This window comes from Streptomyces sp. NPDC049813, assembly GCF_044465085.1.
In the GTDB taxonomy this organism is placed as follows: Bacteria; Actinomycetota; Actinomycetes; order Streptomycetales; family Streptomycetaceae; genus Streptomyces.
Map to the genome: position 1 here is coordinate 1 of NZ_JBITLI010000021.1, position 112,450 is coordinate 112,450.

Annotated in this window: 102 protein-coding genes, 11 tRNA genes, 1 other RNA gene, 2 pseudogenes and 1 riboswitch (1 of these 117 cut by a window edge); of the genes and pseudogenes, 51 read left to right on the plus strand and 65 right to left on the minus strand. The window is 72.8% G+C overall.

Annotated elements, in window-relative coordinates; genetic code table 11:
• Nucleotides 1-149 precede the first annotated feature (149 nt).
• Nucleotides 150-515: an STAS domain-containing protein gene (locus ACIBW6_RS31735; protein WP_399065764.1), complete on the minus strand. Its 366-nt coding sequence runs from the start codon at nt 513-515 to the stop codon at nt 150-152.
• Nucleotides 516-771: 256 nt separating this feature from the next.
• Here ACIBW6_RS31735 and ACIBW6_RS31740 point away from each other — a divergent pair, with 256 nt between their 5' ends.
• Both ACIBW6_RS31740 and ACIBW6_RS31745 read left to right on the plus strand, forming a co-directional pair.
• Nucleotides 772-1,464: an ANTAR domain-containing protein gene (locus ACIBW6_RS31740; RefSeq protein WP_399065766.1), complete on the plus strand. Its 693-nt coding sequence runs from the start codon at nt 772-774 to the stop codon at nt 1,462-1,464.
• A gap of 28 nt (nt 1,465-1,492) precedes the next feature.
• Nucleotides 1,493-2,260 carry a GAF and ANTAR domain-containing protein gene (locus tag ACIBW6_RS31745; RefSeq protein WP_399065768.1) on the plus strand — a complete coding sequence of 256 codons (768 nt, stop codon included), beginning with the start codon at nt 1,493-1,495 and terminating at the stop codon, nt 2,258-2,260.
• A gap of 21 nt (nt 2,261-2,281) precedes the next feature.
• On the opposite strand, the gene ACIBW6_RS31750 is transcribed toward ACIBW6_RS31745, so the two are convergent.
• The 3 genes from ACIBW6_RS31750 to ACIBW6_RS31760 all read right to left on the minus strand — a co-directional run bounded on the left by ACIBW6_RS31750 (nt 2,282) and on the right by ACIBW6_RS31760 (nt 6,369).
• Complete coding sequence (locus tag ACIBW6_RS31750; protein ID WP_399065770.1) at nt 2,282-3,100, minus strand: YceI family protein; 819 nt, start codon at nt 3,098-3,100, stop codon at nt 2,282-2,284.
• A gap of 214 nt (nt 3,101-3,314) precedes the next feature.
• Nucleotides 3,315-5,843, minus strand: coding sequence for an MFS transporter (locus ACIBW6_RS31755; RefSeq protein ID WP_399065772.1), 2,529 nt, complete (start codon nt 5,841-5,843; stop codon nt 3,315-3,317).
• 19 nt (nt 5,844-5,862) lie between these two features.
• Nucleotides 5,863-6,369, minus strand: a complete 507-nt coding sequence (locus tag ACIBW6_RS31760; protein ID WP_399065775.1) for a MarR family winged helix-turn-helix transcriptional regulator — start codon at nt 6,367-6,369, stop codon at nt 5,863-5,865.
• 194 nt (nt 6,370-6,563) lie between these two features.
• Between ACIBW6_RS31760 and ACIBW6_RS31765 the strand changes: the two genes are divergently transcribed.
• Nucleotides 6,564-6,776, plus strand: coding sequence for a hypothetical protein (locus tag ACIBW6_RS31765; protein ID WP_399065777.1), 213 nt, complete (start codon nt 6,564-6,566; stop codon nt 6,774-6,776).
• Nucleotides 6,777-6,817: 41 nt separating this feature from the next.
• On the opposite strand, the gene ACIBW6_RS31770 is transcribed toward ACIBW6_RS31765, so the two are convergent.
• From ACIBW6_RS31770 to ACIBW6_RS31815, 10 genes are all read right to left on the minus strand, one after another.
• Nucleotides 6,818-7,741 carry a hypothetical protein gene (locus ACIBW6_RS31770; protein WP_399065780.1) on the minus strand — a complete coding sequence of 308 codons (924 nt, stop codon included), beginning with the start codon at nt 7,739-7,741 and terminating at the stop codon, nt 6,818-6,820.
• Nucleotides 7,742-7,845: 104 nt separating this feature from the next.
• Complete coding sequence (locus tag ACIBW6_RS31775; RefSeq protein WP_399065782.1) at nt 7,846-8,802, minus strand: RNA polymerase sigma factor SigF; 957 nt, start codon at nt 8,800-8,802, stop codon at nt 7,846-7,848.
• A 246-nt stretch (nt 8,803-9,048) separates the two neighbouring features.
• A complete protein-coding gene (locus ACIBW6_RS31780) occupies nt 9,049-9,867 on the minus strand; it encodes an RNA polymerase sigma factor SigF (protein ID WP_399065785.1) in 819 nt (272 codons plus the stop codon).
• A 201-nt stretch (nt 9,868-10,068) separates the two neighbouring features.
• Nucleotides 10,069-10,362: a Dabb family protein gene (locus ACIBW6_RS31785; RefSeq protein WP_399065786.1), complete on the minus strand. Its 294-nt coding sequence runs from the start codon at nt 10,360-10,362 to the stop codon at nt 10,069-10,071.
• Between the two features lie 28 nt (nt 10,363-10,390).
• Entirely contained in the window at nt 10,391-10,561 is a 171-nt protein-coding gene (locus ACIBW6_RS31790) for a hypothetical protein (RefSeq protein ID WP_399065788.1), read from the minus strand.
• Between the two features lie 265 nt (nt 10,562-10,826).
• Nucleotides 10,827-11,435: a histone deacetylase gene (locus ACIBW6_RS31795; protein WP_399065979.1), complete on the minus strand. Its 609-nt coding sequence runs from the start codon at nt 11,433-11,435 to the stop codon at nt 10,827-10,829.
• A gap of 187 nt (nt 11,436-11,622) precedes the next feature.
• Nucleotides 11,623-11,707 (minus strand) — tRNA-Ser (locus tag ACIBW6_RS31800).
• A 10-nt stretch (nt 11,708-11,717) separates the two neighbouring features.
• The gene (gene tadA, locus ACIBW6_RS31805) at nt 11,718-12,176 is read right to left on the minus strand and encodes a tRNA adenosine(34) deaminase TadA (protein ID WP_399065791.1); all 459 of its coding nucleotides are present in this window, start codon (nt 12,174-12,176) and stop codon (nt 11,718-11,720) included.
• A 202-nt stretch (nt 12,177-12,378) separates the two neighbouring features.
• The gene (locus tag ACIBW6_RS31810; RefSeq protein WP_399065794.1) at nt 12,379-12,933 is read right to left on the minus strand and encodes a hypothetical protein; all 555 of its coding nucleotides are present in this window, start codon (nt 12,931-12,933) and stop codon (nt 12,379-12,381) included.
• Nucleotides 12,934-13,136: 203 nt separating this feature from the next.
• Nucleotides 13,137-13,343 (minus strand): hypothetical protein, encoded by a 207-nt coding sequence (locus tag ACIBW6_RS31815; protein ID WP_399065796.1) that lies wholly within the window; start codon nt 13,341-13,343, stop codon nt 13,137-13,139.
• A gap of 122 nt (nt 13,344-13,465) precedes the next feature.
• On the opposite strand from ACIBW6_RS31815, the gene upp reads away from it, so the two are divergent.
• Nucleotides 13,466-14,101, plus strand: coding sequence for a uracil phosphoribosyltransferase (upp, locus tag ACIBW6_RS31820; RefSeq protein ID WP_356489810.1), 636 nt, complete (start codon nt 13,466-13,468; stop codon nt 14,099-14,101).
• A gap of 183 nt (nt 14,102-14,284) precedes the next feature.
• Here the strand turns inward: upp and ACIBW6_RS31825 are convergent, their stop codons facing one another.
• From ACIBW6_RS31825 to ACIBW6_RS31840, 4 genes are all read right to left on the minus strand, one after another.
• On the minus strand, nt 14,285-14,932 hold the full coding sequence (locus tag ACIBW6_RS31825) for a LytR C-terminal domain-containing protein (RefSeq protein WP_399065799.1): 648 nt from the start codon (nt 14,930-14,932) through the stop codon (nt 14,285-14,287).
• A 112-nt stretch (nt 14,933-15,044) separates the two neighbouring features.
• The gene (locus ACIBW6_RS31830; protein ID WP_003955420.1) at nt 15,045-15,341 is read right to left on the minus strand and encodes a type II toxin-antitoxin system VapB family antitoxin; all 297 of its coding nucleotides are present in this window, start codon (nt 15,339-15,341) and stop codon (nt 15,045-15,047) included.
• Nucleotides 15,342-15,574: 233 nt separating this feature from the next.
• The gene (locus ACIBW6_RS31835; RefSeq protein ID WP_399065801.1) at nt 15,575-15,715 is read right to left on the minus strand and encodes a hypothetical protein; all 141 of its coding nucleotides are present in this window, start codon (nt 15,713-15,715) and stop codon (nt 15,575-15,577) included.
• A 59-nt stretch (nt 15,716-15,774) separates the two neighbouring features.
• Entirely contained in the window at nt 15,775-16,158 is a 384-nt protein-coding gene (locus tag ACIBW6_RS31840) for a hypothetical protein (RefSeq protein WP_399065804.1), read from the minus strand.
• Between the two features lie 234 nt (nt 16,159-16,392).
• On the opposite strand from ACIBW6_RS31840, the gene ACIBW6_RS31845 reads away from it, so the two are divergent.
• On the plus strand, nt 16,393-19,107 hold the full coding sequence (locus tag ACIBW6_RS31845; RefSeq protein WP_399065807.1) for a GNAT family N-acetyltransferase: 2,715 nt from the start codon (nt 16,393-16,395) through the stop codon (nt 19,105-19,107).
• A gap of 103 nt (nt 19,108-19,210) precedes the next feature.
• Here ACIBW6_RS31845 and ACIBW6_RS31850 read toward each other — a convergent pair whose 3' ends face one another.
• A complete protein-coding gene (locus tag ACIBW6_RS31850) occupies nt 19,211-19,918 on the minus strand; it encodes a sulfite exporter TauE/SafE family protein (protein WP_399065980.1) in 708 nt (235 codons plus the stop codon).
• Nucleotides 19,919-20,135: 217 nt separating this feature from the next.
• Here ACIBW6_RS31850 and ACIBW6_RS31855 point away from each other — a divergent pair, with 217 nt between their 5' ends.
• The 3 genes and pseudogenes from ACIBW6_RS31855 (at nt 20,136) to ACIBW6_RS31865 (ending at nt 23,398) form a co-directional block, all read left to right on the plus strand.
• Nucleotides 20,136-21,071: a LysR family transcriptional regulator gene (locus ACIBW6_RS31855; protein ID WP_399065809.1), complete on the plus strand. Its 936-nt coding sequence runs from the start codon at nt 20,136-20,138 to the stop codon at nt 21,069-21,071.
• Between the two features lie 54 nt (nt 21,072-21,125).
• Nucleotides 21,126-21,451: pseudogene (locus ACIBW6_RS31860) on the plus strand (cupin).
• A 51-nt stretch (nt 21,452-21,502) separates the two neighbouring features.
• Nucleotides 21,503-23,398 (plus strand): AMP-binding protein, encoded by a 1,896-nt coding sequence (locus ACIBW6_RS31865; protein WP_399065811.1) that lies wholly within the window; start codon nt 21,503-21,505, stop codon nt 23,396-23,398.
• Here the strand turns inward: ACIBW6_RS31865 and ACIBW6_RS31870 are convergent.
• From ACIBW6_RS31870 to ACIBW6_RS31890, 5 genes are all read right to left on the minus strand, one after another.
• A complete protein-coding gene (locus ACIBW6_RS31870) occupies nt 23,381-24,115 on the minus strand; it encodes a sensor domain-containing protein (protein WP_399065814.1) in 735 nt (244 codons plus the stop codon). The genes ACIBW6_RS31865 and ACIBW6_RS31870 overlap by 18 nt on opposite strands.
• Nucleotides 24,116-24,239: 124 nt before the next feature.
• Nucleotides 24,240-24,563 (minus strand): hypothetical protein, encoded by a 324-nt coding sequence (locus ACIBW6_RS31875; RefSeq protein WP_399065816.1) that lies wholly within the window; start codon nt 24,561-24,563, stop codon nt 24,240-24,242.
• A 13-nt stretch (nt 24,564-24,576) separates the two neighbouring features.
• Nucleotides 24,577-25,233: a hypothetical protein gene (locus ACIBW6_RS31880; RefSeq protein WP_399065819.1), complete on the minus strand. Its 657-nt coding sequence runs from the start codon at nt 25,231-25,233 to the stop codon at nt 24,577-24,579.
• Between the two features lie 427 nt (nt 25,234-25,660).
• Nucleotides 25,661-27,133 carry a hypothetical protein gene (locus ACIBW6_RS31885; protein ID WP_399065822.1) on the minus strand — a complete coding sequence of 491 codons (1,473 nt, stop codon included), beginning with the start codon at nt 27,131-27,133 and terminating at the stop codon, nt 25,661-25,663.
• Nucleotides 27,134-27,508: 375 nt separating this feature from the next.
• A tRNA-Ser gene (locus ACIBW6_RS31890) sits at nt 27,509-27,596 on the minus strand.
• Between the two features lie 96 nt (nt 27,597-27,692).
• On the opposite strand from ACIBW6_RS31890, the gene ffs reads away from it, so the two are divergent.
• The 6 genes from ffs to ACIBW6_RS31920 all read left to right on the plus strand — a co-directional run bounded on the left by ffs (nt 27,693) and on the right by ACIBW6_RS31920 (nt 37,477).
• Nucleotides 27,693-27,789, plus strand: an RNA gene (gene ffs / locus ACIBW6_RS31895) — signal recognition particle sRNA small type.
• A gap of 92 nt (nt 27,790-27,881) precedes the next feature.
• On the plus strand, nt 27,882-30,116 hold the full coding sequence (locus ACIBW6_RS31900) for a DNA polymerase III subunit gamma and tau (protein ID WP_399065824.1): 2,235 nt from the start codon (nt 27,882-27,884) through the stop codon (nt 30,114-30,116).
• A 180-nt stretch (nt 30,117-30,296) separates the two neighbouring features.
• Entirely contained in the window at nt 30,297-31,556 is a 1,260-nt protein-coding gene (purD, locus tag ACIBW6_RS31905; RefSeq protein WP_399065826.1) for a phosphoribosylamine--glycine ligase, read from the plus strand.
• Nucleotides 31,557-32,283: 727 nt separating this feature from the next.
• Nucleotides 32,284-34,281: a hypothetical protein gene (locus ACIBW6_RS31910; protein WP_399065982.1), complete on the plus strand. Its 1,998-nt coding sequence runs from the start codon at nt 32,284-32,286 to the stop codon at nt 34,279-34,281.
• Between the two features lie 385 nt (nt 34,282-34,666).
• On the plus strand, nt 34,667-36,109 hold the full coding sequence (locus ACIBW6_RS31915; RefSeq protein WP_399065985.1) for a N,N-dimethylformamidase beta subunit family domain-containing protein: 1,443 nt from the start codon (nt 34,667-34,669) through the stop codon (nt 36,107-36,109).
• A 465-nt stretch (nt 36,110-36,574) separates the two neighbouring features.
• Complete coding sequence (locus tag ACIBW6_RS31920) at nt 36,575-37,477, plus strand: phosphoribosylaminoimidazolesuccinocarboxamide synthase (RefSeq protein ID WP_399065829.1); 903 nt, start codon at nt 36,575-36,577, stop codon at nt 37,475-37,477.
• A gap of 63 nt (nt 37,478-37,540) precedes the next feature.
• Here the strand turns inward: ACIBW6_RS31920 and ACIBW6_RS31925 are convergent.
• The 8 genes from ACIBW6_RS31925 to ACIBW6_RS31960 form a co-directional block, all read right to left on the minus strand.
• Nucleotides 37,541-37,613: transfer RNA gene (locus ACIBW6_RS31925), tRNA-Gly, on the minus strand.
• Nucleotides 37,614-37,659: 46 nt separating this feature from the next.
• Nucleotides 37,660-38,268, minus strand: coding sequence for a DNA-binding response regulator (locus ACIBW6_RS31930; protein ID WP_399065831.1), 609 nt, complete (start codon nt 38,266-38,268; stop codon nt 37,660-37,662).
• Entirely contained in the window at nt 38,265-39,908 is a 1,644-nt protein-coding gene (locus ACIBW6_RS31935) for a histidine kinase (RefSeq protein ID WP_399065833.1), read from the minus strand. The genes ACIBW6_RS31930 and ACIBW6_RS31935 overlap by 4 nt, the downstream gene beginning before the upstream one ends.
• 16 nt (nt 39,909-39,924) lie before the next feature.
• Nucleotides 39,925-40,707, minus strand: a complete 783-nt coding sequence (locus tag ACIBW6_RS31940; RefSeq protein ID WP_399065836.1) for an ABC transporter permease — start codon at nt 40,705-40,707, stop codon at nt 39,925-39,927.
• Nucleotides 40,704-41,687, minus strand: coding sequence for an ABC transporter ATP-binding protein (locus ACIBW6_RS31945; RefSeq protein ID WP_399065837.1), 984 nt, complete (start codon nt 41,685-41,687; stop codon nt 40,704-40,706). The genes ACIBW6_RS31940 and ACIBW6_RS31945 overlap by 4 nt, the downstream gene beginning before the upstream one ends.
• Nucleotides 41,688-41,822: 135 nt before the next feature.
• A tRNA-Gly gene (locus tag ACIBW6_RS31950) sits at nt 41,823-41,898 on the minus strand.
• A 94-nt stretch (nt 41,899-41,992) separates the two neighbouring features.
• Nucleotides 41,993-42,064, minus strand: a tRNA-Gly gene (locus ACIBW6_RS31955).
• Nucleotides 42,065-42,188: 124 nt separating this feature from the next.
• A complete protein-coding gene (locus ACIBW6_RS31960; RefSeq protein ID WP_399065839.1) occupies nt 42,189-42,509 on the minus strand; it encodes an Lsr2 family protein in 321 nt (106 codons plus the stop codon).
• A 343-nt stretch (nt 42,510-42,852) separates the two neighbouring features.
• Between ACIBW6_RS31960 and purS the strand changes: the two genes are divergently transcribed.
• From purS to ACIBW6_RS31985, 5 genes and pseudogenes are all read left to right on the plus strand, one after another.
• A complete protein-coding gene (gene purS / locus ACIBW6_RS31965; RefSeq protein ID WP_399065841.1) occupies nt 42,853-43,152 on the plus strand; it encodes a phosphoribosylformylglycinamidine synthase subunit PurS in 300 nt (99 codons plus the stop codon).
• Complete coding sequence (purQ, locus tag ACIBW6_RS31970) at nt 43,149-43,832, plus strand: phosphoribosylformylglycinamidine synthase subunit PurQ (protein WP_399065843.1); 684 nt, start codon at nt 43,149-43,151, stop codon at nt 43,830-43,832. The genes purS and purQ overlap by 4 nt, the downstream gene beginning before the upstream one ends.
• Nucleotides 43,829-46,090 (plus strand): phosphoribosylformylglycinamidine synthase subunit PurL, encoded by a 2,262-nt coding sequence (gene purL, locus ACIBW6_RS31975; RefSeq protein ID WP_399065846.1) that lies wholly within the window; start codon nt 43,829-43,831, stop codon nt 46,088-46,090. The genes purQ and purL overlap by 4 nt, the downstream gene beginning before the upstream one ends.
• A gap of 194 nt (nt 46,091-46,284) precedes the next feature.
• Nucleotides 46,285-46,785 (plus strand): annotated as a pseudogene (locus ACIBW6_RS31980) (ArsR family transcriptional regulator); the annotation flags it as partial.
• 98 nt (nt 46,786-46,883) lie between these two features.
• Nucleotides 46,884-47,711 (plus strand): sterol carrier family protein, encoded by an 828-nt coding sequence (locus tag ACIBW6_RS31985; protein WP_399065847.1) that lies wholly within the window; start codon nt 46,884-46,886, stop codon nt 47,709-47,711.
• A gap of 75 nt (nt 47,712-47,786) precedes the next feature.
• Here the strand turns inward: ACIBW6_RS31985 and ACIBW6_RS31990 are convergent, their stop codons facing one another.
• On the minus strand, nt 47,787-49,220 hold the full coding sequence (locus tag ACIBW6_RS31990; RefSeq protein ID WP_399065849.1) for a sulfatase: 1,434 nt from the start codon (nt 49,218-49,220) through the stop codon (nt 47,787-47,789).
• Nucleotides 49,221-49,631: 411 nt separating this feature from the next.
• Entirely contained in the window at nt 49,632-49,724 is a 93-nt protein-coding gene (locus ACIBW6_RS31995; RefSeq protein ID WP_399065851.1) for a putative leader peptide, read from the minus strand.
• Nucleotides 49,725-50,147: 423 nt separating this feature from the next.
• Here ACIBW6_RS31995 and purF point away from each other — a divergent pair, with 423 nt between their 5' ends.
• Both purF and purM read left to right on the plus strand, forming a co-directional pair.
• On the plus strand, nt 50,148-51,674 hold the full coding sequence (purF, locus tag ACIBW6_RS32000) for an amidophosphoribosyltransferase (protein WP_399065854.1): 1,527 nt from the start codon (nt 50,148-50,150) through the stop codon (nt 51,672-51,674).
• Nucleotides 51,675-51,709: 35 nt separating this feature from the next.
• Nucleotides 51,710-52,804: a phosphoribosylformylglycinamidine cyclo-ligase gene (gene purM, locus ACIBW6_RS32005; RefSeq protein WP_399065856.1), complete on the plus strand. Its 1,095-nt coding sequence runs from the start codon at nt 51,710-51,712 to the stop codon at nt 52,802-52,804.
• Between the two features lie 180 nt (nt 52,805-52,984).
• On the opposite strand, the gene ACIBW6_RS32010 is transcribed toward purM, so the two are convergent.
• Nucleotides 52,985-53,251 carry a DUF3073 domain-containing protein gene (locus tag ACIBW6_RS32010; protein WP_324774074.1) on the minus strand — a complete coding sequence of 89 codons (267 nt, stop codon included), beginning with the start codon at nt 53,249-53,251 and terminating at the stop codon, nt 52,985-52,987.
• Between the two features lie 263 nt (nt 53,252-53,514).
• A complete protein-coding gene (locus ACIBW6_RS32015) occupies nt 53,515-54,639 on the minus strand; it encodes a Leu/Phe/Val dehydrogenase (RefSeq protein ID WP_399065858.1) in 1,125 nt (374 codons plus the stop codon).
• A gap of 243 nt (nt 54,640-54,882) precedes the next feature.
• On the opposite strand from ACIBW6_RS32015, the gene ACIBW6_RS32020 reads away from it, so the two are divergent.
• Together ACIBW6_RS32020 and bldC are read left to right on the plus strand one after the other, a co-directional pair.
• Nucleotides 54,883-55,767, plus strand: coding sequence for a hypothetical protein (locus tag ACIBW6_RS32020; protein ID WP_399065860.1), 885 nt, complete (start codon nt 54,883-54,885; stop codon nt 55,765-55,767).
• A 486-nt stretch (nt 55,768-56,253) separates the two neighbouring features.
• On the plus strand, nt 56,254-56,460 hold the full coding sequence (bldC, locus tag ACIBW6_RS32025; RefSeq protein ID WP_003949541.1) for a developmental transcriptional regulator BldC: 207 nt from the start codon (nt 56,254-56,256) through the stop codon (nt 56,458-56,460).
• Nucleotides 56,461-57,197: 737 nt separating this feature from the next.
• On the opposite strand, the gene ACIBW6_RS32030 is transcribed toward bldC, so the two are convergent.
• Together ACIBW6_RS32030 and hrpA are read right to left on the minus strand one after the other, a co-directional pair.
• A tRNA-Asp gene (locus ACIBW6_RS32030) sits at nt 57,198-57,272 on the minus strand.
• Between the two features lie 93 nt (nt 57,273-57,365).
• The gene (gene hrpA / locus ACIBW6_RS32035) at nt 57,366-61,379 is read right to left on the minus strand and encodes an ATP-dependent RNA helicase HrpA (protein ID WP_399065863.1); all 4,014 of its coding nucleotides are present in this window, start codon (nt 61,377-61,379) and stop codon (nt 57,366-57,368) included.
• A 112-nt stretch (nt 61,380-61,491) separates the two neighbouring features.
• Here hrpA and ACIBW6_RS32040 point away from each other — a divergent pair, with 112 nt between their 5' ends.
• Nucleotides 61,492-62,586: an ABC transporter permease gene (locus tag ACIBW6_RS32040; RefSeq protein ID WP_399065865.1), complete on the plus strand. Its 1,095-nt coding sequence runs from the start codon at nt 61,492-61,494 to the stop codon at nt 62,584-62,586.
• A gap of 81 nt (nt 62,587-62,667) precedes the next feature.
• On the opposite strand, the gene ACIBW6_RS32045 is transcribed toward ACIBW6_RS32040, so the two are convergent.
• The 4 genes from ACIBW6_RS32045 to ACIBW6_RS32060 are packed head-to-tail and all read right to left on the minus strand — an operon-like array spanning nt 62,668 to nt 66,621.
• On the minus strand, nt 62,668-63,915 hold the full coding sequence (locus ACIBW6_RS32045; RefSeq protein ID WP_399065868.1) for an ABC transporter permease: 1,248 nt from the start codon (nt 63,913-63,915) through the stop codon (nt 62,668-62,670).
• On the minus strand, nt 63,912-64,595 hold the full coding sequence (locus ACIBW6_RS32050; RefSeq protein ID WP_399065870.1) for an ABC transporter ATP-binding protein: 684 nt from the start codon (nt 64,593-64,595) through the stop codon (nt 63,912-63,914). Before ACIBW6_RS32050 ends, ACIBW6_RS32045 begins: the two co-directional genes overlap by 4 nt.
• The gene (locus ACIBW6_RS32055; protein WP_399065873.1) at nt 64,592-66,064 is read right to left on the minus strand and encodes a peptidoglycan-binding protein; all 1,473 of its coding nucleotides are present in this window, start codon (nt 66,062-66,064) and stop codon (nt 64,592-64,594) included. The genes ACIBW6_RS32050 and ACIBW6_RS32055 overlap by 4 nt, the downstream gene beginning before the upstream one ends.
• Nucleotides 66,065-66,123: 59 nt before the next feature.
• Complete coding sequence (locus ACIBW6_RS32060) at nt 66,124-66,621, minus strand: hypothetical protein (RefSeq protein ID WP_399065875.1); 498 nt, start codon at nt 66,619-66,621, stop codon at nt 66,124-66,126.
• Between the two features lie 244 nt (nt 66,622-66,865).
• On the opposite strand from ACIBW6_RS32060, the gene ACIBW6_RS32065 reads away from it, so the two are divergent.
• The 3 genes from ACIBW6_RS32065 (at nt 66,866) to ACIBW6_RS32075 (ending at nt 68,902) form a co-directional block, all read left to right on the plus strand.
• The gene (locus ACIBW6_RS32065; protein WP_399065877.1) at nt 66,866-67,312 is read left to right on the plus strand and encodes a hypothetical protein; all 447 of its coding nucleotides are present in this window, start codon (nt 66,866-66,868) and stop codon (nt 67,310-67,312) included.
• 116 nt (nt 67,313-67,428) lie between these two features.
• Nucleotides 67,429-68,433 (plus strand): hypothetical protein, encoded by a 1,005-nt coding sequence (locus tag ACIBW6_RS32070; protein WP_399065880.1) that lies wholly within the window; start codon nt 67,429-67,431, stop codon nt 68,431-68,433.
• An 82-nt stretch (nt 68,434-68,515) separates the two neighbouring features.
• A complete protein-coding gene (locus ACIBW6_RS32075) occupies nt 68,516-68,902 on the plus strand; it encodes a helix-turn-helix transcriptional regulator (RefSeq protein WP_399065883.1) in 387 nt (128 codons plus the stop codon).
• Nucleotides 68,903-68,956: 54 nt separating this feature from the next.
• On the opposite strand, the gene ACIBW6_RS32080 is transcribed toward ACIBW6_RS32075, so the two are convergent.
• From ACIBW6_RS32080 to ACIBW6_RS32095, 4 genes are all read right to left on the minus strand, one after another.
• A tRNA-Phe gene (locus ACIBW6_RS32080) sits at nt 68,957-69,030 on the minus strand.
• 27 nt (nt 69,031-69,057) lie between these two features.
• Nucleotides 69,058-69,132, minus strand: a tRNA-Asp gene (locus ACIBW6_RS32085).
• Nucleotides 69,133-69,170: 38 nt separating this feature from the next.
• Nucleotides 69,171-69,243: transfer RNA gene (locus tag ACIBW6_RS32090), tRNA-Glu, on the minus strand.
• 80 nt (nt 69,244-69,323) lie between these two features.
• The gene (locus tag ACIBW6_RS32095; RefSeq protein WP_399065885.1) at nt 69,324-70,919 is read right to left on the minus strand and encodes a metallophosphoesterase; all 1,596 of its coding nucleotides are present in this window, start codon (nt 70,917-70,919) and stop codon (nt 69,324-69,326) included.
• A 59-nt stretch (nt 70,920-70,978) separates the two neighbouring features.
• Here ACIBW6_RS32095 and ACIBW6_RS32100 point away from each other — a divergent pair, with 59 nt between their 5' ends.
• From ACIBW6_RS32100 to ACIBW6_RS32125, 6 genes are all read left to right on the plus strand, one after another.
• Nucleotides 70,979-71,329 carry a metallopeptidase family protein gene (locus ACIBW6_RS32100; protein ID WP_399065887.1) on the plus strand — a complete coding sequence of 117 codons (351 nt, stop codon included), beginning with the start codon at nt 70,979-70,981 and terminating at the stop codon, nt 71,327-71,329.
• A gap of 216 nt (nt 71,330-71,545) precedes the next feature.
• Nucleotides 71,546-71,992, plus strand: coding sequence for a hypothetical protein (locus ACIBW6_RS32105; protein WP_399065987.1), 447 nt, complete (start codon nt 71,546-71,548; stop codon nt 71,990-71,992).
• A 259-nt stretch (nt 71,993-72,251) separates the two neighbouring features.
• Nucleotides 72,252-74,528: a DEAD/DEAH box helicase gene (locus ACIBW6_RS32110; RefSeq protein WP_399065889.1), complete on the plus strand. Its 2,277-nt coding sequence runs from the start codon at nt 72,252-72,254 to the stop codon at nt 74,526-74,528.
• 216 nt (nt 74,529-74,744) lie between these two features.
• The gene (locus tag ACIBW6_RS32115; protein WP_399065891.1) at nt 74,745-76,808 is read left to right on the plus strand and encodes an FG-GAP-like repeat-containing protein; all 2,064 of its coding nucleotides are present in this window, start codon (nt 74,745-74,747) and stop codon (nt 76,806-76,808) included.
• 61 nt (nt 76,809-76,869) lie between these two features.
• On the plus strand, nt 76,870-78,366 hold the full coding sequence (locus ACIBW6_RS32120; protein ID WP_399065893.1) for an amino acid permease: 1,497 nt from the start codon (nt 76,870-76,872) through the stop codon (nt 78,364-78,366).
• Between the two features lie 78 nt (nt 78,367-78,444).
• Nucleotides 78,445-78,517: transfer RNA gene (locus ACIBW6_RS32125), tRNA-Lys, on the plus strand.
• A 67-nt stretch (nt 78,518-78,584) separates the two neighbouring features.
• Here the strand turns inward: ACIBW6_RS32125 and ACIBW6_RS32130 are convergent.
• The 3 genes from ACIBW6_RS32130 to ACIBW6_RS32140 all read right to left on the minus strand — a co-directional run bounded on the left by ACIBW6_RS32130 (nt 78,585) and on the right by ACIBW6_RS32140 (nt 80,319).
• Complete coding sequence (locus ACIBW6_RS32130; protein ID WP_399065895.1) at nt 78,585-78,836, minus strand: chaplin; 252 nt, start codon at nt 78,834-78,836, stop codon at nt 78,585-78,587.
• Between the two features lie 103 nt (nt 78,837-78,939).
• Nucleotides 78,940-79,113, minus strand: a complete 174-nt coding sequence (locus ACIBW6_RS32135) for a hypothetical protein (RefSeq protein WP_399065897.1) — start codon at nt 79,111-79,113, stop codon at nt 78,940-78,942.
• 9 nt (nt 79,114-79,122) lie between these two features.
• The gene (locus ACIBW6_RS32140; RefSeq protein ID WP_399065899.1) at nt 79,123-80,319 is read right to left on the minus strand and encodes an FAD-dependent monooxygenase; all 1,197 of its coding nucleotides are present in this window, start codon (nt 80,317-80,319) and stop codon (nt 79,123-79,125) included.
• 179 nt (nt 80,320-80,498) lie between these two features.
• Between ACIBW6_RS32140 and ACIBW6_RS32145 the strand changes: the two genes are divergently transcribed.
• Nucleotides 80,499-80,846: a chaplin gene (locus ACIBW6_RS32145; protein WP_399065901.1), complete on the plus strand. Its 348-nt coding sequence runs from the start codon at nt 80,499-80,501 to the stop codon at nt 80,844-80,846.
• Nucleotides 80,847-80,911: 65 nt separating this feature from the next.
• Here ACIBW6_RS32145 and ACIBW6_RS32150 read toward each other — a convergent pair whose 3' ends face one another.
• From ACIBW6_RS32150 to ACIBW6_RS32180, 7 genes are all read right to left on the minus strand, one after another.
• Entirely contained in the window at nt 80,912-81,781 is an 870-nt protein-coding gene (locus ACIBW6_RS32150; RefSeq protein WP_399065903.1) for a tyrosinase family protein, read from the minus strand.
• A 6-nt stretch (nt 81,782-81,787) separates the two neighbouring features.
• Nucleotides 81,788-82,204 carry a tyrosinase family oxidase copper chaperone gene (locus ACIBW6_RS32155; RefSeq protein ID WP_399065905.1) on the minus strand — a complete coding sequence of 139 codons (417 nt, stop codon included), beginning with the start codon at nt 82,202-82,204 and terminating at the stop codon, nt 81,788-81,790.
• A gap of 64 nt (nt 82,205-82,268) precedes the next feature.
• Nucleotides 82,269-82,922, minus strand: a complete 654-nt coding sequence (locus ACIBW6_RS32160) for a vitamin K epoxide reductase family protein (RefSeq protein ID WP_399065907.1) — start codon at nt 82,920-82,922, stop codon at nt 82,269-82,271.
• 50 nt (nt 82,923-82,972) lie between these two features.
• Nucleotides 82,973-83,476: a DUF5949 family protein gene (locus tag ACIBW6_RS32165; protein ID WP_399065909.1), complete on the minus strand. Its 504-nt coding sequence runs from the start codon at nt 83,474-83,476 to the stop codon at nt 82,973-82,975.
• A 134-nt stretch (nt 83,477-83,610) separates the two neighbouring features.
• Nucleotides 83,611-83,916, minus strand: coding sequence for a hypothetical protein (locus ACIBW6_RS32170; protein WP_399065911.1), 306 nt, complete (start codon nt 83,914-83,916; stop codon nt 83,611-83,613).
• A 152-nt stretch (nt 83,917-84,068) separates the two neighbouring features.
• Nucleotides 84,069-84,629, minus strand: coding sequence for a hypothetical protein (locus ACIBW6_RS32175; RefSeq protein WP_399065913.1), 561 nt, complete (start codon nt 84,627-84,629; stop codon nt 84,069-84,071).
• 143 nt (nt 84,630-84,772) lie between these two features.
• Complete coding sequence (locus ACIBW6_RS32180) at nt 84,773-85,012, minus strand: chaplin (protein ID WP_399065915.1); 240 nt, start codon at nt 85,010-85,012, stop codon at nt 84,773-84,775.
• Between the two features lie 331 nt (nt 85,013-85,343).
• Here ACIBW6_RS32180 and ACIBW6_RS32185 point away from each other — a divergent pair, with 331 nt between their 5' ends.
• The 9 genes from ACIBW6_RS32185 (at nt 85,344) to ACIBW6_RS32225 (ending at nt 95,791) form a co-directional block, all read left to right on the plus strand.
• Complete coding sequence (locus tag ACIBW6_RS32185; RefSeq protein WP_399065917.1) at nt 85,344-86,435, plus strand: DUF3344 domain-containing protein; 1,092 nt, start codon at nt 85,344-85,346, stop codon at nt 86,433-86,435.
• A gap of 32 nt (nt 86,436-86,467) precedes the next feature.
• The gene (locus ACIBW6_RS32190; RefSeq protein ID WP_399065919.1) at nt 86,468-87,646 is read left to right on the plus strand and encodes a glycosyltransferase; all 1,179 of its coding nucleotides are present in this window, start codon (nt 86,468-86,470) and stop codon (nt 87,644-87,646) included.
• Complete coding sequence (locus tag ACIBW6_RS32195) at nt 87,643-89,073, plus strand: exopolysaccharide biosynthesis polyprenyl glycosylphosphotransferase (RefSeq protein ID WP_399065921.1); 1,431 nt, start codon at nt 87,643-87,645, stop codon at nt 89,071-89,073. Before ACIBW6_RS32190 ends, ACIBW6_RS32195 begins: the two co-directional genes overlap by 4 nt.
• Before the next feature lie 4 nt (nt 89,074-89,077).
• Nucleotides 89,078-90,439 (plus strand): O-antigen ligase family protein, encoded by a 1,362-nt coding sequence (locus ACIBW6_RS32200; protein WP_399065923.1) that lies wholly within the window; start codon nt 89,078-89,080, stop codon nt 90,437-90,439.
• A complete protein-coding gene (murJ, locus tag ACIBW6_RS32205; RefSeq protein ID WP_399065925.1) occupies nt 90,436-92,112 on the plus strand; it encodes a murein biosynthesis integral membrane protein MurJ in 1,677 nt (558 codons plus the stop codon). Before ACIBW6_RS32200 ends, murJ begins: the two co-directional genes overlap by 4 nt.
• 70 nt (nt 92,113-92,182) lie before the next feature.
• Complete coding sequence (locus ACIBW6_RS32210) at nt 92,183-92,884, plus strand: polysaccharide deacetylase family protein (protein ID WP_399065989.1); 702 nt, start codon at nt 92,183-92,185, stop codon at nt 92,882-92,884.
• Entirely contained in the window at nt 92,881-94,020 is a 1,140-nt protein-coding gene (locus ACIBW6_RS32215; RefSeq protein ID WP_399065928.1) for a glycosyltransferase, read from the plus strand. The genes ACIBW6_RS32210 and ACIBW6_RS32215 overlap by 4 nt, the downstream gene beginning before the upstream one ends.
• The gene (locus tag ACIBW6_RS32220) at nt 94,017-94,676 is read left to right on the plus strand and encodes a lipopolysaccharide biosynthesis protein (RefSeq protein WP_399065930.1); all 660 of its coding nucleotides are present in this window, start codon (nt 94,017-94,019) and stop codon (nt 94,674-94,676) included. Before ACIBW6_RS32215 ends, ACIBW6_RS32220 begins: the two co-directional genes overlap by 4 nt.
• A complete protein-coding gene (locus ACIBW6_RS32225; protein ID WP_399065933.1) occupies nt 94,676-95,791 on the plus strand; it encodes a GNAT family N-acetyltransferase in 1,116 nt (371 codons plus the stop codon). The genes ACIBW6_RS32220 and ACIBW6_RS32225 overlap by 1 nt, the downstream gene beginning before the upstream one ends.
• A 37-nt stretch (nt 95,792-95,828) precedes the next feature.
• Here the strand turns inward: ACIBW6_RS32225 and ACIBW6_RS32230 are convergent, their stop codons facing one another.
• Entirely contained in the window at nt 95,829-97,286 is a 1,458-nt protein-coding gene (locus ACIBW6_RS32230) for a glycosyl hydrolase (protein WP_399065935.1), read from the minus strand.
• A 129-nt stretch (nt 97,287-97,415) separates the two neighbouring features.
• Here ACIBW6_RS32230 and ACIBW6_RS32235 point away from each other — a divergent pair, with 129 nt between their 5' ends.
• Together ACIBW6_RS32235 and ACIBW6_RS32240 are read left to right on the plus strand one after the other, a co-directional pair.
• Nucleotides 97,416-98,702 carry an ATP-grasp domain-containing protein gene (locus ACIBW6_RS32235; protein WP_399065937.1) on the plus strand — a complete coding sequence of 429 codons (1,287 nt, stop codon included), beginning with the start codon at nt 97,416-97,418 and terminating at the stop codon, nt 98,700-98,702.
• Nucleotides 98,702-99,976 carry an NAD(P)-binding domain-containing protein gene (locus tag ACIBW6_RS32240; RefSeq protein ID WP_399065939.1) on the plus strand — a complete coding sequence of 425 codons (1,275 nt, stop codon included), beginning with the start codon at nt 98,702-98,704 and terminating at the stop codon, nt 99,974-99,976. Before ACIBW6_RS32235 ends, ACIBW6_RS32240 begins: the two co-directional genes overlap by 1 nt.
• Nucleotides 99,977-100,269: 293 nt before the next feature.
• On the opposite strand, the gene ACIBW6_RS32245 is transcribed toward ACIBW6_RS32240, so the two are convergent.
• The 3 genes from ACIBW6_RS32245 to ACIBW6_RS32255 form a co-directional block, all read right to left on the minus strand.
• Nucleotides 100,270-101,142 carry a chaplin gene (locus ACIBW6_RS32245; protein ID WP_399065941.1) on the minus strand — a complete coding sequence of 291 codons (873 nt, stop codon included), beginning with the start codon at nt 101,140-101,142 and terminating at the stop codon, nt 100,270-100,272.
• 85 nt (nt 101,143-101,227) lie between these two features.
• The gene (locus tag ACIBW6_RS32250; protein ID WP_399065943.1) at nt 101,228-101,461 is read right to left on the minus strand and encodes a chaplin; all 234 of its coding nucleotides are present in this window, start codon (nt 101,459-101,461) and stop codon (nt 101,228-101,230) included.
• 210 nt (nt 101,462-101,671) lie between these two features.
• Nucleotides 101,672-102,082 (minus strand): rodlin, encoded by a 411-nt coding sequence (locus ACIBW6_RS32255; RefSeq protein WP_399065946.1) that lies wholly within the window; start codon nt 102,080-102,082, stop codon nt 101,672-101,674.
• 208 nt (nt 102,083-102,290) lie between these two features.
• On the opposite strand from ACIBW6_RS32255, the gene ACIBW6_RS32260 reads away from it, so the two are divergent.
• Nucleotides 102,291-102,701 (plus strand): rodlin, encoded by a 411-nt coding sequence (locus ACIBW6_RS32260; protein ID WP_399065948.1) that lies wholly within the window; start codon nt 102,291-102,293, stop codon nt 102,699-102,701.
• 174 nt (nt 102,702-102,875) lie between these two features.
• Nucleotides 102,876-103,283 (plus strand): rodlin, encoded by a 408-nt coding sequence (locus tag ACIBW6_RS32265; RefSeq protein WP_399065991.1) that lies wholly within the window; start codon nt 102,876-102,878, stop codon nt 103,281-103,283.
• A gap of 96 nt (nt 103,284-103,379) precedes the next feature.
• On the opposite strand, the gene ACIBW6_RS32270 is transcribed toward ACIBW6_RS32265, so the two are convergent.
• The gene (locus ACIBW6_RS32270) at nt 103,380-103,661 is read right to left on the minus strand and encodes a hypothetical protein (RefSeq protein WP_399065950.1); all 282 of its coding nucleotides are present in this window, start codon (nt 103,659-103,661) and stop codon (nt 103,380-103,382) included.
• A gap of 154 nt (nt 103,662-103,815) precedes the next feature.
• Between ACIBW6_RS32270 and ACIBW6_RS32275 the strand changes: the two genes are divergently transcribed.
• From ACIBW6_RS32275 to ACIBW6_RS32290, 4 genes are all read left to right on the plus strand, one after another.
• Nucleotides 103,816-103,889: transfer RNA gene (locus tag ACIBW6_RS32275), tRNA-Met, on the plus strand.
• Nucleotides 103,890-104,043: 154 nt separating this feature from the next.
• The gene (locus tag ACIBW6_RS32280) at nt 104,044-105,144 is read left to right on the plus strand and encodes a PP2C family protein-serine/threonine phosphatase (RefSeq protein WP_399065952.1); all 1,101 of its coding nucleotides are present in this window, start codon (nt 104,044-104,046) and stop codon (nt 105,142-105,144) included.
• A 242-nt stretch (nt 105,145-105,386) separates the two neighbouring features.
• A riboswitch (cyclic di-AMP (ydaO/yuaA leader) is annotated at nt 105,387-105,545 on the plus strand.
• An 11-nt stretch (nt 105,546-105,556) separates the two neighbouring features.
• Nucleotides 105,557-106,594, plus strand: coding sequence for a M23 family metallopeptidase (locus tag ACIBW6_RS32285; RefSeq protein ID WP_399065954.1), 1,038 nt, complete (start codon nt 105,557-105,559; stop codon nt 106,592-106,594).
• A gap of 55 nt (nt 106,595-106,649) precedes the next feature.
• Nucleotides 106,650-107,603: an aldo/keto reductase gene (locus ACIBW6_RS32290; protein WP_399065956.1), complete on the plus strand. Its 954-nt coding sequence runs from the start codon at nt 106,650-106,652 to the stop codon at nt 107,601-107,603.
• A gap of 6 nt (nt 107,604-107,609) precedes the next feature.
• On the opposite strand, the gene ACIBW6_RS32295 is transcribed toward ACIBW6_RS32290, so the two are convergent.
• The 4 genes from ACIBW6_RS32295 to ACIBW6_RS32310 all read right to left on the minus strand — a co-directional run.
• Nucleotides 107,610-108,914 (minus strand): PrsW family intramembrane metalloprotease, encoded by a 1,305-nt coding sequence (locus ACIBW6_RS32295; protein WP_399065958.1) that lies wholly within the window; start codon nt 108,912-108,914, stop codon nt 107,610-107,612.
• A gap of 75 nt (nt 108,915-108,989) precedes the next feature.
• Nucleotides 108,990-109,763, minus strand: a complete 774-nt coding sequence (gene trmB, locus ACIBW6_RS32300) for a tRNA (guanosine(46)-N7)-methyltransferase TrmB (protein ID WP_399065960.1) — start codon at nt 109,761-109,763, stop codon at nt 108,990-108,992.
• Nucleotides 109,764-109,861: 98 nt separating this feature from the next.
• The gene (gene lhgO, locus ACIBW6_RS32305) at nt 109,862-111,070 is read right to left on the minus strand and encodes an L-2-hydroxyglutarate oxidase (protein ID WP_399065962.1); all 1,209 of its coding nucleotides are present in this window, start codon (nt 111,068-111,070) and stop codon (nt 109,862-109,864) included.
• Between the two features lie 69 nt (nt 111,071-111,139).
• On the minus strand, nt 111,140-112,450 hold the 3' portion of the coding sequence (locus ACIBW6_RS32310; RefSeq protein WP_399065964.1) for an MFS transporter. It continues 111 nt past the right edge of the window; the window shows 1,311 of its 1,422 coding nt (coding positions 112-1,422); its start codon lies beyond the right edge, outside the window; the stop codon is at nt 111,140-111,142.

Sequence of the window (112,450 nt, forward strand, 5' to 3'; positions counted from 1 at the left end):
CGTCGCAATCCACACCGAACCGGAAGGCCCTCACCTGTTTCAAGATCCCTCAGCCGAGACCTGCCTCACCGTCCACAACCTCCCAGGACAGAACACCTAGGCCGCACCCGTCGGGCGGCGGGCGCACCGCACCGCCGCCGCGCGGACGCTCACTCCTCGCAGGCCCGCAGCGCGTCCTCGACGCTGTCGTGCAGCGGCACGTCCCGCCGGGTCTGCGCGAGCGTCAGGACCCGCCGGACGAGGCCGTCGCCGGGGACCACCATCCGCATGAGGGACCCGTACCGGCTCAGGAGGTAGGTGCGCAGCTCGCACAGGAGCCAGACGCCCTGCGAGTCGATGAAGACGGTGCGGGTCAGATCGAGGATGAACGCGCGGCACTCGCCTGCCCGCTCGTCCGCCAGGGCGCACGCCTCGGCGAGGAGGAACCGCGCGTTGCCGAGGTCGATCTCCGCCGGGAAGGTCAGCAGCGTGCGGTCCGCGATGTCGACGGGCGCCAGCTGAACGGATGCGGGCACAGGGGCTCACCTGCCATGCCGGTACTGGTGGTCGGTCGATGGACGACGAGCCGCTTCCTGACCCGGTTCCATTCCACCACCGAAGCGGGGCCCGCGCGGGCCTCCTCCGCAAATCCACGTCGCCTTAAGGAAACGGATAGAGTTTGTACGTCCTGCGCTCGCAGTCGGGAATGTGCTGCGGAGCTCTCCCCGCGCATGTCCGTTTTGGGCACGCTCGCTGAAGAGGTTCGTGGTGGTTGCGCCCAGTTTTCCCGATGTGCCCTTTTCTTCTGCCGGTTTCCAGCTGGCGGAAGCGCTGACCGTCGCCGCACGTCAGCTGCACGAGCAGTCCGGTCCCCACGCCACCCTCCGCACCGCCGTGCGCCTCGCCGTGCACCTGGTGCCGGGGGTCGACCACGCCGGCATCGTCACCGTCGGCCGCGACCTCGTGCCCGACTCCGTGGCCTGGAGCGACGACGTGGCCCGCAGCGCCCAGGCGCTGACCGGGATGCCGGGCCACCGGGCCTTCTGGGAGCAGCTGTGGTCCGCGCCCGTCGCCACCCTCGCGGACACCACCGAGAAGAACGGCCCGGGGCAGAGCCTGTCCGTGCTCGGGGTGCGCGCCGTGCTCGCGCTGCGGCTGCGCACCGACCGCAACCGGCTGACGGCACTGGTGCTGTACGGGCGCAAGCCCGGCGGCCACGACGAGACGAGCCTGCGCGTGGGCCGGATGCTCGCCGCCCACGTCTCCGTGGCGCACGACTCCGCCACCGTGCAGGAACAGCTCACCGAGGCGATGCGCACCCGGGACCTCATCGGCCAGGCCACCGGGCTGCTCATGGCGCGCGAAGGGGTCGACGCGGCCGAGGCGTTCGACCATCTCGTCCGGGCCTCGCAGCAGCAGAACATAAAGCTCAGGGAGCTGGCACAGCGGTACGTGGACTCCGCGGCGCGGCCGCGCGACGCGTGAGCGACCTTTTCCGGGACATCCGTAGGGAATGAACAGTCCAGCCGAGACCCCAGCCGGACACGGACTCTCCCCCTGTGCCCACACCCTGGACACGGGCGCCCTCTACCGCGCCCTGGCCGAGTGCGACGGTCTCGACGGATTCCTCCAGGAGCTCACCGAGCGGGCCGCGCACGTGGCGCGGCCCGGGGCGTGCAGCGTCACCCTGCACCGGGCCAGGCGGCTGCGGACCGTCGCGGCGAGCGCGGGCCTGGTGAGCGGGCTCGACCAGCTCCAGTACGAGGCGGAGACCGGGCCCTGCGTGACGGCGGCCCACGAATGCACCGAGCAGCACGCGCCGGACCTGGCGGCCGAGGAGCGCTGGGCCCCGTTCCCCGCGGCGGCCCGGGAGCGGGGCGTGCGGTCCATGCTGGCCCTGCCGCTCGCCCTGGACCACGGCGTCTACGGCGCCCTGAACTTCTACGCCGGTGAGCGCGACGCGTTCCACGACCGGCGGGAGAGCGCCCGCAGGCTCGCCGCCCAGGCCTCCGGGGCGGTGGCCGTGGCGCTGCGGATCGAGCGCGAGCGCGAGGTCGGCGCCGACCTGCGGGCCGCGATGCTCTCGCGCGGCGTCATCGACCAGGCCATCGGGATCGTGATGACCCAGCGTCGCTGCGACGCGCGGACCGCTCTCGAACTGCTGCGCCGCCGCTCGCAGAACGAGAACGTGAAGCTGCGCGAGGTGTGCGTCCGGCTGGTCACCCGGGTCGGCGGAGTGCCGCCGCGCCGGGGGGAGTTCACCGAACGCCTCCCCGGCTGAGACCGGGACCGCCGGACGGGCTCAGACCTGCGGCAGGGCGTCGCCCTGGACCGCCTGGATGTCGAGCTCCACCTTCAGCGTCGCGCCGATCGCCGCGATACCGGCCTGGACGACCTGGTTGTAGTTCATCGCGAAGTCCTCGCGCTTCAGCTCGGCCGTCGCCTTGAAGGCCGCACGGGTGCCGCCCCAGGGGTCGGCGCCGGTGCCCAGGTAGCTCAGGTCGAGGTCGACCTGGCGGACCACGCCGTGCAGGCTCAGCTCGCCGTGGACGGTCCAGCGGTCGGCGCCCGCGGGGCTGAGCCCGGTGGACCGGTAGGTGATCTCGGGGTGCGTCTCGACGTCCAGGAAGTCCGGCGACTTCAGGTGGCCGTCGCGCATGCCGTTGCCGGTGTCGATCGACGCGGCCCGGATGACGGCCTCGACGCGGGACTTCTCCACGTCCTGCGCGATGTCGACGCGGGCGGTGAAGTCGGTGAACCGGCCGTGCACGCTGGTGATCCCCAGGTGCTGCGCGGTCGCCGCGACGGTGGAGTGCGCCGGGTCGACCGTCCAGGGCCCCGGCGGCGGCAGCTCGGCGCCGCCCTGGCGGGCCAGCACGACCGTGCCCACCTCGGCCCGGCCGGTCGCCGTGACCAGCGCGGTGGAGGCCACGGGGGCGTACCCGACGGCGGTCACGATCACCGTATAGGGGCCGGGCGTCAGGGCGGCCGCGTCGTGCACGGCGCCCTCGTCGTCGGCCTCGGCCCGCAGCACCTGCGCGCCCGTCATGTCGGTCACCGTGACGACGGCGTGCGGCAGGGCCCAGCCGTCCCGCGTACGGATCCGCGCACTCAGTCCCATCAGACACAACTCCTAGCTCAAGTTCTCACACACGTAAGGGAATCGGGGTGACCCCGGACGTGAACGGGCCCCGGCCCGTGACGTCTCGGCCGTCCCCTGCCGTTAACGACGCCACCGGGTCCGGGGCCCCTTTCCCACAACCGGCCCGGGGGGCTCGCGTCTCCGCTCGAAGCGCGAGCCGCCCGGACCGGGGTCCTGCCGGGACGTGCGCGAACTACTCGCCGGGGTGCGAGAGTTCGATGTCGTGGCCGTCGATGCCACTGCCCTGCACGCTGAGGTGCGTGGCCACCGGCGGGTAGCCGGTCGCGATGACCGTGTACTCGCCGCCGTCCAGGTCGGTGAAGGCGTACGCGCCGTCCTCACCGGTGGTGGACGTCGCCACGACGTTGCCCGCGGCGTCGATCAGCGTGACCCGCGCGTCGTTCAGCGAACGGCCCGCGGCGCGCACGGTGCCCTGCACCTGGGAGCCGGAGTTCAGCTCCAGCTCGACGCGGGTGACACCGGTGCCGCCCACCTCGACGGGGAGCGCCAGCGGGCGGTGGCCCGCGGCGTTCACCGCGACGGTCACCGGTCCCGGCACCAGCTCGGCGAAGGTGAACTCGCCGTCCTGACCGGAGAGCCCGGTCGCCAGGACGTCACCGCGGACGTCGGTCACGATGACCATGGCGCCGATGACGGCGGCCTTGGTCTCCGCGGCCCGGACGACACCGCTCAGGCCGCTGGTGCCGCTGAGCAGGATGTCGTAGGTGACCGGCTCCTCGCCGACCAGGACCGTGGAGGCCTGCGGCTGGTAGCCGTCGGCCGAGGCGATCAGCACGTAGGAGCCGGCGCCGGGGGCGTCCACTCCGTAGGAACCGTCGCCCTGGGCGACCGCGCGGCCCAGCTGCCGTCCGCCGAGGGAGATCAGCGTGACCGCGGCCCGCGGGACCGGGGCGGACTCGGCGCCGCGGACGAAGCCGCGCACCGGGGTGCCGCCGCCCGCGGCCTGCACCGGGGCGTCGCCGCCGGCGGAGGCCACCGCGGCCAGCGGCTGGGTCTGTGTGTCGGCGGCGGGGGCACCCGCGCCGACCAGGCTCGGCACCCGCTCGTCCTGGCCCTGCACGGGCCCGGCGGCGGGGGCGGCGGGGGCCGCCTCGTTCTGCTTGGCCTGGTCCAGGCCGCCCGACGTACGCAGCGGAACCTCCTTGATGAACAGCGTGGCGATGAGGGCGAGCAGCGCGATCGGCGCGGCGATCAGGAAGACGTCGGCGATGCCGTGCCCGTAGGAGCTCTCCATGATGGTGCGCAGCGGCGCGGGGAGCTTCGACAGGTCCGGGATGGCGCCGCCGCCGGTGCCGGCGTGGCCCAGGGCGGCGCCCTTGGGGCCGAGGTCGGCGAGGCCGTCCGTCACGTAGTGCGTGATCCGGGTGGACATGATCGAACCGAGCGCGGAGACACCCATCGCACCGCCCAGGGAGCGGAAGAAGGTGACCGTGGAGCTGGCCGAGCCGATGTCCTGCGGGGCCACCTGGTTCTGGGTGCAGAGCACGAGGTTCTGCATCATCATGCCGATGCCCAGACCCATCAGGGCCATGAAGATCGCCACGCGCCAGTACGGGGTGTCGTAGCGGATCGTGCCGAGCAGGCCGAGGCCCGCCGTGATGAGGACGCCGCCGGAGACCAGCCACGCCTTCCACTTGCCGGTCTTGGTGATGATCTGGCCCGCGACGGTCGACGAGATGAACAGGCCGCCGATCATCGGGATCGTCATGACACCGGACATCGTCGGCGACTTGCCGCGCGCCAGCTGGAAGTACTGCGAGAAGAACACGGTGCCGGTGAACATCGCGACACCCACGAAGAGCGAGGCGATCGAGGCGAGCGTGATGGTGCGGTTGCGGAACAGCCGCAGCGGGATGATCGGCTCGGCGGCCTTGGCCTCGACGAGCAGGAAGATCAGGGCGAGCACGACCGCGCCGCCCACCATCGCGCCGGTCTGCCACGACATCCAGTCGTACTTGTCGTCGGCGAAGGTCACCCACAGGAGCAGGGTGCAGACCGCGGCGGTGATGAAGAAGGCACCGGCCCAGTCGACCTTGACGTTGTCCCGCTTGACCGTGGGGAGCTTCAGCGTCTTCTGGAGCACGATGAGCGCGATGATCGCGAAGGGCACGCCGACGTAGAAGCACCAGCGCCAGCCGAGCCACGAGGTGTCGGTGATGACACCGCCGAGCAGCGGGCCGCCGACGGTCGCGACGGCGAAGGTCGCGCCGAGGTAGCCGGAGTAGCGGCCCCGCTCGCGCGGGGAGATCATCGCGGCCATCACGATCTGCGCGAGGGCGGACAGACCGCCGACGCCGATGCCCTGGACCACACGGCAGGCGATCAGCATGCTGGGGCTCTGCGAGAGCCCCGCCACGACCGAGCCGCCGACGTAGACGATCAGGGCTATCTGGACGAGCGCCTTCTTGCTGAAGATGTCGGCGAGCTTGCCCCACAGGGGCGTCGTCGCGGTCATCGCGAGCAGCGAGGCGGTGACGACCCAGGTGTAGGCGGACTGGCCGCCGCCGAGGTCGCCGACGATCTCCGGGAGGGCGTTGGTGACGATCGTCGACGACAGGATCGCGACGAACATGCCGAGCAGCAGCCCGGACAGCGCCTCCATGATCTGCCGGTGCGTCATCGGAGCGCCTGCGTCGGGGGCGGCGCCTCCGTGCTTGGCGGCATGGCTGCCCCGCACACCGGACGGTGTGGATGTTGCCATGGGATTCCTTTTCTTACGTTTACGCGGGTGTACGGGTGGTCTGAACGGGAGCCGGGTCCTGCGCGGCGACCGCGAACTGCCCGCGGGACGTCGTCGTCCGGCAGTCGCCGAAGCTGTCGCGCAGCCGCGTCATGAGGGCGATCAGCTGGTTGACCTCGTCGTCGGACCAGTCGCTCAGCCGTTCGGCGAGCAGCTCGGTCGTACGGACGTTCAGGTCCTCCATCCGCTCGTGGCCCTCGGCGGTGAGGGTGAGGATGCGCGAGCGCTTGTCAGCGGGGTCGGGGCGTCGCTCGATCCAGCCGCGGTCGGCGGTGTGGGCCACGTGGCGGCTGGCCACGGACATGTCGACCGCGAGTAGCTCGGCCAGCCTGCTCATGCGCATGTCCCCGTACCGCTTGAGCAGCGTGAGGACCGCGGCGGAGCCGGCCGGGCAGTCGTGGGGCAGGATGCGCGCCATATCCCTCTTGACGGCGCCGAAGGCACTGAGCTGACGGGCCAGCTCGTCGTAATGACGCTGTGCGGCCACAGCACCTCCTGACCGATATCTTATTCGTTGCTTGCGGCAACCATAGAAGCAGTTGGTTGCCGCAGGCAAACTAAAAGGGGCGTTCAACCCTAAAATCACGGCAAAGCAAGGGTGTGCAAAGGTAAAGCCGCAGCTCAGGTCGGCTTTCGGTGGACTGTGGCGCCCGTCGCGCCGATTCGCTAGGGTCCTGCCCCATGGCAACCAACCCCCAGGGCCCGAACCCCGAAGGCAACTACGACCCCGCGGGCAGCACCCAGATGTTCCGCGCCTTCGTCGACGAGGGCGGCACTCCCACTCCGCGCGCGCAGGCGGCTCCGGTCAAGTCCGGCCCCGGCGCGGGTCTGATCATCGGCATCGTCGTCGCCGTCGTCGTGATCGCCGCGGTGGCGTGGCTGGCGCTCAAGTAGCGCCCGCGCGGCCGCCGTTCGCGGCCGCGCCGTCCGGTCGGCTACGTCCAGTCGACGGAGACGTCGCGGGTCTCGACGTGCATCCCGAGCGGGACACGCCAGGACGCGACACACACGGTCCAGGTCTTCTTCTTCTCCTCCCCGGCCCCCAGGGGCACGGGGAGCTTCTCGGTGGACCGCACGGTCGCCCAGTCGACCCCGAGCGCGCCGATGATGTGCGTCCCGAACGTCACCGTCCCCGAACGCACCGCGCTGCCACCGGAGTTGCGCAGCGCCAGCGTCACGGCCTGGCACCAGCGCCGGTCGGCGTCGGCGAGGACGGGCTTGCCCACCTCGAGCGCGGCCGGGCGCGCGGGCGGGGGCGTCGTGCCGCCGCCCGAGCTTCCTGAGCCCGAACTCCCGTGTCCGGGCGTCGGGTTGCCGCCGGAGCCGGAGCCGGAGCCGGAGCCGCCCGTGCCGCCCTCGCCGGAGCCGGATGTCCCGGACGTTCCGGGTGTCCCAGCGGTGCCGGAGGTACCGGACGTGCCGGACGTGCCGGCCGTCGTCCCGCCGGCCGCCGCCCCACCGGCCGTCGCTCCGCGCGCCGGTACATCGCCAGGACCGGCGGCCGATCCGGCCGACCCGCCCGCGGAGCCCGTCGCGCTTCCCGCGCCCGAGCCCGCCGCCGCACCGCCCGCACCCGTGGGCCCGGGCGACGTCGCGGCCCCGGACGACGACCCCGGGGTGCCGGACGGCGGCCCGGAGAGTGTCGGCGACGCCGGGTCCAGCGGCAGCAGCCGCACCTTCCCGTCGGGCGTGGCGCTCTGGCCGGGGCTCCCCGAGGAACCCCCGGCGGCGCCGACGGCCACATACCCCTCGGGCCCGTCGCCCCCGCCGAGGGCGGCGACCGTGCCCAGACACACCGTGGCGCCCAGGGCCGCCCCGACGGCGGCCCCGCGGCGCCCTCGTATCCACGTCCGCAGCATCGCGCCAGTGTGTCTGACGGGCCGTCATTTGAGAACCCCGTACGCCCCGCGGACCGGCGCCCGGCACGGGTGCGGGGCGGTCCTGGCGGGGCGCGGGCCGGGCGTCAGTCGGCGATCAGGCCTTCCCGGAGCTGGGCCAGCGTCCGGGTCAGCAGCCGCGAGACGTGCATCTGCGAGATGCCGACCTCCTCGCCGATCTGCGACTGCGTCATGTTCGCGAAGAAGCGGAGCATGATGATCCGGCGCTCGCGCGGCGGCAGCTTGGCCAGCAGCGGCTTCAGGGACTCCCGGTACTCGACGCCTTCGAGCGCCGTGTCCTCGTAGCCGAGCCGGTCCGCGAGCGAGCCCTCGCCGCCGTCGTCCTCCGGGGTCGGCGAGTCCAGCGAGGACGCCGTGTACGCGTTCCCCACCGCCAGGCCGTCGACCACGTCCTCCTCCGAGACGCCGAGCACCACGGCGAGCTCGGGGACGGTGGGCGAGCGGTCCAGCTTCTGCGCCAGCTCGTCGGAGGCCTTGGTCAGGGCCAGCCGCAGCTCCTGGAGGCGCCGGGGCACCCGCACCGACCAGGACGTGTCCCGGAAGAAGCGCTTGATCTCGCCCACCACGGTGGGCATCGCGAACGTCGGGAACTCGACGCCGCGCTCGCAGTCGAACCGGTCGATCGCCTTGATCAGCCCGATCGTGCCGACCTGGACGATGTCCTCCATCGGCTCGTTGCGGCTGCGGAAGCGGGCCGCCGCGTACCGCACGAGCGGCAGGTTCAGCTCGATGAGGGTGTCGCGGACGTAGGCCCGCTCGGCACTGGTCGCCGACTGCTCGTCGAGCGTGGCAAGGCGCAGGAACAGGGAACGGGACAGGGTGCGGGTGTCGATGGCCGCCGAGGAGGTGGCCGGCTCGGGGGCCTGCGCCGGTCCGGACGCCTCGGGGGTCCCCGGCTCCTGGGCCGGCAGGGACACCGGGACGGGAGAGTCGATCAGCGCGGCGGTCGTGGACGCATGCGCGTCGTCGGACGCGCCGGGCGTGAGCGTGAGCACCTTCGAGCTGCCCTGGTCTGCGGACATGCCACCCCCTTGAGGTCGCGGACGGTCGCGGCGGACGCTCCCGTCAGGTAAGAGCGCAGCCTCCACCTGAATACCGGATGTGAGGTTGCGCCAAACGCCGTTCCAGCAGAATGTCACATGTCGGCAACACGCTGTAGTGACATGTCGACATGGAAGGGGCGTATCGCCGCAGGACGCAGGGGGTGTGGCGGGTGGGGACGGGGTTTTCGGCGGGAAATCCCCGCGGGGCCGGTCTACCCGTTCCAGCTACGCTTCGATCCTGTTTGCGGATCGTAGCCTGGCGAAACTGCGGGCGAGGAGCCTTGACACATGCATCTGGGAGACCCCCAGTTCGGCGCTGATCTGCGACTGGGTCAGGTTGCTGTAGTAGCGCAGCAGCAGGATGCGCTGCTCGCGCTCGGGCAGCTGGACCAGGAGGTGGCGGACCAGGTCGCGGTGTTCGACGCCGTCGAGCTCGGGGTCCTCGTAGCCGAGCCGGTCGAGCAGTCCCGGCATCCCGTCGCCCTCCTGCGCGGCCTCCAGGGACGTCGCGTGGTACGAGCGGCCGGCCTCGATGCAGGAGAGCACCTCGTCCTCGCCGATGCGCAGCCGCTCGGCGATCTCGGCGGTGGTGGGGGAGCGTCCGAAGGCGGTGGTGAGGTCCTCGCTCGCGGCGTTCACCTGCACCCACAGCTCGTGCAGCCGGCGCGGCACGTGCACGGTCCGCACGTTGTCGCGGAAGTAGCGCTTGATCTCGCCGACGACGGTGGGCATGGCGAAGGTGGGGAACTGCACCCCGCGCTCGGGGTCGAACCGGTCGATGGCGTTGATCAGCCCGATCGTGCCGACCTGGACGACGTCCTCCATCGGCTCGTTGCGGCTGCGGAAGCGGGCCGCCGCGTACCGCACGAGGGGCAGGTTCGCCTCGATGAGCGCGCCGCGCACCCGGGAGTGCTCCGGGCTGCCCGGCGGCAGGTCCTTGAGCTGGGCGAAGAGGACCTGTGTGAGGGCCCGTGTGTCAGCACCGCGCGTGGTCTTCGCGGGCGGTGCCTGAGGTGCAGTACTGGCCGGCACGGTCAACCCCACCTCTGTATCCGTCCATTCATCCGTCAAAAGCGGTCATAGCATCACAAGACATGTGCACTGTGTGCAAGCACCGTATAACTACGTGTTGACGGGCAAGTCGGTACAGATGGTGATCGGGACCTGAAAAAGCCCCTCGCCCTTGCGGGGAGGGGCCGTTTGGCCGTACGGCCCGGGTTCCGGGAGCCCGGACCGGGGCCGTGGTCAGCACACGTAGTCGGCGATCACCCACGTGGCGAACTCCCGCCACTGCGCGACGCCCGCCTGGTGCGCGGGGTGTTCGAGGTAGCGCTTGAGCGCCTCGGTGTCCTCGACCGCGGAGTTGATCGCGAAGTCATGGGCGATGGGCCGGTCGCTGATGTTCCAGCCGCACTCCCAGAACGTCAGCTCGGGGATCTGCCCGCCCAGCGCCTGGAAGGCGGCGGCGCCCTCGGCGACGCGCGGTTCGTCACGGCTCACGCCGTCGTTCAGCTTGAACAGGACCAGGTGGCGGATCACGGCAGTGCTCTCCTGCGGGGGTTCGGGGCTACTTGCCGCCGTTGGCGACCCAGGTCATGAAGTCGCCGATGGACTGCGCGGCGGACGAGACGCCCTCGAACCCTATCTGGACGTAGTCGGCGGCCTTGGCGGGGTCGGTGATGACCACGTAGAGCACGAAGACGACCACGACGAACAGAGCAATTTTCTTCGGCTGCACTACGTTCGGCCTCCCCGTGCCCGCGCCCGCGCCACTTCTGTTCCCCATGTGGCCCCTGTTGCCGGGCGCGAGTCTACTCGTCCGCGTGTTCGCTCGAACGCCAGGACCAACGGCCCGTGGCAACAGGTCTTTTGCTGTGCCGACACCGTGTGGGAGTGGCGCAGGATGGATGGTGAGCCCGGCGGATCTGGCAGGAATCCGGCGGGCAGGGACGGCCCCGACTGCGGGGCGCGCGCCGCTCGCTTCCCCCCGACAGGGCGTGCGCTTACGGGAGTCCGTCCTCACCGGGGGAAGCGGCTTGTCCCCCCGATGCCGCTTCCCCCGCCCCGCCTTCCGCGCCGGGGCACCCGGCCAGGTACGCCGCGATGTCCGCGTCCGGCCACGCGCGCGTGGCGCGCAACCCCGCCGCCAGCAGCTCCCGGTAGGCGGGCGCCGGCGCCACGTACGGGACCTCGCCCAGCGACCAGGGAGCGGTGAACGTCAGCACGGGCACCCCGTCCAGCCACCCGGCGCAAACCAGCGTCTCGTACCGCCCCGGGCCCAGCACCGCGCGCCCGGCCGCCAGGACCCCGGACAGGTCGAGGTCGCGGCCCGGCTCCCGGTACATCTCCTGCGCCGCGATGTCCGCGAACTGCTCCGCCGTCACCAGGTGCGCGCGGGCCAGGACCCGGCCCGCGGCCCCGGGGTCGTAGAACGCGCGCCCGCCGCCCCACACCGGGGACCGCGTCGCGAAGTACACCCGCCCCGGCAGCTCCACCGGCACCGAACGCACCGGCATCGCGGTGTCCCGGCACCCCCGACCACGCGGCCGGCCCCGCGCCGCCCCCGCGGGCCACCCGCCCCGGATGTACACGGCGAGCCGGTCGAGGTGCATGTTCGACCCGTACGCCGCGTACCAGACGAGGCCCCCCGAACTGCCGCCCGCCGTGCCGAAATCACCGCCCCCGGCCCCGACCACCCGCGGCTGCTCCAACGCACCCACACCCCTTCGCGCTCACTCCCGCGGACCCGGTGCGGACAGCACGAAGGGCCCGGTCCAACGGACCGGGCCCTTCTCTCTGCGGTAGCGGAGGGATTTGAACCCTCGGTGAGTTTCCCCACACTCGCTTTCGAGGCGAGCTCCTTCGGCCGCTCGGACACGCTACCGAGAGGAATCCTAGCCCAAGGTGGGCCGTGGTCTGAAATCCGTATCCCTGAAGAAGCGCGTGAGGGGTTTCGCGCACTCCTCGGCGAGGACTCCGCCGACGACTTCGGGCCGGTGGTTGAGGCGCCGGTCGCGGAGCACGTCCCACAGGGAGCCGGCCGCTCCGGCCTTCTCGTCGCGGGCCCCGTAGACGACGCGGTCCACCCGGGACTGGACGGCGGCGCCCGCGCACATGGTGCAGGGCTCCAGCGTGACGACGAGCGTGCAGCCGGTCAGCCGCCACTGTCCGAGGGCCGCCGCCGCGCGCCGCAGCGCCAGGACCTCGGCGTGGGCGGTGGGGTCGCCGGTCAGCTCGCGTTCGTTGTGCCCGGTGGCGAGCACGCTCACCCCGTCCGGCGCCAGCAGCACGGCGCCGACGGGCACGTCCCCGCCCGCCGCGGCGAGCCCGGCCTCGGCCAGGGCCTGCCGCATGGCGGACGTCCAGGGGTCTCGTACGGGGTCGGGGCCGGTTACGGGATCCGGCCGGGGGTCGGGATCGGGTACGGGGTCCGGCCGGGGGTCGAAATCGGGCACGGGCTCGGGATCGGGTACGGGGTCCGGTGCGGGCCGGGGGCCGGGCGCGGGCCCGGGGGATTCGGGGGGTGTCACGCCCCGGAATCTATCCCCGGGCGGCTCAGCGCACTGTCTCGAGCACCTCCGCGGCGCCCAGCGCGTCCGCGATCTCGCTCAGCGCGTCCACGCCGTCGAGCGCGAGCAGCTCCTTCTCGGGGACGCCCAGGTCGGCGAGGATCTCGGTGTCCCCGATCGGTCCGGGCGGCACGATCTCGGCGCCCGCGCCCTCACTCCCCTCGTCCTCGTCGTCGGCCGTCTTCGTGTCGCCGTCCTCCGTACCGTCCAGGTCGAGGGCGTCCAGGTCGTCGTCGAGGTCGTCCGGATCCTTCCCGAGCAGCTCGTCGGTGAGCAGGATCTCGCCGTAGCTGCTGCGGGCGGCCGCGGCGGCGTCCGAGACGTAGATGCGAGGGTCGTCCTCGCCGTCCACCCGGACGACGCCGAACCACGCGTCCTCCTGTTCGATGAAGACGAGGACGGTGTCGTCCTCGGCGCCGGCCTCGGCCAACGCCTCGCGGGCCAGGTCGGACAGGTCCGACAAGGTCTCCACGTCGTCGAGCTCTGTGTCGCTCGCTTCCCACCCGTCTTCGGTGCGCGCGAGCAGTGCGGCGAAGTACACCGTGACTCTCCCACTGGTCTCAGGTGCCGGTCGGGGGTCCCCCCGGCGGAGTCTTGGAGACGGGAGCGCAGTTCACGCCCCGCCCACTCGGAATCGTGGCAGAAAGTACGGCTCCAAGAGAGGTCTTCCGCGCCCTGTGTTCGCGGCGCGCCCCCGGCGGGAGGGTCCCTTGTGAGGCCTGTCACCTGTATGTCACCGCCGAGTCACCAGCGAAACGTGCGCATCCTCATCTGCCGGCGCATCCGCGCGGCCCGCGCGCGGCGCGGCTGCACGCGGGCGCGCAGCTCCCGCGCCTCGGTCAGCTCGCGCAGGAACAGGGCGCGCCGGCGCCTGCGTTCGGCGTCCGACTCCATGGGCTCGCCGGGCTCCGGCCCCCGGACGGGCCGCCCCTGACGCTCCTGGTCGGGCATCGCCTCACCACCACCCCTGTCCCTCGCTGTCGACGAGTTCCCTCCACTTTCCCCCCGCTGCGCCGCTTGATGCCACCGCACGCGGGGAGCCCGGGCCGTGGCCCCCGGTTACTGTTGAGGACATGCGGATTCACGTCGTCGACCACCCGCTGGTGGCGCACAAACTCACCACGCTGCGCGACCGGCGCACCGACTCCCCGACCTTCCGGCGCCTCGCCGACGAGCTGGTCACCCTGCTCGCGTACGAGGCGACCCGGGACGTGCGCACCGAGCAGGTCGACATCGACACCCCGGTGTCGCGGACGACCGGGGTGAAGCTGTCGTACCCGCGCCCGCTGGTGGTCCCGATCCTGCGCGCCGGGCTCGGCATGCTGGACGGCATGGTCCGGCTGCTGCCGACGGCCGAGGTGGGCTTCCTCGGCATGGTGCGCGACGAGGAGACGCTCCAGGCCTCCACGTACGCGACCCGCATGCCGGACGACCTCTCCGGCCGCCAGGTCTACGTCCTGGACCCGATGCTCGCCACGGGCGGCACGCTCGTCGCGGCGATCCAGGAGCTCATCAAGCGCGGCGCGGACGACGTGACCGCCGTGGTGCTCCTCGCCGCGCCCGAGGGCGTCGAGATCATGGAGCGGGAGCTGGCGGGGACGCCGGTGACCGTGGTGACGGCGTCGGTCGACGAGCGGCTGAACGAGAACGGCTACATCGTTCCGGGTCTCGGCGACGCGGGCGACCGGATGTACGGGGCGGCGGAGTAGCGCGGAGCAGCTTCGCGGCCGGGCAGGCGCGGGGCGGCGTCCGCCGGCCCGCCCGTCCCATGAGCGCACAGAGCCGCGGTGGCTTCCGTTCGATCTCGAACGGAAGCCACCGCGGCTTTCTGTCAGGACCGCGCGAGCGGCCTCACGGCCGTCATCGTCCGTGGCGGGACGGCGGCCGCTTCCTTACGTGCAGGCCGGTGTCGCGGAGGGCGACGGCTTCGGCCGGGACAGGGTCGCCAGCGCCTTGTCCGCGCTGGGCTTGGCCGTCAGCGCCGTGAACTTGGTGCCGATGATCAGGTCGACCTCGGCGGGGGCGGCCCGGCCGTCGGTCTTGCGTTCGGCGTCCGCGAGCTGGGTGCCGAGCACCGGCAGCGCCGCCTGGGCCGCCGTCTTCGCGCCCAGGAGTATGCCGACGCCCTTGACCTTCTTGTCGTAGGCCTTCGACGCGTTGCCCACGTCCCCGATCGTGAAGCCGCGCTTCTTCAGCTCGTCGGCGGTCTTCTTGGCCAGGCCGCCGCGGGGCGTGGCGTTGAGGACGTTCACCTTGATCTGGGCCGGGGCGGGGAGCTTGCCGCTCGTCGTCCGCGCGGCGGCCGGCGACGCGCTCGCCCGCTTCGCGCAGGGGGCCGGGCCCGCGGCCCTGGCCTTGTCGCCGCCGGTGAAGACGTGGAAGAGCTGCAGCGATCCCCAGCCGATCAGACCGATCACGGCGAGGGACGCGACGGCGGCGAGCACGATCCGGCCGCGCGGGCGGCCACGGCGCATCCGGGGGTATTTGTCCCCCGTGATGCGGTACTTGCCGCCCATGCCGGGGGGAGTGAGCATGCTCATGAGCGCAGCGTAATGCCGCACGGCGACGATGCCTATTAAATGATCACGGTACGGCGTACAGGGCACCCAAAAGGGCCAACGCGGAGGCCGGTCGGCCCAATCCGGGGCGCCGTCAGCCCAGTTCGAGCACGCGGGCGTGGAGCACCTGGCGCTGCTGGAGCGCGGCGCGGACGGCGCGGTGCAGGCCGTCCTCCAGGTACAGGTCGCCCTGCCACTTCACGACGTGCGCGAAGAGGTCGCCGTAGAACGTGGAGTCCTCGGCGAGCAGCGTTTCGAGGTCGAGCTGGCCCTTGGTCGTCACCAGCTGATCGAGGCGGACCGGGCGCGGCGCGACGTCCGCCCACTGCCGGGTGCTTTCCCGGCCGTGGTCGGGGTACGGCCGGCCGTTTCCGATGCGCTTGAAGATCACACGGAAAGCCTACCGGGCGAGCCTCTCCGGGCGCAGCCATGGAGACGGAGTGCGGCTCCTGGAAATACTGCCGTGAATCCGGATGAAAGGGGAAGACTTTCGTGGCGGCTGGGGCGGGGGGCCGGGGGATCTCGCGAGGCGGTCGGCCCGTCCGGGGGAAGGGGGGCCCGGTGTTGACGAGAGGCGCCGGGGGTGGCGGGCCGGCCGCCGTTCCGGCGTCGGCCCGCCGTCCGTCAGCGGCCGTTCTTCTCCTGCGGGGCCCGGGTCCCCCGCGGGTCCTTCGCCGGGGGAGCGGCCGCCTTGGCCGCCCGGGTGTCACGCGCGGCTTCCGCGCGCAACAGGGCGCGCAGCAGTGTGTACGGGTCCTTGGGCATGAGGGGTCGTCCTTCCGAGGTCGTGCGTCGATACGTGACGGATCCGGGGCCGGGATCTGTCAGCAGCGCAGGACGACGGTGCGCAGGGCGCGGTGGGACTGGCGTACGCCGGGGTCGGCGGAGTCCCGGCGGGACGGGGCCTCCGGGCGGGGCGGGACCGGCCGGCAGCGGCGCGGGCCGGTGGGCAGCCGGGTGGGGTGGCCCGTCGGGAGGCGGAGCGCGGCCCCGGGGACGTCCTGCTGGAGCTCGCCCGGTTCGGCCGAGGCCACGGCGGCCGGGGGCGGGGCCGCGGCCTGTGCGGGCGCGGCGGCCAGCGGCGCGATCAGCAGGGCGAGGCCGACGAGGCCGGCGAGGCCGGCGAGGCCGCCGAGGGCACGGACGAGCGCGCGGGCCCAGCCCCGGGCGGAGTGGCCCGGGGCGACGGTCGGCGGCGCGGCGCTCATGAACGTCTTGTCCCACGTCCGCGCCGGTGACGTGCCCTCCGGGCGGGCAGAACCGCCCTCATGGGCTACGGCGGGCCTGGCGGGGTGACGCGGTGGCGCCGCCTGAAGAGGACGCCGACCTGGACAGGGCGCCGGCCTGAAGAGGGCCTGAACTGAAGAGGGCACCGACCTGAAGAGGACGCCGAGTCTTAGGTTAGGCTCCCCTAATAAATATGGAGAGGGAGTGGGGGACGCGTGAACGTGCCCGGCGCGGTGGACTTCGAGATCTTCCGGGACGCCTGGGGGATACCCCATCTGCGGGCGGGCGACGCGACGGCCCTCGCGTACGCGCAGGGATGCGTGACGGCCGCCGACCGCGCCTGGCAGCTGGAGGTCGAGCGGCACCGGATGCTCGGCACCTCGGCCCGGCTGCTGGGGGCGACCGCGCGCGGCTGGGACGAGTTCGCCCGGCGGGCCCGGCTCGCGGACACCGCGCGGCGCTGCCTCGACGCCCTGGACGGGGCGACCCGGGCCTGGGTCGGCGCCTACGTCGACGGCGTCAACGACGGGCTCCGCAGGCACGGCGCCACCGCACCCGAGTTCGCCCGTGCCCACGCCGCGCCGGGCCGCTGGGAGCCCTGGACGCCGCTGGGCGTGTGGCTGTCGACGCACGTCCTGTTCGCCGGGTTCCCCACGAAGCTGTGGCGGGACGAGGTCGCCCGGCGGCTCGGGGAGGACGCCGTCCCGCTGTTCGCCACCGACGGGCCCGGCACCTCGGGCAGCAACGGCTGGCTCGTCGAGGGCGCGCTCGCCGCGGACGGCGGCGCCCTGATCGCCGGGGACCCGCACCGGTTCATCGAGGACCCGGGCGTCTACCAGCAAATACGGCTCGCCTGCCCGGAGTTCGACGTGGTGGGGCTCGCCGTGCCCGGGGTGCCGGGCATCGGCCACTTCGGCCACACCGGGTCGGTGGCCTGGGCCATCACCAACGCCATGGCCGACTACCAGGACCTGTACCGCGAGCGGCTGCGGCGCACGGCCGGCGGCGGCGTGGAGGCCCTCGGCCCCGACGGGTGGCGCCCGGCCCACGCGCACACGGAGGACGGCGTCGAGGTCGTCGAGACCGACCGCGGGGTCGTCGTCATCGGCGGCCCCGACGAGGGCGAGGGCATCAGCCTGCGCCAACCCGCCCGCGTCCACGCCGACCTGGGCTTCAGCGCCCTGCCCGCGCTGCTGCGGGCCCGCACCGTCGCCGACGTCGACCGCGCCTTCGACCGCTGGGCCGAGCCGGTCAACGTCGTGCTGGCCGCCGACACCGCGGGCGGGCTGCTGCACCGGGTCGCGGGCACCGTCCCCGTGCGCGACGCGCGGAACATGCTGTGCACCGTGCCCGCCTGGGAGGAGCGGTACGCGTGGCGCGGCCGGTACGAGCCGCTGCCGCGCGCCGGGGTCGACGGGATCGCCGTCATGGCCAACGAACGGTCCCTCGCCGCCCCGCTCGGCGTCGAGTTCGCGCCGCCGCACCGGGCCGCGCGCATCCGGACGCTGCTGGAGGAGCGCAAGGAGTGGGGCGCGGGGGACATGGGCGCCGTGCACACCGACACCGCGCTCGCCTCGTGCGCGCCCCTGCTGGCCCTGGTCGAACGGCTCGACGGGCTCTCCCCCGCGGCCGCCGCGCTCCGGGCACGGCTGCTGGACTGGGACCGGCACATGGCGGCGGGCAGCGGCCGGGCGGCGGCGTACGCGCGGGTCCGCTCCCGGGTCGTACGGCAGCTGGCCCGGCACGACCTGTTCGCGCCGCTCGCGGAGCTGACCCCGGCCTACCCCGAGGTGTTCCGGCCGTGGCTCGCGCTCGTGCCGCGGATCGCGTTCGCCCTGGAGCACCTGCTGGCCGGCGACCGGCTGCCGGAGGAGGACCGGCTCGCCGCCGTCCGCGCCGCGGTCGAGGAGAGTGCGGGCGACCCGGAGACCACCTGGGGCGAGCTGCACCGGCTCGCGCCCTGGCAGGCGCTGCCGGACCCGGACGCCGACCGGCCGCCCCTCGACGGCGACCACGACTGCGTCCTGTCCACGTCCAGCGTGCCCGGGCTGACCGACCTCAGCGCCCGCGGCCCCGCCGCCCGCTACGTCTGGGACCTCGCCGACCGCGAGAACAGCCGCTGGATCGTGCCGCTCGGCGCCAGCGGCGTACCCGGCTCCGCCCACCACCGCGACCAGCTCCCGCTGTGGCTGCGCGGCGAACTGGCCGCCGTCGTCACCGACTTCGCCCGCCTCACGAAGGAGACCCTCATGCCCGACGCGACACCCGAGACGGTGCGGACCCCCGCGAGCCCGGACGCGGCCGACGCCACCACGCCGGGTGCGTCCGGCACGCCCGCCACGCCTCCCACGCCTCCCACGCCTCCCACGTACGAGGAGACCGTCGACGGCCTCGGCACCTTCCGGCTCACGCCCGTCGACCCGGCCGGCCCCGACATCGACGTCCTGCACGCGTGGGTGAGCGAGGAACGGGCCCGGTTCTGGGGGATGACCGGCCTGGACCGGGAGGACGTGCGCGGCATCTACGCGCACATGGACACCCTCACCACGCACCACGCGCACCTCGTCCGGCTCGACGGCGTCCCCGTCGCGCTGTTCCAGACGTACGAGCCCGAGGCGGACCGGGTCAGCGAGTGCTACGAGGTCCAGGAGGGCGACATCGGGGTCCACCTGCTGGTCGGCCCCGCCGCGGCGGGCGGCACGGTGCACGGGTTCACCGAGTCGCTGGTGCGGGTGCTCGTCACGTACGCGCTCGACGGTTTGGGCCGCAAGCGCCTGGTCGCCGAGCCGGACGCCCGCAACGACAAGGCGATCGCGCTGTTCGAGCGGGCGGGCTTCGAGGTGGCGGGCGAGATCGTGCTGCCCGAGATCGACCTGCCCGAGGTGTATCTGGCGCGGAAGCGGGCGCAGTTGGCGTTCTACCGCCGGTAGGAGCCGCCGGTAGGAGCCGGTGGTCGGCCGACGGCGGGTACAAGGGGGTGGGGGGTCCGCCGGTGCGCAAAGGGGGGTGGGGCGTCCGCCGGGCCACGTCCCCTCACCCGCGTGCGAGCAGCAGCACCGAAGCCGTCACCCCCACCACCACGATCACCCCGCGCATCGCGGCCGGCGGCAGGCGGCGGCCGAGCCGGGCGCCGAGCAGGCCGCCCGCCGTGGAGCCGGCGGCGATCAGCGCGGCCACCGTCCAGTCGATGTCGGCGACGGCGATGAAGACGACGGCGGCGACCCCGTTGACCAGGGAGGCGAGGACGTTCTTGGCGGCGTTCAGGCGCTGGAGGTCGTCGCGGAGCACGGCGCCGAACATGCCCATGAGCAGGACGCCCTGGGCCGCGCCGAAGTAGCCGCCGTAGACGCCGGTGCCGAGGACGCCCAGCCACATCGGGATGCCGCCGTCGGTGCGGGCGCCGGGCCGCCGCCGCTCCTTCGTCCACCGGTTCAGCCGCGGCTGGAGCAGGACGAGGAGGCAGGCGGTCAGGATCAGCACCGGCACGACGGCGCGGAACGCCGCGTCCGGCAGCCGCAGCAGCAGCACCGCGCCGGTGAACCCGCCGAGCAGGGAGGCGGCGCCGAACCGGAGCAACCGGCGGCGCTGGCCGCGCAGTTCGCGCCGGTAGCCGTAGGCGGCGCTCAGCACCCCCGGCACCAGGCCGACGTTGTTGGAGACGTTGGCGAGGACCGGCGGACACCCGAAGGCGAGCAGCGTCGGGAACGTGATCAGGGTGCCGGACCCGACGACGGCGTTCATCCCGCCCGCGGCGACCCCCGCGGCGCCGATCGCCACTGCTTCCACTACGTCCACGTGGACACTCCGCGTTCGAGGAACGGGTCGGCACCCGGCGGGAGTTCGCGACCTCCGCGCCGGGTTGCCGCCCTGGGCCGGCCTGGCCTGATCGTGCTCCCGGCCGCACCCCAAGTCAATCCTCGGGTCCCCTTGCACACCCCCAAGCTGTAGCTTGGCCCACGTGACCCTCGACGACCTCCGCGTCTTCGTCGCCGTCTGCCGGGCGGGCAGCCTCAGCGCCGTCGCACGCGAGCTGTCCTGTACGCAGTCCGCGGTCAGCCAGCACGTGAAGCGGTTGGAGAGAGAGGTCGGCGTCGGCCTCCTCGAACGCCGTCCGCGCGGCGTCGTGCCCACCCCCGCGGGCCGCATCCTGCGCGCCGCGGCCGCCGACGGACTCGGCGCCCTCGACCAGGCGCTGCGCCGCCTCGACGACCTGGCGCGCGGTGAGAGCGGCTCGGTGCGGGTGACGACGGGCGCCACGTCCGTGCGCCACTTCATGGCGGCGGCGATCGTCGCGTTCCGGCGCACGCATCCGCGGGTCGGCCTGGAGTTCCAGACGGTCAGCTCCAGCCGCGCCTGCTTCGAGGCGCTCGCCGCGCACGACCTCGACCTGGCCTGGATCACCATGGGGGCGCCCGAACGCGGCATCGAACTGCGCCCGGTCGTCGAGCTGCCCTGGGTCCTCGCGGTCCGCGACGACGACGCCCTGGCGGCCCGGCCCCACGCCGGCCCCGAGGAGCTGCGGGCCTCGGCCCAGCTGATCCTGCCGCCCGCGCACTCCACGTCCCGGGCCCACCTCGACGAACGGTTCGCCGAACTGGGCCTGGTGGGCGGCCCCGCCGCCGGCACCGGCATCGCCGACTGGGACACCGCCGTGCACCTGGCCGAACTGGGCCTCGGCCACGCCCTCGTCCCCGACCTGCCGGGCCTGCGCCGCCCCGGCGGCACCCCGGCCCCCGGCCTCACCCTGCTCCCGGTCCCCTGCCTGCCCCCGCTCCGGGCCGGCTGGGCGGTCCGCCGCTGGTCCGCGCTCTCCCCGCTGGCCCGCGCCTTCGCGGACACGGTCGCCCACACCTGCCCGGGCCGCGCGGCACCACCCCCACCGGCCGCTCCCTGAACCGATCGGCCGCCACACATCGCGCCCGGCGGCCACCAGGGCCACCCTGGGCCCATGACGACGACGTACGACCTGACGACCCTGCCCGACGAACACCTGGCCGCCGCCCACCGCGACGCGCACGGCCGCAGCGCCGACGTCCTCGTCCGCGAGGACCCCCTGCGCCAGAGCGTCATGCCCTGACCGAGGGCAACGCCCTGGAGGAGCACAACACCCCCCAGGCCGCCACCCTCCTCGTCCTGCGCGGCCGCGTCCGCCTCACCGCCGCCTCCGGCACCACGGACCTCACCGCGAACGAACTCCGCGCGATCCCCCAGGAACGCCATGGGCTGCTGGCGCTGACGGACGCGGTGGTCCTGTTGACGGCGGTGATGGCCTGACCCGATCGTGTTCCCGTCTTTCGGGCGCTACGTGAAGGGAGTGCGGGGCCGATGACGTCGTACGAGGAAGTCTTCCGCGCCAGTACCGACGACCCCGAGCGGTTCTGGCTCGGCGCCGCTCGGGCGATCGACTGGGACGTGGTGCCGCAGCGGGCGCTCGACGCGGGGCGGGCGCCCTTCTACCGGTGGTTCCCGGACGGCGAGCTGAACGTGTGCCACAACGCGCTCGACCGGCACGTGGCGGCGGGCCGCGGCGCGCAACCGGCCCTCATCCACGACTCACCGGTCACCGGGCAGCAACACACTTACACGTACGCGGAGTTGACCGACGAGGTCGCCGCCTTCGCGGGAGTGCTCGCCGGGCTCGGGGTGGGGCGCGGGGACCGGGTCGTCATCTATATGCCGATGGTGCCGGAGGCCGTCGTCGCGATGCTGGCGTGCGCGCGGATCGGGGCGGTGCACTCCGTGGTGTTCGGCGGGTTCGCGGCGCCCGAGCTGGCCGTGCGGATCGACGACGCGGCCCCGAAGGTCGTCGTCTCCGCGTCCTGCGGGATCGAGGGCGCGCGGGTCGTCCCGTACAAGCCGCTCCTGGACCGGGCCGTCGAGCTGGCCGCCCACCGGCCGCGGGCCTGCGTCGTCCTGCAACGGCCGCAGTGCGTCGCCGAGTTGGGGGAGCGGGACCTGGACTGGGCGGACGCCGTGCGCGCGGCACGCCCGGCGGCGCCCGTGCCCGTCGCCGCCACCGACCCGCTGTACATCCTCTACACCTCCGGCACGACCGGGAGGCCGAAGGGCGTCGTCCGCGACTGCGGCGGCCATGCCGTCGCCCTGCGCTGGACCATGGAGAACGTGTACGACGTCGGCCCCGGCGAGGTGATGTTCACCGCCTCCGACGTGGGCTGGGTCGTCGGCCACTCGTACATCGTCTACGGGCCGCTGCTGGCCGGCGCGACGACCGTCCTGTACGAGGGGAAGCCGGTGGGGACGCCGGACGCCGGCCAGTTCTGGCGGGTCGCGGCGGAGTACGGGGCGAGGACGCTGTTCACCGCGCCGACCGCGCTCCGGGCGATCAAGAAGGCCGACCCGGACGGCGAACTGGCCCGCGGGTACGACCTGGGCCGCCTCGCCCACCTCTTCCTGGCCGGGGAGCGGCTGGACCCCGAGACCTACCACTGGGCGCGGGACCTGCTCGGCGTCCCCGTCGTCGACAACTGGTGGCAGACCGAGACCGGCTGGCCCGTCGTCGCCAACCCGATGGGCATCGAGGCGGCCCCCGCCCGGCCCGGCTCCCCCACCCGGCCGCTGCCCGGCTGGGACGTGCGCGTGCTCGACGCGACCGGGAACCCGGCGCCCGCCGGGGAGGACGGCGCGCTCGTCGTACGCCTCCCGATGCCGCCCGGGGCGCTGTCCACGCTCTGGAACGACGACGCGCGGTTCGTCGCCTCCTACCTCTCCGCCTACGACGGCTTCTACCTGACCGGCGACGGCGGGCACATCGACGAGGACGGCTACGTCTTCGTGATGGGCCGCACCGACGACGTCATCAACGTGGCCGGGCACCGGCTCTCCACCGGTCGCATGGAGGAGGTCCTCGCCTCCCACCCCGCGGTCGCCGAATGCGCCGTCATCGGCGTGGCGGACCCGCTCAAGGGGCAGGTGCCGCGCGGCCTCGTCGTCCTGAAGGAGGGGGTGGCGGCCGGCCCCGGCGCGGTCGAGGCCGACCTCGTGCGGCTCGTCCGCGACCGGATCGGCCCCGTCGCCGCGCTGAAGGACGTGGCCGTCGTCGCCGCGCTCCCGAAGACCAGGTCCGGGAAGATCCTGCGCAGGACCATGCGCGGCATCGCCGACGGGCTCGACGAACCGGTGCCGTCGACCGTCGACGACGCGACCGTGCTGGACGCGCTGCGCCCGGTGCTCACGCGTGGCACGTCACTTGGAGAGCAGTGAGCGGACCGCGAGCCGGTCGACGTTCGTCAGGCCGCGCACCAGCTGGGGCGTGAGGAGGACGAACAGCAGGCCGACCGCCGAGACCGCGGCGATCTGCGCGGGCGACTCGATGTAGAAGGCGTGGTGCACACCGGCGTCGGTCGTGAAGTCGTAGAGGCGGTAGCCGGGCCAGTCCAGGTAGCGGTGGAAGACCCACGAGTACGCCGGGAACAGCGCGACCACCCAGCCGGTCACCAGGAACGTCACGGACAGCACGAAGGACAGCACCCGCCACGGGAACATCACGGTCTGGAACAGCAGCGCCTTCCACCCCGCGGCGTCCGCCAGCCGTCCACGCAGGCCGCCCGCCCGGACCCGGGGCGCCGCCACGTCCAGCCCGAGCAGCGACCGGGCCCGGCCCCGCTCGGCCGCCCCGAGCCCGCGGGCCCCGGCCAGCGCGGCGACGAGCACCGGCAGCCCGACCCAGATCACGAGCGTGCCCACCCCCAGGGCGAACATCGTCACGGCGAGCACGAACCCGGCGATCGCCGCCGGCAGCGAGGTGAGCACGTACCCGACCTCGCGGTAGGTGGCGGCGGCGAAGGGCGCCCGCCAGAAACCGGGCCGGGTGCGGGTGCGGGTGCGGCGCGGGTCGTGGTGAGCGACGGCCTGACGGCCGGTCTCATGGTCGGTGAAGCGGTCGGTCTCCGCGGTGGGAGGAAGCATCGTCGAGGTCATACACAGAGCCTCGCGCCGTGACCCGTCCCGAACCATGGGGAGGCTCGGTGTCTTGGGGTGGGGTTAACCCCCTCCGGGTGGCGGGGTGGCGCAGCCCTGTCCGGGGCGCAGGAGCGCCCGGCAGTCACGCGCGATGGAAGACGTCGAGCGGCCCGTAAGCCGTCGGCTTTCCGGTGGCCAGTTCGGGGTGGTCGTCGACGTGGTCGCGCAACATGCCGACGGTGTCGGGCCACACGGTCAGCTGTGTTCCGGTGCCCGTCAGGATGCGGTCCCAGTCCTCGGCGGCGGAGACGCCGTTGCGGTCGATGACGAAACCGAGGCAGTCATCCGACTCCCGGTCGAGGGTGCGAACCAGGGCGGCGACTGCGTCCTCGCGGTCAGGAGCGGGGATGTCGCCGATCTGGAAGACGAGTTTCTGGATGTTGCCGCGCAGGCGCCGCACGCTCACGGCAAGGGACTCGTCACGCCCCATCCAGGCTTGGAACTCGACGTTTTGGTACGCGTCCGAGGCCCAGCGCTGACAGGAGGGTGTGGACCCCACCCACCAGTGGCTCTCGCTTGCCCTGGACCGTGTCGCGGAAGCCGAAGAGGTTCTCTGTGAGCGGGTGTTGGACGAAGAGGTCCGAGGCCGCCAGCTGGTCGAGCAGGTTCTGTGCGGAGACGCGAGAGAGGGCGGGCCGATACCAGGTGAAGAAGCCCTTGGCCGTGGCTGCGTCGGCTGCCGCGGCGGCCCTGGCGTTTTCGCCGAGGCACTCTTCGAAGATCGCCAGGGCTTGCTCGCGAGGGACCGGTGGGCTGACGTAATTCCTGGCCCGGATGTGGGCGGCGAACTCGGGGAGCAACGCGACATGGTGTCGCCGTACGTAGTAGGCGAGTTCGGTGGGCCACACGTAGGTGCCGTCCGTGATCAGGGAGCCGGCACCGGTGATCCAGACGTCGTCGGCGATGACGTCACGCTCGGCACCCATGACCGTGTAGATCTCGTGGCTGGCTTCGAGGTAGGCGAGCAGTCGTTCCTCGTCCCACTCACCGGTGCTGCGGCCGGCATCCCGAAGTGAGGGCGCCGCTCCGTCGCCGGCGCCGCCGAGCTCCCTGTAGAAGCCCGCCTGCTCGATCATGGTGTCTCCGTCAAACGTCTCGCTCAGCGACCTCTCGTGAAGCTGGTGCAGCGGTTTGTCACCGTACGGCCCTCCCACTGCGCGATCCGGTCGAGGAGGTCCGGGGGAGACCACTGATATCGAAGGGCCCGGTCAGGTAGTGGCGGAGGATACGAAATTCGAACTCGTGAGCCAGTCGCCCCCGACACGCGTTCCAGGCGTTCGTCTGGGAGCTCTGTGGCGTACGGCAACATCCTGACCAGTGGCTCGGTAAGTTCCGGCAATGGTTCTGAACGAGGGCGTAAGCCGGTGAATGCAACCAGAACAACCAGATGAACGCGCCTGATCAGGGCGTATCAGTCTCCATGCTGAGGTGGTCGTTCGAGTGGTTGGTACACCCGCCCGGACCGCTGCTGGTGGTCGGGGTACCAGAGCTGGCCGGCCATTGCTACTCGACCTCTATATCCAGGTCGAGCGTCTCCTCCTCCACCGCGAGGTAGGTGTCTGACGTCGCTGCCTCCAGAAAACCTTCCTCGCTGGGGAGCGCGAGACGCGGAGTCAGATCGATGAGGTGCATCCAGGAGCCGCTGTCCCCCCTCATGAAACCGGCGCGAACAGAGCGCAGCTGATCGTCCCGCTGTTCCGCTCGAACCCTGCGCACGTACTCCTGCGCCGCAACGGCCCGTTCCTCACGCGCGAGATCGCTCATCTCCCGCTCGAGCCGCCGCGCCATTACGTCTTCCGGACGCTGAACCTCACGGGGCAGTTCCATCATGTACACGGGTCGTTCTTCTCGGACCTGTGCGATGACGCGACGCTCCGCGTAGGCCAGCTCGCGGCACGCGCCGAACAGACGCCTGGACATCCCGAGCATGAGATCCGTACCCGGCACCCGTCCCGTCAGCATGTCCAGGCCGTTCTGCTCCCTGATATCCGCTTCCTCGGAATCCGCGGCTACGCGCCGGCGTAGTTCGGCCGTGGGCCGGTCGCTCTCCAATAGCCGGATCGCATCCCATCGCGTTGTTGCCGCCCCCTCGTCGCGCCTGCCGACTGCCGTGACGCGCAATCCGTCAGGGGGCAGCGACGACAGGGCAAGATACGTCAACATGCGTGACCGAGCGAGCTCCAGGAGAGCCTCGTCGTCCGCCAGCGTCTCCTCGTCGGAGATGTTGTCGGGGCCCCCAGGAGGCAGGGCGCCCTGCACGTCGATCATCATGAACAGGCGCCGCTCCAAACTGGTCCCGCACAGCACTTTTTGGTGCGTGACAGGGACGAGGGCGCCGACGTCCAACTGCTGCGCTCCCTTGATCCTGGGGCCCAGGCCAAGTCGGCGACTCCCCTTCGCCTCGACGAGCCAGAGTTCGGTTGTGGCTGGGTGCGTGCCGAACAGGTCCGGCAGACTAGCCGCTGCGTCCCAGCTGGGCGCTGCGCCTGGCGGGATCGCGCTCTCGGCGTGTGTGGTGGGGCCGAGCCCCATCGTCTGGCAGGCCCACTGGGCCATCGTCATGCCGACGTGGTAGCCGAATGCGGTACGAGTCGAACTCTCGGTCCCATGGGTGTAGACGACGCTGGGCACGATTTCGCGTCCGGTCCGCACCAGATAGGCGGAGAGGGGGTATCGGCGTGCCCTGATCTCGTGGCGTGCAAGACGGGGCGTGGCGGTGATCCAGGAGCCGATGTCTCGCCCTACCGCGATCGTGGCATCCAGGAGTGCCCGCCACGTGGTGCCGACGAGATAGGCGCCGTCCGCGGGGATGCCGATGCCCTGGGGCCAGGGTTGGTGGGCCAAGCCCACCTGCACAGGAGTGGGCCGCGGCGCTGGGGTCAGCGGGGAGCTACGGCGGAGGAACACGGGGACATCGAAGGCGTCGGGCGCGGACAGCGGAGTATCCACGTTCCCCGCCCAGGCAGGCGGCTGCATGCGCTCACCTTGCCACTGGCTCTCCCAGCGGTAAGTGGCAGGGCATGGGGACTTCAGCGCTCGGCTATCACAGGGCGCGGGCGTACGAGACGGCCGACTGCATGACTCATGTCGCACCGCCGCGAACGTGCTCCTGCTCCTCGGCGTCCCGGATGTTGTCGTCGACGTGATCATTGGATGCGAGCCCGGGGGCGCCCCCCAAATGCGGGGTCGGCACATGCACGTCATCGGCCGGACCTGGTGAAGGTCGCGCAGCAAGTGGGCGACGCTTTCGGGGAGCCACCTCCCGCCGCCCCAGAAGCCAACCGAGCCGAACAACGTCGAAGGGCCCCCTGTTTCCAGGGGGCCCTTCGACGTTAGTGCCCGGTGAGGCACTGGCGGAGGATACGAGATTCGAACTCGTGAGGGGTTGCCCCCAACACGCTTTCCAAGCGTGCGCCCTAGGCCACTAGGCGAATCCTCCGCGGCAAACAATACAAGACGTTTGAGGGTGCTCGCGAACCCGTTCGCCGTGACCCGGAGCGGGTACTTCTCAGGGCCCCGGAGCATGTACTCTGGGCGCAGCCCCTCACGTGGCGCTATCTGACTGAACTCCCCCAGGGCCGGAAGGCAGCAAGGGTAGGTTGGCTCTGGCGGGTGCGTGGGGGGCGTCTGCGTTCCCGGGAGGGCGCCGGGGTCCTGGAGCGGGCAGAGCGGCCCCCGGGCCGGGCGGGCCTGGTTGTCAGTGGTCGCCTATAACCTCGTATGCGTGTCGTCTCTCGCGCTGTACCGCCGTTATCGCCCGGAGTCGTTCGCCGAGGTCATCGGGCAGGAGCATGTAACCGACCCGCTGCAGCAGGCGTTGCGGAACAACCGGGTCAATCACGCGTACCTGTTCAGTGGTCCGCGCGGCTGCGGCAAGACGACCAGCGCGCGCATCCTGGCCCGCTGCCTCAACTGTGAGCAAGGTCCCACTCCGACGCCGTGCGGGGAGTGCCAGTCCTGCCAGGACCTCGCGCGGAACGGGCCGGGTTCGATCGACGTCATCGAGATCGACGCCGCGTCGCACGGTGGTGTGGACGACGCCCGCGACCTGCGCGAGAAGGCGTTCTTCGGCCCCGCGAGCAGCCGGTACAAGATCTACATCATCGACGAGGCCCACATGGTCACGTCGGCGGGGTTCAACGCGCTGCTGAAGGTCGTCGAGGAGCCGCCGGAGCACCTCAAGTTCATCTTCGCCACCACCGAGCCCGAGAAGGTCATCGGGACGATCCGCTCGCGTACGCACCACTACCCGTTCCGGCTCGTGCCGCCGGGCACCCTGCGGGAGTACCTGGGCGAGGTGTGCGGCAAGGAGGACAGCCGCGTCGAGGACGGCGTGCTGCCGCTCGTCGTGCGCGCCGGGGCCGGGTCCGTGCGTGACTCGATGTCCGTCATGGACCAGCTGCTCGCCGGTGCCGGTGAGGACGGTGTGACGTATGCCATGGCGACCGCGCTGCTCGGGTACACGGACGCCTCGCTGCTCGACTCGGTCGTCGAGGCGTTCGCCACGGGGGACGGCGCCGCCGCCTTCGAGGTGGTGAACCACGTCATCGAGCGGGGCAACGACCCGCGCCGCTTCGTCACCGACCTGCTGGAGCGGCTGCGCGACCTGGTCATCCTGGCCGCGGTCCCGGACGCGATGGAGAAGGGGCTCATCGACTCCCCGGCCGACGTCGTGGAGCGGATGCAGGCGCAGGCCTCGACGTTCGGCGCCGCCGAACTCAGCCGCGCCGCCGACATCGTCAACGAGGGCCTGACCGAGATGCGCGGCGCGAACTCGCCGCGGCTCCAGCTGGAGCTGATCTGCGCGCGCGTGCTGCTGCCCGCCGCGTACGACGACGCCCGTTCCGTCATGGCCCGGCTCGACCGCATCGAGCGCGGCGGCGTCTTCACGCCGGGCGGCCAGGGCCCCGGGCCTGCCATGGCATACGTTCCTGGGCCCGACGCCCATGCCCCGGCCGCGCCAGGCGCCCCGGCCGCGCCAGGCGCCCCGGCCGCGCCGGTCGCTCCCGGCGGTGGTCCGGCGGCGGCCCGCGCGGCAGTACGGGGTGGTGGCGCCCCGGACGCGGGAGCGCCGGCCCCCGCGGCTCCGGCCCCCGTGGCTCAGGCTCCGGCAGCCCCGGCCCCCGTACCGGCTCCGATGCCCCCGGCCCCGGCTCCCACCCCGGCCCCCGTCGCAGACTCCGCACCTGCGCCGCAGGCCCCCGGCGCCTGGCCCACCGCCGCTCCGACAGGCGCGGGCGGCTCGGGTGGCGCGCGGCGCCCCGGTGGCTGGCCCACGGCCGCCTCCGCCGGCACCGGCCGCCCCCCGGCCCCGGCCCCGGGTACGGCCTCGACCCCGCCCGCCCCCCAGCACCCCGAACCGGCAGCGGCCGCCCCCGCCGCCCCCGTAGGCGGCCCCGACCCCCGCACCCTCTGGCCGAACATCCTGGAGGCGGTGAAGAACAAGCGCCGCTTCACCTGGATCCTGCTCAGCCAGAACGCGCAGGTGACGGGGTTCGACGGCACCACGCTCCAGCTCGGCTTCGTGAACGCGGGCGCGCGGGACAACTTCGCGAGCAGCGGCAGCGAGGACGTACTGAAGTCGGCCCTCACCGAGCAGTACGGCGTGCACTGGAAGATCGACGCGGTGGTCGACGCCGGTGGCGGTGCCCCGGCCCCGCCGCCCGCCCCCGGTGGCTACGGCGGCGGCTACACCCCGCCCCCCGCATCGGCCCCGGCCCCGCCCCCGGCCCCCTCGCAGCCCATGGCCGCCGCGTCCCCGGCCCCCGCCGCCGCTCCGGCGCCCACCCCGGCTCCGGCTCCGGCGCCCGCGCAGCCGCCGGCCCGCCGCCCGGTCTCGGTCGAGGACGACATCCCGGAGGACGACGACCCGGACCTCGACGAGAACGCGTTGACCGGCCATGACCTGATCGTCCGCGAACTGGGCGCGACGGTCGTCGAGGAGTTCACGAACGAGTAGCCGAGTAATCGAGTAGCCGAGTAATCGAGTAGCGAGTAGCGAGTCAACGAGAAGGGGAGCCCGGCCCGGTGACCCGCCCCCGGGCCGGGCACCGCCTTGGAGAAACCCACAACCCCCGCCCCGCCCCACCTTGGGAAGCCCGTACAAGAGCACGGCACGCGGACGGATAGGCTGACCGGCGTGAAGGTCCTCGTCATCGGCGGCGGCGCCCGCGAACACGCCCTGTGCCGCTCTCTGTCCCTCGACCCCGCCGTCTCCGCCCTGCACTGCGCCCCCGGCAACGCAGGCATCGCCGAGGTCGCCGAGCTGCACCCCGTCGACGCGCTCGACGGCGCCGCGGTCACCGCGCTCGCCCAGCGGCTCGAGGCCGGTCTCGTCGTCGTCGGCCCCGAGGCACCGCTGGTCGCGGGCGTCGCGGACGCCGTGCGGGCGGCCGGCATCCCCGTCTTCGGCCCGTCCGGTGAGGCGGCCCTGCTCGAAGGGTCGAAGGCCTTCGCCAAGGACGTGATGGCGGGCGCCGGGGTGCCGACCGCCCGGTCCTACGTCTGCACGAACCCGGCCGAGGTGGACGAGGCGCTGGACGCGTTCGGCGCCCCGTACGTGGTGAAGGACGACGGGCTCGCGGCGGGCAAGGGCGTCGTCGTCACCGACGACGTCACCGCCGCGCGCGCCCACGCGAACGCCTGCGAGCGCGTCGTCATCGAGGAGTTCCTCGACGGCCCGGAGGTCTCGCTCTTCGCGATCACCGACGGCACCACGGTCGTCCCGCTCCAGCCCGCCCAGGACTTCAAGCGCGCGCTCGACGGCGACGCGGGGCCGAACACCGGCGGCATGGGTGCCTACTCGCCGCTCCCGTGGGCCGACCCCGAGCTGGTGCAGGAGGTCCTCGACACCGTTCTGCAGCCGACGGTCGACGAGATGAGGAAGCGCGGGACGACGTTCTCCGGGCTGCTCTACGCCGGGCTGGCGATCACCGGCCGGGGCGTCCGCGTCATCGAGTTCAACGCCCGGTTCGGCGACCCCGAGACCCAGGTCGTCCTCGCCCGGCTGCGGACCCCGCTCGCCGGTGTCCTGCTCGCCGCCGCGACCGGCACGCTGGCCGACCTGGAGCCGCTGCGCTGGAGCGACGAGGCGGCGGTCACGGTGGTCATCGCCTCGCACAACTACCCGGACACCCCGCGCACCGGCGACCCGATCACCGGGCTCGACGCGGTGGCCGCGCAGGACGCCCCGTACGCGTACGTGCTGCACGCCGGTACGAAGCGGGACGGTGCCGAGGGGCCGGTCGTCAGTGCGGGCGGCCGGGTGCTCTCCGTGACGGCGACCGGCAGCGATCTCACGCAGGCCCGCGAGCGCGCGTACACCGCGGTGGGCCGCATCGGTCTCGACGGCTCCCAGCACCGTACGGACATCGCGGCGAAGGCCGCCGCCGAGAGCTGACGCCCGGCGTCGTCAGAACGCCGCCCCGCCCCGAGGGGCCGCGCCGCCCGGTCTGAGGGGCGTCCCGTCCGCCGGGGGCCTGGGGCGCGTCCCGTCTGGCCGGGGGGCCGGCCACTGCGCCCCGCGCCGCCCGGTCTGGGGCGCGTCCCCGTCCGCCGGGGGGGCGGGTCACTGCGCCCCGCTTCCCCCATACGCGCGGCCTCCTCGGCCAGGGCCCGCACGTCCGCCGTGCGCCGCTTTTCCCGACCCGACCCGACCCGACCCGGCATGGCCCGACCCGACCCGGCCCGGACTGGGACGCGGGCCGACGCTTCCGCCGCCTCGCTCCCCAGCGCCCTGCGCCCAGCGCTCAGCCCCGTCCCGGGCCCCGGAAAACCGCCCCGCGCAAGCCGCCAGGCGAGTGTCACCCTCTCCCGCCAGGCCGCCGATGTCAGCCAGCTCTGCCCAAAGCCATTCCATCGAGTGACCGGTAGCCCATCCTGCTGACGATGCCCCCGCGCCCAACTAGGGTGCGGCGCACGGGGTTCCGGCACCCGGGAACTGAACCATCGGCCGTCGGGAACCGTCCCCCGAAGGGACGGAACCAGACGGACCACCGGCATTGCGATGTCGGTGGCGGGTGCCACAGTGGGGGAGTGAGCAACGCCACCAGTGTCCCGCCACGGGCCTCGGCCCGCGGTCGGACAAGAGGTCCAGGCAGCAGGGGGTGACATCGGTCGTGTCCGGTATGGGTGCGGAAGCGGGTGCGCAGGCAGCGCGTGCCCGGGCCGTCGCCGTGCTGCGCATCCGCGGCAGGGCGACGGCGCTCGCCCTGCTGCCCGCGGCCGCGTCGGTGATCCTGCTCGCGGGCGGCGCCACCGGGCACATGACGGGCGGGAGTTGGGACACCGCGCGGCTGGTCGTGACGGTCGTCGCGGTGCTCGTGCTGCTCGGCGCGGCGGTCGTCGCGCTGGTCGTGGCGCGGGCCAGGCCCGCCCTCAGCCCGACGGTCCCGATCGCCGAGGAGACCGCCCCCGACCTGTACCGCCTGGTGCGGGACCTGGCCGACCGGCTGGACGTTCCCGCGCCCTCGGCCATAGCCCTCACCCCGGACTGCGACAGCTGGCTGGAGGACCGCACCCATCCGGCGCACGGCCCGCCGGGACCCGCGCCGGGCGTCGGCGGCAAGGCGCCGGTGGCGCCGGTCCTCGTCATCGGCTCCCCGTTCCTTTGGTGGATGAGAGTGGCGGAGCTGCGGGCCGTCCTCGCGCCGGTCGTCGCCGGTACGGGGCCCTCGGCCCACCCCGACATAGCGGCGGCCCGGCGGTTCGTGCGCGGCCTGGACGCCGCCGTCGCGGTCGCCGCGGCGCCCGGGCGGGGCCCGTTGTCCCGGGTCGTCCTGGGCGGCGTCGGCCGGATCGCGCGGCTGATGCTGCAAGGCTGCCGGGTGCACGCCGCCGAGATGGAGCGCGGCGTCGCCGCGGCCGGTGCCGAGCGCGCGCAGGCGGTCGACTACGGCCTGCGGATCGTCGCCCAGGAGCAGGTCGGCCTTGCGTACGCGGGCTGGGACCGGCTGCTCACCCGGGTCGCGCTGCCCGCGTGGCGCATGGGGCGCTGGCCCTCGCGCCTGGACGTGGGCGTGGTCGCGGCCCTCACCGAGCTGTCCCGGCGCGACCGGCTCGCGGAGGGGTTCGCCTCCCGGCTCGGTGAGCGTCCCGCCTGCGACCTCCTCGAGGAGCCCGGCGCCGTGGACGAGGCGGCCTCCCTGCTCGCCGCCCGGCTCTTCCACGGCGGCCCCGCGGAGTCGGGCCCCGACTGGGCGCCGGTGGACTGGCAGGAGTACCCGGACGAGGTCGTGGACCGTACGTGGCGCACGGACGCCGCCCGGCTCCACCGCGTCCTGGACACCCTGGGCGTACGCAGCACGCGCGCCGGTTCCTCGCCCGCCCCCGAGGGCCCGACCCTGGCCCGCGTCCTCGACCACCTGGCATCGGCCCCGGAGAGCCGCCCGGCGGAGACCGCCGCGGAACCCGGCCCGGGCGCCATGGACCCGACCCCGGGCGCTACGGCCCCGGCCTCGGGCGCTGCGGCCCCGGCCTCGGGCGCTGCGGCCCCGGCCTCGGGCGCTGCGGCCCCGGCCTCGGGCGCTGCGGCCCCGGCCTCGGATGCTGCGGCCCCGGCCCCCGGCGCTGCGGCCCCGACCTCGGGCGCTACGGACCCCGCTCCGACCGCCAAGGACCCGGCTCAGGCCGCTATGGACCCCGCTCAAGACACCCTGGACCCGGCCCGCCCCGCCCCGGAGACCTACACCGACGCCGAACTGGCCGCGCTGCTCGCCCCGCCCTCCCGGCCCGAGGCCGACTCCCTCTCCGCCCGTCTCAGCGCCGAGCTGGAGCGCGAGGAGAGAGCGCGGCCCGTGGCCCCGGCCCCGGCCAGCCAGGGCCCGGACGACGCGCTGTGGGACGAGGGCGCGCTGCCCCTGTTCCCGCTGCAACCTCCGCGCAGTGGACGGGAGTTGCTGGCCGACCACGTCACCGCGATGGTGTGCTGCGCGGCCGTCGACACGGCCGGCGCGACCCCGGGCCTCGACTGGCTCGACGGGCCCGCGCTGCTCGTCGACGGGGAGCGCGCCGGGGACCTCGCGCCCCGCGTCCTGAGCCTGGTGGAGGACGGCGACCCCGAGCCGCTCAAGGGGTGGCTCGCCCGCCTGGGGATCCGTGCGGAGAAGCCGGTACGGCTGGTGTGACGGCGTCCGGGACGGCGCCCGGGGTAAGCACCCGGGGCGCCTCGGGACCCGTACCCGGATCGGCGCCCGGGCCCGTACCCGGACCACACCCGGGACGGCGCCCGGGCCCGTACTCGGAACGATGTTCAGAACCGCGTACCAGCCCATCCGGAGCCACCCGTTCCACCTTCGTCAATTCACGACGAACGGTGACGTAGTGCGTGCGTAATGTGATGTGCTGGGACCGGTCGCGGAACAACACCGCGCAGCGCGGTGCAGCACGAGCTCGGGGGAGCGAGGGAGGGGAGCGGGCATGGGGCCGGACAGCGCGGGGCAGTCGGAAGCCGCGGCGGGCCGGGACGTCGTGCCGCCCCGGGCGCGGACACGCCGCTGGGAGTCCGGCGCGATGGCGCACGCGGTCAGCGACCCGTTCGGGCAGGGGCCGCTGCCCTGGCTGCGCGGCAGTGAGAACTACTTCGACGACACCGGGCAGGTCGTCCCCTGGTACGTGGACCCCGCCGTGGGAGGCGGGGCCGGCCCCCTGCCGGCGCCGCGCACCAGCGGCCCCCGTACCGCCGACGACGTGCACCGCCAGATCAAGGGGTTCACCTCGACCGGCGCGGCCGCCCCCGGCGAGGCGATCGACTTCCACGTCACGGTCGACCCGCCGCAGCAGTTCAGCGTGGACATCTACCGGATCGGGCACTACGGCGGCGACGGCGCCCGCAAGATCACCACGAGCCCGCGCCTGTCCGGCATCGTCCAGCCCGCCCCGCTGACCGCCGACCGCACGGTCTCGTGCCACCACTGGTGGCTGTCCTGGCGGCTCCAGATCCCGTCGTACTGGAACGTGGGGGCGTACGTCGCCGTCCTCACCACCACCGACGGCTACCGCTCGCACGTCCCCTTCACGGTCCGCGACTCCCAGCCCGCCGACCTGCTCCTGTTGCTCCCGGACATCACCTGGCAGGCGTACAACCTCTACCCGGAGGACGGCCACACCGGCGCCAGCCTCTACCACGCCTGGGACGAGGAGGGCCGGCTCCTCGGCGAGAGCGAGGCGGCGACGACGGTCTCCTTCGACCGGCCGTACGCGGGCGCGGGCCTGCCCCTGCACGTCGGTCACGCCTACGACTTCATCCGCTGGGCCGAGCGGTACGGATACGACCTGGCGTACGCCGACACCCGCGATCTGCACGCGGGCCGCATCGACCCCGCCCGCTACCGGGGCCTGGTCTTCCCCGGCCACGACGAGTACTGGTCGGCGAACATGCGCCGGGCCACCGAGGTCGCCCGGGAGAACGGCACGTCGCTCGTCTTCCTGTCGGCCAACACCATGTACTGGCAGGTGGAGTTGGGCCCGTCGCCGTCCGGGGTGCCGGACCGCCTGCTGACCTGCCGCAAGCGGCGGGGGCCGGGCCGGTCGGCGCTGTGGCGCGAGATCGACCGGCCGGAGCAGCAGCTCCTGGGCATCCAGTACGCGGGCCGCGTCCCGGAGCCGCACCCCCTGGTCGTGCGGAACGCGGACCACTGGCTGTGGGAGGCGACCGGCGCCCACGACGGCGACGAGATCGAGGGGCTGGTCGCGGGCGAGGCCGACCGGTACTTCCCGCGCACGGTGCTCCCCGACCACCAGGACCGCATCCTGCTGGCCCACTCGCCGTACCGTGACGGCGAGAAGGTCCGCCGACACCAGGAGACGTCCCTGTACCGGGCGCCGTCCGGCGCGCTGGTCTTCGCGTCGGGGACGTTCGCCTGGTCCCCGGCGCTGGACCGGCCCGGCCACGTGGACCCGCGTGTCCAGCGGGCCACCGCGAACCTGCTCGACCGCATCTGCAAGCGGGACTGACCGCGGTGCGTGCCCCCGAGCGCCGCCACCGGGTTTCCGGGCGGGGGCGAGTCCTCCGGGCGCGGTGGCGCAGCGCCGGGTTTCCGGGCGGGGGCCAGTTCTCCGGGCATGGTGCCTCACCGCCGGGTTTCCGGGCGGGGGCCAGTCCTCCGGGCGGTGGCGCACCGCCGGGCTTCCGGCCGGGGGCCAGTCCTCCGGGCGGTGGCGCACCGCCGGGCTTCCGGCCGGAGACCAGTCCTCCGGGCGGTGGCGCACCGCCGGCCCTCCGGCCAGGAGCCACCCCCCGGCGGGGTGGCGCACCACCGGGCCTTCGGCGGGAGCTGCCCCCCGGCGCGGGGGCGCACCACCAGACCCGGGCCGGAGGCCGTCCCTCCCGCACGGGGCGCACCACCCGGACCCCTGGCCGGAAGTCGTCCCCCGGTACGGGAGAATCAGAGGCACTTGTACAGAACCACGGGAGGCACCGTGTCCGGATTCGTCGAAAAGCCCGAGCCAGTGCAGGTCCCTGGCCTGGTTCACCTCCACACCGGCAAGGTGCGGGAGCTGTACCAGAACGAGGCGGGCGATCTGATCATGGTCGCCAGTGACCGCCTGTCGGCGTACGACTGGGTGCTGCCGACGCCCGTCCCGGACAAGGGCCGGGTCCTCACCCAGCTCTCGCTGTGGTGGTTCGACCAGCTCGCGGACCTGGTGCCGCACCACGTCCTGGCCACCGAGCCGCCGCCCGGGGCCCCCGCCGACTGGGCGGGCCGCACCCTGGTCTGCAAGTCGCTGGAGATGGTGCCGGTCGAGTGCGTGGCCCGCGGCTACCTCACCGGCTCGGGCCTGCTGGAGTACAACGAGACGCGTACGGTCTGCGGCCTCGCCCTCCCCCACGGCCTGGAGGACGGCTCGGAGCTGCCCGCGCCGATCTTCACGCCCGCCACCAAGGCCGAGGTCGGCGAGCACGACGAGAACGTGAGCTACGAGGAGGTCGCCCGCCAGGTCGGCGCGGAGACGGCCGCGCAGCTGCGCCAGTCGACCCTGGCCGTCTACGGCCGGGCCCGGGACATCGCGCGGGAGCGCGGCATCATCCTGGCGGACACGAAGTTCGAGTTCGGCTTCGACAAGGAGGGCACGCTGGTCATCGGCGACGAGGTGCTCACCCCGGACTCCTCGCGCTTCTGGCCGGCCGACCAGTGGCAGCCGGGCCGCGCCCAGCCCAGCTACGACAAGCAGTTCGTGCGGGACTGGCTGACCTCCGACGCCTCCGGCTGGGACCGTACGAGCGAGCGGCCGCCGCCGGCCCTGCCCGAGGAGGTCGTGGCCGCGACGCGCGCCAAGTACATCGAGGCGTTCGAGCTGCTGACCGGGACGCCCTGGTCGTAGCGGGCCGCCCGGACGGAACGGCGAGAGCCCCGGTCCACGGGACCGGGGCTCTCGACTTCGCGGAGCGAACGACCGGGTTCGAACCGGCGACCTCAACCTTGGCAAGGTTGCGCTCTACCAACTGAGCTACGTTCGCAAAGCGCCGCTCACGCGGTGCTCCGTGCGCCGAAGCGCGACGCCTACTATACCCAACCTCGCTCGCGTGCGATCCGCACCGCCGCGTGCCGGTTCTCGGCGCCGAGCTTGGAGACCGCCGACGACAGGTAGTTCCGTACGGTGCCCTGCGACAGCGCGGCCCGCTCGGCGATCTCCGCGACCGGTGCCCCGTCGGCGGCGAACTCCAGGACCTCCGCCTCGCGCGCGGTCAGCGGAGAGTCCCCGGCGGAGATCGCGTCGGCCGCCAACTCCGGGTCGACGTAGCGGTTTCCGGCGTGCACGGTGCGGATGATCTCGGCGAGCCGCTGCGCACTGACGGTCTTCGGTACGAAGCCCCGTACGCCGGCCGCGAGGGCCCGCTTGAGGTGCCCCGGGCGGCCGTGGCTCGTCACGATCATGGTCCGGCAGCCGGGCAGTTCGGTGCGGAGCCGTGTGGCGACACTCACACCGTCCGCGCCCGGCATCTGCAGGTCGAGCACGGCGACGTCGGGCACGTGCGCCCGCGCCATGGCGAGCGCCTCGGGCCCGGTGGCGGCTTCGGCGACGACGACCAGGTCGTCCTCGAGCGCGAGCAGCGCGGCGAGGGCGCCGCGGATCAGATGCTCGTCGTCGGCCAGCAACACCCGCACACTCACCGCGCCTCCCCGTCCCGGGCACTGTCCTGAACGCCCTGCATGTCCTGAGCGCTGTCCGGAACGCCCCGAGCGCCCTGCACGCTGTCCGAAGCGTCACGCGCATCGCGCCCGCGTTCCGAATCGACCTGCGTATCCCGCACGCCGCCATCGGGAACACGGCGCTCATCCCGCCCGCGCTCCGAAATGACCTGCGTATCCCCCACGCCACCCTCCGGAACGCCCCGCTCATCCCGCCCGCGCTCCGAAATGACCTGCGTATCCCCCACGCCACCCTCCGGAACGCCCCGCTCATCCCGCCCGCGCTCCGAATCGACCTGCGTACCCCCCACGCCACCCCCCGGCACACCCCGCTCCGCCCCCGCGGCTCCGGACGCCTTCGGGCTCCGCTCTCCCGGGGGAGTCACCGGGACCGATGCCGTCACCCGGAACACGCCCTCGCGCACCACACCCGCCTCCAACGTCCCCTCCACCGCTGCCAAGCGCTCCCGCAACCCCGCGAGCCCCGACCCCTGGCCGACGGTGCCGGCCGGGCCCGCCCCGTTCCGGGCCCCGGCCGTCGCCGTCGCCCCCGCCCCGTCGTTCTCCACCGTCAGGACCACCTCGTGCGCGGTGGTTTGGAGGTGGATCCGGCAGGTCTTCGCGTCGCCGTGCCGCAGGACGTTCGTCGTGGCCTCCCGGACGACCCAGCCGAGCGCGGACTGCGCCTCGGGAGGGAGCCCCGCCGTCGGGCCGGTGACCGTGCACGCGATCCCGGCGGCGCTCAACACGCCCTTGGCTCCGGCCAGTTCGGCCCCGAGATCGGCCTCGCGGTAGCCCCGTACGACATCGCGTACCTCTTTCTGCGACTCCCGGGCGATGCGCTGCACCTCGACCATCTGGTTGACCGCGTCGTCGGTGCGGCCGCGGCGGGCCAGCTGGACCGCCAGCTCGCTCTTGAGGGCGACCACCGAGAGGTTGCGGCCCATGACGTCGTGCAGGTCGCGGCCGAACCGCAGCCGCTCCTCGGCGACGGCGAGCCGGGCCTCGACCTCCCGGGCGTGCTCGGACTCCCACATGACGGCGAGGCTCCAGCCGCTGCACCGCGCGCTCAGCAGTTCGAGCGGGACGCTGACGCCGAGCACGACGGCGAGCCCGACGAGCCTGCCGAGGCTCGCGCCGACGGCGGCGAACAGGACCAGCGCCGCCGCGATCGCCACGGCACTGCGCCGCAGGAACGTACGGACCGGCACGGTCAGGACGTAGGCGCAGGCGAACGGCATCGGCACGAACAGCAGCGGAAGGGCGATCAGGCCGTCCTTCATGCTGTCCGTCGCGATGACGGCGGCGACCAGGCCGAGCGCCGCCAGGGTCAGCCCCGCCGCGACGCGCGTCTGCACGGGCGGCACGGGGCCGCGCCCGAGGTACTCGTCGAGGGCGCTGCGCACGTGGACGTGGGCGACGGCGCACTGCGCGATGTTCACCACGGCCAGCGCCACGCCCAGGCCGACCGCGACCGCGTCGTGCCGCAGGGACCCGAGGAGCGCCGGGCCCGACCAGGCCGCGAAGTAGAACCAGTTCACCGCGCGCAGCACGAGCCGGCTCTGCCACTCGACCCGCTCGACCTTGCTGCGCTCGCGCCAGCGGCCCCGCATCCGCACCATTACGCTCCTGCCCGCTTCACCGCCGCGGTTCCCACCGGAACCACCGTCGTACAGCAAACACCGCGAGGATGATCCAGGCCACCGCCGTGACCAGGGCGCCCAGCGCGTCCGAGGCGGCCGGCTCGCCGCTCCAGCCGCCGCGGATCAGGGTCAGGGCGGGCGTGAGCGGCAGCAGCTCGCAGACGGTCGCCAGCTTGTCCGGCATGACCTCCAGCGGCACGACCGTGCCCGAGCCGAGCATCGAGACGAGCAGCATCGGCATCGCCGCGACCTGGGCGCTCTCCACGCTGCGGCTGAACACGGTGGTCACCGCGGCCAGCACGACACAGAGCGGGATGCCCGCCAGCAGCCCCAGCACGGCGTAGTGCGGCGCTTCGGGCGCGCCCACGTCGAGCACCAGGGTGCAGGCGACGGCGAGGACGACGCACTGGATCAGCCCGATGGCGACGGACGGCAGCGCCGCGCCGGTGAGGATCTCGGCGTCGCGCAGCTCACCGGTGCGCAGCCGCTTGAGCACCAGCTCCTCGCGCCGCGCGGCGTACACGCTGACCAGCGCGCTGTAGACGGCGAACAGGAGGGAGAAGCCCATCGCCCCGGACAGCACGACGACGCCGATGCTCAGGCCGGTGCCCTTCAGCGACTCCTCGTCGAGGGCCATGCCGGCGCTGAACGGCAGCACCAAGGGGACGAACACGGCGCTGAACAGCACGCCCTTGCTCCGTCCGAGGAGGGTCAGTTCGGCCCGGGCGAGCGCCCGCAGCCGCCCGGCGGGGGTGGTCGTCATCGTCGCCGTGCTCATGCCGCCATCTCCTTCGCCCGGTCGTCCCCGGGCTGTCCCGTGCCGCGTTTCGCGTCCTGTGCGATGCGCAGGAACGCCTCTTCGAGGGAGGCGCCCCGCACGTCGAGCCGGCGCAGCTCCACGCCCGCGTCCCTGGCCCATACCAGCAGCCCGGTGGCGGCCCGCTGGAGTTCGTCGGTGCGCAGCCGTACGAGGCGCCCGGCGATGTCGTGTCCGCTGACGCCGAGCTGACCGAGCGGCGGCAGGTCGCCGAGGTGGTAGCCGTCGGGCAGTTCGAACGCGATGTGCGAGGGCTGGGCGGCGACGACCTCGTCGACGCGGCCTTCGGCGGCGATCCGTCCTTCGTGCAGGATGGCGAGCCGGTCGGCGAGCGCCTCCGCCTCTTCCAGGTAGTGCGTGGTGAGCAGCACGGTCGTGCCCTCGTCGCGGAGCCGGCGCACCAACTCCCAGGTGTCGCGGCGCCCTTCGGCGTCGAGTCCGGTGGTGGGTTCGTCGAGGAAGAGCACCTCGGGCCGGCCCAGCAGGGCGAGCGCGAGGTCGAGCCGGCGCTTCTCGCCGCCGGACAGCTGTTTGACGCGGACCCGGCGCCGGGCACCGAGCCCGACCATGTCGAGGGCCTCGTCGACGGGGCGCGCGCCGCTGGTGCAGCCGGCCCACAGCCGCACGGTCTCCGCGACGTCGAGCTCGGCGGGGAAGCCGCCTTCCTGGAGCATCACGCCGATCCGCGGCCGGACCTGGTCGCGTGCGCGGTACGGGTCGTGCCCGAGGACCCGGACCCGGCCGCCGGCGGGCGCGGCGAGTCCTTCGAGGAGTTCGAGGGTGGAGGTCTTGCCGGCGCCGTTGGTGCCGAGGAGGGCGAAGAGTTCACCGCGGCCCACGGAGAAACTGACTCCGCGCACCGCCTCGAAGGAACCCCGCCGGTCGTCCCCGTACACGCGGCGCAGATCAGTGACGTCGATCACGCGCTCGTTGCTGGTCATGGTTCCAGCCTCGGGGCGGCGCGGGGCGTACGGCAGTGCGCGCTGTCATCGGCGCGTATGACAAATGTCAGGGCTGATAGCGGCATGACCGGGACGCGAAAGGCCCCGCATCCGAAGATGCGGGGCCTTTCGAACTGGAGCGAACGACCGGGTTCGAACCGGCGACCTCAACCTTGGCAAGGTTGCGCTCTACCAACTGAGCTACGTTCGCATGGCTTCCGATCGACACGCTTCTGGGAAACGTGGTCCGACCGGTGCGAGCATCAGCCTACCGCACCCGGATGGGCGATCGGTACGCGATGCGGAGCGGGTGACAGGAATTGCACACTGCGCCTTCCCCCTGGAAGGGGGATGTTCTACTACTGAACTACACCCGCGTGACTCCGTGGGCTTCGGCTTTTTCGGCCTGGCCCCTCGGCGTGCTCCAGACTCTAGCCGACCGCTGGGGGTGCAGCGCAAGTCGGTTGTTCCGAGGGGCTCCTGACGGCGCGGGACGCGCGCTCAGTCGGCGGCGGCGAACGCCTCGTAGACCCGCTTGGGGATCCGGCCGCGCGGCGGGACGTCGAAGCTGTGCGAGCGGGCCCACGCGCGGACGGCCGCGGGGTCCGGGCTCAGATCGGTGCGGGTGTACGCCCTGCCGGTACCGGCGGACCGCTTGCGGCCGGCCTGGAGGTACGGGGCCAGGGCCGTGCGGAGTTTCTTCGCATTGGCTTGATTGAGGTCGATCTCGTACGACCTGCCGTCGAGACCGAAGACGACCGTTTCCGCCGCTTCTCCGCCGTCGATGTCGTCAAAGAGAGTGACCACGACACGCTGCGCCACGAATATCGGTCCCTTCGTCCGGCACCCCCGCTTTGACGTGCGGTGATGTCGACTGTCCAGCTCTGAAAGAGCAATGCCCGGGCAATCCCGCTCCCCGGGCTCAGGCCGGTTGCCTGTATGCGCCTTTTCCTTTTTACCCTGCCCGGCAATGTGCTGGGAAGACCAGTCAATAATCTCCGCGTGTCCACCGGGGCGGTTATCCGGACTCTTTCCCGGAATTTTCCGTGCGGATCCGATGTCGTTGCCGTAACGTGATGCGGCTCTCGTAGCTTCCTACCGTCTACGCGAGTAGAAGATTTGGGCAGGTACGCTGAACGGACCTGCTCAGCACCACACACCGGGAGTGCCAGTGGCACGCGTCGTAGTCGACGTCATGCTCAAGCCGGAGATCCTCGACCCCCAGGGCCAGGCGGTGCAGCGTGCGCTGCCGCGCCTCGGTTTCGATGGCATCTCCGATGTTCGCCAGGGAAAGCGATTCGAGCTCGAAGTGGACGGGCCGGTGGATGACGCCGCCCTCGCCCGTATCCACGAGCTCGCGGAAAGCTTCCTCGCCAACACGGTGATCGAGAACTTCATCGTGAAGGTGGAAGACGCGTCGGGTGCGGAAGAGCCCGTATCGTCCGCGGCGGGGGCCGAAAAGTGACCGCTCGTATTGGCGTCGTCACCTTTCCGGGTTCCCTCGACGACCGGGACACCCAGCGCGCGATCCGCCTCGCCGGTGCCGAGCCGGTCGCTCTGTGGCACAAGGACAAGGACCTGAAGCAGGTCGACGCGGTCGTCCTGCCGGGCGGATTCAGTTACGGCGATTACCTGCGCGCGGGCGCCATCTCGCGTTTCTCGCCGGTCATGGAGACGCTGATCGACCAGGCGAAGGCGGGCCTGCCCGTCCTCGGCATCTGCAACGGGTTCCAGGTCCTCACCGAGGCCCACCTGCTGCCCGGCGGGATGCTCGGCAACGACCACCTGCACTTCATCTGCCGCGACCAGAAGCTGCGCGTGGAGAGTGCGGGCACCGCCTGGACCGCCGACTACGAGGCGGGCCAGGAGATCCACATCCCGCTGAAGAACATGGACGGGCGGTACGTCGCCGACGAGCGCACGCTCGACATGCTGGAGGCGGAGGGCCGGGTCGTCTTCCGGTACCTCGACGTCAATCCGAACGGCTCGCTGCGCGACATCGCCGGCATCACGAACGAGGCGGGCAACGTCGTCGGTCTGATGCCGCACCCGGAGCACGCCGTGGAGCCCCTGGTCGGGAGCGGCCGCACCGACGGCCTCCCGTTCTTCACCTCGATCCTGAAGAAGCTGGTCGCCGCCTCATGAGCCTCGACACCGTCGACAACGCCGCACAGACCCCCGACGTCGAGCTGCCCTGGGCCGAGCTCGGCCTCAAGAAGGACGAGTACGCGCGCGTGGTCGAGATCCTCGGCCGCCGCCCGACCGGCGCCGAGCTGGCCATGTACTCGGTCATGTGGTCCGAGCACTGCTCCTACAAGTCGTCCAAGGTGCACCTGCGCCAGTTCGGCGAGAAGGCCCCGCAGTCCGACGCCATGCTCGTGGGCATCGGGGAGAACGCCGGTGTCGTGGACGTCGGCCAGGGTTACGCCGTCACCTTCAAGGTGGAGTCCCACAACCACCCCTCCTACGTAGAGCCCTATCAGGGCGCTGCCACCGGAGTGGGCGGCATCGTGCGCGACATCATCGCGATGGGCGCGCGGCCGGTCGCCGTGGTGGACCCGCTGCGCTTCGGCGCCGCCGACCACCCCGACACCAAGCGCGTGCTGCCCGGCGTCGTCGCCGGCATCGGCGGCTACGGCAACTGCCTGGGCCTGCCGAACATCGGCGGCGAGGTCGTCTTCGACGCCTGCTACCAGGGCAACCCGCTGGTCAACGCCGGTGCCATCGGTGTCATGCGGCACGAGGACATCCACCTCGCGAAGGCGTCCGGCGCGGGCAACAAGGTCATCATGTACGGCGCCAGGACCGGCGGCGACGGCATCGGCGGCGCCTCCATCCTGGCCTCCGAGACCTTCGACGACGCCAAGCCCTCCAAGCGGCCCGCCGTGCAGGTCGGTGACCCCTTCCAGGAGAAGCTGCTCATCGAGTGCACCCTGGAGGCGTTCGCCGAGAAGCTCGTCGTCGGCATCCAGGACCTCGGCGCGGCCGGCATCTCCTGTGCGACCAGCGAGCTGGCGTCGAACGGTTCGGGCGGCATGCGCGTCGAGCTGGACGACGTACCGCTGCGCGACTCCACGCTCTCTCCCGAGGAGATCCTCATGAGCGAGTCGCAGGAGCGCATGTGCGCCGTCGTGGAGCCGGAGAAGGTCGACCGCTTCCTGGAGATCTGCGAGAAGTGGGACGTCATCGCCACCGTCATCGGTGAGGTGACCGACGGCGACCGGCTGGAGATCTTCTGGCACGGCGAGAAGATCGTGGACGTGGACCCGCGCACGGTCGCGCACGACGGCCCGGTCTACGAGCGCCCCTACGCGCGCCCCGAGTGGCAGGACGCGCTCCAGGCCGACGATGCGAACGCGCTGCCACGCCCGTCGACGGGCGACGAGCTGAAGACCCAGGTCCTCGCGCTCGTCTCCTCTCCCAACCAGGCGTCCAAGAAGTGGATCACCTCGCAGTACGACCACTTCGTGCAGGGCAACACCGTGCTCGCGCAGCCCGAGGACTCGGGCATGATCCGCATCGACGAGGAGTCCGGCCTCGGCGTCGCCATCGCGACGGACGGCAACGGCCGGTTCGCCAAGCTCGACCCGTACAAGGGCGCGCAGCTCGCCCTCGCGGAGGCCTACCGGAACGTGGCGACGACGGGCGCCAAGCCCCTCGCCGTCTCCGACTGCCTGAACTTCGGCTCGCCCGAGGACCCGGCCGTCATGTGGCAGTTCGCGGAGGCCGTCCGCGGCCTCGCCGACGGCTGCCTGCAGCTCGGCACCCCGGTGACCGGGGGCAACGTCTCGCTGTACAACCAGACGGGCGAGGCGGCCATCCACCCGACGCCGGTCGTCGCGGTGCTCGGCGTCATCGACGACGTGGCGCGGCGCACCCCGGTGGCGTTCCGGGAGGAGGGCCAGCTGCTCTACCTGCTCGGGGAGACCCGTGAGGAGTTCGGCGGTTCGGCCTGGTCGCAGGTGGTCCACGACCACCTCGGCGGGCTGCCGCCCGAGGTCGACCTGGAGCGCGAGCGGCTGCTCGGGTCCATCCTCATCTCGGCCTCCCGCGACGGCATGATCGACGCCGCGCACGACCTGTCCGACGGCGGTCTGATCCAGGCCGTGGTCGAGTCGGCGCTGCTCGGCGGCAAGGGCGCGCGCCTGGTCGTCCCGGACGGCCTCTCCGCGTTCACCTTCCTCTTCTCGGAGTCGGCGGGCCGCGCGGTCGTCGCCGTCCCGCGCAGCGAGGAGCTCCGCTTCACCGACATGTGCGGGGCGCGGGGGCTGCCCGTGACCCGGGTCGGGGTCGTGGACGGCGCGGGCGAGGCGGCGACGGTGGACGTGCAGGGCGAGTTCGCCCTGTCGCTGGCGGAGCTGCGCGAGGCGCACGAGAACACGATTCCGGCGCTGCTGGCCTGAGCCGACTGCCGGCCCGGCCGTCGACTGGTGTCGTGAAGCCCCCTGCCCGTTCTGGGCGGGGGGCTTCGTCGTGCGTTGTGGGGCGGGCCGGGGTGGCCGACGGCGGCGGCAGCCGTCGGCAGCGGCAGCCGTCGGCAGCGGATTCCCTCGAACGAGGGATTGGAAGCTTTTACGTAACTACGTAATCTCGAAGCATGACGGAGCTTGAGCGGCGGGTGGCGGAGTTGGAGCGACGGGTGGGCGCCCTGGAGAGCGGACCGGTGGCGCCGACGGTGGCGCCGGGCGCGTTCTGGGCGCTCGAAGGGCTGAAGGAGCAGCTCGTCGAGGTCGCGGGCGGTGGCGTGCTGTTCACCGGGGCGGTGCGCCTGCCGGGCGGCGAGCAGGAGCGGGCGTACGAGTGGCAGTACGGCACCGCCACCGACGAGTTGCTGGCGTCGGACTGGTCGGAGATGGCGGAGGCGTTCGCCGCGCTCGGCCACGGACTGCGGCTGCGGCTGCTGCGCGAGGTGCTGGGCGGCCGCACGTCCGCCACCGAGCTGGCCGACCTGGACGACGTCGGCACGAGCGGCCAGATCTACCACCACCTGCGCCAGCTGACCGCCGCCGGCTGGCTGCGCTCCGCGGGCCGGGGCCGCTACGAGGTGCCGGCGGGCAGAGTCGTCCCACTGCTGGTGGCCCTGACCGCGGCCCGCCCGGTCTGGCCGGGGGCGGGGCGGACCGGGGCCGAGCCCTGGCCGGGGGCAGGGCCGGGCGGCGCCGAGCCGGGGCCGCGCGCGGGCGTAGGGTCGCCGTCATGACTCCTCCGCCGAGCAGGGGCGGCCCGGGCGCCGCGGGCAAGAAGCGTCCTCGTTCCTACGCCGCAGACAAGATCCGTACCGCTGTCCTGACCCAGTTCGGGCACGTGCGGAAGGCGGCCGGGGCCCTCACGCCCGAGCAGCTCGCCGGGCCGACGCGGCTCGGCGACTGGAGCGTGCGGGAGCTGCTGGCCCACATCTCGATGGCGCTGAGCGCGGTCGACCGGGCCCTCGCGCTGCCGGAACCGGCCAAGGCGGAGGTCGCCGCGCTCGACTGGCCGTTCGTGACGGCCGCGAACGCCGGGGACATCGCCGGCCGGGTCCGGTCCCTGGCCGAGGAGACCCCGGACGTCGTGGCGCTGCTCGACCGCACGCAGGAGCGGTTCGCCGCGCTCCTGGACGCCGCGCCCGATGCCCGGCCGCTCCCGATGGGGGCCGGGGCCATGTCCTTGGCGGACTACCTGGTGACCCGGACCGTCGAGCTCGTCGTCCACACCGACGACCTGAACGACGCGGTGCCCGGTCTCGACGTCCCCTTCGACCGGCAGGCCCTGGCGGCGTGCACCCGGCTGCTGGCCGACGCGCTCGCCGTGAAGGCGCCGGGTGCCTCGACCGAGGTGCGGGTCCCGCCGTTCGCCGTCGTCCAGTGCGTCGAGGGCCCCCGGCACACCCGCGGCACCCCGCCGAACGTGGTGGAGACGGACCCGCTCACCTGGATCCGGCTGGCGACCGGCCGGACGCGGTGGGAGCGGGCGGTCGACGACGCGAGCGTCAGAGCGAGCGGCGAGCGGGCCGACCTGAGCGCGGTGCTGCCCATCATGGGGTGAGGGCCCGGGTCGACCGGGGCTCCTGGGAGTGGAACCGGACACCCACCCCCTGACCGGCCCTGCGCCTCACGGGCCTCACCTCTCCGGATAAGGCAGCAGCTCCCCGTCCGTCCTCTCCCAGGCGGACCTGAGTTCGGCGAGCAGCTTCGGTCGGTCCGCGGCGCGGTCCGCCTGCTCGCGCCGGTCGGCGGCCAGGTCGAACAACTGGTCGGCGCCGCCCTGGCCGCGGTAGTACTTCCAGTCGCCGCGCCGCAGGGCCCGTTCCCCACGGACCCGCCAGAACAGCTCCCGCTCGGCCGGCGGTGCCTCGCCGCGCAGCAGATACCCGGCGAGGCTGGTGCCGTCGAGCGGATAGGCCGGAGCCGGCCGGGCCCCGCCGATCTCCAGCAGCGTCGCCGTCCAGTCGGGGCTGAAGACGGGCTCGTGGCTGACCTGGCCGCCGTCGATCCGCGCGGGCCAGCGCACGATCGTCGGTACGCGGATGCCGCCCTCCTGGAGGGAGGTCTTGTTGCCGGAAAGCGGCCAGTTGTAGGAGAAGCGTTCGCCGCCGTTGTCGGAGGCGAAGAAGACGAGGGTGTCGTGCTCCCGGCCGGACTCCGTCAGCGCCTTCAGTACCTGCCCGACCGAGCGGTCGAGGTCCTGGACCATCTCCGTGTATTTCTCGACGGAGCCGCCGTCGGTGTGGAACAAGGCCCTCGGATCCCCGGATTTGATCCTGCGGACGATCTCGGCGCTCTGCTTCTCGTCCCCGTCGGCTATCCAGGGCCAGTGCGGGGTGGTGAAGTTCAGGTTCAGCAGCCAGGGGTGGCCGCCGTGGTCACGCCGTACGTACTCGCTCGCGCGCTCGGTGAGGATGCGTGTGTAGTACCGCAGGTCCTTGTACTCGGCGTCGCCCTCCCGCACGTCGCCCTCGTACAGGTCGTACTCCCCGCCCAGCCCCAGCTTCGAGTAGTACTCCAGGGCGCCGCCGAAGTTCCCGAAGAACTCCTCCCAGCCGGACTTGGTCGGCGAGTAGTCCGGGAGGTAGCCGCAGTGCCACTTGCCGATCAGCGCGGTGGCGTATCCGGCGCCGCGCAGCAGCGAGGCGAGTGTGGGGTGGTTCGGGTCGAGCCCGACGGACCGGTCGGCGATCGGCTCGGCGAGCCCGCCCGCCGTGCGGCCCGGGTAGCGGCCCGTGTAGAGGCTGAAGCGGGTCGGCGAGCAGGTCGCGGAACCGCTGTACGCGTCGGTGAAGCGGACGCCCTGCCGGGCCAGTCTGTCCAGGTTCGGGGTCTTGATGTGCGGGGCGCCGTACGAGGAGAGGTCGGCCCAGCCCAGGTCGTCACCGAGGATGAACAGGATGTTCGGGCGCTTGGCGGTCCGCCCGGGGGCGGCGCGGAACGGGCGTTCCACCGTGCCGGGGGCGGCGTCCGCGGGCGCGGCGGCAGCGCCGAGGGCGGCGGCGGTCGCCGAGGCGCCGACCACCCCGCCGAAGGCGCGCCGGGACAGGTTCGAGGCATGCGAGGACATGAAGGGGCTCCCGGTGAGCTGGAAGGAGAGGAACGGAGGACGCCCCGCTCCTCCGGCGCAAAGGAGCGGAACAGGGACATCCCGGGTACACCGCACCGACCGCCGCGACAGCGGCGACGACGGGCGGCGCCGGGAATCAGACGCGAGACGCGAGACGCGGGAAGCAGGACGCGAGACGCGAGGCGAAGGACGCGGAGTGCAGGTCGCGGGACGCAGGTCGCGAGATGCAGGTCGCGAGATGCGAGGCGCAGGATTCAGGGCGCGTGCATCAGCCGCAGGCAATCAGCCACAGGATCCAGGCGTGCGAGCCAGCCGCACGATCGATGCGTGCGAGTCAGATGCAGAACGCAGGAACCCAGAATGCAGATCGCAGATCGCAGCTCGCAGCTCGCAGATCGCAGGACCCAGCAATCAGGCGCAACGACAGATGGCGCTGGCGACACGGACGAGGTCGACGTGCCGACGGCTCACCAGGGTGGCCGCGTGGCCACGGAGAGGCTGCATGATCCAGGACCATGCCCAGTCCGGCACCACCCTGTCAACGCCGTTCCGCACTCCGGATGCCCCCGCCCGAGCGGCGCAGGACGCACCCCGGATGTCCCCGCCCAGGCGGCCAGGCCCGCACCCCGGATGCTCCCGCCCGAGCGGCCAGGGCCGCGCTCAAGCCCTCACCCCCCGTCCACCCCCCGGACCCCCGACGTGCGTCCGGTCACACTCATCGCGCGCTCCGTCCCGGCCGGGCCCACCCCACCCCGCACCCCCGTGAACAGCGCCGGAGCCCCGCAATCACGGGCCTGTGGCCCCCCGCACGCCGCTCCGCGCTACGCGCGTCCAGTGTCTTCGCCCAAGCCCGCGGGGCCTTTGCGGACGTAGGAAGCCACGGTCCCCAATTCGGACCCGTGGTCGATCTCGCCTACACTCGGTGGCGTGCCACGTGGTGACGGTCGACTCAGTCATGATCTGCTCCCCGGCGAGAAGGGCCCCCAGGACGCTTGCGGCGTCTTCGGTGTCTGGGCTCCGGGTGAAGAGGTCGCGAAACTCACTTACTTCGGGCTCTACGCCCTCCAACACCGGGGTCAGGAATCCGCGGGAATCGCGGTCAGCAACGGTTCCCAGATCCTCGTCTTCAAGGACATGGGACTGGTCTCCCAGGTCTTCGACGAGACGTCCCTCGGCTCCCTGCAAGGTCACATCGCGGTCGGTCACGCCCGCTACTCGACCACCGGAGCCTCCGTCTGGGAGAACGCCCAGCCGACGTTCCGTGCCACCGCGCACGGCTCGATCGCGCTCGGCCACAACGGCAACCTGGTCAACACGGCGCAGCTCGCCGAGATGGTCGCCGACCTCCCCAAGGAGAGCGGCCGGGCCACGCAGGTCGCCGCGACGAACGACACCGACCTGGTCACCGCGCTGCTCGCGGGCCAGGTCGACGACGACGGCAAGCCGCTGACCATCGAGGAGGCGGCCCCCAAGGTGCTGCCCCAGGTCCAGGGCGCCTTCTCGCTCGTCTTCATGAACGAGAACACCCTGTACGCGGCCCGCGACCCGCAGGGCATCCGCCCGCTGGTCCTCGGCCGCCTGGAGCGCGGCTGGGTCGTCGCCTCCGAGTCCGCCGCCCTCGACATCTGCGGCGCCGCCTACGTGCGCGAGATCGAGCCGGGCGAGTTCGTCGCGATCGACGAGAACGGTCTGCGCACCTCCCGCTTCGCCGAAGCAAAGCCCAAGGGCTGTGTCTTCGAGTACGTCTACCTGGCGCGCCCGGACACCGACATCGCGGGCCGGAACGTGTACCTCTCCCGGGTGGAGATGGGCCGCAAGCTGGCGAAGGAGGCCCCGGTCGAGGCCGACCTCGTCATAGCGACGCCGGAATCCGGCACTCCGGCCGCGATCGGCTACGCCGAGGCCAGCGGAATCCCGTTCGGTGCGGGTCTGGTGAAGAACGCCTATGTGGGCCGCACCTTCATCCAGCCCTCCCAGACCATCCGCCAGCTGGGCATCCGGCTGAAGCTGAACCCCCTCAAGGAAGTGATCAAGGGCAAGAAGCTCGTGGTCGTCGACGACTCGATCGTCCGCGGCAACACGCAGCGCGCCTTGGTCCGCATGCTCCGCGAGGCCGGCGCGGCCGAGGTCCACATCCGGATCTCGTCCCCGCCCGTGAAGTGGCCCTGCTTCTTCGGCATCGACTTCGCGACCCGCGCGGAGCTGATCGCCAACGGGATGTCCGTCGAGGAGATCGGTACGTCCCTGGGCGCCGACTCGCTCTCGTACATCTCCATCGACGGCATGATCGAGGCGACCACCATCGCCAAGCCGAACCTCTGCCGCGCCTGCTTCGACGGCGAGTACCCGATGGACCTTCCCGACCCCGAGCTGCTCGGCAAGCAGCTCCTGGAGACGGAACTGGCAGCGGGCCCGGCGGCCACGGCCGCGAACGACGCGATCCGTCGTCCGTAACCTCCGCAGCATCGACACGAAAGCTCTGATCACCCATGTCTACTGAGTCCTCCGAGCGCGCCCCGCACCCGGGCACCGGTGCCAGCTACGCCTCCGCGGGCGTGGACATCGAAGCAGGTGACCGAGCGGTCGAGCTGATGAAGGAGTGGGTGAAGAAGACGCAGCGCCCCGAGGTCCTCGGCGGCCTCGGCGGCTTCGCCGGCCTCTTCGACGCCTCCGCCCTGAAGAAGTACGAGCGGCCGCTGCTCGCCTCCGCGACCGACGGCGTCGGCACGAAGGTCGACATCGCCCGCCGCCTGGGCGTCTACGACACCATCGGCCACGACCTCGTCGCGATGGTCATGGACGACATCGTGGTGTGCGGTGCCGAGCCGCTGTTCATGACGGACTACATCTGCGTCGGCAAGGTCCACCCGGAGCGCGTCGCCGCGATCGTGAAGGGCATCGCCGAGGGCTGCGTCCTGGCCGGCTGCGCCCTCGTCGGCGGCGAGACGGCGGAGCACCCCGGCCTGCTCGGCCCGGACGACTTCGACGTGGCGGGCGCCGGCACCGGCGTCGTGGAGTACGAGAACCTGCTCGGCCCCGACCGCATCCGTAAGGGTGACGCGGTGATCGCGATGGAGTCCTCCGGACTTCACTCGAACGGGTACTCGCTCGTCCGCCACGTCCTGCTGGAGCGGGCCGGGATGGCGCTGGAGCAGCAGGTCGACGAGCTGGGCCGGACGCTGGGCGAGGAGCTCCTGGAGCCGACGAAGATCTACTCCCTGGACTGCCTGTCGCTCACCAGCACCACCGCGGTGCACGCCTACAGCCACATCACGGGCGGCGGCCTGGCGGCCAACCTGGCCCGGGTGATCCCGGAGGGCCTGCACGCCACCGTGGACCGCTCCACGTGGGCCCCGGGCGCGATCTTCGACCTCGTCGGCAAGGCCGGTCAGGTGGAGCGCCTGGAGCTGGAGAAGACGCTGAACATGGGCGTCGGCATGATGGCGATCGTGCCGCAGGAGTCCGTCGACGTCGCCCTGACGACCCTCGCCGACCGCGGCGTGGAGTCCTGGGTGGCCGGCGAGATCACCGACCGCGGCGCGCACGCCACGGGCGCCGAGCTCACGGGTGAGTACGCGAAGTAGCAAAGGATCCGAGAGTCCCGCGGAGCAGCTCCGCGGGGCCCGGCGCCGACAGCCCGGAGCGCGGGCGGCGCGGACAGCACAAAACCCGGTCCGGCGTGAGGCCACCCCGGACCGGGCGTGTGCAGCAGTAAGCAGAAATCAGGCAGTAGAAATCAGTTACGTGCTGTCCGTGCTACGAGGTCAAGCGCCGCGGCGCTGAGACGAGGGACCGGACTCGTCGGAGTCCTCGTCCTCGCCCTCGTCGTACAGATCCGCATAGCGGGCGTACGGGTCGTCTTCCTCGTCGTCGTCATCGAAAGGCTCGCCGTTCGGCGGCTGATTCGATACTGGGTTCGACGTCGATGCGCCCAGCTCATTGGCCAGACGCGACAGATCTGTCCCGCCGCTGCTGTACTTCAGCTGGCGGGCGACCTTCGTCTGCTTGGCCTTTGCCCGGCCGCGCCCCATGGCTCGACCCCCTCGGATACGGGGCTCGGTGGCCCCAGAGTCTTGACACGCGTTCATGATCTGGAACGGACTCCCCATGAGGAGACCGGTCCGTAGGGCTCCCACGGTACCTGAGCCCACGCCCATACGGTACGTCGCCCGCACCACGCGCGTGTGCACAGGACCAGCAAGGAGCCCCGTCCTCGCTGGTCAGCTGCGATTTTAACCTCTTCTGAGCGGACGACCCGCCGATCGGCGTGACACTCGTTACGTACCCGCCGCGATCAGTGCCGCGAGCGCGCCTCCGCCATCCGCTGCTCGGCGATCCGGTCCGCCGCCGCGGCCGGCGGAATCCCGTCCTCCTTTGCGCGCGCGAAGATGGCGAGCGTGGTGTCGAAGATCTTCGCGGCCTTGGCCTTGCACCGGTCGAAGTCGAAGCCGTGCAGCTCGTCGGCGACCTGGATGACGCCGCCGGCGTTCACCACGTAGTCCGGGGCGTAGAGGATGCCGCGGTCGGCGAGGTCCTTCTCGACGCCCGGGTGCGCGAGCTGGTTGTTGGCCGCGCCGCACACCACCTGCGCGGTGAGGACGGGCACGGTGTGGTCGTCCAGGGCGCCGCCCAGCGCGCAGGGCGCGTAGATGTCGAGGTCCGCCACCTGGATCAGCGCCTCGGTGTCGGCCACGACGGCGACCGCGGGGTACTGCTCGGTGACGCGCCGCACGGACTCCGCGCGCACGTCCGTCACCACGACCTCGGCGCCGTCCGCCAGCAGGTGCCCGACCAGGTGGTGGCCCACCTTGCCCACACCCGCGACGCCGACCTTGCGGCCGCGCAGCGTCGGGTCGCCCCACAGGTGCTGGGCGCTGGCCCGCATGCCCTGGAAGACGCCGTAGGCGGTGAGCACGGAGGAGTCGCCCGCGCCGCCGTTCTCCGGGGAGCGCCCGGTGGTCCAGCGGCACTCGCGCGCCACCACGTCCATGTCGGCGACGTACGTGCCGACGTCGCAGGCCGTCACGTAGCGGCCGCCGAGGGAGGCCACGAAGCGGCCGTAGGCGAGCAGCAGCGCCTCGCTCTTGATCACGGCGGGGTCGCCGATGATCACGGCCTTGCCGCCGCCGTGGTCGAGCCCGGCCATGGCGTTCTTGTACGACATGCCGCGGGCCAGGTTCAGGGCGTCGGCGACGGCCTCGGCCTCGGTCGCGTAGGGGTAGAAGCGGGTGCCGCCGAGGGCCGGGCCCAGGGCGGTGCTGTGCAGGGCGATGACGGCCTTGAGGCCGCTCGCGCGGTCCTGGCAGAGCACGACCTGCTCGTGGCCGCCCTGGTCCGAGTGGAACAGGGTGTGCAGGACGTCCGGGGCTGCTGCTGAGGGGCCGGAACGGGTGACGAGTTCGCCGGTCACATCGGTCACTGTGGTGACTCCCAAGTACATAGCGGCGGTTGGGCGGAATCCCGTGCGGGTGGCGGGCCTTCCGTCGTTCGGTGGGCACGAGGTTAGAACGTGCGCGGGCCCGCCACGGCCGCAGTGCCGAGGATCACTCTCTCGCGTCCGGGGCCGACGGAAGTACGGTCGAATTCCGTCGCGTCCCGCACGAACCCGCCGTGGGACGATCTGCGGTGCTGGTGAACCGGTCAGGCGGGGGAGGGGGCAGCCGTGCCCAAGGTGTCGTCGGTGACCGTCCCGTATGCGGCGTACTTGCGCGTGTACGAACCGCTCGCGGCCTTTCCGCAGCCGGAGCGGGGGCACTGGGAGCGCTACGCGAAGCGCGAGCACCGCCCCTCCTACCAGGACGAACTGCGCCGGTCGCTGGCCGACTTGCTGCCCACCCCGCCGGTCCCGGTGCCGGTGCACGAGAGCGACGACGCGTTCGTGATCGAGGCGGAGGGGGTGCTGTGCGTCTGCCCGTGGCGGACGCGGCTGCGCGGCTGGCAGGCCCTGGACGAGCTGCCGGGGCAGCTGCCGGGTCCGGTCCTGGACGCGGTGCTGCCGCCGGTGGTGCGCCGGCAGGCCGCCGACGACTACGAGCGCTGGCTGGAGCGCAACCCGGACGCCCGGCCCTGGATCCGCACCTCGACCTGGCAGGTGCCGCTGCACTGGTTCGTCCTCGTCGCCGACGAGGAGCGCGAGTACGCGGGGGACGTGAGGGAGGGGACCGGCGGGACGAGCGGCGCGGGGAGCGCCGGGGGCGGGGCCGGGCCGAGGCTGCGCTACCGCACCCCGATGGTGCAGGCACGGCGGCGGATCGCGCGCGGCCTGAAGGCGCTGCGGGACACGATCGAGGAGGGCCCGCTGACCGAGAGCCTGGTCGACGTGGGGCGCTGGCTGGAGGAGTTCCACCCGCGCTCGTACGTGGAGCTGGACTACGGCGGGCTCGTGCACGCGCTCCCGGCCGGCCTCCTCGACGAGGATCATTCGGCGGCGGACGTCGCCGCGGGCATCGAGGCGTTGCGCCAGGGGGACGAGGCGGGCGCGAGCGAGGCGTACGGCCGACTCGTGGAGCGGTGGCGGGCCGTGCGGGACCGGCGGCACGCCAACTGACCGGACACCGGGGGCCCTTCGGGACCTACGTCCTGATCCGGGCTATTGGTTCAAGCGTGACGGACGGCACTAACTGCGCCCTTGCGTCCATCGCCCCTCCTCGTGCCAAAATAGGACAAGGAGTCCGGGGAGGGCTCTGTTCGTCCGTCTATGTCCGATCAAGGGCATGCATGGGCGGATCTCTCAGCATTGCACTGCCGTTGGGGGGTCTGACGACTCCTGATCGCTCTGTGACTGATCGTCACTGTGGCGTGACTGTCCGCTATGGCATGGTCCATCGGCTTCCGTCGCTGATGAACACCTGGGAGGGCAATTCCATCGGTTTGGCCGACGTGGCTGGACGGATGGTGTAGTTGTAGTGCCGAGGACAAGCCGTTCGTCCTATAACCGACTCGACCCGTGTCCGCCATTTCGGGCAACGCGGGTCAAGGTGCAGAATTTAAAGGAAAGAACCGAGAAGGTTCGGTTCTCCCGAGGAGGCCGCTCATGACCGCTCGCACCCCTGATGCCGAGCCGCTGCTGACCCCCGCCGAGGTCGCCACGATGTTCCGCGTGGACCCGAAGACGGTCACGCGCTGGGCAAAGGCTGGCAAGCTCACGTCGATCCGTACGCTCGGCGGGCACCGTCGTTACCGCGAGGCCGAGGTCCGCGCACTGCTTGCGGGCATTCCGCAGCAGCGCAGCGAGGCCTGAGGCACCGCAGCACCCCGCAGTACCGGGCGTTCCGGGTCCCCCAACCCGTGCCGCGCCCACCCCTAGCTCCACCACGACGCGGGTCCTGCCCCAACAGGCCCCCCGCCCAATGAAGCGTCATCTCCACAGCCTCACGGGAGCGTCGTTCGATCGCGCTGGACTCCGCCGGGTCCAGCGCGATCTTTTTTGTGCGCCGGGGCCGGCCGTCCGTGGTGTGCGGCGGTGGTCTCTGCAGGTCCGTGGTGGATCCTGAGCGGTCTCCGCGTGATGGTTGGACGGGTCCTGAGGGGTACCTGGAGGTCAGCTGTCCGGGTGGTGCAATTGCACATATTAAATTGAGCAGTTGTAGGAAGGGTGTAAGAAACGGTGTTTCCAAAACTAGTTCGGTGACACCCGTCACACCGCCCACCGCTTGAAGCCGGTGTCGCCCGTGCGCTAGAGGGGTTCCGGCGGGTGGCCCACTCCCAGACTCCCACCGCGCGAGCGCTCCGTGGAGCGGCTTTGGTCACCCTTGCCGGGGACTTTCGTCCTCGTTGCCCTCCCGGGCGCTCTCGCCCGCCCCCTGGGACGCTGCGGCGGGATCCGGGAGGCGACGCGGCGGCGAGGCGAGCGCGGAGCGGAGAGCGCCGCCCGAGGCGCGTGAGGCGCATGAGGCGCGGGCGGGCCGGCGGGTCGGGCGGGGGTGGCCGCACAACGAAGAAGCCCGCACCGGATCGGTGCGGGCTTCTCATCTACTGCGGTCCTGACGGGATTTGAACCCGCGGCCTCCACCTTGACAGGGTGGCGAGCACTCCAAACTGCTCCACAGGACCTTGCTCTGCTGCGCTGTTACCGCGTTGCGCTGCGAGCAGGACTCTACAGCAGTGCAGGCCCGCCGGTCGAACTCACCCAGGGTGCGCGGGCGGTCACGGTGCCGCGGCGTCGATCGCCTTCACGATCCGCTTGTCCGAGACGGGGTGGGCCGTGCCCAGCGCGTGCGCGAAGTAGCTGACGCGCAGCTCCTCGATCATCCAGCGGATGTCCAGGACCTCCTGCGGCACGGGCCGCCCCTGCGGCAGCTGTTCGAGCAGCCAGGCGTACTCGTCCTGCATCTCGTGGACCTTCTCCATGCGGGTGGTGTCCCGCTGGACGCTCGTCGGCATCTGCTGGAGCCTGCGGTCGGCCGCGACCAGATAGCGCATCAGGTCGGGCAGCCGGCGCAGCCCGGTGTCCGTCACGAAGCCGGGGTGCACCAGGGCCGTCAACTGCGTGCGCACGTCCTGCCGGTTGGGCAGCAGCGTCGGGCTGGTGGTCGCCTTCAGGCGCCGCTCGCAGGCCTGCCAGGCGGCCAGCACCTGCTGCACCTGCCCGACGGTCCGCACGGTCGTGTCGACGATCTCCGCGCGGACCTTGTCGTAGAGCTTGCGGTACGACTCCTCGTCCCACGAGGGGCCGCCGAAGTCCGCGATCAGCTTGTCCGCCGCCGCCATCGCGCAGTCGTCGAAGAGGGCCTGCACGGAGCCGTGCGGGTTCGCGGACAGGGCGAGCTTCTGGGCGTTGCTCAGCTTGTCCGAGGCGAACTTGCCCGGGTTGACCGGGATGTTGCGCAGGATGAGCCGCCGCGTGCCCTTCCACATGGCCTGTGCCTGCTCGGCCTCCGTGTCGAAGAGGCGGACCGACACGGTGTTCGTTTTCGGTCCGTCGTCGACGAGCGCCGGGTAGGCCTTGACCGGCTGCCCGGCCCGCCGCGTCTCGAAGACCCGGGACAGCGTGCCGATCGTCCAGTCGGTGAGGCCCGCGCGCTCGACGGACTCGCCGCCCGAGCGCTCGGCCGTCGCCGCGGCCGCCTTGGAGATGGCCTGGCGCGCCTTGGGCCGCAGCTGGAGCTTGAGCGCCTCCAGGTCCTTGTCCTCGGCGAGCTTGCGGCGCCGCTCGTCGACGATCCGGAAGGTGATCTTCAGGTGGTCCGGGACGCGGCCCAGGTCGAAGTCGTCGGCCGCGACCGGCACGCCGACCATCCGCTGCAACTCGCGTGCGAGCGTCACCGGCAGCGGCTCCTGGAGTGGCACGGCCCGGTCGAGGAACGCCTTCGCGAAGTTCGGTGCGGGCACGTAGTTGCGCCGGATCGGCTTGGGCAGCGAGCGGATCAGCTCGACCACCACGTCCTCGCGCAGCCCCGGGATCTGCCAGTCGAAGCCCTCGTCGGTGACCTGGTTGAGGACCTGGAGCGGGATGTGGACGGTGACGCCGTCCGCGTCCGCGCCCGGCTCGAACTGGTACGTCACCCGGAACTTCAGGTTCCGCTGGCGCCAGACGTCCGGGTAGTCGTCCTTGGTGACGGCCTCCGCGGACTCCCGGATCAGCATGGAGCGCTCGAAGTCGAGCAGCTCCGGCTCCTCGCGCTGCCGCTTCTTCCACCAGGAGTCGAAGTGCGCGCCGGAGACGACCTCGGCGGGCACCCGCTGGTCGTAGAAGTCGTAGAGCGTGTCGTCGTCGACCACGATGTCCCGGCGCCTGGCCCGGTGCTCCAGCTCCTCGACCTCGGTGAGCAGCGCGCGGTTGGCGGCGAAGAACTTGTGGTGGGTGCGCCAGTCGCCCTCGACCAGCGCGTTGCGGATGAACAGCTCGCGGGAGGTCTCGGGGTCGATCCGGCCGTAGTTGATCTTCCGCTGGGCGACGAGCGGGACGCCGTACAGCGTCACCTTCTCGTACGCCATCACGGCTGCCTGGTCCTTCTCCCAGTGCGGTTCGCTGTACGTGCGCTTGAGGAGGTGCTCGGCGAGGGGCTCGACCCACTCGGGCTCGATCCTCGCGTTGACCCGCGCCCACAGCCGCGAGGTCTCCACCAGCTCCGCCGACATCACGAACCGCGGCGGCTTCTTGAAGAGGGCCGAGCCGGGGAAGATCGCGAACTTGGCGTTGCGGGCGCCGACGTACTCGTTCCGGCCCCGGTCGCGGCCCGCCTGCTTCGGGTCCTTCTGCGCGGACTCCTTGGTCTCCTTCACGTCCTTCATCCCGATGTGGGAGAGGAGGCCGGCGAGGAGGGAGACGTGCACGGAGTCGCCGGGGGCGTCGTCCTCGTTGAGGTGGATGCCCATCTGCTTGGCGACCGTGCGCAGCTGCGTGTAGATGTCCTGCCACTCGCGGATGCGCAGGAAGTTCAGGAACTCCCGCTTGCACATCCGGCGGAAGGCCGAGGAGCCCAGCTCCCGCTGCTGCTCGCGCACGTACCGCCACAGGTTCAGGAAGGCGAGGAAGTCGCTGGTCTCGTCCTTGAAGCGGGCGTGGCTCTGGTCGGCCTGCTGCTGCTTGTCGGAGGGGCGCTCGCGCGGGTCCTGGATGGACAGGGCCGCGGCGATCACCATGACCTCGCGCACGCAGCCGTTCTTGTCGGCCTCCAGGACCATGCGGGCCAGGCGCGGGTCGACGGGCAGCTGGGCGAGCTTGCGGCCCTGCTGCGTGAGCCGCTTGCGCACGTCCTTCTCGCCCGCGTCCAGCGCACCCAGCTCTTGCAGGAGCTGGACGCCGTCGCGGATGTTGCGGTGGTCCGGCGGGTCGATGAAGGGGAACTTCTCGATGTCGCCGAGGCCGGCCGCGGTCATCTGGAGGATGACCGAGGCGAGGTTGGTGCGCAGGATCTCCGCGTCCGTGAACTCGGGGCGGGACAGGAAGTCGTCCTCGGAGTACAGCCGGATGCAGATGCCGTCGGAGGTACGGCCGCAGCGGCCCTTGCGCTGGTTGGCGCTGGCCTGGCTGACCGCCTCGATGGGCAGCCGCTGCACCTTCGTACGGTGGCTGTAGCGCGAGATGCGGGCCGTGCCCGGGTCGATGACGTACTTGATGCCCGGGACGGTCAGCGAGGTCTCGGCGACGTTCGTGGCGAGGACGATGCGTCTTCCCGTGTGCTGCTGGAAGACGCGGTGCTGCTCGGCGTGCGAGAGCCGCGCGTACAGCGGCAGCACTTCAGTGAACCGGTACTTCTTCTTCTCCAGCGCGTCCGCCGTGTCGCGGATCTCGCGCTCGCCGGAGAGGAAGACCAGGATGTCGCCGTCGCCCTCGCGCCGGAGCTCCTCGACGGCGTCCGTGATCGCGGTGATCTGGTCGCGGTCGGAGTCGTCCGATTCCTCTTCCAGGAGCGGGCGGTAGCGCACCTCCACCGGGTACGTACGGCCGCTGACCTCGACGATCGGGGCGTCCCCGAAGTGCCGCGCGAACCGCTCCGGGTCGATGGTCGCCGAGGTGATGACGACCTTGAGGTCCGGGCGCCTGGGCAGCAGCTGGGCCAGGTACCCCAGCAGGAAGTCGATGTTCAGGGACCGCTCGTGCGCCTCGTCGATGATGATCGTGTCGTACGCGCGCAGCTCGCGGTCGGTCTGGATCTCGGCCAGCAGGATGCCGTCCGTCATCAGCTTGACGAACGTGCCGTCCTGGTCGACCTGGTCGGTGAAGCGCACCTTCCAGCCGACCGCCTCGCCCAGCGGCGTGCGCAGCTCCTCGGCGACGCGCTCGGCGACCGTGCGGGCCGCGATCCTGCGGGGCTGGGTGTGCCCGATCATGCCGCGCACCCCCCGGCCGAGGTCGAGACAGATCTTCGGGATCTGCGTCGTCTTGCCGGAGCCGGTCTCGCCCGCGACGATCACGACCTGGTGGTCGCGGATCGCGTCGGCGATCTCGTCCTTCTTCTGGCTGACGGGCAGCTGCTCGGGGTACGTGACGTCGAGCGCGGCCCGGCGCTCGCGCCGCACGGCGGTGCGCGCCCCGGCCTTGACGGCCTCGGCGTCGATCTCGGCGACGACGGCGGCACGCGCCTCGGGCTTGCGGATCTTGCGCGCGCCTTCGAGCCTGCGGCCCAGGCGGTGCGCGTCACGGAGGGACAGCTCGGAGATGCGCCGCGCGGTGGCGGCGAGCTGGTCGGCGGCGGGAGCAGGCTGCGTAGACATACGTCCTCCAGGATCTCACCTCCGGGAAATCCGTGGCGAACGGTTTTGCCGCCGCCGCGAGCTGGGGGTTTTCCGGATGTACGTCCCCTTTGTCTGCCTTAGCGTTTCAGCTATGTCCTCCTTGTCCGATCAGGAAGAGCCGCGTCCGCATCCACCGCACGGGGAGCACGGCCGCCCGCCGAGCCGGGCCGAGCGCTGGGCCTCGTACAAGAAGTCGCCCTTTCTGCCGGCCTGCGTGCTCGTCGTCATCCTGGCCGCGGCGGCGGCGCTCTTCGCGGCGTCGTACACCTACTCCATGGCCAACCCCACGCCGCACGACATCCCGACGGCGGTCACCGGGGAGCGGGACGCCGCCCGGCGCAGCGCCTTCGTCGGCGCGATGGAGAAGGCGCTCGACGCGCAGCTCGACCTGAAGCACTACGCCACCCGGGCGGCGGCCCGCGAGGCCATCGACGAGCAGCGGGTCTTCGCCGTGCTCGACGTCCGCGACAAGGGGACCCGCGTCGAACTCGACCTCTCCAGCGCGTCCGGGGTCTCCGTGGCCCAGGTCTTCCAGCAGGCGGCGCCGGTCGTCAGCAAGCAGACCGGCGTCCCGGTCGCCGTGAAGGACCTGAACCCGCTCCAGGAGGGCGACCCGCGCGGCCTCGCGATCTTCTACATCTCGCTGGCGGCCGTGATCATCGGGTTCGTCGGGGCGATCCAGCTGAGCGTGCACGCGCGGGGGCTGAACCCGGCCGAGCGGATCGCGTTCACCATCGTCTACGCGCTGTGCGGCGGCTTCGCCGTGGCGGCGGTCGTGGACTGGGGGCTCGGCGCGCTCGACCTGCCCTTCGTCGAGTCCTGGCTGATCCTCGCGCTGACGATGTTCAGCTGCGGGATGGTCTTCACGATGTTCAACACGTTCTTCCACCGCTGGGCGATGATCCCGACCTGGGGGCTGCTCGTCCTGGTGGGCAACCCGGCCTCCGGCGGGGCGGTGGCGCCGCCGCTGCTGCCCACCGTGATCGGGCGCCTGGGCCAGTGGCTGCCGCCCGGGGCGTCGGTGAACGCGCAGCACACGGCGGTCTACTTCCAGGGCCACCAGCACGCGTTCCCGTTCCTGGTGCTGGCCGGGTGGGCGGTGGTCTCCAGCGGCCTGTTCTGGTTCTGGCGCCACCGGCACCCGGGCGGACGCGGCACGCAGCCGCTGCATGCGGCGCCCGTGTGAGCCGCGCCCGGACGCCTGGGCACAGTTCGGCTCCACGGTCGCCGACGACGTCTCCGCGCGGGACGCCCAGTTCTCCGACGGTCAGCGGCGCAGGGCCTCCACCGGCTGGATGCGGGAGGCCCGCCAGGCCGGGTAGAGGCCGGCCAGCACGCCGGTGACCAGGCCGATCAGCGGCGCGGCGGCGACCGTTGCGGGGTGCACGACCGGCGTCCAGTCCCGGGCCACGGCGACGGCGACCACCGTCACGGTGCCCAGGCTGGTGCCGACCAGACCGCCCAGGGCGCCGAGGGCACCGGACTCGGCGAGGAACTGGGCCGTGATGTGCCGGGCGCGGGCGCCCAGGGCGCGGCGCAGCCCGATCTCGCCGGTGCGTTCGAGGACCGCGACCAGGGTGGTGTTGGCGATACCGACCGCGCCGATGACCAGGCAGATCCCGGCCAGCAGCAGGAAGAGCTGGCTCAGGTCGGAGCCCACCGTCGTGCGCAGGGTCCGGGGATCCGGCGGCGGGACGGCCTTGAAGTACTCGGGGTGGTCGGGGCGGAGCGCCGTGGCCGCCTCGGTGGCGACCTGCCGGGCGGCGCCCAGGTCGGTGGCGACGAGCATGCCGGACTCGGTGGGGCTCGGCTCCCCCCAGATCTGCTCGGCGGTGGTGCGCGGCACGACGACGGAGAGCAGCAGGTCGGCCTTGCGCTCCACGTCGTCGACGATGCCGACGACCGTGAACGACTCCTCGCCGATGAACAGCGCGGGATGGGTCTCCAGGGTGGTGATGCCCAGCCGGCTCGCGGTGCCCGCGCCGATCACGGCGACCCGGCCCGTCCGGGCCATCCGGTCGTCGTAGAGCCGCCCCTCGGCCAGGGTCGGCACGGCCGCCTCCAGGACGCCGGGGGAGGCCGCGACGACGTCGATCCGCTCCCCCTGGGCGTTGTCGCCGACCGGCGCGGAGCGGGTGCTGCTCGCCCGGTCGTCCCGCACGGTCCAGTAGACCCCGGCGGCCCTGACCCCGTTCACCCGGCGCATCCGCGCGTCGGCGTCCTCGGGGAAGGCGGGCCCGGTGAGCCGGCCGGGGTCGTCCACCGCCTCCTCGATGGTCACCTCGGTGGCGGTCAGCGCGTTGAACCGGGCGTCGATCTGGGACGAGGTGGTCGCGGTCAGCCCGAGGATCGCCACGAACGTGCCGACGCCGAGCACCGTGCCGAGCGCGGTCAGCGCGGAGCGGGCGGGCCGCTGCAGCATCCCGGCGGTGGCCTCGGCGAGCAGGTCGCGCGGGGCGAACGCGGACGGCACCACACCGCCGGCGGCGCGGCGCCGCCGCAGGCGCGGCCTCACGCGGCCACCCGCTGCTCCCGCAGGACGCCGTCGCGGATGGCCACGGTGCGGGCGCCGCGTGCGGCCACTTCCGGGTCGTGCGTGATCAGCAAGATGGTCATCCCGTCGGCGTGCAGTTCGTCGAGGAGCCCGAGGACGGCCCCGGCGTTGACGGTGTCGAGGTTGCCGGTGGGTTCGTCGCACAGCAGCAGCGAGGGGCTCGCGGCCAGCGCCCGGGCGATGGCGACGCGCTGGCGCTCACCGCCGGAGAGCCGGGTGGGCAGCGAGTCGAGCCGGTGGCCGAGGCCCACCCGCAGCAGGGCGTCGCGGGCGCGCGGGGCGCGCTCGGCGCGGGGGACGCCGTTGTAGACCATGGCCAGCGCGACGTTCTCCAACGCGGAGCGGTGCGGCAGCAGATGGAAGGCCTGGAAGACGAAGCCGATGCGGCGGCCGCGCAGCGCGGTCCGGTCGGCGTCGCTGAGCGCCCCGGTGTCGTGGCCGTCGAGGAGGTACGTGCCGTGCGTGGGGGCGTCCAGCAGCCCGGCGATGTTCAGGAAGGTGGACTTGCCCGAGCCCGAGGGCCCGACGACGGTCACGAAGTCCCCGGGCTCGACGAGCAGGTCGCACGGCTGGAGGGCGGCGACGGGCGGCGGCCCCGGATAGGTGAGCCCGGCCTGGCGGAACTCGATGACCGCGGTCACCGCCCCACCGCCCCTCTCTTCATCCCGACGATGACCTGCTCGCCCTTGGCCAGCCGGGCGGCCCCCACCGGCTCCACGGCGACGAAGCCGTCGCCCGCGGTGCCGGTGCGCACCTCCACCCGGCGCTGCTCGTCGTTCGGCTGGAGCACCGTGACCGTGGTCCGGCCGTCGGCGCCCGCGGTCAGCGCGGTGATCGGCACGACCAGCGCCTTGCCGTCGGTGCGGGCCGCCTCGATGGTCAGCCGCACGTCCTGTCCGGCCAGCTGGGCGTCGAGCGCCTTGTCCGGATCGACCCGCAGCAGGTAGCCGCTCTGTCCCGGCGGCGCCGACGCCCCGCCGCCCGGCGCGCCCTCGCCACCGCCGCCACCCTCGCCGCCGCTGCCCCCACCGCCGGCGGCGGGCGCCGTCAGCGCGTCCGCCAGCGCGCCCACCGTCGCCCGCGCCTCGATGCCGGTCAGCTCCGAGTAGATCTGCACCCGCTGCCCCTTGCGCACCAGGCCTTTCTGATGCTCCTGCAGGTAGGCCCGGACCGCGAGCCTGCCGCCGGACACCGTCAGCATCGTGCCGTCCACGGGCGCGCCCACCCGGCCCGGCACCGCGTCCACCCGGGCGGGGAAGCCCTGGAGGAAGACGACCTCGCCGGCGGGCAGCCGCGGGCCCGACGCGGCCTGCGCGGCGGCCAGGTCGTCCCGCGCCTCCGCCAGGTCGTCCTGCGCGTACTCCACCGCACGCGCCGCGCCCTTGCCCTTGGTGTCCTCGGCCTCCTGCACCGACCGCTCCGCCGCCGTCACCGCGTCCTCGGCCGCCTTCAGCCCCTTCCCGCCGTCGTCCACGGCGGGCAGCGGGTCGTACCCGATCGCCGCGTAGAAGGCGGTGAGGGCGGCCTTGGCGCCGGCCCCGAAGGTGCCGGGGGCGTCACCGCCGGTGCCGTGCCCCAGCTCGCCGAGCGCCTCCTGCAACTGCTTCACGTCATCGCCCTCCGCGCCGGGCTTCAGGTCGCGGTAGACGGGGATCCGGCCGCGCAGCACGAACACCGGGCGCCCGGAGACCTCCAGCAGCACCTGCCCGGCCTTCAGCCGGTCGCCCTGCTTCACCGGCAGCTTGGTCACGACGGGCGCGGCGCCGTCCTCCCCGCCCGCCACCTGCGGCGCCACGTCCACGCTCTGCCCGGCGACGACCTGACCGCGCACGATCACCGACGAGGTCAGCACCCGGTGCTCGACCGGCGACGTCAGCACCGAGCGGGCCGGGGGCCGCGCCTCCGCCGCCGCCTGGGACGGCGACTTGATCAGCGTGGCCGCCACCACCCCGGCCGCGGCGAGCAGCACCGCGCCACCGGCGACGGCGGCGATCCACCGGCGCCTGCGCGCGAGCCCGCCACCCGGGCCCGGGGCCGCGCCGGGCGCCTCCCCGGCCTCGTGCGTCGTCTGTACCGCGGGTTCGTCCCCGCCGTCCGAATGTGCGCTCACGTCGTCACGCTTCCTCGTCGCGCCTGCGGGAGCCGCCGCGCCCTGTCCTGCCGGCCCGGTCAGCCGCCGACGACGACGTCGTCGGCGCCCTTGCCGGCGCTGCACTTCTTCAGCGCCGCGACGAGCGCGTCGTTGTCGCCGCTCTTGGACCGGTCGTACGTGGTGAAGCCCTCCGCCTTCATGCAGGCGCCGAAGGCCGGGTCCGCCTTCGCCGGGTCGCCCTCGTCCGCGGTGGTGTCGTGCGCGGGCAGCAGGTCCGCGCACTTCGCCTCGGCCTTCGTCAGCACCGACTGGTCCCCACCGGTCTTGGCCACGCGGAGTTCACCGTCGGCCGTGGTCTCGATGGTGACCCCGTTCTTCTCCAGGCACCCGTAGTAGGCACGGTCCGCCGCGCTCGCGGCGGACGGCTTCGCGTCCGCGGCGGACTTCGCGCCGTCCGTGGTGCCGCCGTCCGCGCCGTCCGCCCCGCCCTTCTCCGCGCCGCCGCATCCGGCCAGGAGGGCGGCGGCCAGCAGCGCTGTGCACAGGGATCGCGTGACGCGAGCGGGGGAGAGCATGAGTGACTCCACTTTTGCTGAGAGAGGGGGCGGCGCGGCTGCTCCGCGGCACGTCACGCCCAGCCGTCTTCCCCCGGGCCGTCCGCCGCGGAACGGCCGGCCGCCACTGACCCCACCACGGGGTGCGAGCCGCCGTCTACTGTCCCCGGGGCCAGTAGACGGCGCTTGCCGAACGATCTGTAATAGCGCGTCACCCCTCACAGCTGCGCACGCAACTACGCATCAGTAGCTAGGAGTTCTGTTCATGACCCACCTCATACGCCGCGTGGCCACCGTCGCGCTGGCCGTCTCCGCCCTGGGCGGACTCGGTCTGGCCACGGCCGGCACAGCGGCAGCCGAGCAGGTCGCCTACGACGGCTACCTCGACCCGGAGGAGATCGGCTTCTACTACAACTCGAACCAGGCCGGCTGCGTCTTCGACCTGTTCGACAAGGACCAGAACTTCAACAACGACTACTTCAAGGCCTTCCCGACCTCGGCCTCGTGCAACGGCAAGGGGCAGGTCGTCGGCAACAACACCGCCTCCTACAAGAACCGCAGCGGCGACGACTGGTACGTGCACACCGGTCCCAACAGCGGCGGTACCTACCACGGCGAGATCCCCGCCTACTACGTGGGCAACGCGACCGCCAACTTCAAGAACAACATCGAGTCGGCCTGCTGGGTCGTGGAGTACTGCGCCCCGTACTAGAGCGACCCGGGCGCCCCGGCGCCCGAGCTCTCACCACCCGCTGTCCCGCTTGCCGATATCAAGCGGGACAGCGGTTCTCTCACGCTACCGGCACGACGACCGCGAGGATCCCCGCCATGGCTCTCACCGCCCGACTCCTGGCCGCCACCTGCCTGTTGAGCGCCGCCGTACTGACCCTCGGCGGCTGCGCGGGCGAGGAGAGCGCGGCCGGCGGCGCGGGCAAGGAGCCGGCCCTCGGCACCATCGAGAAGCTCACCAGCACCGAGGGCCTCGAATTCCCGATCGCGGCCTACGAGGTCACCCCCGACCAGCAGTACCAGTCGAAGAAGGCCCAGAACCGGCTGATCGAGCAGTGCATGAAGCGCTTCGGCTTCGCGTACACGCTCCCCGCCCCGACGCCGCCGCGCGCGGACGAGGAGGCGAACGCCCGGGTCTTCGGCCTGGCCAGCGCGGCGGACGCGGCCCAGTTCGGCTACGCGAGTCCGAACCGGGGCGCCGCCACGGCGCCCACCACGAGGCAGTCGCAGGCCCGGCTCAGCCGGACCGGCCAGACGGTGCTCAACGGGGTGGACCCCGTCGCCGAGGCCGCGGCGAAGGAGAAGGGCAAGGCGGCCGCGCCCACCGGTGAACCCATGTCGCAGGCCGAGGCGGAGAAGGCACCGGGCAGCGGCATCACCGTCAACGGCCAGGAAGTGCCCGTCGGCGGCTGCGGACGCGAGTCGGCCCTGAAGCTGTACGCCCCCAAGCCCGGCTCCCTCGACATCCTCTACGTCTTCAACCTGGGCGGGGAGGCCGAGTCCAGGACGCTGGAGGACTCCCGGGTCAGGAAGGCCACGGCCAAGTGGTCGCGGTGCATGGCCGGTTCCGGCTTCACCACGGCCGGCCCCGACAGCGTCCAGTCGGACCTGGGCCTGGAGCAGGGCAGGCTCTCCAGCCCCGAGGCCGTCACCGTCGCCAAGGCGGACGTCGCCTGCAAGACCGAGGTCAACTACCTCGGCATCCGGTACGCCGTGCAGAGCGCCTACGAGAAGGCTCTGGTGGAGGAGCACGCCGAGACCCTCGCCCTGTTCAAGCAGCAGACGCAGGACCGGCTCCGGCTGGCGGCACGGCTCAACGGCTGACCTGATCGGTTACGATCACGCCGCATCAGGATTGCGCGGGCCCCGGCCGGCCGCGCGGCACTTGAACCCTGGGGGGGGATTCATGCGTTCTGTTGGTCAGGTGGACGTCGGTCAGGTGGACGTCGGTCCTGTGGACGTCGGTCAGGTGGACGTCGGTCCGGCGGACGAGGAGTGCCTGCCGGGCGGGGTCGGTGGGAGCAGAGCGGCCGCGGAGTTACTCCTGCGCGCGCTCGTCCTCGACCCGCCGCTCACCGAGACCGAGGAGAGGATCCTCGGCCTGCTGCGGGGCGGACCGACCAACGCGGAGATCGCCACCTGTCTGGGGATCACGACCCGTACCGTGAAGTTCCACGTGGCCAACCTGAGGGTCAAGCACTGCGGGCTCTCCCGCCTCCAGCTCTGTCTGCTGGCCACGCTGCGCCGCCTGGACCCGGTCGCGGCCGGGAGCGCCGTGGGCCGCCCGGCCTGACCCCGCGACGACGAAGAAGCCCCGGACGGCACGTCCGGGGCTTCTTCCATGGGGTGGCTGGGGCCGGGATCGAACCGGCGACCTATCGCTTTTCAGGCGATCGCTCGTACCAACTGAGCTACCCAGCCACGCAGTTCACCGAAGTGAACTGCAAGCGGTCCTGACGGGATTTGAACCCGCGGCCTCCACCTTGACAGGGTGGCGAGCACTCCAAACTGCTCCACAGGACCTTGCTGTTGTGTGCAACAGTGTCGCACACGGACTTGCGTGCCCCCAACGGGATTCGAACCCGTGCTACCGCCTTGAAAGGGCGGCGTCCTAGGCCGCTAGACGATGAGGGCTATCGGCCCGCCTGGGCGCTTCGCAGCGCGTCGGGGACGTGAGAAGCATATGGGATGCGGGGAGCTATCGCCAAAACGGTTTACGGGGGTCCCGGGGAGGCCGGTCCCGGGCCGGTGGGCGAGGGGGTGGCGCCCGGCCGGTTCTCCTTCGGCAGGTGGCGGCTGACCTCGGCCGTCGTCAGGCCGAGACCGCCGAGCCTGATCTCGTCCCAGGCCTGCAGGCGCTTGGTGGTGCTGTCCAGGTAGAGCACGGAGGCCTCGACCGGGTCGGGGTACTTGTCGTCGACGGCCCGCAGCCCGCTGCCGCCCGTCGAGCCCTCGACGCGCAGCCGGGTGCCGAGCGGCAGCACCTCCGTGTCGCGGTGGTGGATGTGCCCGGCCAGGACCAGCGGCACCGCCCCGTCCGTCTCGCGCGCGGCCGTCGGGTTGTGGGCCAGCGCGATGTCGACCGGGGTGCCCGCCGCCTGCTGGTCGCGCAGGGCCGAGGCGAGCCGGATGCCCGCCATGTGCTCGGCCGGGTCGCCGAGGGCCCGCGTGGAGCGGTCCGGCGTGTACTGCGGGTCCCCGGTACCGGCGATGCGCAGGCCCGCGACCGTCACGGCCCGGCCCTCGTCGAGCACGTGGACGTTCCTGAACCGCCCGCGGTCGGCGAGGTAGCGCTGGGTCGTCATGGAGTCGTGGTTGCCGCGGATCCACACGTAGGGCGCGCCGAGGCCCTTGACCGGATCGAGGAAGGCGTTCTCGGCGGCCGATCCGTGGTCCATCGTGTCGCCGGTGTCGACGATGACGGAGATCCGGTACTGCGCGACCAGCGAGGCGATGATCTTCCACGCCGCCGGGTTGAGGTGGATGTCGGAGACGTGCAGGACCCGGATCGTGCTGGGGTCGGGGCGGTAGGCGGGCAGCGTGGACGTCGCGTCGTAGAGCTTGGTGACGTTCGTGACCAGCCGGGCCAACTCCCGCTGGTAGACGTCGAACTCGGTGACGATCGAGCGGGCGTTGCCGACGACCGAGGGCGCGGAGGTGAGCAGCCCGGAGAACTTCGGCTCCAGGACCGAGTCCGCGTTCCAGGTCGCGTACGCGGTCCCGCCGGAGGCGGCGAGGAGCGCGAGGGCGAGACCGCCGGCGGCCAGGGCGCGGCGGGGGCGCCGGTAGACCGCGAGGCCGAGCGCCGTCGCGCCGGAGACCACCGCCACGCAGGAGCGGACGGCCAGGTCGAGGGTGCCGTGCTCGACGTCGCGGACCACCTCGTCCTGGAGCCCCGAGATCCGCTCCGGATGGTCGACCAGGGCGCGGGAGCGCACCGGGTCGAGCCGGTCCACGTCGACGTCGAGGCGGATCGGGGCGGTGTGGGAGTCCAGCTCCAGGGCGCCGAGCGGCGAGACGTTGATCTTCGTGCCGCCGGAGACGGAGGGGCGCAGCGTCATCCGGGTGTCCATCGGGCCCACGGGCGCGCGGACGCTGCCGACGACCAGGAGGCCGAGCCAGGCGCCGAGCAGCACGACCGCGACCAGGCCGAGGGCGCGGACGAACGGGTGCGACGGGTGGTCCGCGAACAGCGCCGGGTGCGGCCGGTGGCGGGCGCGGCGGCGCCGCAGGGCGGCCGACGCGGTGGTCCGCACGGTCCGTATGCGGTGCAGGGCACGGCGTACGGCGACTGCGGGCGGTCGGGCCATTGCTCCCGTATGCCCATGTGGACGGGTGGATATGCGGTGCCGTACCGGACAATGGCCGGGTGCTGGAGATGACGCGCGAGGAGTTCGAGGAACTGGTGGCCGAGGCGCTCGACCGGATCCCGCCCGAGCTGACGCGGCTCATGGACAACGTGGCGGTGTTCGTCGAGGACGAGCCGCCCGCCGACGAGCCCGAGCTGCTCGGGCTCTACGAGGGGACGCCGCTCACCGACCGCGGCGAGTGGTACGCCGGGGTGCTGCCCGACCGCATCACCGTCTACCGCGGGCCGACGCTGCGGATGTGCGAGTCCCGGGAGGACGTCGTCGCGGAGACCGAGATCACCGTGGTCCACGAGATCGCGCACCACTTCGGGATCGACGACGCCCGGCTGCACGCGCTCGGCTACGGCTGAGCGGCGCCCGCGCCTTTGTGCGGGGTTCCTTTGTGCGGGCTTTGTGCGGTGGGCGCGCGGCGCGTGTCTTTGTGCGGGGCGCCGGAGTTGGGAGAGGTGACCCCGTCACGTGCCCGGAGGTGCTCGCCCGTGCGCCAGCTGCCCGTACCGCTTTGTGCCCTACGACTCAGTCGCCTGGCCGCGACGACGGTGGCCGTCGCCGCGGCCGCCGGGTGCATGAGCGTGGCCGACGACGCGCGCCCGCCCGCGCCCGCGCACTCCGCGGCCCACCGCGGCGCGGGTCCCGCGCCCGACGGGGGCACGCTGGTCTCGGACGGCGGGGGCCGCGTCGGCGCCCGCGTCCCCAAGGCGCCGGTGACCGCGGACGGCTCGGCAGCGGCGACGGACTCCGCGTCGCCCTCCGCCTCCGGGTCGCGCGGCACGCCCCCGGCCGGGCGGACGCGCCCCCCGAAGGCGCCGCCCACCCGGTCCACCCCCACGGTGCGGCCGACCCCGCCGCGCACCACGCCGCCGCCGCCGCCGACGCCGCCCAAGGAGACGCCGACGCCGACACCTGACCCGTCCCCGACGACCGCGGAGCCGTCCTCGTCCGCGCACGAGCAGCAGGCGGCGGCGCACCGCGTGCTGGGCGAGCCGGCGCCGCAGGCCGGGAGCCCGGCGTGAGCCGGGGCCGAGTCCGGGCCGGCACCGGGTGTGAGCGGGGTCTCAGGGAAATCCAGGTAAACGGTTTGCCTCGGGGGGTGGTGGGTGCGTATGGTGGTAGATCGTTTGATCCCATTTGCCCGGCGCCGTACAGGAGCGCCGCGTGGCGCGTACTCTCCCTTGCCGTGGCTGGACCGCATTGAGGCGGTCGATTTGCGAAACCGCGAATACACGGAGTTGACGGGCGCGTGCCGAAACTCCGGAAGGTTTCGCATTTCGCATGTCCATTTCTGCTGACCAGACCATCGAGAACACCCCGAACGACGACGCCGTCGACACCCCCGTCGAGGCCGTCGAGACGCTCGACACCACCGCCGACACCGCTGTCGACGAGAGCACCGAGGCCACCGAGAGCGCGGAGAGCACCGAGAACGCCGAGCCGACGCTCACCTTCGCCGACCTCGGCCTCCCCGAGCCGGTCGTGCGCAAGCTCGCGCAGAACGGTGTGACGACCCCCTTCCCGATCCAGGCCGCGACCATCCCGGACGCCCTGGCCGGCAAGGACATCCTCGGCCGTGGCCGCACCGGCTCCGGCAAGACCCTCTCCTTCGGCCTGCCCGTGCTGGCCCGCCTCGCCGGCGGCCGCACCGAGAAGCACAAGCCGCGCGCCGTCATCCTCACCCCGACCCGCGAGCTCGCGATGCAGGTCGCGGACGCGCTGCAGCCCTACGGCGACCAGGTCGGCCTGAAGATGAAGGTCGTCTGCGGCGGCACCTCGATGGGCAACCAGATCTACGCCCTGGAGCGCGGCGTCGACATCCTCGTCGCCACCCCGGGCCGGCTGCGCGACATCATCAACCGCGGCGCCTGCTCCCTGGAGAACATCGAGGTCGCCGTCCTCGACGAGGCCGACCAGATGTCCGACCTGGGCTTCCTGCCCGAGGTCACCGAACTGCTCGACCAGGTCCCGGCCGGCGGCCAGCGGATGCTCTTCTCCGCCACGATGGAGAACGAGATCTCCACGCTGGTCAAGCGCTACCTGACGAACCCCGTCACGCACGAGGTCGACAGCGCGCAGGGCAACGTCACGACGATGTCCCACCACATCCTCATCGTGAAGCCCAAGGACAAGGCGCCGGTCACCGCCGCGATCGCCTCCCGCAAGGGCCGCACGATCATCTTCGTCCGCACCCAGCTGGGCGCCGACCGCATCGCCGAGCAGCTCTGCGACTCGGGCGTGAAGGCCGACGCGCTGCACGGCGGCATGACGCAGGGTGCGCGCACCCGCGTCCTGGAGGACTTCAAGAAGGGCTACGTCAACGCGCTCGTCGCGACCGACGTCGCCGCGCGCGGCATCCACGTCGACGGCATCGACCTGGTCCTGAACGTGGACCCGGCCGGTGACCACAAGGACTACCTGCACCGCGCGGGCCGTACCGCCCGGGCCGGCCGCACCGGCACCGTCGTCTCCCTGTCGCTGCCGCACCAGCGCCGCCAGATCTTCCGCCTGATGGAGGACGCGGGCGTCGACGCCGGGCGTCACATCATCCAGGGCGGCGCCGCCTTCGACCCGGAGGTCGCGGAGATCACCGGCGCCCGGTCCATGACCGAGGTGCAGGCCGAGTCCGCGGGCAACGCGGCGCAGCAGGCCGAGCGCGAGGTCACCCAGCTGACCAAGCAGCTGGAGCGGGCGAACCGCCGCGCGGCCGAGCTGCGCGAGGAGGCCGACCGCCTCACCGCCCGCGCCGCCCGTGAGCGCGGCGAGGACGAGGAGGGCGTGGCCGCGGCCGTCGCCGCCGCCGCGGAGGCCGCCGCCGTGCAGGCCGCCGAGGCCGTCGCCGCCGAGGTGCCGCAGCAGGCGGAGCGTTCCTCGTACGAGCAGCCGCGTCAGCGCCGCGACGAGCGGGGCAACTTCGAGCGCCGCGACCGTCGTGACGACCGTGGCGACCGGGGCGGCCGTGGTGGCTTCGAGCGCCGGGACAACGACCGTGGCGGCTTCCGCCGCGACGACCGCGGTGACCGTGGCGGCCGTTCTTTCGAGCGTCGTGACGACAACCGTGGTGGCGGTTTCCGCCGCGACGACAACCGTGGTGGCGGCTTCAACCGCGACGACCGCGGTGACCGGGCCAACCGTGGCGGTGGCTTCAACCGCGACGACCGCGGTGACCGTGGCGGCCGTGGCGGCTTCGAGCGCCGGGACGACAACCGTGGTGGCGGTTTCCGCCGCGACGACAACCGTGGTGGCGGCTTCAACCGCGACGACCGCGGTGACCGGGCCAACCGTGGTGGCGGCTTCAACCGCGACGACCGCGGTGACCGTGGCGGCCGTGGCGGCTTCGAGCGCCGGGACGACAACCGTGGTGGCGGCTTCCGCCGCGACGACCGTCCCTCCGGCGGCCACCGCGGCAGCGACCGCCCGTTCAACCGCGACCGCCAGGGCGACCGCCCCGCCACCGGCCACCGTCCGTACGGCCGCCGTGACGACCGCGCCGGTTCCGGCTCGGGCTCGTCCTTCGGCCGCCGCGACGACAAGCCGCGCTGGAAGCGCAACGGCTGACGCCGGCTGATCCACCGAGGCGGGCCCACCCCATCGCGGGGTGGGCCCGCTTTGTCGTGTACGCGCTGCTAAGCTCCACGGGCCCGTGCAACGGGCCATCACTTCTCTGCCGAGGGGCCCCACACCCTCCATGGCACACCCATGGTTCAAGGAGGGGCTTTGCCTCGTAGGGGTCTTCTGCCGGTGTCGTTGGCCGCGCTCATGGCGCTCGGTACCGTGTCACTCACCGTCGCGGAGCCCGCGGGCGCGGCCGGCGCCGAGACCGTCGTCCCGACGGACGGCGTCCGGGGGCTCGACATCGCGGGCGGCTACCTCAGCACCGTCGAGAGGGCCCCCAACGGGGAGCAGTGGGTCACCAACCGCACCGTCTCGGCGGACGGCGCCACGGTCGGAACGGCGGAGCGGCGCGGGTTCGCGGGGACGTACGCGGTCGGGCAGCACGCCGAGCGTGTCCCGTGCGACGCGGGCAGCTGTGTGCCGCTGCGGGCGACCGGCAACGGCAACGTGGGCTACTTCACCGTCAGGAGCGATGGCACCCAGTGGGCGCAGCTCTGGACGAGCCCGAACACGTACCACGGCACCGAACCCGCCGTCACCGGCGGCCGGTTCACCGATGTCAGCGGCCGCTTCTTCGCCTACTCGGCGGCCTCCACCGGCAAGCAGTACGTCGATGTGGTGCAGCAGTACCGGAGGGCGGACGTCCGGCTGACCCGCACCGCGAGCGCCGCGTCCCTGTGGGGGACGCGGCTGTGGGCCCCGGGATCCGGCGCGGGCGTCGTCACCTCGTACGACCTGAAGACCAAGAAGACCGTCGAGACGGTGGCCACCGGGGCCCCGTGCACGGTCAAGGAGCTTCAGGTGACCGGGCGCTGGCTGTACTGGAACTGCGGGCCCACCGGCGCCGCGGGCGTCTACGACCGCACCGCGAAGAAGAAGATCACCGTGCCGTCCGGGCCCGCGCTCGTCGGCGACGGCTACCTCGTCCAGCACGACAGGACCGCGGGGCAGCTGAAGCTGACCGACTTCCACACCGGCACCGCGCAGGCCCCCCGGGCGATCGCGGAGCTGCCGGCCGGCACCACCGCGGACCAGCGGCGCCAGACCTGGTCCGTGGACCGGTTCGGCGGCGACATCGCGTACCTGGGCCAGGACGACGCCGTCCACATCGTGCAGAGCGGTGTGCCGGCGCAGGGCCTGGCGAAGATCGAGTCGGACGTCGACGGCGACACGCTCGACGCCAAGGGTCGCAACGGCGCCTCCACCGCCTGGAACAGCAGCTGGCAGTTGAACAAGCCCGCCACCTGGACGTTCACCGTCAAGGACAGCCTCGGCAGGACGGTGCGCACCCTGCGCGGCGGGGGCAGCGCCGCGGCACGGGTCGAGTGGGACGGCAGGACGGACGCGGGCGGCTACGCCTACAACGGCGCCTACTCCTGGACCCTCACCGCGACCGCCGCCGAGGGCACCGGCACCTTCACCACCACGGGCGCCATCGACTTCACCGGCGGGCTCCAGGGCCACCACGACCTGGGCGGCGTCCGCTTCGGCGAGATGGTCACCCTGAACTCCTCCGGCGGCCTGACCCTGCACTACACCAAGGGCAAGGGCACGCTCGACTGGAAGCAGTCCGGCTCGGGCTGGCCCGCCGGGACGCTGGCCGTGCCCTTCGGCGACATGGGCAGCGACCGCTGCGCCGAACTCCTGGTGCGCACGCCGGCCGGCGAGCTGCGCCGGTACGCGGGCAAGTGCGGCAGCGGCGCCTACGTCCCGAACAGCAGCCACACCTCGCTGGGCACCGGCTGGAACGCCTACAACGTGCTGACGGCCCCCGGCGACCTGACCGGTGACGGCCGCACCGACCTGCTCGCCCGCAAGGCGTCCACCGGCGACATCTACGTCTTCGCCAACGGCGGCAACGGCAAGCTGCTGCCGGGCAAGAAGATCCGGTCGGCCTGGACGGCGTACAACCACATCGTGGGCGCCGGTGACCTCACCGGCGACGGGATCGGTGACGTGCTCGCCCGCGAGAAGAACGGGACGCTGTACCGCTACGACGGCAGGGGCGACGGGACGCTGAAGGACCGGGTCGCCGTGTTCACCGGGTGGGGCTCCTCGTACAGCACGATCGTCGGCGCCGGAGACCTCACCGGGGACGGGAGGAACGACCTGGTGGAGCGGGACACGTCCGGCAACCTCTACCGCAACGACGGCAAGGGGAACGGCTCGTTCTCGGGCCGGACGAAGATCGCTTCGGGCTGGACCTACAAGGGCGTCTTCTAACGGGGAAGCCGGGTCATGATCGGCCGCATGGCGCGCCCCCGGCGAGGGAATCGCTGGGGGCATGACAAGCGAAGCGCACGACGCCGCTGACCGGGAAGCGCCCCCCGGGCGGGCCGGCTCGGACGAGGAACGGCTCGCCCAGCTCGGCTACACGCAGGTCCTGGCCCGCCGCATGTCCGGGTTCTCCAACTACGCCGTCTCCTTCACGATCATCTCGGTCCTCTCCGGCTGCCTGACGATGTACCTGTTCGGGATGAACACCGGCGGGCCCGTCCTCATCACCTGGGGCTGGGTCGCGGTCGGCCTGATGACGCTCTTCGTGGGCCTCGCCATGGCCGAGATCTGTTCGGCCTACCCGACCTCGGCGGGCCTGTACTTCTGGGCGCACCGGCTGGCGCCGGAGCGGTCGGCGGCGGCCTGGGCCTGGTTCACCGGCTGGTTCAACGTGCTCGGGCAGGTCGCCGTGACCGCCGGCATCGACTTCGGCGCCGCGTCCTTCCTCGGCGCGTACCTGAACCTGGAGTTCGGCTTCGAGGTGACGCCCGGCCGCACGATCCTCCTCTTCGCGGGCATCCTCCTCCTGCACGGCCTGCTCAACACCTTCGGCGTGCGCATCGTCGCCGTCCTCAACAGCGTCAGCGTGTGGTGGCACGTGCTCGGGGTCGCCGTCATCGTCGGCGCCCTGGCCCTCGTCCCCGACCACCACCAGCCGGCCTCCTTCGTCTTCGGCGAGTTCGTCAACAACACCGGCTGGGACAGCGGCACGTACGTCGTCCTCATCGGCCTGCTCATGGCGCAGTACACCTTCACCGGCTACGACGCCTCGGCCCACATGACCGAGGAGACGCACGACGCCGCCACGGCGGGCCCCCGGGGCATCGTCCGCTCGATCTGGACGTCGTGGATCGCGGGCTTCGTCCTGCTGCTGGGCTTCACGTTCGCCATCCGCTCCTACGACGGCGCGCTCGGCTCCCCGACAGGCGCGCCCCCGGCGCAGATCCTCCTGGACGCGCTCGGCGCGACCGCGGGCAAGCTGCTCCTGCTCGTCGTCATCGGCGCCCAGCTCTTCTGCGGCATGGCCTCCGTCACCGCCAACAGCCGCATGATCTACGCCTTCTCGCGCGACGGGGCCCTGCCCTTCTCCCGGGTGTGGCACACGGTCAGCCCGCGCACCCGCACCCCCGTCGCGGCGGTCTGGCTCGCGGCCGGCGGCGCCCTGGTGCTCGGCCTGCCGTACCTGATCAACGTGACGGCGTACACGGCGGTGACCTCGATCGCGGTCATCGGCCTCTACCTCGCCTACGCCGTCCCGACGCTCCTGCGGCTGCGCAAGGGCGCCGCCTTCGAACGGGGGCCCTGGCACCTGGGCCGCTGGTCCGGCGTGGTCGGCGTGGTGGCGGTGGTCTGGGTCGCGGTGATCACCGTCCTCTTCATGCTGCCGCAGGTCTCCCCCGTGACCTGGGAGACCTTCAACTACGCCCCGGTCGCGGTCCTCGTCGTCCTCGGCTTCGCCGGAGTGTGGTGGCTGGCCTCGGCCCGCCGCTGGTTCCTGCGCTGACGCGCGATCCCGATACCCGATCGGCGTTCGCGCCGCGTCGGGCTATGCTCAGGGGTGCGTCGGCAAGGTCCGGCGCGTGGACCCTTAGCTCAATTGGCAGAGCAGTGGACTTTTAATCCATTGGTTGTGGGTTCGAGTCCCACAGGGTCTACCGATGAAGAACCGCCCCCACCCGCGGACATCCGCGAGTGGGGGCGGTTCTTACGTCAGGCGCGAACTCAGTCGTTCTTGCACTGGTTGCCGAACGCCGGGTTGAGCAGCCCGATCACGTCGATCGAGTTGCCGCAGACGTTGACCGGCACGTGCACGGGGACCTGGATGTTGTTGCCGGACAGGACACCCGGGCTGTTCTGGGCGTTGCCGACGGCGTTGGCGCCGCTGCCGGGGCCGTCAGCGGCGGCCAGGCCGGCGGAGCCGACGACGACGGTGCCCGCGAGAACCGCGGCGGTGGCGAATGCGCGAATACGCATCGAATCTCCCTGAGAGATGGGGAAAAGGGGATGACTCGACTATCACACCGCTGATCGGGATCCGGCTCGGCGAATTGGTCCATTGGTGGACGTGTCCGGAAATTCAGCTCTTCCGGCCCGCCGCCGGATCCACCCGCACCCAGCCGCGGGCGGGCCGGGCGGGCCGCGGCGGCACCGGTACCGCCCGGCCGTGGGCCTGCCAGAGCCGCACCAGGGCGTCGTAGATCGGAGTCTCCGGCGCCGCCCGGTGCGGCTCGCGGTCATGGGGTCCGGTCACGGGGCCCGGTCACTTGTTCTGCAGGACGCGCGCGATGCGCGGGCCGAGCCAGCGCTTGAACGAACGCAGGCTCTGGGTCCGGTCGATCGCCCGGTCGACCCGGTAGTACAGCTGCGGCGGGACGTAGGGGAGCAGCGGCGAGTGGCGCTGGCCGAGCAGGGCGAACATCTGGTGCGGCGCCAGATCGACGTAGCGCGTCAGGTTCTCGTACCAGCCGGCGCTGTGCCGCGCCGCGCTCTGCAGCGGCAGCAGGGCGCGCTTGCGGACGCGCTCGTACTCGCCGAGGGCCGGCGCGAGCCCGGCCGGGTCGCGCAGGGCCCGGGCCAGCGCCATGGCGTCCTGCATCGCCAGGGTGGTGCCTGCGCCGATGGAGTAGTGCGTGGTGTGGGCGGCGTCGCCGAGCAGGACCATGTTGCCGCGGGACCAGACGCGGTTGGTGACCGTGCGGAAGTGCTGCCACTGCGCCGGCCCCCCGACGTCGGTCCGCCCGATGAGCGGATGCCCCTCCAACGGCTCGGCCAGCAGCTTCTCAAGGAGCCGCAGGGCGTCGTCGCGCTCCAGGGTGTCGAACCCGAGCCCCGACCAGGTGTCCGGCGCGCACTCGACGATGCAGGTGCTGTGCTGCCCGTCGAAGCCGTACGCGTAGCACCAGAGCCACCCGTGCCCGGTCTCCACGAAGGCGAACGTGAAGGAGCGGAAGACCTTCGTGGTGCCGAGCCAGACGAACCGGTTGCGCCCCGGCGCGACCCGGGTGCCGAAGTGGTCCGCGTACCGCTCGCGCAGCGCGCTGCGGGCGCCGTCCGCGGCCACGACCAGGTCGGCGTCGAGCAGCGGGTCCCCGGGCGCGACCGCCCGGTCGAAGTTGACCTGCACGCCCAGGGACGCGGCCCGTTCGGTCAGGATGCGCAGCAGCCGGTGGCGGCCGATGGCGAAGCCCTCGTCACCGTGGTGGACGGTGGTCAGGTCGCGCACGTGAGCGACCCCGTCGCTCCACCGCACCGAGTGCTCCTGGATGCCGCGCGCGGACGGCGCGTCGTGCTCCATCAGGGTGTCGAGCATGTCGGGCCAGTAGGTGACGCCCCAGCCGTACGTCGCTCCTTCGGGGTTCTTCTCGAAGACGCTGATGTCGTGGCGGGGGTCCTGCGACTTCAGGAGGATCGCCAGGTACAGGGCCGCGGGCCCTCCGCCCACGCAGTGCACCTTCATGGGGGTTCCTCTCCTCAGGGGTCCGGCGGCACGGGGCCTCGACCGGGAAACGACGGGACGTTCCTATGGTTCTTTCAGGATGTGTCCCTGTGGTGGCCGTTACTGGCCGTGTGTCGTGCCGTTGAACACCCCGACGGCTGCGACCCCGCGGCCGCACTGCCAAGCAAAAGGAGAACGTGATGTCGCGCATCGCGAAGGCAGCCGCTGTCGCTCTCGGCACGGGTGCCGTGGTGGTCGGCGGAGCCGGTCTGGCCGCGGCCGACGCCGGTGCCCAGGGTGCTGCCACCAACTCCCCGGGTGTCCTGTCGGGCAACCTGCTCCAGGTCCCGGTCCACATCCCGGTCAACGTCTGCGGCAACACCGTGGACGTCATCGGCCTGCTGAACCCGGCGTTCGGCAACCAGTGCGCCAACGACGGCCACGGTGACCACGACGGTCACGGCGGCCACGGCGGCCACGGCGGCCACGGTGGGCACGGCGGCCACGACGACAACGGCAACGGCGACCACGGCGGCTACGGCAGCTGAGCCCCGCGCTTTCCTGACGGCCCTCGGCACGGCGGTGCTGGGGGCTTTCGCCTGCCCGGAGCCGCTCACGCGTACCGGTACAGGGACCGGTGGTCGAGCATGGCGCGCACCGGGGTGTCCCAGGGCGGCATCGTCTCGTCCAGGGCGAGGACCCGGTGGCGCTGGGAGTCGCCGATCCCGGGCGGGGTCGCCGGCAGGTAGGGGGCGGCGTCCGGATGGCGCTCCCGCCACCGCGACCAGCACAGGTCGACGAAGGCGTGGTGGAGCCAGAAGACGGGGTCGTTGACGGAACCGGCGCCGAGCATGTGCCCGCTCACCCAGCGGTGGACCCGGTTGTGGTTGTACCAAGTGCGGTCGCCCCGCCGGACGGGCCAGCCCTCCAGCTTGTTGCGGAACCCGGCGGGCGCGAGCGAGTTGTACGGCGCCGCGTCGTACACCGGCTCCTGCATCGCGGCGGCGAGCTCGTCCTTGCCGGGCAGCTGGACGGGGTCCTGCGGCCGCCCGAAGTCCCGCATCAGGAAGTCGCCGTCCGTCACCGCCTCCTTGACGGTCCACGCGCCGTGCGCGGCCGCGAAGGGGCCGGTCGTGACCCGGCGGTCGGAGCGGCGGCCGTTCCCGCCGAGGAAGTCCGCGCCCCACAAGGAGGCGCCCGGCGTCCGGTCCACGGTCCAGTCCCAGTACGGGACGGTGACCGACGGGTCCACCCGCTGCAGGGCCCGCTCGAACTCCAGCAGGAAGGCGCGGTGCCAGGGGAAGAACGACGGCGCCATGTGCGCCACGCGTAAGCCGCCGTCCCCGTCGCCGGTGTAGAAGTCGATGTGCGTGCGGACGAACTCGTCGTAGCGGCCGGTGCGTTTGACGGCGAGCACGGCGTCCACGAAGCGCTTCTTCTGGCTCTTGCTCAGCGTGCTCTGGTTCTGGCGGGTGTGGACCACCGGCACTCACGCCTTCCGGTCTCGCAGGGGCACCGGCCGGCCCTCGTGGGCCCGCAGGGTCTGGCCGCCGAGCTCCACGACGGCGCCCCGCGCCGCGGCCAGCGGGCCGGGATACGCGTCGTAGTGGTCGACCATGCTCAGGTACGTGCCGTCGGCGCGGCGCATGAGGTGCAGGGGGCGCCCGTCGACGGTGACCTGCCAGACGTCCTCCTCGCCGGGCGCGGCGGCGGGGAGCAGGACGCCGGTGATCCGCCGGCCGAGGTAGGTCTCGTCGAACGCCGCGGTCCCGGGCCCCGCCTGCGCCCGCGGCTGAGGGTCCGGCGCGGCGGGGGAGCGGAGCCTGAGCACCGCCACGGTGGTGGTGGCCGCGCCCAGCAGGGCCAGGGCCGCGCCCCGGCGGGACAACAACATCTCGGGACTCACATCCGCCTCCTCGGCGCCGCGGTGGAGGGGCCTCAGCTCACGCGGGGCCTCAGCTGCGTGGGTCTCAGCTCGTCCAGAAGTCCCACCAGCGCGTCAGCACCAACATGCCGACGGCGGCCACGTGCAGGGCGGGCGGCACCCAGGTGAACTCGGTGAAGAAGGCGCGCACCGCGGCCGGGGCGGGCAGCAGGCCCCGCCGGACGGTGAACGCGGTCAGGGACCAGAACGAGACGATGGTCGCCACCCAGGCCAGACAGCACCACAGGCACAGCGAGTTGATCCGGTACAGCGACTGGAACTGCAACCAGGAGACGAACCCGACGCCGAAGAGGCAGCCCGCGGTGCAGGTCAGCCAGTACCAGCGCGGGAAACGCGCACCGGCCAGCAGGCTCATCCCGACGCAGAGCAGCACCCCGTAGGCGACCAGCCCCAGCATCGGGTTGGGGAAGCCGAAGACGGCCGCCTGCTCGCTCTTCATGATGTTGCCGCAGGAGACGACCGGGTTCAGGCTGCACCCCGGCTGGAAGCCCGGGTCCTCCAGCAGCCTGAACTTGTCGAGGGTGATGACCCAGGACGCGAGCACCCCGGCGGCGCCCGCGACGACGAGGACCAGCGCGAGGGCCGGGCTCCGGTCGGCGGAGGCCGGGCCCGCGGGCCGGGGCGCGCCCCCGAGCTGGGCGGGGACGGACGCGGTGGCCCGCTGTTGGTCAGTGCTCACGCGAGGCTCCTTGACGGCCCGGACAGGTGGGTGGCGGCGGCGCGTGGCTCCTAGCCGCGGATGCGGCGGACCGGCAGCAGGCAGTGCGCGGCGGCCGTCAGGGTCGCCTCGTCGCCGACGAAGGCCTTCAGCTCCTCCTCGGTGACGGCCTTGCCGGGGGCCGCGGCGGGCCAGGGCCGGGTGGTGAAGATGAAGTAGGCGCTGCCCTTCTCCTCCGCGGCCGCGAGCCACTCCGGCGGGGCCGGGCACTGCGCGTTCAGCGGCGCCATGGAGATGACGGCCTGGCCCGCCTCGACGAGCAGCGTGACGGGGAAGCTCGGCTGGCGCACACCGCTGTCGACGGTGCCGCCCACGGTGAGCCCGTTGTTGCCGAGGAGGGTCCTGATCGCCGTCTCCGTGGCCTCGGGGCCGGCCGGGGAATCGCCCATGGAGTAGGCGAGGAGGAAAGGCGTGTCGCCGTCGCCCTCGGCGCTCTCTCCGCTCCAGGCGATGACGGCCAGAGTCCCCAGATCGGCCGGGCGGAATGCGGGTTCGATGCTCGACGTAGAAGTCACCGAGCAAGCCTAGCGAGGCCCCGGCCGGGCCCGGTTCGGAATTCACTCGATCGATGGAATTACGGGGAGAAAAAGCCGGAGGCCGTCCGGGAAACGAATCTCCCGAACGGCCTTCGAACGTAATTCCGGGCCTTTTACCGGCCGAGCGGGAGACCGCCGAGCAGCTTGGCCGGACCGCCCACGGCACCGTCGGCGCCGTGGGCGTCCAGCCCCTTGGTCACCCCGGAGACCGTGCCGACCAGACCCTTCTCGTGCTTCGGGTCGAGCAGGTTGGTGTCGACCGGCGACGCAAGGGTCGGCTGGTTGGTGATCGTCGTCAGCGCGTCGTTCAGGCCGCCGTTCAGGCTCATGGGGGGCATGTCCGAGGCAAAGGCGGGGGCGGTGGCCCCGGCGATCACCAGGGAGCCGGCGACGACAGCGGCGGCCTTCAGGGCCTTCATGGTGGGTCCTTCCTTCGACGACGATCGGTCTCTGACCGCTACAACGAGCGGCCCCGCCGTCAGAAACTCCGGTGGCCTCCGATCCGCGGATCCCACCCGGATCCCACCCGGATGCCAACCGGACGGATGTCGCCGCCGTCGCCCGGGTGAACTCAGGCGCCGGGCGCGGCCGGTGCCTGCTGCACCGGCGTGGCCAGCTCCTTGACCAGCGCGGTCACGGCCTGCGACAGCTGCTTGGTGGCGGCCGACATGTCGCCCGCCGCGGCCCCCTTGAGCAGGGCGTCGATGGCGGACCGCAGCTCGGTGGCGGCGTCGGACGGCTCGGCGCGGTCGGCTGTCATGGCGTCAGGAGCCGTGTCCCGCGCGGCTTCCGGCTCGCGCGCGGCGTGCTCCTTCTCCGCCTTGGCGAGGGCGCTGTCGATGGCGTCGGTGTGCTTCTGCACCTCCTGCGGGGCCATCTTGGTGCCCTGCGGCTGGAGGAGGCCGTTGAGCAGGCCGGTGATCGGGGTGAGCAGGCTGGTGACGCCCGCCAGCGGGCTCGCCTGGTCGGCGGGGGCGGCCGGGGCCGTTCCCGGCGCGGGGTCGAGGGACACGAACGTACGACTGTCCTGCACGTCGGCGGAGTTCGCGGCGAACGCGGGCGTCGCGGCACCGATCAGGAGGGAGGCGCAGAGAGCGGAGGTCGCGAGGCGTCGTACGGGCAGTGCGGGCATGAGTTCGCCTTTCGAGCGTGAGTTGACCTTGTGATCACCGTGGAACGACCCACAACGACCTGCAACCGAACCGCGCTCATACGGGCCAACGCAGAGCAGCCGCCCCCCGGGAAGGGGAGCGGCTGCCGAGAGCCGACTGGTCGTCAGTCGTTGGCGCAGGTGTTGCCGAAGGCCGGGTTCAGCAGGCCGATGACGTCGACGGTGTTGCCGCAGACGTTGACCGGCACGTGCACGGGGACCTGCACGACGTTGCCCGAGATGACGCCGGGCGAGTTGGTGGCGGCACCCTGCGCGCCGCTGTCGGCGGTGGCGATGCCGGCGCTGCCGGCCAGGGCGGCGGCGGCCACAGCGGAGAAGACGACTGCCTTGGCGGTACGCGACATGAACATGCTCCTTGGGGGTCGTTCCGTTCGGCCGGGGCAGGCGCCCGGCTCGTGGTGCAACGCGGTGGTGGTCCCCGGGGTTGCGGCTCCGAACGGGTGAATAGCCGTTAGGGCATTGAAGTGCGTCACGGAGTGGCGTCATGAAGCATCCGGTAATTTCACAGTTCCAACACACATCGTGTATCAAGTGAAACTCGCTGCCCCGTGACTACTGTTGGCTGTCCCTCGTTCGGGTCGGTATGCACCCGGAGGTCAACGGATTAGGTGTGACTTTCTTATTTGTCGCTCGTTGCTGCGATGAACCTGCTCATTCCTGAAAGGGAAGTCGGCCGTGCGAAAAGTCCAAGGCTGTTTGCTGCGCCGTACGACGGTGTGCCTGTTGTCCCTGACGGTGCTGGCCCTGCCCGGCCGGGCGACCGCGACGGCGCCGGGCCCCGAGAAGACCCGCATCCCGTTCGCCACGCGGTACGCCGCCGTGCAGCACGGCGGGATCGTGCGGGCGGCCAACGCGGCGATCACCTGCCGGGGCGCCGACTCCGCCAAGAAGGTCGGCTGCTCCGCCGCGCGGGCGGGCGCGGCCGCGGTCAACGGCGACTTCGACATGTTCTACACGGACGTCGACAGCGACCCCAACACCTACAACTCGACCCGGGCCGAGGTCCGTCTCCCCGAGGGCGCGCGGGTCACGTACGCGCGCCTGTACTGGGGCGGGAACCTGCGGGTCGGTGAGCAGAAGCCGCCCCGCGACAACGGCCGGGTGCTCGTGGCCGAACCCGGCGGCGCGTACAAGGAAGTGCTGGCCGACACCCCGGTCGGGCACCGCACGGCGCACGGCGCCGACGCCTTCCAGGCCTCCGCGGACGTCACCGCGCTGGTGGCCTCCGGCGGGTCCGGGCTGTGGACCGTGGCCCAGGTGAACGTCGCGATGGGGCGCACCGCCGCCGGGGCCTGGGGCGGCTGGACGCTCGTGGTCGCGTACGAGAAGGAGTCCGAGCCGCTGCGCCAGGTGTTCGTGCAGGACGGTTTCGACGCGCTCGGCGGGGGCCGCCCCGGCCAGGCCTTCCACCAGCGCACCGCGCCGGCGGCGGGCACCGGTGGCGTCGTAGGGCTCGTCGCCTACGACGGTGACCGCGGCAGCACCGGCGACGCGCTGACGCTCGCCACCGGCCACCGGGGGTCCGTGGCGCTCTCCGACCGGGCCAACCCGGCGCGGGACATCCTCAATTCGACCATCAGCGAACCCGGCGACCGCCCCGCACAGCGGCTGCCCGCCCATGCCAACACCCTCGGCTACGACTCCGACGTGTTCCCGCTGGGCCGGGCCGTCCGGCCGGGCGCCCGGGCCCTGGACCTGCGCCTGGCCTCGTCCGCCGACCGGGCCTGGGCCGGCGTGCTCTTCGGCGCCGTCGACGTCCGTTCCTAGCCGAACTCCGTTCCTCAGCCAAGGAAAAGGCGATGCCTGTGACGTCTGCACCCGTGCCGCCACGTGTGCTGCATGTGACGCAACCGGTCGACGGCGGAGTCGCGCGCGTGGTGGCCGACCTCGTCCGGCGGCAGCTCGCCGCCGGGATGAGCGTCTCGGTGGCCTGCCCCGCCTCCGGCAGCCTCCCCCGGCTCCTGTCCTCCTCGGGCTGCGAAGTCCTGACGTGGGAGGCCTCCCGCTCCCCGGGGAAGGGGCTGCTGCGGGAGGGAAGACACCTCTCCGGCGTGGTGGCCCGGGCGCGGCCCGACCTCATCCACGCGCACAGCGCCAAGGCGGGCCTGATCACCCGGCTCGTCGTCCGGGGCCGCGTCCCCACCGTCTTCCAGCCGCACGCCTGGTCCTTCGAGGCCGTCCGCGGCCTGCCCGCGCGGCTCGCCCTGCACTGGGAGCGGCTCGGCGCACGCTGGGCCGCCCGGCTGGTCTGCGTCAGCCGCGCCGAGCAGCGCACCGGCCGCGGCCTGGGCATCGACGCCGAGTGGCGGCTCGTCCCGAACGGGGTCGACCTGGAGCGCTTCTGCCCGGCGGGCCGGGCCGGCCCGGACGGTGTCCCGGCCGACGGCGCTCCCGGCGGCGACGGCCCGGACGGCGACGGGCCGCTGGTCGTCTGCGTGGGCCGGCTCTGCCGCCAGAAGGGCCAGGACCTCCTGGTCGAGGCCTGGCCCGAGGTGCTCCGGCACCTGCCCCGGGCCCGCCTGGTGCTGGTCGGCGACGGGCCGCAGGCGCAGGAGCTGCGGGCCGCAGCGCCCGGCTCGGTCCGGTTCGCCGGGGCCGTCGACGACCCGGTCCCCTGGTACCGCGCGGCGGACCTGGTCGTCATGCCCTCCCGCTGGGAAGGCATAGCGCTGGCGCCGCTGGAGGCCATGGCCTGCGGGAGCCCGGTGCTCCTCACGGACGTGGCCGGAGCCCGCGAGAGCCTGCCGGCCCCGCTCGCCGACGCGTGCCTCGTCCCCCCGGAGGACCCCGGGGCGCTGGCCCGCGCACTCGTCCGTCTGCTGCGTGAGCCCGCAGAGCTCCGCGCCCACGGCCGCGCCGCCCACCGCCACGTCCACGCCCACCACGACGTACGGCGCACCGCCGCGGCGGTCGCGGAGGTCTACGGCGAACTCCTGGGTCAGGAGACCACCGCACACAGAGAGCCGATCACGACGTGACCTCGGAACAGACCGTTGCCCCCGCCCTCGTCGTCCCCCAGCGGACCACCGTCGGCGCCAAGCTCGACCCGATCGGTGGCCCCGCCCGGGGCCACTCCACCCCTACGCTCCTGCTCGCGGCGGACACCACGGCGGCCCTGCTCGGCACGGTCGCGCTGACGCCCGTGCAGCCGAGGTCCCTCCTGGTGGCCGGCTTCGTCCTGCTGGTCCTCGTCCTGCACCGCGGTGCGGGCCTGTACCGGCCGGCCGAGGGACGGCACGTCCTCGACGACTGCCCCGCCCTCGCCGGACGCGTCCTGACCGCGTGGTGCGTCCTGACCGCTGCGTCGGCGAGCCTGCCGCTGCTGCGGCCGCTGCCGCTGCGCGCGGTGCTCGCCGGATGCGCGCTGCACGTGGTGCTCGCCGTCGCGGGCCGCGCGCTCGTCCTGCGGCGGCACCGGGCCGCGCTGCTGCGCCGCCCCTGCGCGACCCTCCTGGTGGGACCCGAACCCGCCGCGACCCGGGTCGCCGCGGCCCTGCAACGCCACCGGCCGAGCGGCATCCGGCTGGTCGGCATCGTCAGCGGGGAGCCGGCCGAGCCGCCCGCGGCGGGCGAGGAGCCCACGGTGCCGGTGCTGACCACCGCGGACGACGTGCGCCGTGCCGTGATCCAGAACGGGGTGCGGCGCGCGATCCTCCTGGGCAGCGCGGGCTCCCCCGCCTACCGCCCCTGGCTGCGCGGCCTCGCGGAACTGCGGTGCGAGTTCTGGGAGCTGGACCCGGACGTCTGCGCGTACGTGCCCGAGCGCGGCGGGGCCGACGGCCACCTGGCCGGGTTCCGCTGCCGCCCGCTGAGCGGGGCGGCCACCCGGCTGCACCCCGGCAAGCGCGCCCTGGACCTGGCGGTCTCCGCCGCCCTACTGGCGCTGGTCAGCCCGGTCCTGCTGGTCTGCGCGCTGTGGCTGCGCCTCAGCGAGGGGCCCGGGGTGGTCTTCCGCCAGGAGCGCGTCGGCAAGGACGGCCGCCCCTTCACCCTGCTGAAGTTCCGCACGCACCGGCCCGCGGACCCGCTGGAGGCCGCGACGCGCTGGAGCGTGGCCAACGAGCACCACATGCCGTGGTTCTGCCGGTTCCTGCGCCGGACCTCGCTGGACGAGCTGCTCCAGCTGTGGAACGTCTTCCGCGGCGACATGAGCCTGGTCGGACCCCGCCCGGAGCGCCCGTACTTCGTCATGAAGTTCAGCGAGACCTACCCCGGCTACAGCGAGCGGCACCGGGTGCCGACCGGCATCACCGGCCTCGCCCAGATCAACGGACTGCGCGGCGACACCTCCATCGAGGACCGCTGCCGGTACGACAACGCCTACATCGACAGCTGGTCGCTCTGGCGGGACCTCAGCATCCTGGCCCGCACGGCGACCGAGTTCTTCCGCCCTACGGGAAGTTGACGAAGTGACAGCCGTCCCCGCGTTCACCCAGGTGGGCGCCAGTCCCGCTGCGGCCTGGCAGCGGGCCGTGCGCCGCGCGGGCCCCGTGCTCCCCGTCGTGCTGGTGGTCAGCATGCTGGCGCTGCCGCTCGGGCCGGGGGCCGAGGGCGACAGCGGGGGGCTGACACCGGCCGACGCGGTCTCCGGCCTCCTGGTGGTCTTCTGCGCGGTCCGGGCCGTGCGCGCCCGGCAGCGCCCGCTGACCCGCACCGCCTACGTCGTGCTCGGGCTGCCCGTGCTCGCCGTCGCGGTGGCCGCCCTCGGCGCGGACTCCTCCTCGCACACCCTGCTGGGCATGGCGCGGTACTACCAGATCTTCGTGCTCGTCCCGGCCGCCGTCCTGCTGCTGCTGCGCGACCGCGGCGACTTCCGGCTCGTCGGCTGGGCTTTGGTCGGACTCGGCCTGTGGCAGGGCGCGATCGGTGTCTACCAGTACCTGACCGGCACGGGTGCCTCGTACGCGGGGGAGGACATCCGGGCCGTCGGCACGTTCGGCGCCACCGACGTGATGGGCATGTCCACCGTCGTCGCGTACGGGCTCATCTGCGCCGTGGCGCTCGCGCTGGGCGGCGGGACACCGCGCGTCCGGCTCACCGCGCTCGCCTGTGCGCTGGGGCTGCTCGTGCCCCTGGCGCTCTCCTTCAGCCGGGGCGCCTGGATCGCCACGGCCGTCGCGTGCCTGCTGCAGATCGTGCTCGCCGGGCTGCGGCGCGCCGCACGGCTGTTCGCCGTGGGGGCCGCCGTGGCGGTCGTCCTCGTCGGCGGGTTCGGGGTCGGGACGTCGATGCTCCAGGAACGGCTGAGCAGCATCACGCAGGTCACGGCGACCCCCGACCAGTCGGTGACCGACCGGTACACGATGTGGGCGGCGGCCGTGGGCATGTGGCAGGAGCACCCGGCGACCGGGGTCGGGCTCAAGAACTTCCCCGCCTACCGCGACAGCCACGCCTCCATCGCGCTCTCCGCCGGCAGCGATGTCGCGGGCGCGGGCGCCGCCTTCCGCCGGCAGCCCCTGCTGTCGCCGCACAACATGTACCTGCTGGTCCTCAGTGAGCAGGGGCTGCTCGGCCTGTGCGCCGTCGTGGGCAGCTGGGCGGCGCTCCTGGTGTGCGGGGTGCGGCGGCTCGCCGCGGCCCACCGGAGCGCCCGCGGCCTGGACTGCGCGCTCCTCGCGTGTGGGCTGCTGACCTGGCAGCTGATCGACTTCGCCTACGCCGACATCGGCGGTCCCTCCACGGTGCTCACCGCCGTCGTGTTCGGGCTGGCCGCCTGGTGGGCGCTGGCGCCCGCCGCGGTCCGCGCCGGCGGAGCGGCGGCCGGACGATGAAACCCACCCTTCCTGTCGACGGCGGCGAAGAGACCGGGCGCTCCGCCGCCATGCCGGCCCAGCAGACCGCCGGACCGCCCGTCCGCGACAAGAGCCCGGAGCAGCACGGCAGTTCCGGGACCTTCCTCGCCCGTGCCGCGCTGCTGACCGCGGTGCTCTCCGCCGCCGGGTCGCTGCTCGGCCTCGGCCGGGACCAGGCGCTCGCGCACCTGTTCGGAGCGGGGAGCGAGACGGACGCCTTCCTCGTCGCGTGGACCGTGCCCGAGGTGGCCACGACGCTGCTGATCGAGGACGGCCTCGCCTTCATGCTCGTCCCCGCCTTCAGCGCCGCGATCGCCGCCCGCGCGGCCGCGCCGACGGCGGTCCAGGACCCGGTGCGCGCCCTGGTGGCGTCCTCGCTGCCCCGGCTGACCCTGGCGTTCCTGGCCTCCGCCGTGCTCCTGATGATCGGCGCGCCCCAGCTCGTCGAGGTGCTCGCCCCGGGCCTGCCCGACCCCCGCCTCGCCGTCGACTGCACGCGGCTGACGGCGACCTGCCTGCTGACCTTCGGGCTCACCGGGTACTGCAGCGCGGCCCTGCGCGCCCACAGCAGCTACCTCGCCCCGGCCGCCATCTACGTCGCCTACAACACCGGCATCATCGCCACGCTGCTCCTGCTGGCCGACCGGTGGGGGGTGCGGGCCGCCGCCGCGGGCGTGGCCGTGGGCGGCTGCCTGATGGTGCTCGTGCAGGCGCCGGTCCTGCACCGGCGGCTGCGCGGCGCGGGCCCGCGGCCCGCCCGCCGGACCGGGGCCGCGAAGGCGGCGAAGCGGCAGTCCATGGACCTGGCGCTGATCGCGACCGTCCTGCTCTTCGCGCTCTGCCGGCAGTCGCAGGTCTTCATCGAGCGGTTCCTCGCCTCGTCCCTGCCGTCCGGCGCGATCTCGCACCTCAACTACGCGCAGAAGGTCGCGCAGTTGCCGATGGTGCTGTCCCTGATGCTGTGCACCGTCACCTTCCCCGTCGTCGCCAAGGCGCTGGCCCGCGGCGACACGGAGCGGGCGCGGGAGCGGGTGGAGCGCGACATCGCCCTGGCCGCCTGCATCGTCCTGTTCGGCGCGGCGGTGGTCTTCGCCTGCGCTCCCGACATCATCGAGCTGCTCTTCCAGCGCGGTGCCTTCACCGGCGCGGACACCGCCGCGACCGCCTCCATCATGCGCGTCTACTCCCTGGGCCTCCTCGGCCACTGCCTCGTCGGCGCCCTCGTCCGCTCCTACTTCTCCGCCGGGCGGCCCACCTGGTACCCGGTCGGCGCGATGGCCGCCGGCATGCTGCTCACCGCCGGCGCGGGCACCTGGGCCGTCCCCGTCTGGGGCGTCGGGGGCATCGCCGCCGCCAACGCCCTGGGCATCACCTTCACCGCCGTCCTGCTGCTGACCGCCATGGACCGGCGCAGCGTCCCCGTACGGCTGCCGGCGGTACTGCTCGAACTGGCCAAGACGCTGCTCGCGGCGGTGGCCGCCGCGGGCGCGGGCCTGCTGTGCGCGGGCGTGCCCGCGCACCCGCTGGCGGCGCTCACCCTCGCCTCCCTCGCCGTCGCGGCCGTCTTCGGCCTCCTCCTGTGGGCCCTCAACGTGCAGGCGTTCCTGCCGGCCGTCCGCATCGCGACCAGAAAGCTTCGCAATGTCAGCTGAAACAGCGCTCCAGGAACCACCCCTGACCCGGTCCAGAGACCGACTGCCCGGCCGCTCCCCGTGGGTGGCCATGTACCACTCGGTGGACGACTGCCCCGACGATCCCTACAACGTCACGGTCACCCCCGACCGGCTGCGCCAGCAGCTGCACTGGCTGCGCTCGCGCGGCCTGCGCGGCGTCAGCGTCGCCGAACTCCTCGACGCCCGCAGCTGCGGCGCCGGCCGCGGTCTGGTCGCCCTCACCTTCGACGACGGCTACGGCGACTTCGTCGAGAACGCGCTGCCGCTGCTGCGCCACTACGACTGCTCGGCCACCGTCTTCGTGCTGCCCGGCCGGATCGGCGGCGAGAACGGCTGGGACGCCGAGGGCCCGCGCAAGCCGCTGCTGACCGCGCAGGGCATCAGGACCGCCGCCGCGGCCGGCATCGAGATCGGCTCGCACGGACTCATGCACGTCGACCTCACCCGCGTGGACGACGAACAGCGCCGCGCCGAGATCCGGCACAGCAAGGTCCGCCTCGAAGAGCTCACCGGCCACGAGGTGCACGGCTTCTGCTATCCGTACGGGGCCATCGACGCGCCGACGGTGGAGGCCGTGCGCGCCGCCGGCTACCGGTACGGCTGCGCCATCTCGCCGGGCCCGCTCACCAGCGTCCACGCCATGCCGCGGGTCTACGTCGGCCAGCGCGACACCCCCTGGCGGCTCGAACTCAAGCGCCGGGTCCACCGGGTGCGCCGCCGGGACTGGCAGCTCGGGGAGGGCACGCGGTGAAGGTCCTGCACGTCATCACCGGCCTGGGCGCGGGCGGCGCGGAGCAGCAGTTGCGGCTGCTCCTGCGGCACCTGCCGGGCGGCCACGACGTCGTGACCCTGACCAACCCGGGCCAGGTCGCCGAGGGCCTGGTCAGCGACGGCGTCCGCGTCGCCCACCTCGGTATGGCGGGCAACCGGGACGGCCGCGCCCTGCCCCGCCTGGTGCGGCTCGTGCGCGGCGGCCGCTACGACGTGGTCCACACGCACCTGTACCGCGCCTGCCTGTACGGGCGCACGGCGGCGCGGCTGGCCGGGGTGCGGGCCGTGGTCGCGACGGAACACTCCCTGGGCGACGCACAGATCGAGGGGCGCCCCCTCACCCGCGGGGTCCGCGCGCTCTACCTCGCGGGCGAGCGGCTCGGCCGGGCGACCATCGCGGTCTCCCCGGCGGTGGCCGAGCGGCTGCACGGCTGGGGCGTGGCCCCGCACCGCGTCCACGTCGTCCCGAACGGCGTCGACGTCGACCGCTTCGCCTTCGACGCCCGCGCCCGGACCCGTGCGCGGGCCGCGCTCGGGCTGCCCGCGGACGCCTTCGTCGTCGGCGGGGTGGGCCGCCTCGTGCCGGGCAAGCGGTTCGACGTCCTGATCGCCGCCCTGCGCGACCTCCCGGACGACGTACGCCTGCTGCTCGTCGGCACCGGACCGCAGGAGGACGCGCTGCGGGAGGCGGCGCGGCGCGCCCAGGTCCTGGACCGCGTCGTCCTCGCCGGGGAGCGCCCGCACACCGCCGCGGGCCCGGACGCCGTGGACCTGCCCGCGCTGCTGTCGGCGATGGACGTGCTCGCCTCGCCCTCGCTCGACGAGGCGTTCGGGCTCGCCGTCGTGGAGGCGCTCGCCGGCGGCCTGCCCGTGCTCTACGTGACCTGCCCGGCCGTCGACGACCTGCCCGCGGGGCTCGCCGCCCGCGCGGTCCGTGTCCCGTGCGCGCCCGCCTCGTTCGCCCGGGAGATCCGGGCGGTCCGGGACCGGCGGGCGGACGACAGGCCGCCGTCACCGGCCGCCCACCACTACAGCATCGCCCGCAGCGCCGAGGCACACCTCCGGGTGTACGCGTCGGCCATGGGCGCCCCGACCCCAGGAGTGAGTACGCGATGACCGAAGCCGCCCAGGAGAGGGCCACCTCCCGCCCGCCGGCCACCCGCACCGGCACCCCCAGGCGCCGGGTGCCGCTGTGGTGGCCCCTGCCGGCCGGGATCCTGCTCGGCGCGCTCGCCGGCGGCGTGTACGGCGGGGTCAGCACCCCGCAGTACACGGCGACCAGTTACGTGATCGCCGTCCCCGCGAAGGGCTCCGACCCGATGTCCGCGACGGGCTTCGCCCAGGCCTACAGCAAGGTGGCCACGCAGGTCGCGGTGTTGAGCGACGCGCAGGTCGCGGCGGGCGTGCCGGTGGACACGCTGCGTTCGGACGTCCGCGCCGAGACCTCCCCGGACGCGCCGATGGTCGCGATCTCCGCGTCCTCGGACCGGCCCGCCACGGCGGCGGCGATGGCCGACGCGGTGGCGCGCGCGCTGACCACCAACGCCCAGCACGCCAAGAAGGAGACCCGCGTCGAACTCCTGCGGTTCACGCGCGCGGTGAAGCCGACCGCGCCCTCCTCGCCCTCGGCCGCGCTGACCACCCTGGTCGGCGCGTGCGCGGGCGGTCTGCTCGGCGGCCTCGCCCTGCTGCTGCGTCCGCGCCGGGAGCCCGGGGCCGCGACGCCGACCGTGCCCGCCCCGGCCGCGGGCGAGCAGCGGGGCGGCGCCTGATGCGGGGGAGCGGGCCCGGCCCCGCGGTCACGCTCTGCACGGACGCCGCCGCGTTCGGGGCGCTGCGCGAGGAGTGGAACCGCCTGCACCGCTCGTGTGCGACGGCGACCCCGTTCCAGAGCCACGCCTGGCTGCACTCCTGGTGGCTTTCCTACGGGCGTCCCGGACGGCTGCGGGTCGTGCTGGTGCGCCACGAGGGCCGGCTGGTGGCCGCGGCCCCGCTCATGCTGCGGCTGAGCCCCTTCCCCACGCTGACGCCGCTCGGCACGGCGATCTCCGACTTCAGTGACGTCCTGGTCGAGGACGGTTCGGGCGGCGCCGTCCTGGACGCCCTCGGCGCCGGTCTGTGGCGGCTGGCCGGGCGCGCCGTGATCGACTTCCGGGAGGTGCGGCCGGGCAGCACGGTGGAGGCGCTGCACGCCCGCTGGCCTGGACCGAGCCGGCGCCTCGACGACTCCCCGTGCCTGGAGCTGCCCGCGCTGCCGATGGACGACCTGGTGCAGCGGCTGCCGCGGCCCCGGGCGCAGCGGGCCCGCGCCAAGCTGCGCAAGCTGGACGCGATGGGGATCGAGCGGCGGGTCGTCCCCACCGCCGAGGTCGGCCCCTCGGTCCGCCGCCTGCTGGAGCTGCACCAACTGCAGTGGCAGGAGCGGAAGGTGACGACGGAACATGTCAGGCCGCGGTTCGCCGAGCACCTGACCCGTTCGGTCACCGCGATGGCGCAGACCGGCGACGCCGTCGTCACGGAGTTCACCCTGGAGGGCTCGGTGGTCGCCGCCGACCTGACCTTCCTCTCGCCGCGGCTGGCGGGCGGCTACCTCTACGGGGCCCATCCGCAGCTGCGGGAGCGGAAGATCGACGTGGCCACCATGCTGCTGCGTTCGTGCGCCCAGCACCTGCAGAGCGGGCCGCGCGACGGCGTGCTGAGCCTGCTGCGCGGCACCGAGCCCTACAAGCTGCACTGGCGCCCCGAGCAACTGGTCAACCAGCGGTTCCTGCTGGCGCGCCGCGGCACCGCCCCGCTGCTGGGCGCGCTCCTCGCCGACGTCCGGGGCCGGGCCCTGGCCAAGCGGGCCCGGCAGGCCTGGAAGGAGCGAAGTGGCGGCCCTGCCTAGCGCCGGGACCGCCACCGCACCCTCCGGCAGAGCCGGGTCAGAGGTACTGCCCCCACCCGCCGAAGCGCAGACAGACCCTGCCGCCGATCCACCGCTCGACCCAGTCGCCCAGCCGGACGGGGGTGCACGACGCGGCCGCGGTGGGCGCGGTCGGCGCGGTGGGCGCGGCCGGGCCGGTGGGCGTGGCCGGCGTGACGGGCGTGACGGGCGTGGCCGGAGTGACCGGAGTGACCGGAGTGACCGGAGTGACCGGCGTGATGGGCACAGTGGGCAGGACCGGCTTGTCGCGGCCGGTCAGCGCCGCCCGGTAGACCTTCGACGCCTCCGGGTTCTTGTCGCACTGCCACACCCCGTGCGGGCAGTAGTCCGTGAGGGTGTTGTAGAGCGCCTTGTGCTCGTCCATCCAGGCGAGCATGCGCCGCATGTACTCGGGGTTGTCGCCGTTGCGGAACAGCCCCCACTCCGGGTAGGAGACCGGCTTGTTGTGCTTCTTGGCGAAGCCGACGTGCCGCTCCAGGCCGTAGGGCTCGGAGACCTGCTTGTCGAAGGAGAGGCCCCGCGGCTGGTCGTAGGCGTCCATGCCGATGATGTCCACGACGTCGTCACCGGGGTAGCACCGGGTCCACGGCACGGCGTCGCGGCCGCGGCTGGGCGTGAAGTCGAAGCGGAACTTCTGCCCGGGCACGCTCCGCATCGTCGTGACGATCCGCGTCCAGTACTTGCGCCACGCCCGGGGGTCGGGGCCGCAGCGATGCGTGTAGGTGACGCCGTTCATCTCCCAGCCGAGCACGAGGACGGTGTCCGGCACGCCGAGCGTGACCAGGTGTTCGGCGAGGGTGCGGAAGTGCTGGTCGAACTCGCCCGCGGCGCCGCGCTGGAGCAGCGCCTGGACGTCTCCGTCCGAGACGCCCTCCTCGTTGCGTTCGAGCATCGGCACATTCAGTACGAAGAGCCGGTCATCGCGTTCGCGGCGCCACTTGGCCCAACTGTCGAGGAACGTCGGGGAGCCCTCGATGTTGCTCCACCTGTCACCGGGAAGATAGGTGTGCCCCACGCGCAGATCGGCTCCGCCGAGCCACTGCGACAACTGCGTCATCCGTGTCACACCGCGCGGCCCGTAGTCCAGGTAGGCGCCGAACGCCGGGAACTCGTCGCTCCCGGGCGCCGGAGCCACACCTGGGCCGAGGGCGGGCGGTGTCACGGACGGCGTGAGCTGCGACGGCACGGCAGGTGTCGGCTGCGGTGTCACGGCAGGCGTCTGCTGTGGTGTCACGGCCGGTGTCGGCTGTGGCGGCACGGCGGGTGTCTGCTGCGCCGGCGCGGCGGACGCCGGCTCGGGGGAGGGTTCGCCGGACGCGATCCGCACGCCGCGCGGGGTCGCGTCCGCCCGGTCGACGGAGACCGGTCCTCCCGCGACCAGCGCCGCCGCGATCAGGGCTCCCGTCACGATCAGCGCACGGCGTCTGCGCCACGGCCGTAGGCGTTTTGTCACCATTACGTCTCCTCGTCCTGTGATCGCTCCCTCCTGACAGACAGTCATATGAACGCTCCCGGCGCCATTCGTGGGACAGCCGATGGCCGCCCCGCGTCACCCTCACGGATTAGTTCCCCGAAAGGACGGCACATGCCCGACCCCTGTGTCCCGGTCGTGCTGCTACGGATCGACCCCAACCCCTTTCACCACGGGACGCTGGGGGCGGCCCGCTCCCTGGGGCGCTGCGGTGCGGAGGTCCACGTGGCCGCGGGCGAAGAAGGCGGCGACGGCGGCCCGGTGGCCCGTTCGCGGTTCGTCACCCGCACCCACCGCGCCCCGCGCCCGGGCGCGTCCCTCGACGAGGTCGCCGCCGTGCTGCGCCGGGTGGCCGCCCAGGTGGCCCGGCCCGCGGTGCTGATCCCGATGGACGACGCCGGCGCCATCGCGGTGGGCCGGCTGCGCGAGAGTCTCGCCGGCCCGTTCCTGCTGCCCGAACAGCCCGCGCACCTCGCCGAGCACGTCGCCGACAAGGCCCGGCTGCCCGAACTCTGCCGGTCCCTCGGCATCGGCCACCCGGACACCGTCCAGCCGCGCGACGAGCACCACGCCGCCACCGCCGCCCGCGAACTGGGCCTGCCGGCCGTGGCGAAGTGGAGCCGGCCCTGGCTGCTGCCCCCGGGCTCCGGCCTGCGCAGCACCACACTGATCAACTCCCCCGAAGAAGCGAGCGACCTCTACCGGCGCGGCCACGCCACCGGCAGCGAACTGCTGCTCCAGAAGTACGTCGCCGCGGGCCCCGGCAGCGACTGGTTCGTGCACGGCTACGCCGACCGGCACGGCACGCTGCACGGCGGCGGCGCCGGCACCAAGCAGCACGCCTGGCCGCGCGGCGCGGGCCTGACCGCGGTCGGCCGCTGGGACCCCGCCCCCGACCTGCACGCCATGGTCGGACGCGTCGTCGACGCCCTGGGCTACCGCGGCATCTTCGACATCGACTTCCGGGTGGACGCCACGACCGGCACCCCCTGCCTGCTGGACTTCAACCCGCGCCCCGGCGCGCAGTTCCGGCTCTTCGCCGACGGCGGCGGCCTGGACGTCGTACGCGCCCAGTACCTCGACCTGACGCACCGGCCGGTGCCCGCGGCCCGCGCCCTGCACGGGCGCGCCTTCGTCGTGGAGAACTACGCGCCGTTCTCCGCGATCCGGGCCCTCGCGGCCCGCCGGGGCACCCCGCCCCCCGAGTTCGCCTGGCACGCCCAGGACGACCCCGCGCCCGCGCGGGCCATGGCCGCCGCGTGGTCCCGGCACGCGGCACACCGGCTGCTGCGCCGGGCCCGGCCGGCCGCGGCCGGCGCACCCGGCACCTCCCCGGACCGCCCGGCCGTACCCGCGGCCGCCGTGCGGACCACGACGGCTGAACGAAAGGCGAGCTGCTGATGCACGACCTGTTGGTGGTGGGCGCCGGCCCTTACGGCCTCTCCATCGCCGCCCACGCCCAAGCGCGCGGACTCGACACGCGGGTCTTCGGACGCCCGATGCAGTCCTGGCGCGACCACATGCCCGAGGGCATGTTCCTCAAGTCGGAGCCCTGGGCCTCCAACCTCTCCGCGCCGGGGGACCGGTTCCGCCTCGACCAGTACTGCGCCCGGATCGGCGTCGCCGCCGTCCACGGCCGGCCGATCCCCGTGGAGACCTTCGCCTCCTACGGCCTGTGGTTCGCGCGCGAGGCACTCTCGCCGGTCGACGAGCGGATGATCGAGCACATCGACGCGGTCCCCGGAGGTTTCGCCGTCCGGACCGAGGACGGCGAGTCCGTACAGGGCCGGGCGGTGGCCCTGGCCAACGGGGTGCTGCCGTACCAGCACATCCCGGAAGCCCTGCGCGGGCTGGCGGACGCTCATGTGTCGCACAGCAGCCGGCACAGCGACCTCGGCCGGTTCCGCGGCGCGGACGTCACCGTCGTCGGCGCGGGACAGGCGGCACTGGAGATCGCGGCCCTGCTCGCCGAGCAGCGGACGCGGGTCAGGATCGTCGCCCGCGCCTCGCGGCTCGACTGGAACACCGTCCCGCCGCCCTGGGTCCGCCCCTGGCACCAGAGCCTGCGCGCCCCGCACAGCGGCCTGGGCAGCGGCTGGCGCAACTGGTTCTACGCCGAGCGGCCGGGCGCCTTCCGGCGGCTGCCGGAGCGGACCCGGGCCGCGATCGCCACGACCGCGCTCGGCCCCGCGGGCGCCTGGTGGATCCGGGACCGGGTGCACAGCGGCGCCATCGACATCCGGCTGGGCCGGGCCATCGAGGCCGCGCGCCCGGCGGCGGGCCGCCTGCACGTCCGTACGGCGGGTCCCGCCGCGGGCGCCGAGGAGTTCGAGACCGACCACGTCATCGCCGCCACCGGGTTCCAGGCGACGCGGGAGCGGATGACCGTGCTGGCCCCCGGGTTGCGGCACCTGCTGGCCGAGCGGCCCGAGGACACCCCGCGGGTGGGCCGCGGCTTCGAGTCGGCCTGCCCCGGCCTCTTCCTCGCCGGCCTGGTCACGACGCCCGACTACGGCCCGGCGATGCGCTTCGTCCACGGCGCGACCTACACCGCGCCCGCCCTGATCGACGGGGTCGAGCGGTATCTGGCCCGGCTGCCGCGGCGCGGTGGCCCCGTCGTCCCGGTGGGCCGCCGGCAGACCCGGGTCCCCGTCGCGGTCCCGTCCGACACCTGAGGCCCCGCGGGGCCTGGCGGCCGGGGGACCCGTTGGGGTGAGATGGCGGGCAAACGGGTGAAGGGGCCTGTCGTGACCGGCGTTTCGGTGGTGCACTGACGGCTGTCATGAGAATGGCCGCACCGGCCACGCCGGCCGTGTTGTCCGCGTCGGCCGTGTTGTCCGCCGCCCAGCCGTCGGCTTCGTGCCGTTGGTGGACAACCGTCGTGCGCGCCGTCCTCTGTGGGCCGGGAAGAGCGTTGGTAGCTCTTCCCGGCCCGGCCTTTTGCCGTCCCGGACCGGGAGATCGGCACTCAGCGGCGCGCCGTGGCCGACCTGCGGTAGAGGATGCCGCCGCCGAGCAGCAGCCCCGCCCCGGTGGCCGCCGCCGCGAGGATCCGCTCGTCGACGCCGGTCGAGGCCAGCTGCTCGTGCGCCACCGGCGCCTCGGTGTCGACCGCGGCCTCTCCGGCGGGCACGGAGCGCGGGAGCCCGGCCGCCTCGACCTGGCTGTCGCTGCCCGGGACGGGCAGGGCCCGGTCGGAGGGCGGCGTGCCGGGCTCGTCGGGCCGGGCCGGGGGCCGTTCGCCGTGCGGGTGCGTCGGACCGGCCGTCGATCCGCCCTCGCTCGCGCAGGAGTTGCCGAAGACGGGGTTGCCCACGCCGATCACGTCGACGGTGTTGCCGCACAGGTTCAGGCCGAGGTCCACCGGGGCCTGCACCGAGTTGCCCGACAGCACGCCGCTCGAACCCGACGTGCTGCTCGCGGAGTGCGGCGTGCGCGGTTCGGTGGGGTGCGCGGGGGCGTCGTCGCCGTACCCGCCGGGCTCGTCGCCGTTGCCGTCGTCGCCGTCGTGGGCGCTGGTGGCGGTGGTGCTATCGGGGTCGCCGTACCCGCTCGCCGCCCGCGCGTGCCCGCCGTCCGGGGACGTGACGGCGGAGGCGTCCTTCGCGGCGCAGTGGTCGCCGGTGGCGGGGTTCAGGGCACCCACGGCGTCGACGGAGTTGCCGCAGACGTTGACGGGGACCGACACCGGCGCCTCGACCGAATTGCCCGACAGCACCCCGGGCGAGCCGCCCGTCTGCTCCTGGGCGCCCGACATGACGGCGGCGCCCGCGCCGGGCACGGACAGAAAGCCCGTCGCCGCCGCGGCCGCCACTACGCCGATCCTCAGTGCCTGCCTCATGCGTTTCCTTTCCCGCTACAAGTCGAAGCCGACCCCGGGGCCCGAGGGCACCAGGGTCGGCCGGAAGACAACTGCGCTCGCTGCGTCAGTCGTTGGCGCAGGTGTTGCCGAAGGCGGGGTTCAGCAGGCCGATGACGTCGACGGTGTTGCCGCAGACGTTGACCGGGATGTGGATCGGGGCCTGCACGTTGTTGCCGGAGATCACGCCCGGCGAACCGACGGCCGCACCCTGGGCGCCGGAGTCGGCGAACGCCGGAGCAGCCATACCGAGGGCCATGACAGCGCCGGCGACGACCGTGACGCTCTTCTTGACAGACATGTTTTCTCCTTTTACCGAGGAAGTTGTTCAAGGGGTCCGTACGGAACGGAGGACGCTGGTCCCGCCGGACGCTCCGCATGGCAAACGAGCCGACACCGCCCGAGGAAACTGTGCCGACCGGGCGATGAAACGGGCGGACGCCCGATAAAAAGCCCGGGCCGCCCGCAGCAGAACGATGCGGACGGCCCGGGCCGGGTGCGCGGAGGCTGATCAGCCGTTCTGCGTACCGTTGGCCGAGAGGACCGGGATGTCGTCCAGGATGTGCGACAGCGGCTCGTCGCCCTTGGCCTGCGTCGAGTTCTCGACACACTGCTGGTTCTGCGGCGCGGACAGGATCGGGATGTCCTGGACGCCGACGTTGACCAGACCCACGATGTTCTGGATGTTCGCCTTGACCGGCAGACCGACACAGGGCTTGTTCAGCGAACCCTGGACCAGGCTGAGCTGCGGGCTCATGTCGCCGTCGGTCGAGGAGTTACCGAATGCCTGCTGGGCGCCGTTGCCGCTGGCGGAGGTGGTGCCGCTGTCGTCACCGATGGCCAGCGCCGACGGCGCGGCCGCGGCGGAGATACCGACGACGGAGACGGCGACTGCAGCCGCAGTCATAGCCTTCTTGAGCATTATTTCTGTTCCTTTTCTGACAGGCACCGGTTACTGCGAAAGGAATAACTCCCCGGGTTCGCGATGGTTCCGCAGGTTCACCCGTTGCGCCGAGAGTCTGATTATCCGCACGGCCCCCTGCTCCCCATCCGAGTGAATCTGGACAACCAAACCGTCCCGCGCGGAGTTGTCTCGGATGCTCGCTGAACCAATCGAAGGGGAATCTCTCATGATGAAGAAGGCTGTGGCCGCCGCCGCCGTCACCGCGTCTCTCGTCGGCATCTCTGCGGCGGTGGCCCCGCAGGCCCTGGCGGAGGGCAATGACGGTGGAACGACCTCGTTCAGCGGGAACAACGCTCAGCAGGCGTTCGGCAATTCGGCCACGTACGGCAACATGAGCCCGCAGATGGCGCTCATCCAGGGCTCGCTGAACAAGCCCTGCATCGGCCTGCCGGCCAAGGCCAACATCCAGAACATCGTGGGTCTGGTCAACGTCGGCCTCCAGGACATCCCGATCCTGTCGGCGCCGCAGAACCAGCAGTGTGTCGAGAACTCGACGCAGGCCAAGGGCGACGAGCCGCTGTCGCACATCCTGAACGACATCCCGGTTCTCTCCGCGAACGGCGAGGGCAACCACTGATCCGCATGTCGTAGATGTTGGGCCGCCTCATCGGCGGCCCAACTTTGTTTTTAACCGCATCCGCGTAATCCGCAGGTATTACGCCGAATGGGTCAGGGTCCGCAACTGTCACCCCCCGGACCAGTTGACTAACCGTAGCTCCGTCAACGGAGTTCGCTCATGAAGGGAATTCGCATGAAGAAGCTGTGGGCAACCGCAACGATCGTCGCTTCCATGGCCGGCCTGTCGGCGGTGGCTGCCCCCCAGGCTCTGGCCGTCGGCGACGACAGCGGCACCACCTCCGCCAGCGGCAACGGCGCGCAGGAGGCGTTCGGCAACTCCTCCGTCAACGGCGACCAGAGCCCGCAGCTCACCCTGGTCCAGGGTTCGCTGAACAAGCTCTGCGTCGGCCTGCCGGCCAAGGCGAACGTCCAGAACATCGTGGGTCTGGTCAACGTCGGCGTCCAGGACATCCCGGTCCTGTCCGCGCCGCAGAACCAGCAGTGCGCGGAGAACTCGACGCAGGCCAAGGAGGACGAGCCGCTGTCGCACCTCCTCAGCGACATCCCGGTCCTCTCGGCCAACGGCACGCAGAACGGCTGACACAAACCCTGAGGGGCAGCTGCCGAGCGCAGCTGCCCCTCAGGTGTGTCCGCCGCGGCCCGGCCGCATCGTGCGGTCCGGGCGCTGCGGGTGCGCCTACGCGCCGAGCAGGTTGGTGACCGGCGCCACCAGGTCCGTCACCTGGTGCAGCTCGTTGAGCTTGTTCAGCTGGTTGAGGCCCTGGAGCTGCTCGGCGGTGCGCGGCACCTCGTCGCGGTGCGCGGCCGGGACGGCCATGGTGGAGACCGCGTCGAGCGTCGCGGTGGGGGAGATGGTGTTGCCGGCCGTGTTGGTGTCGGCCTGCACGGCCGGGGCCGCGATCGCGGTGGCGCCGACAGCGAGCAGGACGGCGGTGAGGGCTCGTCGAGTTGAGGTCATGCCTCCCTAACGGCGCACCCGACGGGCCGGACACGGGAGGCCCGGACTCCTGACCCGACAGGTCTACACGGCGGGCGGCCGTACGAGCGGCGGGGCGGTCGCGGGAACCGATTGGCTTTCATCGTCCCTGATGGCGTAGTGTTGCATTCATCGACGCGGGGTGGAGCAGCTCGGTAGCTCGCTGGGCTCATAACCCAGAGGTCGCAGGTTCAAATCCTGTCCCCGCTACTGAAGGCCGAGGCCGGAATCTTTCGAGATTCCGGCCTCGGCCTGTTGGTGCGTCCTGACCCGGACGGAGCAGCAGCGCTCGCCCCCGGCCCGCCGCCCGGGAACCCTTGGACCGACGCCGTAATCCGGGCGCGGACGTGGCAGGAGACGAGTGGTGGGGCAGCGAGGAGGGCGGCACGGACGCGGAACGGACGCCGCCGGTACGCGTGCCTTCCTGCGGGTGCTGCCCCTGCTGCTGATCGTCGGCGGTGCGGTCTACGAGTACTGCACGCCGTCCGGGTTCGCCGGCTCACCGCTCTTCAGTGCTGCGCCGCTGGTCGTCGCGCCCTTCTTCTCGCTGGGCAGCACGATCACCGCGGGCGCCGCGTCGGTCGCCGCCATCGTCGCCGTCCATCTGCGCTACACGTCGTTCAACGCCGGGGTGTACACCGAGATGGCCACCGTGGCCACGGTGTGCGTGCTGGCCTGCTTCATCAACCGGATCAAGCGCCGCAGCGACGAGCAGCTGGCGTCCGCGCGCCAGATCGCGGAGGCCGCCCAGCTGGCGGTGTTGCCGGAGCCGGCCGGGCGGATCGGCGGCCTGGCCGTCGCGGCCCGGTACGAGGCGGCGCAGGCCGACGCCTTCATCGGCGGCGATCTGTACGCGGTGCAGGACACGCCGCACGGGGTGCGGATAGTCGTGGGGGACGTACGGGGCAAGGGCATGGGCGCGGTCGCCGCCGTGGCCGTCGTCATCGGGGCCTTCCGGGAGGCCGCCGAGCAGGAGGAGAGCCTGGAGGCGGTCGCCCAGCGGCTGGAGCGGGCGCTGGCCAGGGAGGGGTCGCGGCGGCGCGGCATCGACGACTTCGAGGGGTTCACCACCGCCGTGCTCGCCGAGATCCCGCACGGCGGCCGGCTCCTGCGCGTCCTCAACCGCGGCCACCCCGAACCGGTCGTGCTGCACGGCGACGGCACGGTGCGGGTGGTCACGCCGGCGGAGGCGGCGCTGCCGCTCGGCCTGGGCGAGCTCGGCTCCTGGCCGGACCGGGCCACCGAGGCGGCGTTCCCGGCCGAGGCGACGCTGCTGCTCTACACCGACGGGCTCTCCGAGGCGCGCGACGCGCGGGGCGTCTTCTACGATCCCGCGGCCCGGCTCGCGGGCCGGATCTTCCCGGGGCCGGAGGAGCTGCTCGCGGCGCTGGCCGAAGAAGTGCGCCGGCACACCGGGGGCGGGGCCAGCGACGACATGGCGCTGCTCGCCGTGCGCCGCCCTTGATCGACATCACGAGGCGTGACCGGACGACTCCCTGCACATAACGATTGACACTCCGTCAGAAAGTCGGGTGTTTGGCGCGGGCCGGAATCGTCGGTCAACTCGCCCGTTTGAAGGTGTTATTGACCGTTAAGTCCAGGCCAAAGACGTGAACGATCAGTGGGAACAGCTTGGAATTACTATCGGCTGTCTATTAACGTTCGATAACGCAGCGCGGTCGTCCCAGCCGTCACAAGCGACGGCTCCGTGCGCACACGCCTAATCCCGCAAGGGAGCCGGGGAACCACCAACTTGGGGTGAATCAGGCACAGTTCCGTCGCTTTTCGGGCGCCGGGCCGTGCTCGTAGGAGACCTTCCTGCTCCGAACCCGTCAGCTAACCCGGTAGGCGAGAAGGAAGGAAAGGAGAGCGCCCCCGTGGCGTCGAACCGTCCTGCCCCCGAGTTCTCCGGGTACTCCGCCCACCCCGCCGACGGCGAGGCCGGCGTCGAGCAGGGGAGCTGGGAGGAGTGGAATCCCACCGAGGAGTCCGTCCGCCCCGTCCGCGGCAGGCACCGCGTGGCCCGTCAGCGCGGCGGACTCGCGCGCAGCTCCACCGTCCTGGGCGTCGGCGTGATCGCCGCCGTCGGCGCCGGCGGCATCGCCACCGCGCAGGGCGGCAAGCCCCCGGTCCGGATCTCCATGCCCGACCTCTCCGCCGTCAAGGACTCGCTGCCCGAGGCCAAGTCGCTGCCCGGCGTGGGCGCGTTCATGTCCGACGGCGCCGACTCCGCCTCCGGCGCCTCCGCCGCGCCGCTCACCACGATGGGCACCGGTCAGTCGGGTGCGGGCGAGGCGCTGCGGGCCCGGATCATGCAGCAGGCCGAGACGCAGCAGGACGCCGCCGATGCCACCGCGCAGGCCGAGGCCGAGCAGGCCGCCGCGCTGAAGGCCGCCGAGGAGGCCGCGGCGAAGCACGAGAAGGCCGAGGCCAAGGCCGCCGCCGACAAGAAGAAGGCGGAGGAGGAGGCCAAGAAGAAGGCCGAGGCCGAGCGCCTCGCCGAGCTGGCCAAGAGCTTCCGGCTGCCCGTCGCCTCGTACACGATCACCGGCACCTTCGGGCAGCCCGGATCGATGTGGTCCTCCGGCTACCACACGGGCCTGGACTTCGCGGCCTCCACCGGCACGCCGATCCACGCCATCCACGGCGCCACCGTCACCGAGGCCGGCTGGGCGGGCGCCTACGGGTACCGCACGATCCTCACCCTCGACGACGGCACCGAACTGTGGTTCTGCCACCAGTCGTCGATGAACGTCAGCGTCGGCCAGAAGGTCTCCACCGGGGACGTCATCGGCCGCGTCGGCGCCACCGGCAACGTCACGGGCGCCCACCTCCACCTGGAGGTCCACCCGGGCGGGGACGCCACCGGCGTCGACCCCGCGGTCTGGCTGCGCGGCAAGGGCCTCTCGCTCTGAGCCCGCGGCGCCCCCCGCGCAGCGGTTCGCTCCGCGGGGGGCGTTCAATCGGGGTATGACTTCTTCTCCCCTGCGCCCGCTCGGCTCCTCCGACCTCGAGGTCTTCCCGCTCTCCCTCGGCGGCAACGTCTTCGGGTGGACCGCCGACGAGGCGACGTCCTTCGCGGTGCTCGACGCCTACACCGCCGGGGGCGGCAACTTCATCGACACGGCGGACTCGTACTCGGCCTGGATCGAGGGCAACCACGGCGGTGAGTCGGAGACGATCATCGGCAAGTGGCTCGCCGCCCGCGGCCGGCGCGACGAGGTCGTCATCGCCACCAAGGTCGCCCGCCACCCCGACTTCAAGGGCCTGCGCGCCGCGAACATCCGGGCCGCCGCCGACGCCTCCCTCACCCGCCTCGGCACCGACCACATCGACCTCTACTACACGCACTTCGACGACGACGAGACGATCCCCGTCGAGGAGATCATCGGCGCGCTCGACGGCCTGGTGAAGGCCGGCAAGGTCCGCGCCATCGCCGCCTCGAACATCTCGCCTGAGCGCCTCCAGGAGTCGCTGGACTTCTCCGACCGCGAGGGCCTCGCCCGCTACGTCGCCCTTCAGCCGCACTACAACCTCGTCTCGCGCGACACCTACGAGGGTCCCCGGCGCGAGATCGCCTCGCGCGCCGGGCTCGCCGCCGTCCCGTACTTCGCCCTCGCCGCCGGTTTCCTCACCGGCAAGTACCGGCCGGGCGTCGCCGTCGACAGCCCCCGCGCGGCCGGTGCCAGCAAGCACCTGGAGACCGAGCGCGGCCGCAAGGTGCTGACCGCCCTCGACGAGGTCGCCCGGGCGCACGACGCCGAGATCGCCACGGTCGCCCTGGCCTGGCTCGCCGCCCAGCCCACCGTCGCCGCGCCGATCGCGTCCGCGCGCACGGTGGAGCAGCTGCCCGCGCTGCTCGCCGTGGCCGGACTGGAGCTGACGGACGCGGAGCTCGGCCGCCTCACGGAGGCCTCCGCCTGAGCCCGTTCAGGGCCGGTACGGGTGGTACGCGGGGGCGGGCGGCCGCGGCCCCGCGTACGCCGGGGGCCGGTGGACGGGGGCCGCGACCTGGGCGGCGTAGGCGAGGGCGGGGCGGGCGTATCCGCGCCGCTGCCACAGCGCGTCGAGCAGCTCCCGCTCCCGTACGACGAAATCGGCGCCGGCCCGCCCCCGCTCACCGCGGTGCCGGAGCAGGGCGAGCGACGTCGCCAGGGACGCGTACTCGGTGACCGCCCGCTCCGCCGTCCTGCCGCCGTAGTGGGCCGCGTACTCGCGGGCCAGGCGGCGGGCCTTGAGGGAGCCGAGGGCGAACGGCTCGGGCGGCGCGAGCCAGCCGGCGGCGACGTACGCCGCCAGCTGTGCCCGGACGGTGCGCAGTTCGCGGTGGCGCAGGTACACGGCGAGCCAGGTGAGCAGCGCGAAGACCGGGACCATGAACGCCGCGTACACGGCGTAGAAGCCGTACTCGCCGAAGGACGACGAGCCGTTCCAGAACGCGTGCACGCCCATCGCGGCGAGCAGCCCCGCCAGCGGCAGCAGCACCCGGCGGCCGGACCCGCGGTCGGGCGCGGCGACCGCGGCGAGCCCGAAACCGATGCCGGTGAGCACGGTGAAGAGCGGGTGCGCGAACGGTGACATCACGATCCGCACGAAGAAGGTGGCCGCCGTCACCGAGGTGAGGCCGGGGCCCGTGCCGGTCAGCTGGTCGGTGCCGAAGGCGTTGCCGAGGTAGAGGATGTTCTCGGTGAACGCGAAGCCGGTGGCGGTGACCCCGGCGATCACCACGCCGTCGACGACCGTGGTGAAGTCCCGTCTGCGGAACAGGAAGACGAGCAGCACGGCCGCGGCCTTCGCCGACTCCTCGACGACGGGGGCTATGACGGTGGCGCCGAGGGTGTCGGCGCCGGTGGGGTCGGCGGTGGCGGTCTCGATCCACCGCGTCGCGAAGCTGTTCGCGACGATCGCTATCAGGGCGGCCGCGCAGGCGCCCCAGGCGAAGGAGAAGAGCAGGTTCCGCCAGGGGCCCGGCCGCACCCGGTCAAGCCAGCGGAACGCGGCTATCAGCAGCGGCACCGGCAGCACCGCGAGGCCGAGCCCGACCAGGAAACCCTCGGTGCCGGTCTGCTCGCGCACCAGCGCCAGGATGACGGCGCCGGACAGTGCGAGGAGCGCGGCGAGCGCCGTGACCCGCGCGCCCCGCCGCTGCCACCAGCGCGGATGGCGGACCTCGCCGACCGGTCCGGTGCCGGTGGCGGGGTCCTGCGGAGGCGGGCAGCCGGGGTACGAAGCCACTCATCGACCCTAACGAGGGATGCGCGGCGCCGCGACGGGGCCCGGGGACCGTGACCGGTCCCCGCTCGCGACCCGCTACCGGCGCCGGAACAGCAGGTCGTGCACCACATGCCCCTTGTCCAGGCCCTGACCCTCGAAACGGGTCAGGGGGCGGAACTCCGGCCGGGGCGCGTAGCCGCCGTCCGGCACGGTGTTCTCGTAGTCGGGGTGGGCCGTGAGCACCTCCAGCATCTGCTCGGCGTACTCCTCCCAGTCCGTCGCGCAGTGCACCAGCGCGCCGGACCTGAGCGGCCCGGCCACCTGGGAGAGGAACTCCGGCTGGATCAGCCGCCGCTTGTGGTGGCGCGCCTTCGGCCAGGGGTCGGGGAAGTAGACGCGCAGCCCGTCGAGGCTGTCGTCCGGGAGCATGGCGCGCAGCAGGATGATCGCGTCGCCGTTGGCCACCCGGACGTTCGTCATGCCGCCCCGGTCGGCGAGGTTCAGCAGGTTGCCCTGGCCGGGGGTGTGGACGTCGACCGCGAGGATGCCGGTCGTGGGGTCGTCCGCCGCCATCTGCGCGGTGGCCTCGCCCATGCCGAAACCGATCTCCAGGACCACCCGGTCGAGGCCGGGGAAGAGCTCGGCGAGGTCCAGGACGCGCTGCCCGTCGATGTCCAGGCCCCAGCGGGGCCACAGCCGCTGGAGGGCCTCGGCCTGCGAGGTGGTGACCCGGCTGCGGCGGGGCTGGAAGCTGCGGATGCGCCGCTCGAAGTGCGAGCCGGCCGGGTCGGGCCGGGGCCCGTCGGGGAAGCGCGGCTCGTTCGGGCGCTCGGGCGGGGCGGGGTGCTTGGGCGATTCGGACTCAGACACAGTGGGGCGATTTTACGGGTCGGTGGCGCCCCGCCGCTCCCCGCGCCCGCGCGCCGGGCCCGAGGCCGCTCCGTGCGATCGCGCGGTGCGATCGCGCGCTACGCGGAGCCCAGCGCGGCGAGTGCGCGCCGGGCCACCTCGCGGCCGATGGGCAGGGAGGCCGTCGCGGCCGGCGACGGCGCGTTCAGCACATGGACCGTGCGGGCGCCCTCCCGTATCAGGAAGTCGTCGACGAGCGTGCCGTCCCGCAGCACCGCCTGCGCCCGCACCCCGGCGGGCGCCGGGACCAGGTCCTCGGGGTCGACCGCGGGCACCAGGCGGCGCACCGCGTCGGTGAACGCGCGCCGGGAGGCGGAGCGCCGCAGCTCGCCCGCCCCGTACCGCCAGTGACGCCGGGCCATCCGCCACGCCCCGGGCCAGGCCAGCGTCCCCGCCAGCTCACGGGGGCGGACCGTGCCCCAGCCGTACCCCTCGCGGGCCAGCGCGGGTACCGCGTTCGGACCGACGTGGACGGAGCCCTCGATGCCGCGGGTCAGATGCACCCCGAGGAAGGGGAACGCCGGGTCCGGCACCGGATAGACGAGGCCGCGCACCAGCTCGGGCCGGGCCAGGTCGAAGTACTCGCCGCGGAACGGCACGATGCGCATCCCCGGATCGTCCCCGGCGAGCCGGGCCACCTGGTCGCACTGGAGTCCCGCGCAGTTGACCAGGACCTTGCCGCGGACGATGTCCCCGGCGGCGGTCCGCACGGCGACGCCCAGGGCGGGGCGCCGGTCGATGCGCACGATGTCCGCCCCGTAGCGGATGTCGGCGCCGGAGGTCTCCGCGAGGTGCCGGGCGACCGCGCGGTAGTCCGCGATACCCGTGGTCCCGACCTGGATGGCGGCCAGGCCGCGCACCTCGGGCTCGTACTCCTGGATCTGCGCGGGGCCCAGCTCGCGCACCGCGATCCCGTTCTCCCTGCCGCGCTGGACGAGGGCGTGCAGCCGGGGCAGCTCGTCCCGCTCGGTGGCGACGATCAGCTTGCCGGTGACCGCGTGCGCGATCCCGTACTCCGCGCAGAACTTGACCATCTCGGCGGCGCCGCGCACGGCGAAGCGGGCCTTCAGCGAGCCGGGGCGGTAGTAGATCCCGCTGTGGATCACCCCGCTGTTGCGCCCCGTCTGGTGGCGGGCCGGGCCCGACTCCTTCTCCAGGACGACGACGCGGGTGCCCGGCGCGGAACGCGACAGGGCATACGCGGTGGCGAGTCCGACGATCCCGCCGCCGACCACCAGCACATCCCCGTCATACGCAGCCGTGCTCACCGGGCCTCACCTCCATGTCCTGCATCTTGCCCGACACCACTGACAATCCATGCGGGACAGGGGCCACCGTTATGCCGGGGCCATCAGCAGCGGCCGCGCCCGCTCCCGCAGCTCGACCACCCGCGGCTCGTCGCCGTAGGGCTCCAGGCGGTGCAGCAGGTCGCGCACGTACTCGGTGGTGCGCGCGGAGGAGATCCGGCCCGCCACCTCCAGGGCACGGGTGCCCTGCTCGCACGCCGCGTCCAGGTTCCCCGACTCCAGCTCGGCGACGGCCGACACGACCAGGCGCAGTCCGTGCGAGCGCACGAACTCCTCGGTGGGCCGCGACAGCGCCTGCTCCGTGAACCTGCGCACCTGCCGCGGCGCCTTCAGGTCCCGGTAGCACTCGGCGGCGTCCGCGGCGAACCGGTCGTAGGAGTAGAAGCCGAGCCAGGACGGGTCGCTGTCGCCCTCCCGGGAGCGCTCCAGCCACCCCTCGGCGGCCCGCAGCGCGGCGCCCGCCGCGTGCGCGTCGTTGGCACGCGCGTGCGCGCGCGCCTCGACGAGTCGGAAGAAGCTCATGGTGCGGGCCGTCGCGAGCCCTCGGTTGCGCTCGACCGCGGCCTGCGCCAGGTCGACGCCCTCGTCCCCGAACCCGCGGTACGTGGCCTGCAACGACATGGAGGCGAGTACGTACCCGCCTAAGGGGACGTCGGCCGCGGCCCGGGCCAGGCGCAGCGCCTGGATGTAGTACCGCTGCGCCGCCTCCTGCTGGCCGGTGTCGAACGCCATCCACCCCGCGAGGCGCGTCAGCTCGGCGGAGGCGCCGAACAGCGAGCGGCCCACGTCGTCCGAGTACGAGCCGAGCAGCAGCGGCGCCGCCTCGACCCGCAGGCACTCGGGGACCATCGACGAACGCCAGTCCCCGCCGCCGTACTTGGAGTCCCAGCGCCGCGCGTCCTGCGCGGCCTCGCGCAGCTTCAGCACGTCACTGTGGCCGACCTTCTGCGGCGTGCCCTCCTCGGTGAGGTGGACCTCGCGCGCGACCGAGGAGTCGGCCGGAGTTATCAGCCAACGTGACGCGGGTGTCGCGTACGCGCTCACCGCGAAGGAACCGGCCAGCGACTGCCAGATGCCGCCGCTGCCCGCCCGCCGGCCGGCGAGGTCGAGCCGGTACAGCTCGGTCGCCGACTTCACCGCCGCCCGCACGTCGCGCGGGAAGGCGAGACCGACCTCCGGCGCCGGGTCCGCGTCGGCGAGCCCGATCTCGTGCAGCGGCACGGGCCTGCCGAGCTTCTGGCCGATGGCGGCCGCGATGAGGTGCGGGGCGGCGCCCTGCGGCACCATGCCCTTCGACACCCAGCGCGCCACCGAGGTCTTGTCGTAGCGAAGGGTCAGCCC

Excerpts from the sequence above, each read along its gene's own strand:
- ACIBW6_RS31745 (WP_399065768.1), top strand. The coding sequence starts at position 1,493 with ATGAACAGTCCAGCCGAGACCCCAGCCGGACACGGACTCTCCCCCTGT.
- ACIBW6_RS31750 (WP_399065770.1), bottom strand. The coding sequence starts at position 3,100 with ATGGGACTGAGTGCGCGGATCCGTACGCGGGACGGCTGGGCCCTGCCG.
- ACIBW6_RS31755 (WP_399065772.1), bottom strand. The coding sequence starts at position 5,843 with ATGGCAACATCCACACCGTCCGGTGTGCGGGGCAGCCATGCCGCCAAG.
- ACIBW6_RS31765 (WP_399065777.1), top strand. The coding sequence starts at position 6,564 with ATGGCAACCAACCCCCAGGGCCCGAACCCCGAAGGCAACTACGACCCC.
- ACIBW6_RS31770 (WP_399065780.1), bottom strand. The coding sequence starts at position 7,741 with ATGCTGCGGACGTGGATACGAGGGCGCCGCGGGGCCGCCGTCGGGGCG.
- ACIBW6_RS31775 (WP_399065782.1), bottom strand. The coding sequence starts at position 8,802 with ATGTCCGCAGACCAGGGCAGCTCGAAGGTGCTCACGCTCACGCCCGGC.
- ACIBW6_RS31795 (WP_399065979.1), bottom strand. The coding sequence starts at position 11,435 with ATGCACCTCGACCGGCTCGCCGTGTACATCCGGGGCGGGTGGCCCGCG.
- tadA (WP_399065791.1), bottom strand. The coding sequence starts at position 12,176 with ATGCGGCAGGCCCTGGCCGAGGCCGGGCTCGCCGCGGCGGGCGGGGAC.
- ACIBW6_RS31815 (WP_399065796.1), bottom strand. The coding sequence starts at position 13,343 with ATGCCCGACCAGGAGCGTCAGGGGCGGCCCGTCCGGGGGCCGGAGCCC.
- upp (WP_356489810.1), top strand. The coding sequence starts at position 13,466 with ATGCGGATTCACGTCGTCGACCACCCGCTGGTGGCGCACAAACTCACC.
- ACIBW6_RS31825 (WP_399065799.1), bottom strand. The coding sequence starts at position 14,932 with ATGAGCATGCTCACTCCCCCCGGCATGGGCGGCAAGTACCGCATCACG.
- ACIBW6_RS31835 (WP_399065801.1), bottom strand. The coding sequence starts at position 15,715 with ATGCCCAAGGACCCGTACACACTGCTGCGCGCCCTGTTGCGCGCGGAA.
- ACIBW6_RS31840 (WP_399065804.1), bottom strand. The coding sequence starts at position 16,158 with ATGAGCGCCGCGCCGCCGACCGTCGCCCCGGGCCACTCCGCCCGGGGC.
- ACIBW6_RS31850 (WP_399065980.1), bottom strand. The coding sequence starts at position 19,918 with ATGAACGCCGTCGTCGGGTCCGGCACCCTGATCACGTTCCCGACGCTG.
- ACIBW6_RS31865 (WP_399065811.1), top strand. The coding sequence starts at position 21,503 with ATGACGTCGTACGAGGAAGTCTTCCGCGCCAGTACCGACGACCCCGAG.
- ACIBW6_RS31870 (WP_399065814.1), bottom strand. The coding sequence starts at position 24,115 with ATGACCTCGACGATGCTTCCTCCCACCGCGGAGACCGACCGCTTCACC.
- ACIBW6_RS31880 (WP_399065819.1), bottom strand. The coding sequence starts at position 25,233 with ATGATCGAGCAGGCGGGCTTCTACAGGGAGCTCGGCGGCGCCGGCGAC.
- ACIBW6_RS31885 (WP_399065822.1), bottom strand. The coding sequence starts at position 27,133 with ATGCAGCCGCCTGCCTGGGCGGGGAACGTGGATACTCCGCTGTCCGCG.
- ACIBW6_RS31910 (WP_399065982.1), top strand. The coding sequence starts at position 32,284 with ATGGGTGCGGAAGCGGGTGCGCAGGCAGCGCGTGCCCGGGCCGTCGCC.
- ACIBW6_RS31915 (WP_399065985.1), top strand. The coding sequence starts at position 34,667 with ATGGCGCACGCGGTCAGCGACCCGTTCGGGCAGGGGCCGCTGCCCTGG.
- ACIBW6_RS31935 (WP_399065833.1), bottom strand. The coding sequence starts at position 39,908 with ATGGTGCGGATGCGGGGCCGCTGGCGCGAGCGCAGCAAGGTCGAGCGG.
- ACIBW6_RS31940 (WP_399065836.1), bottom strand. The coding sequence starts at position 40,707 with ATGAGCACGGCGACGATGACGACCACCCCCGCCGGGCGGCTGCGGGCG.
- ACIBW6_RS31945 (WP_399065837.1), bottom strand. The coding sequence starts at position 41,687 with ATGACCAGCAACGAGCGCGTGATCGACGTCACTGATCTGCGCCGCGTG.
- purL (WP_399065846.1), top strand. The coding sequence starts at position 43,829 with ATGAGCCTCGACACCGTCGACAACGCCGCACAGACCCCCGACGTCGAG.
- ACIBW6_RS31985 (WP_399065847.1), top strand. The coding sequence starts at position 46,884 with ATGACTCCTCCGCCGAGCAGGGGCGGCCCGGGCGCCGCGGGCAAGAAG.
- ACIBW6_RS31990 (WP_399065849.1), bottom strand. The coding sequence starts at position 49,220 with ATGTCCTCGCATGCCTCGAACCTGTCCCGGCGCGCCTTCGGCGGGGTG.
- ACIBW6_RS31995 (WP_399065851.1), bottom strand. The coding sequence starts at position 49,724 with ATGCAGCCTCTCCGTGGCCACGCGGCCACCCTGGTGAGCCGTCGGCAC.
- purM (WP_399065856.1), top strand. The coding sequence starts at position 51,710 with ATGTCTACTGAGTCCTCCGAGCGCGCCCCGCACCCGGGCACCGGTGCC.
- ACIBW6_RS32010 (WP_324774074.1), bottom strand. The coding sequence starts at position 53,251 with ATGGGGCGCGGCCGGGCAAAGGCCAAGCAGACGAAGGTCGCCCGCCAG.
- bldC (WP_003949541.1), top strand. The coding sequence starts at position 56,254 with ATGACCGCTCGCACCCCTGATGCCGAGCCGCTGCTGACCCCCGCCGAG.
- hrpA (WP_399065863.1), bottom strand. The coding sequence starts at position 61,379 with ATGTCTACGCAGCCTGCTCCCGCCGCCGACCAGCTCGCCGCCACCGCG.
- ACIBW6_RS32040 (WP_399065865.1), top strand. The coding sequence starts at position 61,492 with ATGTCCTCCTTGTCCGATCAGGAAGAGCCGCGTCCGCATCCACCGCAC.
- ACIBW6_RS32060 (WP_399065875.1), bottom strand. The coding sequence starts at position 66,621 with ATGCTCTCCCCCGCTCGCGTCACGCGATCCCTGTGCACAGCGCTGCTG.
- ACIBW6_RS32065 (WP_399065877.1), top strand. The coding sequence starts at position 66,866 with ATGACCCACCTCATACGCCGCGTGGCCACCGTCGCGCTGGCCGTCTCC.
- ACIBW6_RS32070 (WP_399065880.1), top strand. The coding sequence starts at position 67,429 with ATGGCTCTCACCGCCCGACTCCTGGCCGCCACCTGCCTGTTGAGCGCC.
- ACIBW6_RS32075 (WP_399065883.1), top strand. The coding sequence starts at position 68,516 with ATGCGTTCTGTTGGTCAGGTGGACGTCGGTCAGGTGGACGTCGGTCCT.
- ACIBW6_RS32095 (WP_399065885.1), bottom strand. The coding sequence starts at position 70,919 with ATGGCCCGACCGCCCGCAGTCGCCGTACGCCGTGCCCTGCACCGCATA.
- ACIBW6_RS32105 (WP_399065987.1), top strand. The coding sequence starts at position 71,546 with ATGAGCGTGGCCGACGACGCGCGCCCGCCCGCGCCCGCGCACTCCGCG.
- ACIBW6_RS32110 (WP_399065889.1), top strand. The coding sequence starts at position 72,252 with ATGTCCATTTCTGCTGACCAGACCATCGAGAACACCCCGAACGACGAC.
- ACIBW6_RS32120 (WP_399065893.1), top strand. The coding sequence starts at position 76,870 with ATGACAAGCGAAGCGCACGACGCCGCTGACCGGGAAGCGCCCCCCGGG.
- ACIBW6_RS32130 (WP_399065895.1), bottom strand. The coding sequence starts at position 78,836 with ATGCGTATTCGCGCATTCGCCACCGCCGCGGTTCTCGCGGGCACCGTC.
- ACIBW6_RS32140 (WP_399065899.1), bottom strand. The coding sequence starts at position 80,319 with ATGAAGGTGCACTGCGTGGGCGGAGGGCCCGCGGCCCTGTACCTGGCG.
- ACIBW6_RS32145 (WP_399065901.1), top strand. The coding sequence starts at position 80,499 with ATGTCGCGCATCGCGAAGGCAGCCGCTGTCGCTCTCGGCACGGGTGCC.
- ACIBW6_RS32170 (WP_399065911.1), bottom strand. The coding sequence starts at position 83,916 with ATGAAGGCCCTGAAGGCCGCCGCTGTCGTCGCCGGCTCCCTGGTGATC.
- ACIBW6_RS32175 (WP_399065913.1), bottom strand. The coding sequence starts at position 84,629 with ATGCCCGCACTGCCCGTACGACGCCTCGCGACCTCCGCTCTCTGCGCC.
- ACIBW6_RS32180 (WP_399065915.1), bottom strand. The coding sequence starts at position 85,012 with ATGTCGCGTACCGCCAAGGCAGTCGTCTTCTCCGCTGTGGCCGCCGCC.
- ACIBW6_RS32190 (WP_399065919.1), top strand. The coding sequence starts at position 86,468 with ATGCCTGTGACGTCTGCACCCGTGCCGCCACGTGTGCTGCATGTGACG.
- murJ (WP_399065925.1), top strand. The coding sequence starts at position 90,436 with ATGAAACCCACCCTTCCTGTCGACGGCGGCGAAGAGACCGGGCGCTCC.
- ACIBW6_RS32210 (WP_399065989.1), top strand. The coding sequence starts at position 92,183 with ATGTACCACTCGGTGGACGACTGCCCCGACGATCCCTACAACGTCACG.
- ACIBW6_RS32220 (WP_399065930.1), top strand. The coding sequence starts at position 94,017 with ATGACCGAAGCCGCCCAGGAGAGGGCCACCTCCCGCCCGCCGGCCACC.
- ACIBW6_RS32225 (WP_399065933.1), top strand. The coding sequence starts at position 94,676 with ATGCGGGGGAGCGGGCCCGGCCCCGCGGTCACGCTCTGCACGGACGCC.
- ACIBW6_RS32230 (WP_399065935.1), bottom strand. The coding sequence starts at position 97,286 with ATGGTGACAAAACGCCTACGGCCGTGGCGCAGACGCCGTGCGCTGATC.
- ACIBW6_RS32235 (WP_399065937.1), top strand. The coding sequence starts at position 97,416 with ATGCCCGACCCCTGTGTCCCGGTCGTGCTGCTACGGATCGACCCCAAC.
- ACIBW6_RS32240 (WP_399065939.1), top strand. The coding sequence starts at position 98,702 with ATGCACGACCTGTTGGTGGTGGGCGCCGGCCCTTACGGCCTCTCCATC.
- ACIBW6_RS32245 (WP_399065941.1), bottom strand. The coding sequence starts at position 101,142 with ATGAGGCAGGCACTGAGGATCGGCGTAGTGGCGGCCGCGGCGGCGACG.
- ACIBW6_RS32250 (WP_399065943.1), bottom strand. The coding sequence starts at position 101,461 with ATGTCTGTCAAGAAGAGCGTCACGGTCGTCGCCGGCGCTGTCATGGCC.
- ACIBW6_RS32255 (WP_399065946.1), bottom strand. The coding sequence starts at position 102,082 with ATGCTCAAGAAGGCTATGACTGCGGCTGCAGTCGCCGTCTCCGTCGTC.
- ACIBW6_RS32260 (WP_399065948.1), top strand. The coding sequence starts at position 102,291 with ATGATGAAGAAGGCTGTGGCCGCCGCCGCCGTCACCGCGTCTCTCGTC.
- ACIBW6_RS32265 (WP_399065991.1), top strand. The coding sequence starts at position 102,876 with ATGAAGAAGCTGTGGGCAACCGCAACGATCGTCGCTTCCATGGCCGGC.
- ACIBW6_RS32270 (WP_399065950.1), bottom strand. The coding sequence starts at position 103,661 with ATGACCTCAACTCGACGAGCCCTCACCGCCGTCCTGCTCGCTGTCGGC.
- ACIBW6_RS32290 (WP_399065956.1), top strand. The coding sequence starts at position 106,650 with ATGACTTCTTCTCCCCTGCGCCCGCTCGGCTCCTCCGACCTCGAGGTC.